Genomic DNA, 111,362 nt, shown 5'->3' with positions numbered 1-111,362 from the left:
CTGCGGGAGCAGAAGTTCGAAGATGCGAAGACCCTGGCAACGGTGTTCTGGGAGCTGGCCCGGCGGCAGAGCAGGTCGTAACGTCGTCGGGATCTATACCCATTTGGGAGCATCCAGTTACACCCTATAACGAACAGTGGCTAAACTGTCTGTTATAGGGTGTAATGATTGTGTAATCATCTTATTGCGCGCTGATGATATACTCGAATGACTGCTTCAGCTTCGAGTCGGTGATGATGAGCGTAACCGGCTGCGGGGTCTCTACTTTCACAAATGGAATAGCCCGCTCGCTCTTGTATTGGTCACGGTTCCAGAAGCGGCCGGTGCCGGCAGTCAGCGTCTGGGTGAATACTTCCTTGCCGTCCTTGTCCTTAGCCGACAGGGAAAGCAGGGAAGGGTCGGCATTCTGGGCACCGCGGCGGTACATGGTTACCTTCAGCTCCCCGCCCGGAGGCAGGCTTTTCAGGCGCCGCTGGTAGGTGCTGTCAGCCCAGCGGTTCATCTCCCGCATGGCGTCGAGGGCCGTCAGCAGCTCGGCGTAGGGGCGGTAAGCCACCCGGGTTACCGTGGCGTCCTTCTCGGAGTCCTCGTCCGTGTTCTTGGTCACGTTCTGAACCAGGGCGCACTCCTCATCTTTTTTGGGCCGGAAGTAGCGCTTGCGCTCCGGCGAAGCCATCTGGGCCTGGGCCGTGGCCACCACGAAAGAAAAGAAGCAGAGAAGGAGGAAAAGCTTTTTCATCAAGCAAATAAGTTACGAAACCAGGTCGGGGCGCACCCCTGCGCTGCAAAGATACGGAAGCCTCCGGTACTACCCGCACTTCCTCGATCAACGGCTGCACCCGCCCGGCGCAGCCCGCTGCCCGGCCGATAAGCAGTCGGTTCCGGCGTTGAAGCCGTTGCCTTTCTATTAGATTGCCCCGCCCAATTCCTGACCGCCACCCTGCCGAATGCCTGAGCTCCCCGCGGACCTGCCACCTGCTTTCTTTCCGCCAACAACGCCGGTAGCCGTTTCCCGGGCCGACTTTGGCCCGGATTTCCACTGGGGCGTATCGGCCGCAGCGTACCAGACCGAAGGCGCCTGGAACGCGGATGGGAAGGGACCCAGCATCTGGGATGAGTTCGTGCGCCGGAAAGGACGCATCCCCCGGGCTGAAACCGGCGACGTGGCCTGCGACTTCTACCACCGCTGGCCCCAGGACCTGGACCTGCTTAAGCAGCTGCGCATTCCCGACTTTCGTTTTTCTGTGGCCTGGCCGCGGGTGCAGCCCCAGGGAACCGGCCGCCCAAACCCGGCGGGCCTCGACTACTACGACCGGCTCGTGGACGGCTGCCTGACGCGCGGTATTACCCCCTGGCTCACGCTCTACCACTGGGACCTGCCCGCGGCTTTGCAGCGCCGCGGGGGCTGGGCCAATCGGGACATGTTGGGCTGGTTTACCGACTACGCCGGGCACGTGGCCGCCCGGCTTGGCGACCGGGTGCAGCACTGGATGGTGCTCAACGAGCCCATGGCCTTCGTGGGAGCCGGGCACCTGCTGGGGCTGCACGCGCCGGGGCGGCGGAGCCCGGCGGGCTTTCTGGCAGCGGTGCACCACGCGGCCCTGGCCCAGGCCGAAGGCGGGCGGGCATTGCGGGCGCTGCTGCCGGCGCCCGCCCGTATTGGCACTACCTTCTCCTGCTCCTATATTACGCCCTGGCGGCCCTGGCTGAGCCGCGACGTCCGGGCGGCCCGCCGGGTAGATGCGCTGCTGAACCGGCTTTTCGTGGAGCCCGCGCTGGGACTGGGCTATCCGGTGGCCGAGCTGCCCGTGCTCCGGTGGCTGGACCGCTACAAGCGGGCCGGGGATGAGGAGCGCCTGGCGTTCGACTTCGACTTCCTGGGCATTCAGAACTATACCCGGGAGGTGGTGCGCCATTCTGCCCTGATGCCGGCCCTGTGGGCCGCGCTGGTGGGCGCCCGGCGGCGCGGCGTGCCCATCACCCAGCTGGGGTGGGAGGTATACCCTGAAAGCCTGTACGAGATGCTGCGGCAGTTCTCGGCTTACCCGAATGCCCCGCGCCTAGTGGTGACGGAAAACGGGGCCGCTTTTGCCGACGAGCCGGTCGCCCCCGGGCAGCTGACTGACCCTGCCCGGCAGGCCTTCCTGCAAGCCAGCATCGGGCAGGTGCTGCGGGCCCGGCGCGCGGGAATAGCCGTCGATGGGTACTTCGCCTGGTCGTTCACCGACAACTTCGAATGGGCCGAAGGCTACGAGCCCCGGTTCGGGCTGGTTAAGGTCGATTTTGCCAGTCAGCAGCGCACGGTACGCGGCTCGGGGCAGTGGTATTCGGACTTTGTGAGCGGCACTGAATAGACAACCTTGCTATTCCATAGAATACCGCCCGGATTATTAGCAACTCCCACTGCAAAGTGGTAAATTTGAAGGATGTATTCCTGCCAAATTTCTCGCTTGAAGCAATGAACTTAGCTTTACTTCAACAGGCCGGCTTTAAACAAACCCTGGAGTCTCCTTCCGGGCGCACGTACGCCGGGGATATTTACACGCAGTGGCTGCCTACCGGCCGGGCCTACGTAATGGTGCCCGCGGAGGGTCACGATACCACCGTGCTGCTGGGCGACTGGTTTGAGCCTTCGCTTTACTGCTGCGGCCCGCTCCTGACGGCGGCCAACGTGCTGGCGTTGCTGGGTCTGCCTTTCTGAAACAGTGACAGCGCCTTGATCGGCCATGCACGATCAGGGTAGCCTGTAAACACCCGCCTAGATAGTACCTGGCGTCGGGGTTGCCCCGGTGTTACCTGCCGGCTCGTCTGCATTATCCAGTGCCTGTGCCTCCAGCCAGATCAGGTCCGGGTTGAGCAGCCCGGTGAGGCCTGCCAGCTCCTCCAGGGTGTGGTCCGGGCTAGGGTTTTGCGGGACTTTGGGTTGCTCGTCTGGGTTGGCTGGCGTCATCATGTTTTGCCCATACGGTAATTCGTCTGCCGGTGATGCAGGCCCGCTAAGACTGGCTCGCCTTGGTGGGCGTGGATGCTATGCGCGGCCCTGTTGCCGTAGCACCTGCAGGGTTTCGCGGTGGCGCTTTTCGGCCAGGTCCTGGCTGTGGGACGCTACAGCCCAGATAGCGGCTGGAATCCACCCGATAAGTGTCAGGTGCAGGATTCCACACACGATGCCCTTCAGGATGTGGCCATTAAGAATCATAGAGATACCGGGCAGCAGAATAGCAAGCAGCATAGTCAAAGTAGCTGGGTTGACGAGCACCAAACCTACTAAAAATGCTACGTATCTGCTCAACGCAGTATCCGGCGGGGCTTAGCCTGGCCTTCCCCGGGTCGAAATAAGGCAGTAAAAGACGGTGGGGGTACTGTTACCGGGGAGGCCGCGGCTGTTTTTAAAATGGCTGGTCTGGTAAAGGCTGGCAAACGGATTCGACAGGGTTGTTAATTTACCGACGAGTTTTCCGCCGTTACGTTAGCAAATGTAAAAACGGAAGGCATGCGCCTGCTGATCGGCTCTGCTTTCTAGGTTACATCCGCTGTACTGTCTTGCTCATGACTTCTGCTTCCCTGTTGCCCGACGACGAATTGGAGCGGCTGCGCAGTTTGCGCGCCCACGATATACTGCCAACCCTCATCGAGCCGCTCTTTGATGAGTTCGTGGCGCTTACTGCCCAGGTCTTTAGTCTGCCCATCTCCCTGATTGCCGTCGTGGAGGAAGAGGAAGTGTATTACCCGGCCAATCATGGCATGGCCGGCAATGACCGTCAGCCCCGCGTTGAGGCCCTGTGCTCTACTGCCATCGAGAAGTCCCGGGCGGTGGTTTACCATGATCTGGCCCTTGAAACCAGCAACCTGAGTCCCGAAGCCGTCCGGGCGGCTGAAGCCAACGAACTGCGCTTCTACGCCGGCGCCCTGCTGCGACTGCCCGATCAGCGCCCCCTCGGCACCCTCTGCATCATTGACCGCCAGCCCCGCACGTTCAGCGCGGATGAGCAGCAGATGCTCGACAACCTCGCTGCCCTGATCAGTCAGGCAATTGCCGCCCGCCACGTCTGCTTCGCCCAGTCGCACGCCGGAGCGGAGCGGTGGGAGCGGGTGCGTGCACAGCTCCAGGAAGAGCTGCGGGAGCTGACTGCACTTGTCCGCTACCTCTTTACCCGGCACGGCGTTCAGATTCCCGTTCCTGCCGATCTGCTGGCGCAGGTAGAGCGCCGTCTTCTGGACCTGCAGCAGTTCCTAAGCGAGCAGCAGTGCTGAGTGAGGCTGACATTACGGTTTCCCGGAGCGACGCTAGGTAAGGGATTCAATGTTGTACCGGATAAACGAAAAAGGCCCCTCAGATAAACTGAGGGGCCTTTTTTCTGCATTGCTGCGGTCCGGACGGGACTCGAACCCGCGACCTCCGCCGTGACAGGGCGGCATTCTAACCAACTGAACTACCGAACCGTTTACTTCGAGTGGAAAACCGTTTGTTTTTCCGTTAAAGTGATGCAAAGGTAAGGGCAAGGGCAGAGAACGTGCAAGGGGTGGCTAGCTTTTTTTCGCTGATTTGGGCTTTTTCAGCCGTTGATGGCTGTTTCTCAGCGACATTATTTTTCGCGCCCTGAGAAAAAAGCCCCCGGGGTAGGGCGTGGAGCGGTTTCGATTACCTTTGCTATTCGCACTTTCTCCCACTCAGACGCATTTCAGAACAGGCAATGCTCCTCGATTTCGAACAACCCATCGCCGCCCTCGAAGAAAAACTCCGTCAGATGCAGCAGCTGGCGCACGACAGCCAGGTGGACGTGTCGGAGGCCGTAGCAGCTCTGGAGGCGAAGATTAAGACTCTCAAGAAAGAGACTTACGCCAACCTGACCCGCTGGCAGCGCGTGCAGCTTTCCCGTCACCCGGACCGCCCCTATACCCTCGACTACATTGATGGCATGGCCACCAAGTTCATCGAGCTGCACGGCGACCGGACCGTGGCCGATGACAAAGCCATGGTGGGTGGGTTTGCCGACCTGGGCGGCCGCACCGTGATGTTTATCGGCCAGCAGAAGGGCCGCAACACCAAGCAGCGGCAGATGCGCCGGTTCGGGATGCCCAACCCCGAGGGCTACCGCAAGGCGTTGCGCCTGATGAAGCTGGCCGAGAAGTTCAACAAGCCCATCATTACCCTGATTGATACCCCCGGCGCCTTTCCCGGGCTGGAAGCCGAGGAGCGGGGGCAGGGCGAGGCCATTGCCCGCAACCTCAAGGAGATGTTTCTGCTAAAGGTGCCGGTTATCTGCATTATCATCGGCGAAGGAGCTTCCGGTGGCGCGCTGGGCATTGCCATCGGCGACCGGGTGATGATGCTGGAAAACACGTGGTACTCGGTGATTTCGCCGGAGTCGTGTTCGAGCATTCTGTGGCGCTCCTGGGACTATAAGGAGCAGGCCGCCGAAGCTCTTAAGCTCACCGCTACCGACATGCTGCAGGCCAAGCTGGTCGACGGCATCGTGAAGGAGCCCCTGGGCGGCGCCCACACCGACCCGGGCAAGATGATTACCACTCTCAAGAAAACCCTGCTGCGCACCCTCGACGAGCTGGACGCCCTCTCGGCGGAGGAGCGCATCAGCCAGCGGATCGACAAGTTCTCCGCGATGGGCGTAGTCGTCGAATAATTTAATTAGCTGTTAGCTTTTGGTCATTAGCTGATAGCTTAAAATTTTATCAGAAAGAAGCTGACAGCCAACAGCTAGTAGCTAACAGCTAAGAAAATGAACCTTCACTCGATTGATACCGGGCTGTTCAAGCTGGATGGCGGGGCCATGTTCGGCGTGGTGCCCAAGAGCATGTGGCAGAAGCTGAACCTGCCGGATGCCAATAACATGTGCACCTGGGCCATGCGCTGCCTGCTCATTGAAGACGGCAACCGGCTGATTCTGGTCGATAACGGCATCGGGGACAAGCAGGACGAGAAATTTCGCGGGCACTTTTACCTACATGGCGACGACACACTCGAAAACTCCCTGCGCCAGAAGGGCTTTACCTCCGCCGATATCACCGACGTTTTCCTGACCCATCTGCACTTCGACCACTGCGGGGGCTCGGTGGTGCGAACCGGCAGCGGTAAGCTGGAGCTGGCTTTCCCCAAGGCCACGTACTGGTCGAACGAGGCGCACTGGGACTGGGCCGTGCAGCCGAATCCGCGCGAAAAAGCCTCTTTCCTGAAGGAAAACATCCTGCCCATCCAGGAAAGCGGGCATCTGCAGTTTGTGCGGCCCGGGGAGGCACCGGCCTTGCCGCAGTTTCGCGAAATCATCTTTGCCGACGGCCATACCGAGAAGATGATGGTGCCGGTGCTCGACTACAAAGGCCGGACCCTGGCCTTCATGGCCGACCTGCTGCCCTCGACCGGCCATATTCCGCTGCCCTACGTGATGAGCTACGACATGCGCCCGCTCGTAACCATGAGCGAGAAAGAAGCGGTGTTGCGCCGGGCGGCCGACGAGAACTGGGTGCTGCTGCTGGAGCACGACCCGCAGGCCGCCTGCTGCACGGTAGAGCACACCGAGAAAGGCGTGCGGCTGGCCCAGACGTTCCGGCTGGAGGAGCTGTAATTCAGACTGATGGCGGAGCGGCAGCTGGGAGTTTGTTTTTCAGGCGGCGGTGCCCGCGGTATCGCCCACCTGGGGGTACTGCAGGCGCTGCTTGAGAGTGGGTTGCCCATCGGGCACGTAACCGGGGTCAGCTCCGGGGCCATTGCCGCTGCCTTCCACGCCGCGGGCTTTGCGCCCCGCGAAGTGCTGGGGCTGCTGGCCGATACCCGCTTTCTGCGGCTGGTGCGGCCTTCGTTCAGCCGGGGCGTGCTGCAGTTGGAGCAGCTGCAGAAGCTGTACGCGCACTACCTCGGCCCGGACCGCACCTTCGCTGAGCTGGCCGTGCCGCTGACGCTGGCCGTGACCGACCTGGGTGCAGGCGAAACCCTGTATTACGAGCGGGGCCTGCTGATTCCGCCCCTGCTGGGCACCACCACTGTGCCGGTGCTGTGCCGGCCGGTGGAGTATGAGGGCCGGCTGCTCGTGGACGGCGGCGTGATGAACAACCTGCCCGTGGAGCCGCTGCTCGACCGCTCGCACCTGCTCACCGTCGGCGTGCACTGCAACCCGTTTACGAATGAGCTGCCGCTGACGTCGCTGCGGGAAATAAGTGAGCGAACCGCCTACCTGGCCATTCTGATGAACACGCTGCCCCGGCTGGCCAGGTGCCACTTCGTGGTGGAGCCGCCGGAGCTGCGTCATTTCAAGGTCACCGACCTGCGCCGGGCAAACGAGCTGTTCGACATCGGCTACGCGCATACGCTCACCCGGCTCCCGGCCCTGCGCCAGCAGCTGATGGCCTGACCTACTACCCCGGCGGGTTTAGGCTGCTGCCGGTGGTAACGGCGAAAAATCCCTAGTTTTAACCCGGTCAGCCATTCTTTGCGGCTGATTGCCGTACGCGTACTATGCCCAAAGCTCCTCACACCTCTACTTTCTGGTACTACACCTCTAAATTCTGGTTCTGGCTGAATGGCTGGCGCCTGGCCTCCGTGGTGCCGCCCGGCATTCCCAAAGCCATTATGATTGCCGCGCCCCACACCAGCAACTGGGACATCATGTTCGCCCGCGGAGCTTTCTTTCTGATGAATGTGAATGTGCGCTTCACCGTGAAGAAGGAGTGGGTGGACAATCCGTTTCTGGGCGGACTAATCAAGGCGTTGGGCGCCCTGGCCGTTGACCGGAGCCGCAACAACAGCCTGGTCGACGGCATGGTGCAGCTGTTCAACGAGCGGGAGGAGCTGGTCATTCTAATTACTCCGGAAGGCACCCGCAGCTACCAGCCCAAGTGGCGCAAAGGCTTCTACTTTGCGGCCGTGGGCGCGAAGGTGCCCATCCTGCTGGGCTACCTCGACTACAAAAACAAGGAAGCCGGTGTGGGCCCCGTGTTCTGGCCCACCGGCAACTACGAGGCGGATCTGGAGGAAATCAAAGCCTTCTACCGGACCAAGACTGGCCGCTTCCCCGAAAAAGGCGTCCGGTAGCCGCCGGCTGCTCGTTTCTCGTTCTGCTCACCACCAATTCCGGTTGCCATGGATGCTGATACGCTTGAAGTGCTCTTGCCCGCGGGACTGGTGCTGGTCGGCTTCCTCGTCTGGCGGCTGGTGCAGAAAGTGAAGATGGCGGTGGAAAAGCAAAAATGGGAACAGCAGACCCAAGTCCAGCCACCGGTAAAAACGCCGCCCCTGCCGGCTACCTCGTTTGAGGAGCTGCTCAAGCAGATGCAGGCCCAGAACAGGGAAAAGGCGGCACCGCGTGAGCCGGCCATGACCGTGCCGGATACGGCGCACACCCCGGGTGGCCGGGCAATGCCCCACGAAGCGGCGACCCGGGCCCGTAGCCTGGAGCAGGGAGCCAAGATAAACTCAATGGAGGTACCTGCCGTGCGGAAGTCGGCGAAAAAGCAGCAGCCGGCACCTGTCCGGCAAGCCGATACGCTGCCCCGCGCTTCCACCCAGCCGCCGACCAAAAAGTACCTGCCCTTCGAGCCGGCCGAAAATCAAACCCCATCGAGCTCCGCGACAAACCACCGCATCCGGGAGCAGCTCCAGAGCCCGGCCGACCTGCGGGCGGCCTTTATTCTGAGCGAGATTCTGCAGCGCCGTTTTTAATTAGGGAGCTATTAGCTGTTAGCTTTCGTTCTTGCCTTCAGTGGTTTGCATCAAGGAGATGTGCGTTTGCTTGTGAATAGCTGCTGCGGCAGTTGCTCCACCACAAAGAGCCGACTCGTTAGCGGGCGGATCAGCCGCTAGCCGCTAATAGCTCAAAAAGCTAGTCCTGGGTGAGGGCGTAGGCCACCAGGTTGGCCCCCATGCGCAGGGCCGCGTCGTGCTTTTCGGGCGGGTCCTGGTAGGTGCCCAAGTCTTCCCAGCCGTTGCCCAGGTCGCACTCGAAGCTGTAGAAGCATACCAGCCGGCCTTTGTAGAGCAAGCCGAAGCCCTGGGGCCGCTTGCCTTCGTGCTCATGTACCTTGGGCAGCCCCCGCGGAAAGCTGAATTTCTGGTGGTAGATAGGGTGAGAGAACGGCAGCTCCACAAACTCCAGCTCGGGAAACACCTTCTTCATCTCGGGCCGGATAAACTTGTCGAGGCCGTAGTTGTCGTCGATGTGCAGAAACCCGCCCCCTGTGAGATAGCGGCGCAGGTTCTTGGCCTCGGTCTCCGTAAAGGAGACGTTGCCGTGCCCGGTCATGTGAATGAAGGGGTAGGTGAACAGCTCCGGGGAATCAAGCTCCACCACGGCTTCATCGGGGGCAATGTTGGTTTTAAGCGTCTGGTTGCAGAATCGGATCAGGTTCGGCAGCGAGGTTTTGTTGGAATACCAGTCGCCGCCCCCGCCGTAGTGCAGCTTGGCAATCCTGAAGCTGTAGGACGGGCCCGCGCCGGTGAGCGTGAGGAGCAGGGTAAGGGTAAGGAGCAGGTTTTTCAGCATGGGAGGGGCAGGATAGACCTGCTTTACAAAGTAACAACCAAGTGGGAAAGTTCAGGCAATGGTTGGCGAAACCCCGCGTAATGCATTGATGAGCTTGACCTGCCTCGTTAGTATTTGCAGGTACTCTCCGCAACTAGTGACTCTGACGCCATAAGATTCCTCGGACGTAGTAGTGTAGACCTTTGGCTTCTTTGGATGGGGTTTCATCGGAGGGCGGAGTCAGGCAGCAAGGGTGTACGTATTAATTTCTACATTAGACCGCTTTGGGAAATGCCAACGCATCAGCCCCTGTTACTTATGGGTTATTCGTGCTGCCTTAGATTATAATTATGACAGACTATCAGGCTGAGAAGCCGCTGGAGTCAGAAGCCAGGTCCAATGCTCAACCTGCCGGGCACCGGCCAACTCCTCTTGGTGAGGTAATACCTTTTATGGATCGGCGCCCGGCGGCCGTAGCACAACGCCGGCTTCAGGAAGCGGTTAGCAGCCGGATGCTGGTCGGGACGGCCAAGAATAAATCAGCAGTTGCTGGCAACGTAGCCGAACCGGTTCAGTGCCAGGCCGCTGAGCCAGACGCCGCGAGGCCGGTAAATAAGTCCGGCCTGCCCGACCAACTCAAGGCTGGGGTAGAAAAACTATCCGGCCATTCGCTTGATGACGTGCGGGTGCATTACAACTCCGACCGGCCGGCGCAGATGCAAGCTCATGCCTATGCGCAGGGCACCGATATTCACGTGGCACCGGGCCAGGAGCAGCACCTACCCCATGAGGCCTGGCATGTGGTGCAGCAAAAGCAGGGCCGGGTACGGGCCACCCGGCAGCTGAAAGGCTCCGTTGCACTCAATGATGATCATGACCTCGAGTGCGAGGCTGCTGTGATGGGAGCTCGCGCGCAGACAGCAGCTATGCCCGAGGGTGCTGCTGCCCAACGGTGTGCCCCCGGTCAGGCGGTCGTTCAGCAGCAAACGGGTGGGGCGGCCGTGGTACAGCGGGTAACCGGAGCTGAGAAAGTGAAAATGTGGGTTCCCACCGCCTTGGAGAGTGCCGAGGCCATTTACCTGATCGATGCTGCTCATCGGGGCGATATGTACCACATCCGGGCTGCCCTGGCAGTTCAGCCCCTGCCGGTGCTGATCTATAATTGCACTGCTCCCAACGACCTGGTGCACTATCTCAGCCAGGGTGGCAAGCTAGCGGGTACGCTCGTAATGACGATGGCTTGGAATCCGGCGGTGGATGAGCCCCCTGTTGAGCAGGCCGACGCGTACGTCAGTAAAAAAGAGGATGGCTTTCGTATAATATCGGAATCTGCGGCCACTACCGTGCTGGCGGGAAAGGGCACTCCGAAAAATACTGCTGACAAGATGAGCAGTGTGCCGGAAGAGCTGCAGGAAGAAATTAAGGTAAAGATCCCGGAGGTGTTCGGGGCGAAGCAGGGTAATGCCGCCCTGGTTATGTTCCGCGATTCCGGCGAAAAGTCAGCCGTGTATCCGGAATTGGATTCCGGCGGAGCGCTGTCCGAACTGGCTACCATGATAAATGAAAAGGGATTTACCGCCATTCTGTGCGGTAATCCAGATGCCCCCCAATACCAGGCATTTCGGAGCATTGGCTCCTACTGGACTCATCTGAATGTAGGTGAGGCCGCCTTGAAGCGCGACGTAGAGGCCTACTTTATGCAGGAGGCTCACCGGCAAGGGTACTATAAAGTAGCGGTCGGCTTCCGTAGCGGTGTGCTTGACTCGTTTACCTTCATGGGCGTTCCGACGATTTCTATTAGTTTGAATGGCTTAGTGGGCGAGGATCGGCACAACCGCCTCGCCACGCCCACGTGGAACCGTACCAATATTCTCTACGATACGCCCCGTCACGCGGATACTGGGGCGGTTGATGCCAAACGCGGCGGCCAAGTACTTATGTCGCCAAAATGGAAGATGGAAAAGCCCGAGGAGGAAGTGGTCCCATCCTCCCGCGTCTTGCTGCCGCCGAAAGGCTTCAGTGAGTCAGATAAATCGTTGGTCGATAAAGGGCTTAGTATTGGTCTGGCGAAGCTGGACAAAGGGAAGGAGCCTTATCCAGGATTCGGGCAAGGGGCCGTCACAAGCCAGGCAATGCGCGGAGTCTTACCGGCGGACCTAGTAAAGTTGGGAGCTACGGCGGAAGAGCAACTTGTGAAAGTCAATCTGGTGACCAAGTATCTCGAGGCGGAAAAAAACCGCGAGGTTGATGCCGCCTGGCACGCGCAGAAGGACTTCGAAAAGGTGGAGGAACTGTGGAACACCAAAATCAGGTCAATACTGGAAGGCCGGGCGTTCGCGCTGAAGATGCGGGAGGACGGCCGGATGAAAAAAGAGCAGAGTGGCCTAGCTATGTCTGGAGGTAAGCCGCCCAAAAAGGTGAAGGAAAAAAAGGGGAAGGCCGCCGCTAAAGTAGCGGAGCCCACAAACTCAAATCCCGATAACCTGTAGGTGCCTGTTAGTTCGACCTGCTAAGCCGTTACCGGCTGATGTGCGCCGTAAACACTGCCGCCAGCGCGGCCGTTTCGGTCCGCAGCCGCGAGGCGCCCAACGTCACGGGCCGGATGCCCAGGCGGAGGGCCAGCTCAATTTCCTGGGGGGTGAAGTCGCCCTCGGGGCCGATGAGCACGCAGCAATGGGGGGCCTGGGATACGACGTGTTTTAAGTCTGTCCGCTCGCCTTCTTCGAGATGGGCGATGAAAGTCGTGGCCGGGTCCACGGTTTTCAGGAAAGCCGCGTAGTCAGTCAGCTCGTCGAGCTGGGGCAGCCAAGCCTGGCCCGACTGCTTGAGGGCGCTTACGGCAATTTTCTCCAGCCGGTCCAGCTTCAGCTCCCGCCGCTCCGAGCGGGCGCAGCGCAGGAAGGTGATGCGCTCGACGCCCACTTCCACCGCCTTTTCCACCAGCCACTCCATCCGGTCGAGGTTCTTGGTAGGAGCCACGGCCACATAGGTGGAATAGGAGCGGGGCGAAACCTTTTCGTAGTGGGTAATCCGCAGCTGGCAGCGCTTGAGGTTCGCGTCGGCTACGGCTGCCTGGTACACCCCGCCCCGCCCGTCGAGCAGGGCTACGGCGTCGCCCGCGCCCAGGCGCAGCACCCGTACGGCGTGCTTGCTTTCGTCTTCGGGCAGCGTGTAGGTAGAGCCGTTGAGGTCGGGGGCAAAGAAGGTGTGCATAACGGCAAAGGTACCCGAACCCGGCGTTGAAGCTATAAGGGGTGGGCCGGAACACGGGGCCTCACAATATTTCCCGGGGCCGTATCCAAGCCACTGTTGAGTCGTAAAGGAAGAATCTATTCTCTCAACCAACCCTCTATGAAAGCCAAACTCAAGAAACTATCCGATCAGGTCATGGTCATCACCGGCGCCTCGTCGGGCATCGGACTCGTTACGGCCCGCATGGCCGCCCGCGAAGGCGTGAAGCTCGTGCTGGCGGCCCGCAGCGAAGACGCTCTGCGCCAGCTTGCCGACGAAATCAACCACCGCGGCGGCGAGGCCATCTACGTGGTAGCCGACGTCAGCCAGCAGGCCGACGTGCGCCGCATTGCCCACGCCGCGCTGCAGCGGTTCGGCCGCTTCGACACCTGGGTTAACGACGCCGGCGTGTCGATTTACGGCAAAGTCGAGGAAGTGCCGATCGACGACATGCGCCACCTGTTCGAAACCAACGTCTGGGGATTGATCTACGGCTCCCTGGAAGCGGTGAAACACCTGAAAAAGCAGGGTGGCACCCTGATCAACATCGGCAGCATCCTGTCGGAAAGCACGGCTATTCTCCAGACTATCTACAGCGCCAGCAAGCACGCCGTGAAAGGCTTCACCGACGGCCTGCGCATGGAACTGGAGCTGGACAAGGCCCCGGTGGTGGTAACCCTCATCAAGCCCGCCGCCATCGACACGCCCTACACCCTGCACGCCAAGAACTATATGGAGCGCGAAGCCAAGCACGCCCCGCCCGCCTACGCTCCCGAAACCGTGGCCCGCGCCATTCTGCACTGTGCCGAGAATCCTGAGCGGGAAATCACCGTGGGTGGCGGTGGCCGCATGATTACCGGCCTGGCCCACCTGGCCCCGCGTCTGCTCGACAAGTTTATGGAAAACGTGTTCGTCAAGCAGGAAAAAGCCGATTACGCCCCGCGTCCGCTTCACGACAACGGCCTCGATCATGCCGCCGGAGAGCTGGAGGAGCGCGGCAACTACGACGGCCACACCCAGGAGCGCAGCTACTACACCACCGCCTCGCTGCATCCGCTGACCACCGCCGCCATTGCCGGGGCCGTAGGGCTGGGCATAGCCGCCCTGGTTCGGAATTCGCGCAAAACTTCTGCGCCCACAAGCGACGAGCTGAACGAAACCCGCAGCACGCTGTGGGTGGAATAATACGGCCGGCCTCGGCTGCAAAGCGCCCCACCAGTATGTGGTGGGACGCTTTTGTATTTCCGCAGTTATTGTCGAACCTTGCTTTGAACCAGTTCCTTGCCTGCGCTGATGCCGAGGCGTGAAGGGCTGCCCAAGAGAGCTATGCATACCACCGTCGAGAAAAATACAGAAGCGCAACTGCCGGTAGCCCCGGACGTCACCGCCAGCCTTGCCACGAACCAACCGGACCAGCGCCCTGAGGCCGTCCGCCAGCGCCGCGTGCAGGATCAGGTTACCAACAGCTCCCTGGTTCGTCGCGGGGGCCAGGTGCAGCAGCTGGTGAGCCGCCGCCTGATGGGCGTCCCGGTGGCGCAGCGCCGCAGCACAGCCGTGGTACAGCGCGCCGAGAGCGAAGCCGAAGCTATTGCCGCCTTCACCGCCCTGTTTGCCGACGATGACTACGAGGCGGACCACGGGGAACAGTACGAGCCGGCCCTGGCGGCGCTGCAAGAGGCCCAGGAAAAAAGCTGGGATGAGCTGGAAAACCTGGCCATCCGGTACGTGCGCCGGATTGAAGACGAGCGTGACGGCCTGGTGACTTCCGGGCAGCCGACCGCGCTTGAAGGCGCCACTTCAGGGGCAGTATCAGCTACCACGGGCGGCAAGCTGGGAGAAGAGGAAAGTGCCCGTATTAAAAGCACCCACGAAATCGGCGACGAAGACATCTACTTCGGCTCCGGGGGCCACGTGCTGAAAGGAGGCATTCTGCTGCCCACCGACGGGTCGGGAGCGTCCGGCGCCCAACTGCCCAGGGGCGGACTGTTGGTACAGCTCGACACCGGGGAGGTGTGGCGGGTAACGGCCGCCATGGTGCGGGCCTATTGGGAGTCAGAGGAAGTAAACGAGCTTGATACCAACCAGGGGCGCTTTGCCGCTTCCAAGGGCTTTACGCCCCACCCCGGCCTGGGCCCGAATGAGAAGATGAATTGTGCTGCGTACGCCCACGGCAGCACCGACCAGTGGGTGGAACCCGAGGACATGCGGGTGTTGCTGGAACAGCACTACCGGGAGGTCCGCATTGAGGACATGCGCGTCGGGCAGGAATACCTGATAGCCCAGCAGACGCACTACATCAAAGTCTGGAAGCTGGCCGACAACCAGTACAAAACCAGTGAAACGAACGGGGTAAGCGGGGTATATGAGCGGACGCGGACTACCGAGCAGCTCACGGAGCAGATTGATTACACCTTCGGCATGAAGCTTTATGAGAAAAAATAGCTTTGCTTGACGCTGCTTGGGCGAGCCCGAGCAAACACAAAGAAGCCCTGCCGGCAGCTGCCGGCAGGGCTTCTTTGTGTTTCAGCCGCGTTGTTACGCTACCTCAACGGCTGCTTTCGGGGCGCCGGCCAGGATTTCCTCGTTGGCGAAGTCAGCGTACTTTTTGAAGTTGTTTACAAATTTCTCAGCCAGGGAAGCGGCCGTCTTGTCGTAGCCCTCCTTGTCGGCCCAGGTGTTGCGCGGGTCCAGAATGTCGGTGGGCACGCCAGGCACCGAGGCGGGCACGGCCACGCCGAAGATCGGGTGCTTGGTGAACTCCACGTTTTCCAGCTGCCCGTTCAGGGCGGCCGTAATCATGGCCCGGGTGTAGCTCAGCTTCATGCGCGAGCCCACGCCGTAGGAGCCGCCGGTCCAGCCGGTGTTGATCAGCCACACGTTCACGTCGGGATGCTCGTCCATCTTCTGGCCCAGCATCTCGGCGTACTTGGTGGGATGCAGGGGCAGGAATACGGCGCCGAAGCAGGCCGAGAACGTGGTCTGGGGCTCGGTTACGCCCATCTCCGTACCGGCCACCTTGGCGGTGTAGCCCGACATGAAGTGGTACATCGCATGGCTCTTGTCGAGCTTGCTGATGGGAGGCAGCACCCCGAAGGCATCGGCCGTCAGGAAGAAGATGTTCTTGGGCGAGTCGGCCACCGAGGGCTCGATGGCGTTGTCGATGAAGTTGATGGGGTAGGCCGTCCGGGTGTTCTCGGTCACCGACTTGTTGGCATAGTCCACGGTGTGGGTGCCGGGGATAAACCGGGTGTTCTCCACGATGGAGCCGAAGCGGATGGCATCCCATATCTGGGGCTCTTTCTCGCGGCTCAGGTCAATCACCTTGGCGTAGCAGCCGCCTTCGAAGTTGAAGATGCCCGCGTCGGGCGTCCAGCCGTGCTCGTCGTCGCCGATCAGGCCGCGGCTCGGGTCAGCCGACAGGGTGGTTTTGCCGGTGCCCGACAGGCCGAAGAACACGGCCGTGTCGCCCTGCTCGCCTACGTTGGCCGAGCAGTGCATGCTCAGGGTGTTGCGCTCGTGGGGGAGCAGGTAGTTCAGCACGCCGAAGATGCCTTTCTTCATCTCGCCGGCGTAGCCCGTGCCGCCAATCAGGATCATCTTCTTGGTGAAGTTGAGGATGGCGAAGTTTTTCTGGCGGGTGCCGTCTACGGCCGGATCAGCCTCGAAGCCGGGGGCGCAGATGATGCTGAAGTCGGGCGTCCAGGTGGTGTCAGCGCCTTCCTCGGGGCGCAGGAACATGTTGTAGCAAAACAGGTTGTGCCAGGCCTGCTCATTCACGACCCGTAGCTTGAGCTGGTAGTCGGGGTTGGCGCCGGCGTAAGCCTCACGCACGTAGAGCTCCTTGTCTTCCAGGTACTGCACCATCTTCTGGTGGAGCTGGTCGAACTTATCGGCATCGAAGGGAATGTTAATGTCGCCCCACCACACGCTGTCCTGGGTGTTGGCATCCTTTACTACGAAGCGGTCCTTGGGGGAACGGCCGGTAAAGGCGCCGGTGTCGGCCATCAGCGCGCCGGTGTCGGTCAGCGTGCCTTCACCGCGGCGAAGCGCGTGCTCGACCAGCTCAGCCGGCGTCAGATTGAGGTGAACCTGGGCGGTGCGGGTAAAGCCCAGAGACTGCAAACGATTGCGGGAATCGGTGGCGAGAGCGGAATTTTCCATCATTAGCCGATATAATAGAAGAGAAGGTGGGAGTGTGAATGGGAACTTGCGGGCAAAAATAGGCAATAAATCGTTTGCGGCGGCGCCGAACCGGCCGAAAAGCCCGAACCCGTCGAGCCTGGCAGGGGGCAGAAACCCAACCGATGCGGGCCGGCTCAACGGTCGTAGGAACCGAAGACGGACAAACCGGATTTAACCAAAAAAGGGCCGTAAGGTTGCCAGTTGCGAAACTTTTGTAGTTTTACCAACCACCCATCCGGCGGTTGCCGGCCCAACCTACTCCCAAACCAACCTTTAAATTCTTTTCATGCAAACTGCAACTGCCGCACGCGAGCAAACTTCTGCGCCCGCGTCGACTGGTCATCCCAAGGGCCTTTACGTGCTCTTCGCCACCGAGATGTGGGAGCGTTTCAGCTACTACGGCATGCGTGCCCTGCTGTCGCTGTACATGATCAAGGCCCTCCTGATGAACAAGGAGATGTCGTCGCTCATCTACGGCAACTACACGTCGCTGGTGTACCTGACGCCTCTGCTCGGCGGCTACATGGCCGACCGCTACTGGGGTAACCGCAAATCCATTCTCGTGGGCGGCCTGCTGATGGCGGCCGGACAGTTTGCCTTGTTTTTCTCGGCTTCGATGTACGGCGCAGGGCAGACGACAGCGCCTCAGCTGCAGCTGCTGCTATTTTTCCTGGGTCTGGGCTGCCTGATTTTTGGCAACGGCTTTTTCAAGCCCAATATCTCCTCGATGGTTGGTTCGCTGTACCCGAAGGGCGACAGCCGCATTGACGCGGCCTACACCATCTTCTACATGGGCATCAACCTGGGCGCGTTTTTCTCGCCCCTGGTCTGCGGCACGCTCGGCGACACCGACGACCCTTCCGACTTTAAGTGGGGCTTTTTGGCCGCCGGTATCGGCATGCTGATTGGCTCGCTCACCTTTGAGCTGCTCAAAAATAAGTACGTGGTGACGCCGGAAGGCGCTCCGCTCGGTGCTAAGCCCGACCGGGGTGTTGGTGCTACCGGTCCTAACACGCCCGAGCAGCTGGTGGCCAACAACGAAGTGGTGCCGGTGCAAACCGACGCCCCCGTACGGGCCGAAACCATTGCCGACTCTGAGCGCGGCGGAACCCCAGCCAAGAGCTTTGCCAGCAAGCTGCCCATGCTCATCGGCCTCTTCGCGGTAGTGTACGCGGCCATTGCCTGGATTATGGACCGCGACTGGATCGGCGCCCTGGTGTTCTCGGCCATGATTGTAGCCCCCGTTACAATTCTCACCGACCCTTCGCTGACCGCCCGGGAAAAGCAAAAGATCTACGTAATCTTCATCCTGAGCTTCTTTGTAATCTTCTTCTGGGGCACGTTCGAGCAGGCCGGTGCCTCGCTCACGTTCTTCGCCGACGAGCAGACGGACCGGAACCTGGGTTCCTACGTAGTACCGGCTTCCTACTTCCAGTCGGCCAACGCGCTGTTCATTATCATCTTCGCGCCGATCTTCGCGGTGCTCTGGACCTGGATGGGCAAGCGCGGCACCGAGCCCTCGTCGCCGCTGAAAATGGCGTTCAGCCTGATGCTGATGGCCGTGGGCTACCTGATCATTGCCTTCGGGGTGAAGGGCGTGGATGCCAACACCAAGGTGAGCATGTTCTGGCTGATCACGATGTACCTGGTGCACACCTTTGCCGAGCTTTGCCTGTCGCCGATTGGCCTGGCGCTGGTAAACAAGCTTGCCCCGGCCCGCTTTGCCTCCCTACTGATGGCCGTGTGGTTCCTGGCCACCGCGGCCGGCAACAAGCTGGCCGGCGTGCTGTCGGGTCTGTATCCTCCCGGCCCGGCCGAGTTTGCCAAAGCCGCTAAGGAAGGTATCAACCTACCCGCCATCCTGAATGGTACCTCCCAGGTTGGCGCCGATGTGGCCGCTAAGCTTAAGTCCCTGGAGCTGACTTCGAACTGGCCCTCCTTCCTGGGTTTCCAGATCACCAACCTCTACGAGTTCTTTATGATTTTCGTAGGTCTGTCGGCGGTGGCTTCGTTGATCCTGTTCGTTATCTACAAGCGTCTCTACACCATGATGCAGGAGCCCGAAACGCCTCTGCAGGCGTAATTACCAGCAACCTGTATTACCGAAAACCCCGCTGTCTGCCGGCAGCGGGGTTTTTTATTGCCTCGTCACGATGAATCAATCTATTTCCAACCCGGCGCTATCTGGCCCGGTCATGGAGCAAGCCGGGAAGTCCCAATGGAAGCTGCTTCTGGGCATTGCTCTGCTGGAGCGAATCTGCTACTATGGAGTGCGCAGCCTTTTCGCACTGTACCTGATTCAGCGCCTGCGCCTGCCCCGCGCCGACGCCGGGCTGGTCTACGAAGCGGCCACGGTGCTGATTTACCTACTGCCGGTGCTCGGGGCCTGGTTTGCCGACCGGTGGTGGGGCCCGGTGCGGACGCTGCGGGTGGGCAGCCTGTTGCTGGTGCTTGGTGGTATCGGGGCCTTCGTCAGCGGGCTGCTCCCAGCGGATGGCCCTGCGGCAGAACCGGCGTTTCTGGTGGGAATTGGGTTGATAACCGCAGCTACGAGTCTGTTCAAACCGGCTTATTATGCCGTTGCCGGACATCTTACCCGGGAGCAGCCGGCACCCGACCTCCCGCTGTTGTTCTGGGTGATGCTGGTCGTAAACGTCGGTGCCTTTCTGGCCCCTTTGCTGATTGGCAGCCTGGGGGATACGGGCAACCCCGAAGACTTTCGCTGGGGCTTCCTGTCTTGTGTGGTCCTGTCCCTGGTTGTCGCGTTCCTGACCCGGGGCCTGCGTGAGCCTGACCCGGCAGCGCCTTGGGCTGCTCCACGGTTCAAGTGGGGCTGGCTGGTGGTCGTACTTATGGCCGTCGGGGCCGTGCTGGTCATGCTCTACCATCTGCCGGTGGCCGAAAGCTGGGTGACGCTGCTGGAGGCCGGGGGCGCCGTGGTTCTTTTGCTTGCCCTGGTGCGCGACCCGGCAGCTGCCGCTTTCCGGAAGCTCGGGAGCCCGCTCTGGTTGCTGGGCGTCAGCTTTCTGGGCCTGGTAGCCAACTTTGGCGGCAGCCAGTTCATGCAAACTACGCTGCTGGGGGATAAACCGCTAAATCCCAGTGGGCTGATTCTGCTTTCCTTCGTCTTTATTGCCGGCGGCTGGTTTTGGAGCAAAAGGCGGCAGGAGCCCGGCAAAAGTCCGGGGCGCCGCGTGCTGCTCTGGGCGCTGATAGCCTTATTCATTGGGTTGGCCGCGTGTCTTGTTCCGCTTTTTCAGAGCAGTGGCCTGCTGCTCACCCTGACCGGTTTCGGGGCCCTGCTATTGCTCTTCTGCTTTGAAACAGCCTGGAACGTGCTGATACCCGTGGTGCTGGCCCGCGAAGTGGCGCCGCACCTGCTGGCGCGGAGCATCGCGCTGTTCTTTCTGCTGTTTACCCTGGCCTACAAAGCCTCGGGCTTTCTGTTTGGGAGCTGAGTTGGATTTGTAGCCACAAAAAAATCCCCGCCGGACCAGATCCAGCGGGGATTTTTAATAAGCTAGCAGCCTGACTTACATCATGCCACCCATGCCGCCCATGCCGGCACCGCCGCCACCGTGGCTGTGCTCTTTCTCGCTCTCGGGCTCGTCCGAAATCACGCACTCGGTGGTCAGGAGCAGGCCGGCAATCGAAGCGGCATTTTCCAGCGCCAGGCGCGTTACTTTGGTCGGGTCGAGGATGCCGGCGGCCATCAGGTTCTCGTAACGGTCCTCGCGGGCGTTGTAGCCGTAGTCGGCTTTGCCTTCGCGAACTTTCTGCACCACTACCGAGCCTTCGCCACCGGCGTTGGCCACGATGGTACGCAGGGGAGCTTCCAGAGCTGTGCGGATAATATTCACGCCGGTACGCTCGTCGCTGTTGATGGTGTCAACGCCTTCGAGCGAATCGAGGGCGCGCACGAGGGCTACGCCGCCGCCGGGTACCACGCCTTCTTCCACCGCAGCGCGGGTAGCGTGCAGGGCATCGTCAACGCGGTCCTTCTTCTCTTTCATCTCTACTTCCGTCGAAGCACCGATGTAAAGGATGGCAACGCCGCCGCTTAGCTTGGCTAGGCGCTCCTGCAGCTTCTCCTTGTCGTAGTCCGACGTGGTCGTGCCGATCTGGGCCTTGATTTCGTTGATGCGGGCAGTGATGGTGGCTTTCTCACCCTTGCCGTTCACGATGGTCGTGTTGTCCTTGTCGATGATCATCTTCTCGGCCGTGCCCAGGTATTCCAGGGTAGCGGAGTCGAGCTTGTAGCCGCGCTCTTCCGAAATCACGGTACCGCCGGTCAGGACGGCAATGTCCTCGAGCATGGCCTTGCGGCGGTCACCGAAACCGGGAGCCTTTACGGCCGCAATCTTCAGCGAGCCGCGCAGCTTGTTGACTACCAACGTAGCCAGGGCCTCGCCGTCCACGTCCTCGGAGATGATAACCAGGGGCTTACCCGTCTGAACTACCTGCTCGAGCACGGGCAGCAGCTCCTTCATGGTGCTCACCTTCTTGTCGTAGATCAGGATGTAGGGGTTGTCGAACTCGGCCTCCATCTTCTCCGGGTTGGTCACGAAGTAAGGGGAGAGGTAACCGCGGTCAAACTGCATGCCTTCCACCGTTTTCACTTCGGTTTCGGTGCCGCGGGCTTCTTCCACGGTGATAACGCCTTCCTTGCCTACTTTGTCCATGGCGTCGGCAATCATCTGGCCGATTTCCATGTCGTTGTTGGCCGAAATAGCACCTACCTGGGCAATTTCCGAGGAGTTCTCAATCTTTTTGGACTGCTGCTTCAGGTTCTCCACCACGGCCTTCACGGCCTTGTCGATACCGCGCTTCAGGTCCATCGGGTTGGCACCGGCGGCCACGTTCTTGGAGCCGGCGGCGTAGATGGCCTGGGCCAGTACGGTAGCAGTCGTCGTACCGTCACCGGCCTGGTCGGCGGTTTTGGAGGCAACTTCCTTTACCAGCTGGGCGCCCATGTTCTCGATCGGGTCGCTCAGCTCAATTTCCTTGGCTACCGTTACACCGTCCTTGGTGATGCTCGGGGCGCCGAATTTCTTGTCGATAACCACGTTGCGGCCTTTGGGGCCCAGGGTCACCTTTACGGCGTTTGCCAGCTTGTCTACGCCGCGCTTCAGCTTGTCGCGGCCGTCGGTATCGAATTGGATGTTCTTAGCCATCTTATTTCAGGAGTTTGGATACAGGGAAAGGAATAGGACTACAGGACGGCAAAGATGTCCGACTCGCGCATGATCAGGTAGTCGGCGCCATCCACGGTAATCTCCGTGCCGGCATATTTGCCATACAGCACTTGGTCGCCCACGCTTACCTGAGGCTTGATGAGGGTGCCGTTGTCGGCAACTTTGCCTTCACCCACGGCTACTACTTCGCCCCGCTGGGGCTTCTCTTTGGCCGTGTCGGGGATGATGATACCCGATTTCGTTTTCTCCTCGGCAGCGGCCGGCGCAATGATTACGCGGTCGGCTAGCGGTTTCATGCTAAGTGACATGTTGTTCGGTTTGGTTGAAAGGTTATGGTTAAAGAACCCGTGCCTGCTGCCCGACACTTCTTGTGCCAGCCCCGCAAACCTGACAGAATGCACCCGAAAAGTTCCCTGAATGCCTGAATTATGTGGTTTCCCTGTCAAACGTGTCAGCCCGCCCTGACAGGAACGACGGTTGGTGCCGGGCAGGTGGCAGGCCGTCCCGCGAGCAGGTTGGGCACAAAAAAGCCGGTGGCCCCGTAAAGGAGCCACCGGCTAGAAATCCTGTTGTCCGGATTAGCGGGTTGCCGGTGCGGCGGCCGGAGCCGTGGCGGGGGCAGTAGCGGGCTGCTGCGGAGCCGCAGCACCAGGGGCCGGCGCAGCCGGGCCGGCCGGTGCCGTGGTGGTGGGAACCCGGGTTTCCATGGCGCGGCGCTGGTTAGCGCTACGAACCGGACCGGCAGTAGACGTTCCGTTGAGCATGTGCGTGCCGAGCGACAATACGACCAGACCGATGGCGAAGCCCCAGGTCAGGCGCTCGAGCAGGTCGCCCGTACGTTTAACACCCATCAGTTGGGTGGCACCGCCGGCGCCAAACTGGCCCGACACGCCACCACCCTTAGGGTTTTGAGCCAGCACCACGAGGGAGAGCAGAAAGCAAACGAAAAGAATCAGGCCGATGAGAGCGTAATACATTACTCCGAAGTTTGTAATTGTTGAATCTGGGCGACAAAGTACGCCTTTTTTTCCGGCTGGCGCACTATCAGGCGCTCATATATTTCGATTGCCTTGGCGATTTTACCCTGTCTGATAAGGATTTTGGCGAGGCTTTCCGAAGCCAGATCGGGTACTACCTGGGTACTGCGAACTGAGAGGTCGGCCTGCTCGTCGGCCGGGGGCAGGGCGCTGGGTGCCTTGAGCCGGGGCTTACTGCGCAGAAACCGGTTGATCAGCTCAATCGACGTTGGAACTGGCGGGGGCGGGGGGCGGTGCGCCTCGGCGTGAGCCAGCAGCAGCGCATCCGGGCCAAACGTGTCCTCGCCGGGCAGGTTCCGGGAAAGCTCGGAATGAAGTTGCAGCGAAGCGCCGAAGCGGCTGCCGCCATCGAGGCCATAGCCCACCTCGGAATCGGCCTGGAACGGCGGAAATACCACGGCGGGTGGGGCTTCGGCCAGCTCGGGCAGCTCGTAAACCGGCGACACCGGCCGGGCATTGCTGCCCAGGCCGTACTCGAAGCGCGAAGTTCCCCGCTCAACCGGAGGGCGAATGGGCGGGGCTACCGCCGGCAGCTCGTCTACCACCGGGGCGGCAACCGGCGCCGGAAGGGGCAGAATTGCGAATGAGTCATCTTCCGACGTCGACGTTTCCCCGGTGTCCTTAACCTCAGGCTCCGCTACTACTGATTCGGCAGCGTCCGGCTCTTGGGCTGCATCCGGTTGCAAAGCAGATTCAGCCGGCAGCTCAGGCTTGGGTTGCGTCTCATCTACCGGGACCGTAGTCTCGGCGGCTGGTTCTACTTCCGGCTCATGTTCATTTGATTCTTTCAGCTGTTCATCCAGCTCAACAACCGAATCGTCACTGGTAACCGCAGAAATAAGAGGCTCAATTTCTACTTTAGATTTAATATCAGAATCCGCATCAGGATAATCCGTTGTGACGCTTAAGTCAGGTTCAGTTGTAGCTATTGCCGGAGCTTCGGGCTCATGTATTTCAACAGCCGGCTCGGTCACGAGCCTCGCGTCGGGCAGTTCGCCCTCGTCCGGCACAGTTTCATCCGGCTCACCGGTAATGGGGGGCACCTCCTGAATCTCCTGCTCTTCCGGCGTAGTTACGGGAGGGAGCTCGGGGGCCAGGGGGACAGGGGTTTGAGCGGGCAGCGGCGCCGCCGGAGCCTGGGGCTCGACCGGCTTGCTTTCGGCCGGCACCGGGGCTGCGGGCAGCAGCATAACGCCCGGCGTCTCGATCAGGGTGCGCAGCAGCTGCCGGTCGGCGGCGTAGGTGGCGGCCCGGCGCAGCCGCTGGCTGGCCAGCATGCTGCCCCGGTCGTGGGCGGCTTTAGCCAGCAGCACGTGAGCCGTCTGACAATAGGGGAAGGCGGTGGCAAGCTGCTCCAGCTCCCGCACTTCGCCTTCCGAGATGGCATCAACGTGGTCCAGAATGTGCAGCAGCGACGCGCGGGTCATGGCAGGGAAGTTTGGTCGAAACCAGGAGGAGAGAAAGACTTTGTACGAGCCGGCGAGAAATCCGGTGCCTGGCTACCTGTTGAAAAGCAGGGCGGCAACAATACAGCAAAATATGCAGATAACAGCACTGCTCCTGGCCGGAGCCACAAAAACCGGGTGCCGGCGACGCCGGGCTTACCAGTTGGCTACCGACTTGTTGAACGCGTCGGTGATGATGTTGTTCAGGATGGTGCGCACAGCCGGGTCATCGTTGATCTGGGTGACGGTGGCGCTGGCCGGGAAGTTCTCCCCGCTCTGAAACGTTTCCTCAAAGTCCTGCTTGGGGTCCTTCGTGTTCGTGAACTTCACCCGCACCTGGATGGTCAGGCGGTTCACGCCGGCCTGTTCCTGGCTGCCCTGGCGCTGAATGGCGGCGGGCGCAAAGTCATAGGCGATAATCTGGCCTTCAAACTGCAGGTCGCCGCCCCGGGGGACCTGCTTCAGGGACGTGTTGCGCTGAAAGTAGTCCCGAAAGGTTTCCGTGAACCGCTGGCTGATAAAGGAGGGGCCGTTGCTGGCGTTATTCTGAAACGTCTGAATCGAAATCGTCTTGATCGTCGGGTCGATGTTGGTGCCCGTGAACGAGTAGATGCCGCAGCCGCTTAATAAGCCGCAAGCTGCAAGCCACAGGCTCCAAGCAAAAAGTGCGGGTACGGAAGCTTGCAGCTTGCGGCTAGCGGCTTGTAGCTTAAAATTGCTCGAGGTCATATTGCTTGAGCTTGCGGTAGAGAGTGCGCTCGGAGATACCCAGGTCGTGGGCCGCGTACTTGCGCTTGTTGTGGTGCTTTTTGAGCGCCTTCATGATCATTTCCTTTTCCTTGGCTTCCAGGGAAAGGGTTTCCTCCTCGGTTTCGTGGGGAATGTCCTCGACCCGGGGTGCTTCCTCCTCATAGCCGGAGGAGTCGTCAACGGAAAGGCTGGCGTGGGGCGTGATGATGTAGTCGCCGTTGTCAGCCTCGGCGGGGCGGGGCAGGCGGCTGCCTTCAAACGGCGCCACGTTCAGATTATTGAACAGGTGACTGTTCTGGCGCAGCAGCTCCTGGGTTTCGGCGGGGCGCTGACCGGCGGCCAGTTCCAGCACCAGCTTTTTCAGGTCGGTCATGTCGCGGCGCATGTCGAACAGCACCTTGTAGAGCAGGTCGCGCTCCGAGAAGGTGTTGCCGGCGCCATCGGTACCCGGGCCGGCGGCGCCCAGCAGCATGGGCAGGCGACTGGTCTGGTCGGCGGGCAGGTACTGGCGCAGGCGGGCGGCATCCACTTCCCGCTCCATCTCCAGCACCGACATCTGCTCGGCTATGTTCTTGAGCTGGCGGATGTTGCCGGGAAAGCGGAAGCGCTGCAGCTCCTGCACGCCGTCGGGCGTGAGGGCAATGGGCTTGACGCGGTAGCGCTCGGCAAAGTCGGTGGCGAACTTGCGGAACAGCAGGTAGATGTCGTCGCCCCGGTCGCGCAGGGGCGGCACCGTAATGGGCACCGTGTTGAGGCGGTAGTAGAGGTCTTCCCGAAACTTGCCCTCGCGCACGGCGTCGAGCAGGTTCACGTTGGTAGCAGCCACCACGCGCACGTCGGTTTTCTGCACTTTGCTGGAGCCGACGCGGATAAACTCGCCGTTTTCAAGGACGCGCAGCAGGCGGGCCTGGGTGCCGAGCGGCATTTCCCCGATTTCGTCGAGGAAGATGGTGCCGCCGTTGGTGACTTCGAAATAGCCGCGGCGGGCCTCGTTGGCGCCGGTAAACGAGCCTTTCTCGTGGCCGAACAGCTCGGAGTCGATGGTGCCCTCGGGAATAGCGCCGCAGTTGATGGCAATGAACTGCCCGTGCTTGCGGGGCGACAGGGCGTGGATGATCTTGGAAAACGACTCCTTGCCCGACCCGCTCTCCCCGGAAATCAGCACCGTCATGTCCGTCGGGGCTACCTGGGTCGCCACCTGAATGGCATAGTTCAGCGCCGGCGCGTTGCCGATAATGCCGAAGCGCTGCTTAATGGATTGTATTTCCTGGGTTGTCAAGGTCAGTTGTCCGTTGTTAGTTGTCCGTTGTCAGTGAAATAGGCAGAAGCCTCTTCCGCTACGTGCGACGACGGAGGGAGTGAACGATAATACCGAATGAAACCCTGAAGAAGCTTTTTACACTCATTGAGTACCGTTAGCATCTCATCCAGTAAAGACGGCGCCAAGTAGCCCAAGTCAGCGGCCAAATAAAGCTGGGTTTCTAATTCGAATAGGGAGCCGCGGGCAATAAAGAGAAACCGGATCGTATCAGCCGAGGATTGTCGTCCACATCCTTCGGCAATATTGGAAGGTACGGAAACAGCGGATCGTCTTATTTGATTGGTTAAACCAAATAATTCCTCTTTGGGGAAGTCTTTGGTCAGTTCATAGGTCCGTTTCGCCAATTGCCGGCTTGTAAGCCATACCGCTAAATCGGTGTATGCTCTTTCCATTACCGATGCGGTTAACATGACCTATAATGAGCAGCCTGACAACAGACAACGAACAACTGACAACTAATTCACTATTTCCCCCAACAGCGCCGCACCCGTCGTGCTCGTCACAAATACGTTCACGTAGTCGCCTTTCTGCGCGGTGCCTTTCGGGAAGATGACCACCTGGTTCTGGCTGTTGCGGCCGCTGAGCTGCTCCTCGGAGCGTTTAGAACGGCCTTCTACCAGCACGCGGTGGACGCGGCCGACCATGCGGGCGTAGCGGGCCCGGGCGTGCAGCTGCTGCCGGTCAATGACTTCCTGCAGGCGTCGCTTTTTGGTTTCCAGCGGAATATCGTCTTCCAGCTTGCGGGCGGCCAGCGTACCGGGGCGCTCGGAGTAGAAGAAGTTGTAACCCATGTCGTACTGCGAGAAGTCGATGAGGCTTAGCGTGTCCTGGTGCTCTTCCTCAGTCTCGGAGCAGAAGCCCGAAATCATGTCGGTACTGATAGCGCAGTCCTCGCCCAGGATGCGGCGGATGGCCTGCACGCGCTCCTCGTACCAGGGCCGGTCGTAGGTGCGGTTCATCAGCTTGAGCACGCGCGAGTTGCCGCTCTGGGCCGGCAGGTGAATGTACTTGCAGATATTCTCGTGCCGGGCCATCGTGTACAGTACCTCGTCGGTGATATCCTTGGGGTGGGAGGTCGAGAAGCGCACCCGCAGCTCGGGGCTGATCAGGGCCACCTGCTCCAGCAACTGGGCGAAGTTGACGCTCTCGGTGCCGTCCTCGGAAGCCCACTTGTAGGAGTCCACGTTCTGGCCCAGCAGGGTCACTTCCTTGTAGCCGGCAGCCACCAGGTCGCGGCACTCCTGCACGATGCTGTGCGCATCGCGGCTCCGCTCCCGGCCCCGGGTGAAGGGCACCACGCAGAACGAGCACATGTTGTCGCAGCCCCGCATGATGCTCACGAAGGCGGTAATGCCGTTGGAGTTCAGACGCACGGGCGTGATGTCGGCGTAGGTTTCCTCCCGGCTCAGGAGCACGTTCACAGCTTTCTGCCCGCCATCTACTTCCTGAATCAGGCGGGGCAGGTCGCGGTAGGCATCGGGGCCCACTACCAGGTCCACGAGCTTTTCCTCTTCCAGAAACTTGCTTTTCAAACGCTCAGCCATGCAGCCCAGCACGCCTACCAGCAGGCCGGGGTGGCGCTTCTTATGCCCGTTGATCTGGGACAGGCGCATCCGCACAGTCTGCTCGGCCTTTTCCCGGATCGAGCAGGTGTTGAGCAGCACCAGGTCGGCATCGGCCAGGTTCTCGGTGGTATCGAAGCCTTCGTCGAACAGGATGGACGACACGATTTCAGAATCCGAGAAGTTCATCTGGCAACCGTAGCTCTCGATGTACAGCTTGCGCTGCCGGCCGGTGCGGGTAGAGGGGCTGACGCGCACATCGTCGGCCGGCTGATGAGCGTCAGCGGTGGCCGGGGGCGGGGTCAGAAAATCAAGCGTGAACAGTTGCTGCGACATAGTCATTCAAACACGAAAGGAAGGCAAAGGTAAGGCTTTCGTGCTGAAAATGACAGAATGGCAGGGGGGCTATTAAGGTGATATTGTGGGGCGGTGAGTTGTCGGATCCGTCAGGCAGCAAGCGGTAGCTCTCTTTTCAGCTCAGGGCAGATACGCCAGGACATCGCGCAGGTCGGTGACAGCGTGAAACTCCAGGCCTTCGAGCTTTTCGGGGTCGACGTGCTCGAAAATCCAGGTGGCGTGGTAGGGCACGTGCACGGCCCGGAAGCCAAGCTGGGCCACGGGCAGGATATCGGACTTCAGCGAGTTGCCAATCATGAAAAACTCCCCGGGCAGCGCGTTGTAGCGGGCCAGCAGGCGGCGGTAGGTGGCCTCGTCCTTCTCACTGACGATTTCCACGTAGTCGAAAAAGTCGCCCAGGCCGGAGCGCGCCAGCTTGCTTTCCTGATCGAGCAGGTCGCCTTTGGTCAGCACCATCAGGCGGTGGCCGCGGCGGCGCAGTTCGGTGAGGACCTCCACTACCCCCGGCAGGGGCTCGATCGGGTAGCGCAGCAGCTCCTTGCCCAGGTCTAGAATCTGCTGGATGTAAGTGCCCGTCACGGCTCCGTCGGTGAGCTGGATGGCCGTTTCAATCATCGACAGCATAAACGACTTGGCCCCGTAGCCGAAGAGCTTCATGTTCTGGCGCTGCACGGTATTAAGCTGCTCCGTGATGCGGGCCGCGTCGCCGCAGTGGGCCAGGATTTCGAGGAGCCGGGCTTCCACCTGATCGAATTGGGGCTGGTTGGACCAGAGGGTATCGTCGGCGTCGAAGGCAATGAGGTGAGGCGCGGCCATGGCGGAAAAGCAAAGGGAAAACCGGCGGAAAAGCCCGCGGAGGCCGTAAAGTTACCGAACTTGCCTCCCATGAAACAGCTGATTGACCTTGCCACCTGGAATCGTCGGGAGCATTTTGCCTTTTTCTCGGCCTTCGAAGAACCGTTTTTCGGCCTGGTCGCGCCGGTGGACTGCACCGGCGCTCACGCCGAAGCCAGACGGCTGGGCGTGTCATTTTTCCTGTATTACCTCTACCACGCCGTGCAGGCTGCCAACACGGTGCCCGAGCTGCGCACCCGCATCGAAAACGGGCAGGTGTACCGCTATGACCGGGTCCACGCCTCCGCCACGCTCGGCCGCCCCGACCACACCTTCGCCTTTTCCTTTATCGAGCAGCACGACGAGCTGGCCGGCTTCGTGGCGGCGGCCACCGCAGAAATGCAAGCCGTGCAAAGCAGCACGGGCCTGCGCCTGAATGCCACCACTGCCCGCGTCGACGTGCTGCACTGCTCGGCCATTCCCTGGGTGCGCTTCACCGGCCTCACCCACGCCCGCAGCTTCGCTCACCCCGACAGCTGCCCTAAAATCTCTTTTAGCCAGCTCTATGAAGAAAACGGCCGCACCTGGATGAACGTGGCCGTGAACGTGCACCACGCCCTGGCCGACGGGTACCACGTGGGCCAGTTTCTGCAGGCTTTTGAGCGGAATCTTAAAGGCAGCGTGCCAGCATAGGGTGCTTCCCATGCCGTTCACGCATCGGGGCTACTGCTGTTCTACTGCGGCTCCCAGCACTTCGAGCAGGGCGCGGCCTTTGAGCAGGCATTCCTCGTATTCCCGTTCCGGGTCCGAGTCGTAGGTGATGGCGCTGCCCACCTCGAAGCTAAGGTACCCGATGCCGGCGCGGTACTGTAAAGAGCGAATGACGACGTTGAGGTCGAAGTCACCATTAGGCCACACCACACCGATACTGCCGCTGTACAGACCCCGGCGGGTGTGCTCGTACTGCTCAATCAGCTGCATGGCCCGCACCTTGGGCGCGCCGGTCATCGAACCCATCGGAAAAGCCGCGCGGAGGGTATCAACGAAGTCTGCTTCCGCACGGCGCCGCGCCAGCACCGTAGAAATCATCTGCCAGACGTGCCGGAATGGGTACAGGCCAAACAGCTCCGGAACCTGTACGCTACCTGGCTCGGCCACGCGGGCGAGGTCGTTGCGCACCAGGTCCACAATCATCAGGTTTTCGGCCTGCTCTTTCTCGTCGTGGCGCAGTTGCTCGCGTAGCTGCTGGTCCTCCGCCGGTGTGGTTCCGCGCCGAACGGTGCCTTTGATGGGCTGAGAAATGAGCTGACGTCCGCGTTGAGCCAGAAACCGCTCGGGCGAAGCACAAAGCAGGTAGCGGTCGGCCCATTTATAAAACCCGGCAAAGGGCGTGGGCGAAGCGGCCAGCAGCTGCAGAAAGGTGGTAGCAGGGTTCAGCGTCACGTTTTCAGCATAGAACTCCTGGCACAGGTTCAGCTCGTAGACTTCCCCGTTCAGAATATCCTCCCGCACGGCGTCTACAGCGGCCAGGTAAGCGGTTTTGGGCATGCGGGGGCGCATGGTCAGCCCGGCCGGGACGGGGGCCGGTGGTACCGGCGTATACAGAATAGCAGCCAGGGTATCAGCCGGTCCGTGAATCTTAACGCCCCCGGGCTGCCACTCCAGCCAGATTTCAGGCTCAAAGAAGTGCAGGGCCGGCCAGCCCAGGGCATCCGCGTTGGCACTGGTCAGCGCCTCTATCTCATTCTTGAGGTCGTATGTCAGCAGGCCGCAGCGGGGCCCGGTAGCGGGCTGAGTTAGCCAGCTGCGCAACTCGTCCAGCGTCCGGGGTACGGGCTCTGCCGTTGCTCGTACGGCCAGCAGCTGCCTGAACGGATCCTGTGGATAAGTCAGGCCGTTTGACTCGTAGTAGGCGCAGCACGCAAACTGGTTTGCCCAGTGCAGCGCCCGGGCGCGAAACTCGGCGGGGGAGATGCTCAGGTCGGCAAACGAGGCGAAGAACACAGGAATGCAGTAGCTGACCCTGACGGGCTACGCAGCCCGGGGAATAGAAATCCCGTCAAAGATAGGAGGGTAGGCCCGACTAAAGAAAGCCTTGTCGCGTTGCTACAGGCGGCGCTTGCCGCTCGATTCCGGCTGATTCAGCGCAGCCAGGGCAACTTTGGCCTTGGCGTCGGTGCTGTTCTTGTATTCGTGCTTCGGGTAGTTCAGCGTCTTCTCGAAGTAGGTCCGCGCAATGTTCAATTTACCGTCGGCCTTGAACAGGTAACCGAGCTGCAGGGCCGCCTGCGGGGCAAAGTAGTACGGGGCATTGCCGGAAAGCGCAATGGTGCGGGCGTAGCAGTGACGGGCCGAATCAAGGCGAACCAGTCCGTGAAAAGCCCGGGCCCGGAAGTACACTTCCTCCAGCTTGTCGCGAAGCGGCACGTTGGGGCAGACGCAGTCCGGAATAGAGTTCAGCGTAGTCAGGGCCTCCCGGTAGAACCCACCATCGAGCTGCAGTCGCGCCCGGGTCAGGGTGCGGTTGAGGGTGAACTTGCCTTCGTAAAAGCGCTGGGCGTAGGCATCCTCTTCCATCACGATGCGCCCATCGTTGTCGATCCGGCGGCGGTACTCGTTGGCAGAAGCCTGGTCGCCGGAAAGCCAGGAGGCAAGGTACAGCTTGAACAGGGCATCCTTGCGGAAATGCTCTCCCTGATACTCCTGCAGGAACAGTTGATTTTCACGCCGGGATGCTGCATACTGGCCCTGGTAGAGCAGCAGATCAGCCGCAATGTGGCGCAGATAAGGCAGCTTTACATAGCCCGGGCCAGTAGGACGCTTGTGGTATGCTTCCAAGCCCTTGGCAGTACGCCGGAGCTTCTTATTGGCGCTAATAGTGAGGTAGCTGAACAGCAGGTTGTCAGGCTGCTCAGCAGCCAGGCGGGTTGCCAGCTGCACGGTGGCCTCGGTCTTTTTGAAGTACGACTCCTGGAGCAACGCCTGCAGGATCTGGGCTTCGGTCTGAAAGTCGTTGGGCTGTTGAGCGGCTAACCCCAGATTCTTCATGCCTCCTTCAATGCTGCCGGGCAGGCCCATCACCTTCAGAAACCAGCGGAAGCCTTCGGGCAGGGAGCCAATCATAAACTGGCACATACCCAGTGTTTTGCGGGCCGGTAGAAAGTCAGGGTAGCGCTTTACCACGCCCTGCATCTGCTGGTAAGCCTGCCGCATGCTCCAGGCGCCCTGTACTTCATGGTTGAAGAACACCTGGGCAATAGCCTTGTGGAAGTGAATCTCAGCAATGGTGTAGTCACGCAGGGCGCCGCGCTCGGGACTGTCATCAAGGGCATCGAGCCGGTCGTCCTGGGCTTCGATAATGGCGTCGTAGCGGTCCGCGTCCTGGGTGGCGAGCAGGTCAGCAAAATCAATGCAGTCGGCTACGAGGAGGGTACTGGCGCTGTTGGGAGCCCGCTGCAGCTCGCTGCGCAGCAGGTTACGGGCAGGATCCAGGCGCATCTTGAGCAGTTCGGCGTAGGCCCGACGGGCGCCGGGCATCAGCTGTTGAGCAGCGACCGGCTTAACTGCCTCGGGCGCTCCTACCTGCTGAGGAGCCGCCAAAAGACCGCCGCTGGTGGACAGCAGCAGACCAAGGAAGAAGAGGTGGAGCTTGCTCAAGATGCTTGTGGCAAATAGGTTATTTAGTAACTGTCTTACCATCGCAGCCGGTATCTGTAAAAAGCCAATTACCAGTTACAGCAGCTGTAATAAAAAAGAACGACACTAAGTCGTTCCTTTTTACTTTACAAAAAACAAAATAATTCGGGCAAAAAGCAAATCCCGGTTACGCTGCTTTTACGTCTACGTCAGCCAAAACCCGGCCACAGTGCTCGCACACGATAATTTTCTTGTGCGAAATGATGTCGGCCTGGCGCTGGGGCGGTACGGTGTTAAAGCAACCGCCACAGGCATCGCGCTTTACCATCACTACGGCCAGTCCGTTGCGCACGTTGCCGCGGATCCGGGTGTAGGCCGTCAGCAGGCGCTCCTCGATGGGGGCAGTGGCTTTCTCCCGCTCCTGGAGCAGGGTCTTCTCTTCCGCATCGCTCTCGCCTACGATGGTGTCGAGCTCGGCTTTTTTGTTTTCCAGGTCCTTGCGGCGCTCGTCGAGGCGCTGCTTGGTGCCGGCGATGTCCGTGTTCTTGAGCTCAATCTGGTACTGAGCTTCCTTGATTTTCTTGTCGGAAATCTGGATTTCCAGGCGCTGCAGCTCGATTTCCTTGGCAATGGCCTCGTACTCACGGTTGTTGCGCACGTTCTGCTGCTGGTCCTCGTACTTACGGATCAGGCCTTCCGCATCCTTGGCGGCCTGCTTGCGGGCTTTGATCTGCTCGTTGAGGGTGGCAATCTCCTCATCGAACTTGCCGACCCGCACTTCGTAGCCGGCAATCTCATCTTCCAGGTCGCGAACTTCCTCGGGAAGGTCGCCGCGCACGCGCCGGATTTCGTCGAGTTGCGAGTCGAGGCGCTGCAGGTTCAGAAGAGCTTCCAGCTTGCTGGCAACGGGAGTTTCCGCGGAGGCATTAGAAATCATATCGGACAGGGTTGGTGAGAGTCTGGGCAATTAAGACCGCAAAATTACTCGTAAACGTTGAGGTAAGCAAGTCCCGGAATATCTCGCCGGTAAATTGTTCACTCTCAAAGTGTCCGACGTCGCAGAGCAGCAGGCGGCTCTCGGCCCCAAAGAACTCGTGGTACTTCAGGTCGCCCGTGACGTAGGCGTCTGCCCCGGCGGCCCGGGCCCGGCCCAGCAGAAAAGAGCCCGCCCCGCCGCACAAAGCCACTTTGCGGATCGGCTGCTCAAACTCGGTGTGCTTGACGACCGGCACACCCAGAACCTGACGCAGCCGGGCCCGGAAGTCGGCCGGACTCAGGGGCTCAGCCAGCTCGCCGATCATGCCGGAACCTACTTCCTGGTGTTCGTTTTCGAGACGGATCAGGTCGTAGGCCACTTCCTCGTAGGGATGGGCCTGCCGCATTGCCTGCAAAACGGCCCGTTGCCGGTGCAGGGGCAGCAGAACTTCTACCCGCAGCTCCTCGGCCTGCTCGGGCTCGCCCGGCTGCCCCAGATAGGGGTTGGAACCGACGCCGGGCGTGAACGTGCCCATGCCCGCAGAGCGGAAGCTGCAGTCGTGGTACTGACCGATCTGGCCGGCGCCGGCCTGGTGGAGGGCCTGCAGCAGCGGCTCGGCATGCCCGGCCGGCACGAAAACGACCAGCTTGGCCAGCAGACCCGCTTTGGGCTCCAGAATCCGCAGGTTCTGCAAACCAAGCTTTTCCCCCAGCTTGCGGTTCACGCCCAGGTGCACATTGTCAAGGTTGGTATGGGCGGCGTAAATAGCAATATCAGCCTTGATGGCTTTGATAAGCGTCTGCTCTACCTCGTTGGCTCCGGTAAGGCGCTTGAGCGGGCGGAATACCACCGGGTGGTGCGCTACCACCACGTTGCAGCCCCGCCGAATGGCTTCGTCCAGGATGGCCGGGGTGCAGTCGAGGGCAATAAGAACACCCCGGACCTCGGCCGCCGGGTCGCCGCACTGCAGGCCAGCATTGTCGTAGGATTCCTGGTAAGCAAGCGGGGCCAGATTTTCCAGGGCGCGCGCCAGATCAGCAACGGTAGGCATAGAAGTTGGAGTTGGGCTGCAAGCTACAAGCCACCGGCTATATGCTTATACAGGGTGACTGAAAAGCCCGGGCGTGACCTGAAGCTCCAGGTGAGGTGGGTGTTTTTAATAAACTACTTACTAGGTAGTTTTGGCCGGCATCATTTAGTCATACAACCCTCAAGCACCCGCAGGTACTGCTCAACATAGGCCGGTACTTCGCGCCGCTTGTACTGCATTACGTAGCGCGGGTGGTCCAGAATGTGCAGCTGCTGGAATAAGCCCAGCTCGTCGTTGAGGCGGGTCAGAAACTGCCCATTGCGGCGGCCCAGGCACACGGCGGCGTGCCGGGCCAGCCCCAGCTCCTCTACCTGTCGGCGCAGAGAGGTGCGCAGCTCCGGCAGCAGGGCCCGGGTCAGCGCCGGGGCGTCGTAGTAGTTGTAGTTCAGGCCCTGCCGTAGTAGCACGAGCGGGTATACCGAGCTCAGGTAGAACTGCCGGTAAAACGCCTCAGCACCGCCAAACGCTTCTATCACCCGGTACACGAACTGGCTGGAAAGCTCGGCCCGGCGGGGCACGTCGTTGGCAATGCCGCAGTGCCGGGCCAGGGCATCCGGGTCGGTGAAGGCAATGCCGGTAGTACCGGCCCCGAACCGGCCGGGATTGATACCCAGCAGGGCTACCCGGGGCGGGCCATCAGAATAGAATCTGTGGGCAAAGCGGGGCAGCAGCTCCCGGGCCGCCGGCAGCTGGTAGGGGTTGTACGCCTCCACGCCGCCGGGCAGGGGTGGCGGGGCCGGAAACGTAGTCAGCAAGTGCAGGAACTGGTCGGCAAAGCCAGGCATGGGCGGAGCAGGTCAGGGGATGATGGAGTACTATTTACGGGGTTCGGGCCCGCGCGGCACCGGGAGCCCCGCAATTCCGCGTATTTTTGCGGCTGCCCGCCCTGTCCGCTGATGCCTGCTTTGCTGAGTTTCCTGTTGCTGCCCCTTGCCTGGCTTTATGCCGGGGTTATGGCCGTGCGCAACTGGCTGTATGACAAAGGGCTTAAAAAGTCAGCGGTACATCCGGTGCCCATCATCAGCCTGGGTAACCTGCGGGTGGGCGGCACCGGCAAGACGCCCCACGTAGCCTGGCTGATTGCCCGGCTGCAGGAGCAGGGCGAGACTCCGGCCATTCTGAGCCGGGGCTACGGGCGGGAAACCAAAGGCTTTGTGCTGGCCGGGCCCGCCGCAACGGCCGCCACTATCGGCGACGAGCCGCTGCAGTACTACCATGATTTTCGGGGCGCAGTGCCGGTAGCGGTGGCGGAAAACCGGAACCTGGGCATCCGGAGCCTGCTGGCAGCCCATCCGGAGCTGAGCGTGGTAGTACTCGACGACGCCTTCCAGCACCGCCGGGTGCGGCCCAGCTTCAGTATTCTGCTGACCGAGCAGCAGCGGCCTTTTTATGAAGACCACGTGCTGCCCGCCGGCCGCCTGCGGGAAAGCCGGGGAGGAGCCCGCCGGGCCGACGCGGTAATAGTGACCAAGTGTGAGGCGACGCTAACCGAGGAGCACCGCCGGGCCATCACTAGGCAGGTGCGGCGCTACGCCCGGCCCGGGGCGCCCGTGCTATTTTCCATGTACCACTACCTGGCCCCGGTGCCGCTGGGCAGGCAGGCCGTTCCGACCGGTAAGGACGCCATCCTGCTAACGGGCATTGCCCAGCCTGGTCCGCTACGCGCGGAGCTGGAAGCCGGGGGCTACCGCATCACCCACCACGCCGCGTTTCCCGACCATCACGCCTTCACTGCCGCCGAGCTGGCGGCGGTGGCCGGACAATTACAAGCCGGGCAGAGCGTTTTCACCACCCGTAAAGACGCCATGCGCCTGCTCGAACCGCCTTTGCGCGAGCAGGTAGCGGCCCTGCCCATTTTCTACATTCCCATTGAGGTCGGGTTTCTGGCCGGTGGCGACGCCCACCTGCTCCAGCTCCTGAACCCGCTAATTCAGCCCACTGCTGTTGTCTGACCTGCTTTCGAATCCGCTGAACCATTCCCGGACGCCTGCCTCGTGGCGCCGTTTCCTGCTGCTCCTGCTGGCCACGGCTGGCTTGCTCAGCTACCGGCCAGCCCGGGCCCAGGTGCTGGACGACTCGACTAAAGTGCGCTTCGGGCCGAAAACCACCCGGGTTATCCGGGAGGCCGACGTGATGCGCGAGCAATACGAGGGGCGCATGGTGGATACGACGCTGACGAACCTGCCGGATATGCGGTTCTGGGCCCACGACACCACCTTTCAGCAGGATTTGGGCAACGTGGGCACCGCCTCCCGCCCGCTGCTGTGGCAACCCAACGTGCAGCTGGGCGCCCGGCTGGGCCGCAACGTTTTTGACCGGTACGTGCGGGATGCGGCCAACATTCCGTACTACGATACCCGCTCGCCCTACACGTTCTTCCGCTTTTTTCAGAGCAGTGAGGGCGAGCAGGTGTTTGAGCTGTCCTACACCCGCAGCATTAAGAAGAATGCCAACGTAGGCGTTGCCTACGAGCGGTATGCCAGCAACAAGATTCTGGCGGCTCAAGGTATAGAGGGCCTGGTCAACCACGTCAACTTTCTGGTGTTTGGGCGCTACCAGAGCACCGACGACCGGTATTACGCCCTGATCAACTTTAGTACGGCCCGGCACACGGCGCCCGAGCAGGGCGGCATCCGGCCCCTGACCCGGGCCGAGACAACGATACCCGACTCCGTACCCAGCCAGCTTTTCGACTACCGGCGCGAGCGGATCTGGCTTTCAGGCTCCCAGGTTTTCAACCGCGAGGCCCGCGACCAGCTGCACCTGGCCCACACCTACAAGCTGTTGGGCCGGGGCCTGACGGCGTTTCACGTGTTCGACTGGCGCCGGCAGTACAATGAGTATTCCGACGATAAGCTGGTGTACGAGCGGGATACGCTGCGCTACTACCCCGTGGCCCGGCTTAGTCCGGTCGAAACCCGGGACCGGGCCGAGTGGCGGCAGGTGGAAAATACGTTTGGGGTGCTGGGGCGCAGCAATGCCGTGGAGTACCGCCTGTACGCCCGCCGCCGCGACGCCAGCCTGGTGACCCGCACGGCCCTGGCCACCGACGGTCCTGCTTCTCTGGTAGAGGCTTTCCCGGACCGCCGGTTCGGGGAATGGTTTCTGGGCGGCACGGCGGCCTTCCGCTATAAGATATTTGCGGTGGAAACCGCCGGCGAGTTCAAGCTGATTGACCAGTACTGGGTGCGGGCGGCGGCCCGGTTTGGCCCTTTAACGGGTGAGGCCTTTAGCTCGTCTTACGCTCCCACCATTACCGAGCAGGAGTTCAACGGCAACCACTACGCCTGGCAGAACGACTTCCTCAATACCAAAGTCAACCAGTTTACGCTGCGCTACGCCCAAACCGTGGCCGGGCAGCAGCTGACGGCCTCGGCGGCCGTGGTCAACATCAACAGCCTGGTGTACTACAGCCAGACGGGCCGGCCGGCCCAGCTAAGCGAGGGACGCAACCTGCTCATCGGAACCCTGCGGCATCGCGCGCACTTCGGCTCGGTCTATACCGATAATGTGCTGACGCTGACCGGGGGCGGTGAGGGCCCGGGAATCCGGATTCCACCGGTGGCAGCTTACTCCAAGGTGTACTTTCAGGGGGCTTTGTTTAAAAAGGCGCTGTTCGGGCAGGTCGGTGCCGATGTGTACTTTCAGTCGCGGTGGCGGGCGTACGACTACAGCCCCAGTACCCAGCAGTTCTACCTGCAGGACGAGTTTACCATCCGTGGCTACCCGGTGGTAGGAGCGTTTCTCACGGCTGACATCAAAACCGTTTCCATCTTTCTGAAGGGAGCCTACCTCAACCAGGGCCTGGGCGGCAACGGTTACTTCACCACTCCTTACTACACCGGGCTGCCCCGGCGCTTCCAGTTCGGCATCCGCTGGCAGTTCTTCGATTAAGCAGGGTCTTGGGGCTTGGCTGACGAACAGACCAGATCCGGCCTTGTTTCGCCGGCATGTCAACTACTCCCCAACACCAAGTCCCTGAGACCCCCAGACCCCATCTCCATGAACGAAAAAACCATTCTCAAGCTTAAGCTCAACACCGACCCGCGGTGGGTGGACATTGCCAGCAAGAACATTGAGGACATTCTCGTTGACCACGCGTATTGTGAGCAAAAGGCGGCCAGTACGGGTATCTCGCTTATCGTCAGATATCCCGAAAAGACCCGGCTGGTAGACGAGCTGACCGGGCTGGTAGCCGAGGAGTGGGCCCACTTCGAGCGGGTGCTGCTGGAGCTGCGCAAGCGCGGCCACGAGCTGGGCCGGCCCCGGCGCGACGAGTACGTGGTGCAGCTCATGGCTCACGTGCGGAAAGGCGGCGCCCGGGACCGTCAGCTCATGGATCAGCTGCTCGTAAGTGCCTTGATAGAAGCACGTAGCTGCGAAAGGTTCAAGCTGTTGTGGAAGCACATTCCCGACCCGGAGCTCAGCAAGTTCTACTACGAGCTGATGGTATCCGAGGCGGGCCACTTTGTAAGCTACGTGGAGCTGGCCAAAGAATACTGCGACGCCAAGGAAGTAGATGCCCGCCTGCAGGAGCTGCTCAAAATCGAAGGCGAAATCATTACCAGCCTGCCCGTCCGCGATGACCGGATGCACTAAGCCGGCCGGCAAAGCGAAAGCCCGACTTCCAGGCAGGACATCGGGCTTTCGCTTTTACTGGTCTGTTACGGATGGCTACTCCGGGTTGGCGGGTAGTAGCGGAACCTCATCCCGGGAGTTAAGCAGGCCTTCCGGCACGTCGAGGGCACCGGAGTGGGGGTCGATAAGGCCGTTGCGCTCATCTTCGATGTTGGTAGCCTGGGTGTAGACGTCGCCGGCAATGGGGCGCTTCCGTAGCTCCTGCTTGAACGCCCGAATGCTGCTGGTGCGGGCCTCGGCATCCTGGGGGCCGCCGTAGTCGGGAAAGCCAAAGCCGCCCCACTCGCTGACTACCAACGGCTTCTGACGACGGTAGAAGAAGGCATCGCCAATTACCAGCGGGAAGGCGGCCGTTCCGACGAACTCCCCGTTCACGAGCCGGTCGAGCAGCTCCTGCCAGCGGGGCAGCTCGGGGGTGTACAGATGGGCCGTAAGCAGGTCGGACTTCAGGCGCCCCTCGGCCGAAATGTGCTGCCACCCGTCGTTGTCGACCACCAGAAACTGCGGATGCTCGATCTGCATGTAGTGGTAGGTGTCGATGATGTAGCGCCGCGTTTCGGGGTTGGTGGCAATATCCTGACAGCCCCAGTCCTCGTTGTAAAGGCTCCAGATAACTACGGATGGGTGGGACTCGATGAGGGCCAGCATCCGCAGCAGCTCTTCCCGGTGGTTTTGCCGGCTGCGGGGGCTGGAGGTATGGGGGCTGGGCACTTCCACCCAGAGCATCAGCCCCAGCTCGTCGGCCAGGTTATAGATGCGCGGGTCGACGCCGGCAATGTGCACGCGCACGAGGTTGCAGCCCAGCTTCTGCATGGCCCGCATATGGCGCTGCATCTCCTCGTAGGTGGCCGTGCCGGGCTGGTACAGGATGCCGTCGAGGTAAGTGGGCTGGTTGTTCAGATACACGTAGCGCCCGCGCGACTCAATCTTGCGCAGGCCAAAGTGCGTTTCAATCTGCGCCACGTAGCCTTCGGCGTCGACAAGCTGGGCCACGAGGCGGTAGAGGTTGGGAGCTTCCGGGCTCCAGAGCTTGGCTCCGGCCATTTCCATGACCACGCGCTGCCGCTTCTGCCCGGCTTCGAGGCGCAGGGGGAAGTCGGAGGTGGTAATGGGCGTGTCGCTCTTTTCGGCCCCGCGCCCAAACACCTGCAGGCGCAGCGTGTACAGGCCCGGGTCGTGAATGCGGGTGGTCAGGTTAAAGCGCACGAGCTGGTCTTCCACAATGCTGTCGACGCCGACGCGGGAGCGGAGGCGGTTACGCTCCACCATTTCCAGCCACACGCTGCGCACGGCCCCGGTGTAGGTCTGGTACCAGATGCCGCCGCGCTTGTACACGTGCGACTCCTGCTTGCCCCGGGTGGTTTCGGCATCCATCGTGTCGGCAATGCGCACGGTGAGGCGGTTGACGAGGTGGAGGTTGTCTTCGCGCAGCTCGTACGAAAACGAGGTGTACTCGCCATAGTGCACCTCTTCGCCCTCAATGGTGCGTAGCAGCCGGCCGTTCAGCCACACCCGGGTTTCGTAGCCGCAGGCCCCGAACGTGAGCTGGAGCATGGTCTGAGACCGGGATTCCTGCACTTCCGGCAAAGAGAATTCCCGTTCATACCAGGCCACCACCTTGTCCTGCCAGACCGTAGGCTGCTGCTGGCCCCGGGCCTGGGCCAGGTGGGCTTCGATAGAGCCCGGCCACTGGGCAGTGTCTTCGTAGGGGTGCCCCAGGTACCAGTGTTCCCGCAGGCCGGCGTCTTCCGCATCGTGGGCGAAGCGCCACTCGCCGTCGAGCAGGACGTGGTTGTTAAGCCGGAGCACGGCTCTGGGCAGGGGGTTACCGGTTGGTTGGGGCTGGCCTGATTCGGGTGCGGCGGGCAGGCTGGTGAAGTCGTCGGTCATCGGGGCGGCGTTGGGCACCGGCCGGCCGTAAGCTCGGCCTTGGTGCCTTGGAGGTACGGGATATTCAGCCTAATGATACGGCTCTGCTGGAAAAATGCTGCCGCTAAAATCGTGACGCCGGCAAAAGCGGCGTGCCTCTTCGAGCCAGCGCCAGGCCTGGGTCCGGACCCGGGCCCCAACGGCGGCGGTAGTTTGCTCGGACTCCGGATCAAGCAGAACACGAAAAAGCCCGGTCGTTGCGGACCGGGCTTTTGCCGTGCATTGATCGGCAGATCAGGTTTTCTGCTTTTTCTTCTTGGCCGCCGGAAACAGAATGTTATTGAGGATCAGGCGGTAGCCGGGGGAGTTGGGGTGCAGCGACAAATCGGTAGGCTCCTCCTCCACCATGTGCTGGTAGTCTTCCGGGTCGTGGCCACCATAGAACGTCCAGGTGCCTTTGCCCAGCGTGCCGTGCATGTAGCGCACCTCACCCGAGGCCTTATTGTCGCCCATTACCACCACGTCGGACTTGATAAGCTGCTTGCGGAAGGCCGTGGTCTGGCCCATAAAGCCCTTCACCGTCTTTTCGTGGTTCTGGGTAAGCATCGTGGGCACCGGGTCGTACTTGGCCGAGAAGGTGAAGAGCTGGAAGTAGTCGTTGTCCTCGTACACGCCCCGTTCCCCGGGCTGCATGTCGATGTTGGAGTACTCGTACTGGTACGGGTCGCGCACGAGCTGGAAGTCCTTGAAAGCCAGGGTGCGGTTGTAGTTGAGCTTGGATTGGGCGTGGGGGTCGGCCGGGTCGCCGTCGTACATGCTTTCCACCATGTCCACGCCCAGACCGGCCAAGGCAATGTCGTAGGTGTCGGTAGCCGAGCACATGGCAAACAGAAAGCCGCCGCCGGCAATGAACTCCTGCATTTTTACGGTGATGGCGCCCTTCATCTGCGACACCTTGCTGAAACCGTGGCGCTTGGCCGTGGCTTCGGCATCGGCCTGCTGCTGCTGGTACCAGGGACGGTTGCGGTAGGAGGCGTAAAACTTGCCGTACTCCCCGGTGAAGTCCTCGTGGTGCAGGTGGAGCCAGTCGTACTTGGGCAGCTTGCCGTCGAGCACGTCGTCGTCGTAGATCTGGTCGTAGGGGATTTCGGCGTACGTCAGCACCATGGTTACGGCATCGTCCCAGGGCTGCTTGCCTTTGGGCGTGTACACCGCAATCTTGGGGACCTTCTCCAGCTTCATCACTTCCATGTTGGCGTTGGGGTCGGCAATCTGGGCCAGAATGTTGCCATACTGGGCCTCGGAAATCACTTGGTAGGTGACGTTGCGCACGGCCAGCTCATTTTCCAGGCCCGCCGCCACGGTGCAGGCAAAGCTGCCCCCGCGGTAGTTCAGCAGCCAGTCGACCTCGACCTGCTTGCTCAGCAGCCAGTAGGCCGCGCCATAGGCTTTCAGATGCTCTTTCTGGCTGCCGTCCATCGGAATCAGAATCTGGTTGGCCCAGGCCCGGGCCGGTCCGAACAGGGCGGCCAGCAGCAGAAAGAAGGTCAGGAGTCGCTTCAGCGCCATAGGTAAAATGAAAAAGGCAGGAGGAGAAGCCGGGCTGCGCCGGCGGAACCGGGGGAGGTAAACAAATGTAGCGAAACGGGGCAGGAGTTCAGCGCATGCGCTACCTTGCAACGCCCGGGCCGGTACGGGACTGGTTTGGCGGCCCGGATACGCGTAGTTATCATGCATCTGCTAGAAAACATAAAGGAGGCTTTCCGTTCCATTCACAGCAACCTGCTGCGCACGGTGCTCACGGCCCTGATTGTCAGCATCGGAATCATGGCCCTGGTGGGCATTCTCACGGCCATCGACGCCATGAAGAACAAGCTCAACGACACCTTTGCCAGCATGGGCGCCAACTCCTTTGACATGCGGGCCCGGGGCTATTCTAACCGCCCGCGCCGGGGCGGAGTTCAGGCCAAGTCCTACCCGGCCATTTCCCTGCTTCAGGCCAAGCAGTACAAAGAGCAGCTCGGCGACGAAGCCCAGGTAGGCATCTCGGCCTTTATTGCGGGCGCCACGGAGGTGAAGGCCAACGGCAAGAAAACCAACCCCAACTCCAACGTCGTGGCCGGCGACGAGAACTACCTGCGCATTCAGAGCTACAACCTGGCTTCCGGCCGGGCGTTTTCGGCCACGGAGCTGAGCAACGGCGCCAACGTAGCCATCATTGGCTCGGAAATCAAGGACAAGCTATTTGGCTCGGCCAGCATCACCGACCAGTACGTGTACCTGCTGGGCCGGCGGTTTCTGGTGGTGGGGCAACTCGAGAAAAGCGGCAGCTCGATGGGCGGGGGCGGGGCTGACCGGCTGGTGCTGATTCCGCTCGAAACCGGCACCCAGATGCCCCGGCAGCGGGCCCTCACCTACGACATCAAAACGGCCGTAGCCAAGCCTGAGGACATGGCCTTCGTGCGGGGACAGGCCACCGGCATCATGCGGGCCGTGCGCCACGATGCCCTGGGCGAGGAAGATTCGTTTGAGGTGGACAGCAGCGAGTCAGCTATGTCGACGCTGAACAGCCTGACCGGCAACATGAAAATCGGAGGCTCCATCGTGGGCTTCATCACGCTCTTGGGCGCCAGCATTGCCCTGATGAACATTATGATGGTGTCGGTAACGGAGCGGACCCGGGAAATCGGTATCCGCAAAGCCCTGGGCGCCACGGCCCGGCAGATCCGCCTGCAGTTTCTGATTGAGGCCATCGTCATCTGCCTGCTGGGGGGCATTCTGGGCATCATCCTGGGCGTGAGCATGGGCAACCTGATTCCGCTGTTCATGCCCGGCTCGGGCTCGTTTTTCGTGCCCTGGCTCTGGATGTCGATGGGCGTGCTGATCTGCGTGACGGTGGGGCTGGCCTCGGGCTATTACCCCGCCAGCAAAGCCGCCGGCCTCGACCCGATTGAAAGCCTCCGCTACGAGTAAGGCGGCGGCATCCGGGCTGGCCAGCTGAATCTTTCCTAGGGCTCTAGTGCCCTCACCTTATGTTTCCTGTAAACCTGGGAAGCACACACGATGGGCAGGTCCGGCCCCGTCCCTACGCACAGCGCCCCGGCCAGGGTAGTGGCCGGGGCGCTGGCAGCTTGGTTGCAGACCGGCCTAGTGGCTAACCACTACCGGTCGGTGCAGTACGCGGTCGGGCAGTACGAGGCGCAGGGAGTACACTCCCGTCGGCAGGTGCCGCACCGAAGCAGACAGGTCGAGCACTGCCTGCCCACCCGAAAGCTGTTCCAGCGTGAGCACGAGCTTACCCTGGGCATTGTACAATCGGGCCTGCACCGGGCCGGCGCTTAGCCCTTCCAGGCGAACAGTGAGCTGGTCGGCGGCGGGGTTCGGAAAAACCACGGCCGTTACCACCTGGCCAGGGTCCGAGCTTAGCTTCAGCGGCACTATAGTGGAAAGATGGGCCGTGCCGTCCGTATCAACCTGGCGCAGCCGGTAGTACACGAGCGAAGCGGCGTAGCGGGCCAGGTCGGCATCCACCAGCTCATAATTGCGAACCTGAGTGGTCGTGCCTGCACCCGTAATGCGGCCCACCGGTCGGAAGGAGCGGCCATCGAGGCTGCTTTCCACCTCGAAGTAGGCGCAGTTCAGCTCCGAGGCCGTGGTCCAGCGCAGCAGGGCGTCGGCGCCCCGGCGCGCGGCTGCAAAGCGCACCAGCTCCACTGGCAGTGGGGAGGTGCCCAGGGTGCCGATTACGGTCTGGCTGAAGGAGTTCACGTTAAATGTTACCGTGCTGCCGGCGGCGTTGGCGGCAGTAGCCGCAATGGAGGCATCGAAGGCTCCGTCAGCGTTGCTGCTGCGCCGGAGCAGGCGGAGCGTACCGGCGGGGTCGGCGGCATCGGCCGCGCTGAGAGCCCCGGCGCTCAGGGAGTACGTGACGGCGGCGTTTGTAAAAGTGCCCGCGTCGTACTTGTTGATAATCCAATACGCCTCGTTGTAGTACCGGCTCAGGCCGCTGGGCTGGGTGCCCTGGGGCTTGCCGCTGAGGCGGGCCACGGTGGTGGTGAAGGTGCCGCTGCCCCCCGTGAAGTTGATGGCAACCCCCGTCCCGGTAAAGTTGGCGCTGCCCGGGCCGGTCAGCGTTTGCAGGCTGCTGACTCCGGAGCCCACGGGGGCCGTGCTGGTCATCCGCGTCACGCCGGTGCCCGTCAGCGGCCCCGAAGCGCCGCTGATAATGTCCGTGACGTTGCCGCTTCCCTCGTTGAACTGCACGTAGGACGTCAGGCCATTCTCGGTGCCGCCCAGCAGCAGGTGCCGGCGCAGGCGAATCTCATCCAACGAAAGAGTCCGTGTCCACATCGCCACTTCCTCCACCTCGCCTTTGAAGTAGCTCGTGGCCGAGGTCTTCAACAGGCCCACGTAGCGGACCGCCGTATTGACGGAAGCTCCGCCGCCGGTCGTCTGCGACCGTAGGGCCCCGTTGATATACAGACTTAGCGTAGAACCGTTGAACGTGACTACGATGTGATTCCACTGGCCCGTGGTTATGGCGTTGGTGCTCGAGAGTGCCGTGACAGCGAAGTTGCCGTTGCCGTAGCCGGCCTCGACGCGGTTGTTTTCGGCTATCGAAATGTAGGGAGAGCGTTGCGATGGGGTGCTGGGCTCGTAGCCGAGCACTCCGTTCAAGGTGCTGGTGCTACCGGTAGGCGTCGGCTTCACCCAGATTTCCATGGTGTACTCCTGGCCGAGCACGAGGTTCGCATTGCCCGTGCCCAGATCGACGTAGCCGGCGGCGGTGCCGCTGAAGCTTAGCGCCGTGCCCGCCGCCGTGCTTGGGGCCACCACTGGTCGGGCACCGGCCGGGGCGGTCACGGTGGGTGTCTGGTTTATTCCTCCCACGGTGAGGGCGGGCAGGGTGCCGTCCAGCAGGTTGCCTGCGACCGCCGTAGCGGCTACGTCGTAGGCCAGCCAGAAGTAGTTCGTGCCGGGCTGTAGTACCTGGCTGCCGCTCAGGAGAATTGAACCCGTGCCTGGGGCCGTAGCGCTGCCAAAGAGCGTGGTCGTGGCAAAGGTAGCGCTGGTGCCGGAGGAGTAGATGCGGGCTGCTGATGCGTTGGCTGGCACGGTAGTGCCCGCCGTTGTAAAGGTAAAGGAGGTAGCGGTCAGTAGCTCGTCGGTGTTGCCGTTGGTTACGACCGAAATGCGCAGGATGGCCTGGTTGGTCGAGCCGGCCACCACGCCGCGCGTAATCTGCTCGGTGGTGCTGCTGACGTAGGCGGCATTCGCCACGTTGGTCACGCTGATGGTAAAGACTTCCTCTATAAACTGGTTTTGCGCGTTGGTAGCCCGAACCCGGACGCTGTAGCTGCTTTGCGCCTCGAAGTCAAGCACAGACGCGGTGCGCAGCTCAGTGCCCACAATGCTGAAAGCGCCGTTTCCGGTGCTACCCGTGCCGGTTACCAGGGCGTACGTGTAGGTCTGGCCTGCCGTGTTGGCTGTCGCCGTAAGCATACCCACAGCCGTGCCGGCCGGTTGGTTTTCCAGTACGCTGGCATTGCTCAGGCTGATATCGGTGGGGGTAGTGGCCAGCACGGTGAAGGTAATGGCGGCGCTGTTTGCCCCGGTGTTACCGGCTGCGTCGGTGGCGGTGGCTACGACCGTGTGCATACCATCGGCGAGGCCCGGGCTCTGCGCCAACGACCAGGTGCCCGTACCGCTGGCAGTAGTCGAGCCCAGGGCGCCCCCATCCACCGTAAGCGTCACGGTGCTGTTGGGTTCGGCCGTTCCGCTGTAGGTGGGGGTGCTGGTGGTAATGGTGGAATTGTTGGCCGGCACCTGCACGACCGGCGCGGCCGGTGCGGTCTTGTCAATGGTGTAGCTTTGCCCCGATGTATAAGGCAGGTTGGATACGCCGGGGTCGACGCCGGTGGCATTCTGCATGTTCAGGCTGAGCGTGCCGCTGCCGCTGCCGGTATTCACGACTACGGTGTACGTAGTGCCCGAGCCGGATACGCTGGTAATGCTGGCTCCCGTCACGCCCACGCTGGGCGTAAGGCTGAAGTTGCCCGTGTTCACTCCCGTCACGCTCCGGGCAAAGGTCACCGTAAAGTTGACACTGCCCGCGTTGGTCGGCGAGGCATTGGCCCGGTTGATCGAGCTGACCGTGGTGGGTGGGTTGTAGCTGATGCTGGTGGAAGCAGCGACGTTACCGTTGCCGGCCCCATCCTGGGCCACGTTGGCGGCTATGCTCACCGTTACGGTGCCGGGCGCCGCCGGGGTAATGCTGAGCGTGTAGGTAGTACCGCTCCCGCTGAAGCTCGTGGCCGAACCGTTCGTTACCGTGACGTCGGTCTGAATAAAGTTTGTTACGATTTCAGAAAACGTAACCGTTACGGCAATGGGTGAGGTGGTCGTGGTAGTGGGGGCCGTGAATGCAATGGTGGGCGGGGTGTCGTCCACGTTGTTCAGGTTTACCGTGATGGTCGCCGAGCTGGTGAGCGCCCCATCCGAAACCTGTACCGTGAGGGCGAAGGTCGGGGTGGTCTCAAAGTCCAGCGCGGCCGAGTTATTGACCCGCAGGAAGTTGCCCACGAAGGTAAAGGCCGAGCCGGTGTTGCCCGCCGTGATGGAGTACGTGAGCGTGGTGCCGGCATCCGGGTCCGAGGCCGCAACCGTGCCCACGGTGGTGCCATTGGCGGCGTTTTCGTTGATGCTGAACGTCTGCGGGCTGATGCTGGGGGCCTCATTCACGTTGGTGACCGTGATGGTGAACACCTCTTCGTAGCTCCGGTTGGGTGTGCCGTTATCGGTGGTGCGGACCCGGATGCTGTAGCTGCTCTTGGCCTCGAAGTTAAAGCTGGCCGCTGTGCGCAGCTGGTTGCCTACGATGGTAAAGGAGGCATTGTCGGTGCTGCCGGTGCCGGTTGCCAGCGCGTAGGTAAAGGTCTGGCCCGCGTCCGGGTCGGAGGAGGTGAAGTTGCCCACCGGCGTACCGCTGGGCTGGTTTTCCGCCACCGTGCTGGCGCTCAGAGCAATGTCGGTGGGGGCATTGTTGAGGGTGCCCGTGACCTGAATCAGGTCCCAGGCCACTTCTTCCCGCGAGTCGTTGGTTGACAGCTCAAACCGGAAGTCCACCTGCTGCCCGTTCACGGCGGCCGGCAGCGCGAAGTCGAAGTTGGTCAGCGCAGGGGTCAGCTCAGCACCGGTGGGCAGGGTTGACAGGTCGGCCGGGTTGGCGTCGCGCCGGAGCTGCCCGTCGGCGGTGGAATTGCCGCGGAATGAGGCGAAGATGGTCCAGGTGCCGGCGCTGCCCCCGGTGCGGTAGTAGAGCTTCAGGTGGTCGGCCGACTCCCACTGGTTTTGGCTGGCTCCCAGCTTCACCTGAAAGTGCAGGTTGCTATAGTAGGTAGCATCTACCTGCCGGGTTTCCAGGATGCCGATGCGGCGCGGATCGGGGTTGCTGGCCGTGTTCGTGCCGCTACCGTCCCAGCGGTAGCTACCGCTGACGCCAGTAAACGTAGTGGCACCGGAGTTGAAGGGGTTAAGGTTGGTGCGCACGAACGCCAGTCCGTTGACGGCGTTAAACGTGTTAGAGGCGTAGCGGGTGCCTTCGCCGTCGGTTTCAAAGTCTTCGGTATAGGGAATGCTGGCCGCGCCCAGCAGGGCCGCGGTAACGGCAATGGTGCGCGAAACCGAGTTGCTGCCCACGTTGGCCTGGTCCTTGGCGCTGAAAGTCACCGTCCGGCTCCCGGCCGTTGCGTTGGTGGTGTTGGTGTTCTGGTAGGTAACCGTCCGCAGAGCCGCCTGATAGAAAGCCACCGAAGCCGTCCCGGTTAGCGTCAGCGTGCCCGTGCTTGCTACCCAGTTACCGGTAATGCCATTCTGGTTGGTAAAGGCCAGCACGTCCTGCCCATTCAAGTACCCATCCGTGATAGAAACGGTAGCCCCGCTCAGGTTCGGGCTGTCGGTATCGGTGAGGGTAAGAGTACTAGTAATGGTTTTGGGGGCGTCACCTTCGGCATAGCTCAGCGGGCCAGACTCAATGTTGGCCAGCGCCGGGGCGGCGCTGGAGGCCACGGTACCCACGACGCGGATGTTGTCGAAGCCCAGCTCTTCCTGCACGCCATCCTGCGACACGACAATCCGTACCTGCAGCGTGCTGCCACTCCCGGTCACGCCAAACTCATAGTCCTTCATCGTGGTAGTAAGGACCTCAACGGTGGTTTCGTCGTATCCCTTGCCATTGCGGTCGAAGTCCTGCTGTAGTCTTCCTTGGGTCGACTGGGAAGAGCCGGCAAACTGACCTACCGTCGTCCAGCTACCTATACCATCGAAACGCACCTGCACCTTCACGGTGTCATTGAATTCCCAGTTGTCAACCCCACCCCGAGCATCCATGAAGGCGACTCTCACCTTCAGGTTTGAATAGCCCGTCACGGTGGCGGCGGCTAACGTCACCGTACCGGCCGGCCGGTCGAATATACCGGCCGGGCCCCGGGCCCCTTCCGAGGCCCAGAAGCTGCTGCCCTCAAGGGTGCCCCCGCTCACGGGATTTACCGACCAGTTGGCAGGTGGTGTGCTGGCCGAGGCCCGCAGGAAGTACTGATTGGCTCTGACGGCTGTCGAGCCGCTCGTGCCGCCCGTAAAGGTGTTCGAAGTGTAGCGGCCAGCTACGCCTTCCCCGTCGGTTTCGAAGGATTCGGATTTAATGACGACCTGGGCCGGGGCTACCCAGGGCAGCAGCAGAAGTAGAATAAAAAGTAGGCGTGCTTTCATAGGAATAGCGCAGGAGTGAACGGGTAGGAGAAGGTGAGCTAATCAGATAAATCAAACGGGCGTGGCCATAGCGGGCAGCGGAACGGGGATGGAAAGCGGATTACCCAGAACTTCCCCGGGCTGCAGGCCCAGCGTAGCCAACTGGCTCCCGCTGAAGTAGCCCTCCTCAAGGGCCACCACGTCGAGGCGCAGCAGATCGGTATGGCCGCAGGCTACCAGCACGCCATTTTCGGCTGATGCGTGCACCAGCGTACCGGGCGGGACGTGCCCAGCCCCGGGCAGGGGCGTGCACGCCAGCAGCCGCAGGACCTGCCCGCGCACCGTGGCCAGGGCCCCCCGGTTCCAGGGGTTGGTAGCTCGCACCAGCCGGTACAAAGAGTCCGCCGGCTCCTCCCAGCGCACGCATACGTCGGCCAGGGAGGGGCGGGGCCAGTACTTTGCGGTAGTGGGGTCCTGAGCTTGTACTTCCAGTGTTTGTTGACCGAGCACTGCCGCCGTCAGGCGCGGCATCAGGCCAGCGGCGGCCAGCGCCAGCCGGCTGCGATGCAGGCCATGCGTTTCGTGAGGGCCAATGGCTACCGGCTCAGTGAGTAGCACGGGACCGGTATCGAAGTCGGCTTCCATGCGGTGGATGGTGACAGCCCCGGCCGTCTCGCCGTTGCGGATCTGCCAGAACAGGGGCTCGGGCCCGCGGTAGGTGGGCAGGGCGGCGAAGTGCACGTTCAGAAAGCCCAGCTCCGGCCCGAGGGCCAGCACCCGGGCCGGAATGCGCCACGGCAACGTAAACACCAGCACGGCCCTGGGGCGACAGTCGGCCAGCCAGGTCAGCAACTCGGCGGCCAGCCCCGGCCGGGTAAGGCGCACCACGGGCCAGCCGGCCGCGGTAGCCTGCGTGGCCAGCTGCTCCTGCTCTTCATGTCCCGTTACGGGTACCGCCACGGCCACCACAGCCTTCCGGGCAACCAGCTCGTGCAGGGCGGGCAAGCCCAGGGAGCTGCTCAAGATAACGGCAATGGACATTCCTGTAAATGTATGACTTCTAGAATGAAAGACCGCCCCGGTGACCAGTAAGCATACCAGTTACCGGGACGGTCTATTTTGCTGACTGCGACGCGTTAGGAGCGGGGCGGGAAGTAGCCGTTTATACAGATGGCATAGTTCAGCGCCATAAAGGGCTGGCGGTTTTCGTGAGGTTGGCTGCCCCCGGCATTCGCAATCGTCACCTTCAGCTCGTCGGCTGCCATCGTGGCCGGGCTGGCCGAGCTTAGGCCGTATTGGTTTGGTTCCCCGTCGCTGGGGTAGTGGTTGTTGGGGGAGGTTTCCAGTCCGCCCAGCGCGGTGGCCAGCGTCCCGCTGATGCCCGCGTGAATGTGGGCCGGCATCGTGTCTATCGTCAGCGTCACCGTTTCCGAACCCATCACCGTGCCCAGCATAGTTCCGTTACCTACGCCCATCGGTACCCGGCCGTTCAGGTTGGGAAGGGCAAAGGTTGTTCGGCCATCGCCGCCGTAGGTAGTGCCCAGCAGTGAATACAGGGCCTGGTTCGTGCTGATAGGCAACAGCTGGCCCTGGCAGAGGGCCCAATGGTTAGGGGCGTAGTCAAAACCCATCAGGCGGATTTCACCGATAAAAGCATCCATAGAGAAAGAGTTAAAAGCAGGTGGAAAAGGAAAGGCCGGATCAGGGACGGCTCGGCCAGACCCCGTTCAGGGCCATAATGTAGTTGATGCACAGCAGGGGCTGGCGGTTTTCGTGGGGCTGGCTGCCCCCCGTGGGCACGGTAGCGGCCTGCACGGTATCGGAGGCCGTCGCCTGCTTGGTGACGGGCAGACTACTGCCGTAGAACAGGTTGTTGCTTTTGGCAAACGTGGCATTGGTCGGGTCATTGCGGGTGCCCGGGGCTGCACTCACGACCAGGGTCGTGGGCTGGGTTTCGGTGTGCGTATGCACGGGCAGATTGGCGTTGGTCAACGTCACCTGCTCGGTGCCGCCCAACTGCCCGGTCACGTAGCGGGTGCCCGAGGAGGCACTGGCACCGACACCCACGGCCACACGGCCGCGCAGGTCGGGCAGGCCAAAGGTCGTTTGACCATCGCCGCCATAGGTGGTTCCCAGCAGCGCATACAGGGCATCGTATTCGGAAATCTGCAGCAGCTGACCGTTGCAGAGGGCCCATTGGTCGGGCGCGTAGTTGCCTGCGAACAGGCGGATTTCACCAATGTAGGGATCCATACTTTTTGCGGTAGAAGTGTAGCAAAGGAGATTAGCTGCGGGGCGGGAAGGTCCCGACCAGGGCGATGCAGTAGTTGATGGCCAGGGACGGCATCTGGTTGTTATGGGCCTGCTTGTTGCCCGTGCTGTTGGTGGGGCCGCCTTTCACGATGCCCGCTCCCATAGTGCCGGTTTTGGCGTCGCCATATTCCTCCGTGGTAGCATTGGCCAGGTAGGCGTTGGTAGGGTCGGCGGTGCCACCCTCGGCGTTGGTGGTTTGCAACGGGCCGGTAACAGCGTGGACGTGCGCCGGCATCTGCTCCGGAGTGAGAGTTACCGAGGCTACGCCCAGCGTTTGGCCAACTACATAAGGGGTGAGGCCCGGGGCGGCTCCCATTCCTACCGCTACCCGGGTAGCCAGATTAGGCAGGGCGAACGTGTTGACCCCATCTCCTCCGTACTGGACGCCGAGAATGGAAAACAGGGCGGTGTACTGCCGGATAGACAACAGCTGACCCTGGCACTGCATCCAGTCGTTTGGAGCATAGCCGAACGCAAATGGGCGAATCTCGCCGATAAATGGTTCCATGAAAAAAGGTTGGAAGGGTGAAGGCCGACGCGGGCGGGGCTCAGGCAATAGTGTAGCCCCCCACGCCTGCCGGAAAAAGAGCAAGGTGAGTCCTGGGAAAAGCTAGAAGGGGGAGTCCCTTCTACTTACTGAGGCAATAGGCTAGGAGTAGATGGGCGGAAGAAGGTATTCCGCCAGAGCGTAGGGCAAATGTGAAAAAAAAGAATAATAGTTTCCAAAGAATTTCAATAATTCTGACAAGGAACGCCTTTACAGCCCTCTCCAGGAAAGCTAAACCGTAACGGAACCCTTCTTTTTGGTACAGCAAGCTCTCTGCAAAACTTGGGCAGCCGGTATTGTCCATGTGCGGGCTCACGCCGCAGAATGCAGAAAGGAAAAATTCTGCTCTCTAGACAGGTGCTGTTTGTTATTCTTTTGAATAAATGTTTAACTAATGCAAATGGAAATAGTTATCAAATGCTCTTGAACCAGGCAAGGTTTTGCTGGGGTATGAAAAGTTGTTATACATTTGGCGTATCAATAGGATTTTACCCCAAATGCAAACAAATATTGCGCAGCGTTTCGCCCTGGTTATTAACGACCTAGGAATATCCAAGAACGCCTTTGCCCGCTCTATTGGCAAGACAGCAACCGTGATTCAACATTTGTTGGATGGACGAAACAAGCCTGGATTTGATCTGCTTGAAGCATTTTTTATGACTTATCCAAATGTTTCAAAGGAATGGATGATGCTTGGTTCCGGGCCACGTTATCTGGACTTGTTGGCCCCGCCGAGGCCTGTTGCAGCGGAAGCTCCCAGTGCACCGGCCGGTAGCAACCATTTACCCGAGGCCGCTGAGTCGCCGGTGGTAGCTGCCGAACCAGAAGCTACCAAGCCCCAGCCCGCTCTGCTTTCAGCCGGTCCTGATCGGCCAGCCCCCGGCACCGAATCGGAACCGGCTCCGGCTTCTGCCACCCAACACGAACCCTCTGGCCCACCGGCTGGCTGGGAGGCCGCGCTGTATGCTCAGCAGCTAAGCCACCAGCTTGCGTTGGCTGAGCAGCGCAACCAGCATTTGGTGGAACAGCAGCGGCTTATGCAGCAGATGCTGGAGCTAATGCAGCGGCAGATATCCAATTAGTCAATTCTGCCGGCCGCTTCTGATTAGTAGCCAAAAGAAAAAGCCCCGACGTGAGTCGGGGCTTTTTCTTTTGGTCTGGGTAGTATGCCTAGGCGTGGTGAAAGGCTTCGATGCCCAGTTCCTCGGCTTCCATCTGCCCCTGAGGATTCACACTCGTCAGCCGCAGCCGCTTCATTTCCCCTACCAGGAGCGGATCATATTTCACCGCTACCCGGATGTAGTTGGGGGTGAAGCCTTCCATTACACCATTCGTGACGTCGTCCTCGAACAGAACCTCGGTTTCAGCACCTTGGTGCTGCTCGTAGAAAAACCGCTTCTTCTTTTCCGAGAGGCTGCGCAGCATGGCCGTGCGGCGGTGGCGCTCCGAGCCCGGTACCGCACCCGGCAGGGATGGCGCTAAGGTGTTGGCTCGTTCCGAGTAGGGAAATACGTGCAGGTAGCTCACGTCCAGCTCGTTCAGAAACTGGTAGGTTTCCAGAAAGTCCTGCTCGGTTTCCCCGGGAAAGCCCACAATGACGTCCACGCCGATACAGGCGTGAGGCATAACCTCTTTGATCAGCGCAATCCGGTCGGCATACAGGCTGCGGCGGTAGCGGCGGCGCATCAACCCCAGGATCTTGTCCGACCCGCTTTGCAGGGGGATGTGGAAGTGGGGCATAAACCGCTTGGACCCCGCTACAAAGCGGATAATGTCGTCGGTGAGCAGGTTGGGCTCACAGGAGGAGATGCGGAACCGGTTGATGCCGTCGACCTCGTCGAGGGCCTGCACCAGGTCGTGGAAGTTCTCGAGCCGCTCCCGGTCGGGGCCCTGCAGGCCGAAGTCGCCGAGGTTGACGCCTGTGAGCACGATTTCCTTCACGTCGGTCTGGGCCAGAGCCTGCACCCGCTCTACTACGCTCTGCACGCTGCCCGAACGGCTTTTGCCCCGGGCCAGCGGAATGGTGCAGAACGAGCAGGAGTAGTCGCAGCCATCCTGCACTTTCAGGAAGGTGCGGGTCCGGTCGCCGAAGCTGTGCGCGGCGTGAAACTCGGTAGCCTCGGCAATGGGGCTGGCGTACACGGTGCCCGGCCCGGCCGCGGGCTTCTCAAACCCGGCCAGGATATCAACCAGCTGAAACTTCTCGGCGGCGCCCAGTACGGCGTGCACCCCGGGGATTTCGGCAATTTCCCGGGGCTTCAGCTGGGCGTAGCAGCCCACGATGGTGACGAAAGCGTCAGGGTTATGCTTCAGGGCTTCCTTCACCACTTTCCGGCACTTGCGGTCGGCGTGGTCGGTGACGGAGCAGGTGTTGATGACGTAGATGTCGGCCGCGTCCTCGAAGGAGACTTTGCGGAAGCCGCGCTCCTCAAACTGCCGGCCAATGGCTGACGTTTCGGAGAAGTTGAGCTTGCAGCCCAGCGTGTAAAAGGCAACTTTTCTGGTTTCCATAAGCAAGACCGCAAAGATACGGCACGCATAATTGCCGCCCTATCAGCCTACTGCTTTTCTGCCAGTCGCTGCTGCACGAGGCGCATCAGCTGCACCAGGTCGGTGCCATCTATTTCTGCTGTGCTCAGAAACGGTTCCGGAGTACCGGCTTCCCCAAGCCAGAAAGCGGCTGGCAGACTGGCCGACGCCAGCGCGGGGTAGGCGGCCACGAACTCGTCGCGGTGAAGGAAGCGGGCCGCTACTGGCAGAGCCTTTATAAAGGAGTGCCATTCGGGCCGCATGCTCACGCCGCCGTAGGTGACGGCGCAGAGCGAGCAGGGGTAGGTGCGGGGCGAAAGCAGCTTGTGAAAAAGGTCCATCACGCCATTCACCAGCCCGGCGTCGGCGTTGTAAACAAACAGCAGCTGGGGCACGGAGCAGGTGATAAGGGATGGTAGGATAAAAGATGAAGGATTGCGGGGAGGCTCCTGGAAAGAAGCGGCGTCTGGGCGGGTCAGCGGCTCAGGAAGTCGGCGAAGGAAGCCTGCTGGTAGGCTTTGCCGAACCGCACCTGCTCGTCGGTAACCTGGGGAGTGGTGCGCCATATTTCCCGCCGGGCCACGTTGTCGAACATCACCGTGCCGTCGGTCATGGTCAGGCCAAAGCCGTTGTTGTAGCAGTAAAAGGCAAACGGACGCTGCCGGGGGTGAAGCAGGTTGTGGCCCCAGCGGTAATCGGTGGCCGGCAGGCCGAGCTGGGCTAGCAGCGTGGGGGGCACATCGGTCTGGGAGCCGATAGTAGCAATTTCCCGGCCCCGGACCTCGGCCCGTAGGGCGCCCCCAGCCAGCAGCAGGGGCACCCGGAACTTGGTGGGCTGGTAGTTCTGCTCCCAGCCCGGCAGGGCATGGCCATGGTCGGCCACCAGCACGACCAGCGTTGAGTCCCACCACGGCTGGGTACGGGCCTGGCGCAGGAAGCGGCCCAGGGCCCAGTCGGTGTAATGCACCGAGCTGCGGAACCGGTTTTCCTCGTCGGCGCCCGGAAAACGGGCCTTCATCGGCACGTCGTAGGGCTCGTGGCTGCTCAGGGTAAAGGCCGTCACGAAGAACGGCCGGCGCTGCCGGGGCAGGTCCTGCAGCATCCGGTCGAAGAGCACGTGGTCGTGGGCGCCCCACTTGGAGTTCTGCTGGGCGAGCGGAAAGTCGGCCCGCTCGGTAAAAGCGTCGTAGCCGGCCGACAGCAGGTAGCTTTTCATATTGGCAAAGGCCAGCTCCCCGCCGTAGTAGTAGTGGCTATGGTAGCCCGCCGCCTTGAGGTGGCGGCAGAGGTGGGGCAGGTGCTCGGTCTTGCTGGGGTACTTAATGATGCTGGTCGTGGGCTGGGCCGGATAGCCGCTGAGCAGCCCCACCAAGCCTTTCTCGCTCCGGTCGCCCACGGCGTACAGATTAGTGAATAGCACCCCGGTCCGGGCCAGGCTGTCGAGGTTGGGTGTTATGCCCTTTTCACCCCCCGTGCTGCCCACCAGCTTGGCCGTAAAGCTTTCCAGGATAATGAACAGCACGTTAGGCCGCCGGATGCGGAGCAAACCGGTCGAAGCCGAATCGGGCAGGGGTACCTGCGGGGTGTAAAGCTGCCCCACCAGCTGCCCGGCCGTAGCGGCAGGCAGGAAATCGTAGCCGGTGGGCGTGTTGCTTTGCAGAACCAGGGAGTTAACGACGTTCCAGGCTACGTTCACCGAGGCGTGGTTGGCAAATGGCCGGGTCGAGAAGTACACGTCGCTCTGGTTTACCGGAATCTGCTGGGTGCCGCCGCGCAGGGGCACAACCAGCAGGGCCAGCTGCAGGACGTCGGCCAAGCCGGCCCGCAGCCGACTGAAGCCCGGAGGAACTGCCGGCAGCCGGCCCACCAGCGCGGAATACAGCTTCCAGGCCAGCAGCAGCACTCCTATAAATAGAGCGACCAGCAAAAGCAGGGGGGCGCTGCCGGCCGAGGCGGCCATTTCGGCCGGGGTATTGAGGTACTGCAGCGGAGTGGCGTCGAGCCGAAAGCCCCAGGCGCGGTACAGTTCCAGGTCGCCCACCGTAAACATGGCCATCACGACCCCCATGACGGCAGTGTAAAAGCGGATCAGGCGGTCGGCGGGCAGGCGGGGGCCCAGCAGGGAGCCGAGCAGAAGAATCAGCAGGGGCAGGGCGCTCAGGTAGGCTGCGGCCGAGGCATCGAGCCGGAGGCCGTAGCCCAGCGTGCCCAGCACGTCGGCCGCCGGCAGCGCGGCCGTTTTACCGGCGTGGTAGAAAAGAAACAAAACTTTGGCGCCCACAAAAAACAGGAGCCAATACAGGAAGTAGCGAAGCTGAAAAGAAAACCGGTTTCTCACCCGGCAAAGGTAAAAGGAAACCAACCGGCCACCGGAAAGAGCTGGGCGGATTTGAAAGGCAGGAGCCGCAAACGTTTGCGGAAATCAAATTTTTAGAAAAAGTACCCCTTTGTGAAAGGGGGTAGGAGGTGAAAATTGATGTTTTTGAAAAAATATGCCTGAAATTGGAAGGGGTGTTTGGGATTATTGAATGGACTTCTCTAAATTTGACATCATAATCCTATCCACCCGCTTACCTCTACATGGCAATTCTTCGTTTTAAGGCACTCGAACTGGTAGACAAGCGTGTGGCGCTGCCCCCGCAGGTTTATACAGAGCGCCGGTCTGACAGCTTTGGAAAAAACGTATTCAACCTGGACGCCATGCGGGCGACTATGCCGGGTGAGTACTTTAAAAAGCTGCAGTCAGCAGTAAAGCAGGGAACTCCGGTAGAGCGGTCGGTGGCGGATGCCGTGGCTTCGGCCATGAAAACCTGGGCCATGGCCAAGGGCGCCACGCACTACACGCACTGGTTTCAGCCCCTGACCGGCGCCACCGCCGAGAAGCATGACTCGTTCTTTGACCTGAACTCCGATGGCCGGCCGATTGAGAACTTTAAAGGTTCGGCGCTGGTGCAGCAGGAGCCGGATGCCTCGTCGTTCCCGAACGGCGGTATCCGCAATACTTTCGAGGCCCGCGGCTACACCGCCTGGGACCCCACCTCGCCCGCTTTCCTGATTGAAACGGCCGGGTCCAAGACCCTGTGCATTCCAACCATCTTCGTGGCCTACACCGGCGAAGCCCTCGACTACAAGGCACCGCTGCTGAAGTCGCTGGCCGTGCTGGAGCGGGCCGCCCTGGAAGTATGCCAGTACTTTGACAAAGACGTTGCGCGTGTTAATACAACACTCGGTATTGAGCAGGAGTATTTCCTGGTTGACAAGGCCCTTTACGATGCACGCCCAGACCTCGTAATGACCGGCCGCACCCTGTTTGGCCATGCCCCAGCGAAAGGCCAGCAGCTTGAAGACCATTACTTCGGCTCTATCCCCAGCCGGGTACACGCGTTCATGGTGGAGTTTGAAGAGGAATCCAACCGCCTCGGTATTCCCCTTCGGACCCGCCACAATGAAGTAGCGCCGAACCAGTTTGAGTGCGCCCCGACGTTCGAGGACGCCAACCTGGCCGTCGACCACAACCAGCTCCTGATGGACATCATGGAGCGCGCCGCCGAGAAGCACCACTTCAAGGTGCTCTTGCACGAGAAGCCCTATGCCGGCGTCAACGGCTCGGGTAAGCACAACAACTGGGCCCTGAGCACCGACACCGGCGTGAACCTGCTGGCTCCGGGCCGCCGGCCCAAGGAAAACCTGCAGTTCCTGGCGTTCTTTATCACGACCATCAAGGCCGTGCACCGCTACGCCGACCTGCTGCGCGCCAGCATCGCCTCGGCCTCGAACGACCACCGCCTCGGCGCCAACGAAGCGCCCCCGGCCATCATGTCGGTATTCGTGGGCTCCCAGCTCAACAGCGTGCTCGACGAACTCGAGCGCACCGCCAAGCTGCCCCTCGACAAAGGCGACAACATCTACCTGAAGCTGGGCATCGACAAGATTCCCGCCATCCTGCTCGACAACACTGACCGGAACCGTACCTCGCCGTTTGCTTTCACCGGCAACAAATTCGAGTTCCGCGCCGTGGGCTCCTCGGCCAACTCCTCCTCGTCGATGACGGTGCTGAACACCATCGTGGCCGAGCAGCTGATCGACTTCAAAGACTCGGTCGACGAGCTCATCGAGCAGGGCAAGAAAAAGGAAGTAGCCATCGTTGAAGTGCTGCGCGAGTACGTGATTTCGTCGAAAGCCATCCGCTTCGAAGGCAACGGCTACTCGCAGGAGTGGGAAGACGAGGCTGCCCAGCGCGGACTGGCAAACGTGCGCACCACGCCCCAGGCTTTGGACGCGCTGATCCGCGAGGACGCCGCTGACCTGTTTGCCCGTCACCGCATCTTCTCCCACGTCGAGCTGCACGCCCGTCACGAGATTCTGCTGGAAGACTACATCAAGAAGATTCAGATTGAAAGCCGCACCATGGGCGACCTGGCCATCAACCACGTCATTCCGACGGCGGTGGCCTACCAGACCAAGCTGATCGACAACGTCCGCGGCCTGCGTGAGCTGGGCCTCGACGACGAGAACTCGCAGGTGACGGTGGATACCATTAAAGCCATTTCGCGGCACATCACCACCATCAAGAAAACGGTGGACGAGATGGTGCAGCGCCGCAAGGTGGCCAACAAGATTGAAGATACCCGGGAGCGCGCCATTGCCTACTGCGACCAGGTAAAAGTATGTTTCGACGCCATCCGCCGCTCCGCTGACAAGCTGGAGCTGATGGTGGCCGATGAGGACTGGCCGTTGGTCAAGTACCGTGAACTGATGTTCCGGCACTAATCAGCGGACGGAGCCGGACCGAAGTTGGGTGGGAAATTTCTTCGGTCCAGGGCTTAGTAAGAAAAAGGCGTTCCGGGTGGGGCGCCTTTTTTTGTGCCTTTTCGGGTCGTGCTGGTAGGCACTAAAGTCAATGTCATCCTGAGCGGCGCATAGCAGAGCGAAGGACCTTATCTTGACAGGACGATTGACATTACAACGACTAGATCAGACGTGATAAGGTCCTTTGCAAGCTCAGGATGACATTGGTTTTAGGGCTGCGGCTTTTTAGTTGTGCCGGATGGTAGCTGCGCCTGGGGCTCTTCCTCGTCGGGCAGCACTTCGGCGCCGGAGCCCGCATCCGGAGAAATAACCTTCCAGGTCGCCCGCTTCAGCTCATCGAGGCGCTGCAGGGCTTCGGCGACGGTGGAGTTGGCCTTCACCTTGTCAAAGAAGCCGGATTGCACGCCCACCCGTATGAGGCGCTCAAGCACGAAGGGCAAAATCCAGCCCACCACATTCGATGCCAGGGCGCCGCGCAGACCAATGCGCACCAGCAGCATAGCCGTCATCCGCTTCAGCAGCAGGGAGCGGGCAGCGGGCAAAGCCTTGCCGGCCAGGAAGTCGGCTACCAGCTGCACGTTGCCTTTCTTGATTTCCGCCCGCAGCACTTCCTGCACGGTATCGAGGGCGTTGCGGGCAATTTTGCGAAACAGGATGCCGGTCTGCCAGGCGTAGAGCCCGGTGGCTTTGGCGGCATTCAGCAGGGGCGGCAGGAACGGAGGCTTCATCATGGTCGGAAAGCGGAGCAGGGAGCGTTGGGCAGTAATACCCGGCGCGCGGCCCGGGAGTTGCCCCGGGCCGGGTCAATCCGGCAGCATTGTCCGGCAAACAACGTATATCGGCCGTAAACCGCCATTCCCCGCGCCCCATGAATGCCATTGTCATTACCGAGCCCGGCAGCGCCGCCGTATTGCAGCTTCAGCAGCGGCATGCACCCGAACCAGCCCCGCACGAAGTGTTGATTCGGGTGCATGCCGCCGGTATCAACCGCCCCGACGTGCTGCTGCGCCAGGGCCGGTACGGCGGCGCGGGCGACGTCGCCGGGCTGATACCCGGTCTGGAGTTGGCCGGCATCATTGAGCGCTGCGGCGCCCAGGTCTACCGCTGGCAGCCCGGCGACGCCGTGTGCGCGTTGCTGGCCGCCGGGGCCTACGCCGAGTATGCCGTGGTGGATGCCCGCCACTGCCTGCCTGTACCCGCGGGCTGGAGCATGACCGAAGCCGCCTCGCTGCCGGAAACGGTGTTTACAGTGTGGCACAACGTGTTTCAGCGCGGACAGCTGCAGCCGGGCGAAACGCTGCTGGTGCACGGCGGCAGCAGCGGTATCGGTATCACCGCCATTCAGCTGGCTGCCGCGCTGGGCTCCCCGGTCTACGCCACCGCCGGCACCGACGAAAAGTGCCGCGCCTGCGAGAGGCTGGGAGCCGCACGCTGCGTCAACTACCAAACCGAGGACTTCGAAGCCGTGCTTCGGGAGGCCGGCGCCGACGTAATTCTGGACATGGTTGGCGGCGACTACATCCCAAAAAACCTGAAGCTGCTGCGCGACGACGGGCGGCTGGTGTTCATCAACGCCATGCGCGGGTTTAACGCCGGGTTCAACGCGCTGGACATCATGCGGCGGCGCCTTACCATCACCGGCAGCACGTTGCGCCCGCGCAGCGCAGAGTTCAAGGCGGCGCTTGCGGCCGCGGTTGAACAGCACGTCTGGCCCCTGCTGGCGGCGGGCCGGTTCCGCCCGGTTATCTACGCCACCTTCCCTCTAAGCGAAGCCGCCGCCGCGCACGAGCTGATGGAAAGCAGCGCGCACACCGGTAAGATCGTGCTGGAAGTCGGGAGCAGGGCGCTGGGTCAAGCAAAGTAAAAAGCCCTTTGCCATCAGCATGACAAAGGGCTTTCAGAAGTAGGTGCACTTCGTACGAAAAGCCGGCTTTTAAGGCCAGCCCTGCTTAGGCTAGGCTTTCTTCCACTTGATGGTGCAGCCAATGGCTTTGGTGGAGCTGGTAGCGGCGGGCTTACCGGCCAGGATGTCGGTCATGGCCTGCTCCACGTACCTGGTCTTGACCTGCTTGGCATCTTCCGAGTTGTCGTCGATAGCGCCGATGTAGCTCACCACGAAGTCGGAGCCCCGGCGGGTAACCACGTAGAGGTGGGGCGTACGGGTGGCGCCGTAGGTGCGGGCTACCTGCTGGGTTTCGTCCTGCAGGTAAGGGAACGGGTACTTCTTGCTGGCGGCGCGGGCCTTCATGTCGGCAAAGGAGTCGCCGGGCGCCACGGCCGGGTCGTTGGGGTTGATGGCTACCACGGGGTAGCCCTGGGGCGCGTACTTCTGGTGCAGCTCAATAATCCGGCTTTCGTAGGCCTTGGCGTAGGGGCAGGTGTTGCAGGTAAACACCACGATGTAGCCCTTGGCCGCCTTGTTGTCGGCCAGCGACACCGTTTTGCCATCCACGTTTTTCAGCTTGAAGTCTGTGACTTTATCGCCTACCTGGTAGCCGGCGGGGCCATCGACGAAATTGCTGAGCAGCACCAGGGCAAGCAGAGCAGGGAAGAAGGAAAGCAGCTTTTTCATGACGGGAGGGTTCTGGTGAAGGAAGGTGAGGTGATTATAGCAAAAACTTCTTGATTTCGGCAGTCAGTTCAGCCGGCGTAAACTCCCGCTCGAAGGTGGCCCGCTTGCTTTTTTTGCCGTTCCAGATCATCGTGAACGGCAGCGCCCCGGACCATTTCGGGTCCACCTTTTCCAGGTAGGTGTTGGGGTCGGTTTCGTTGAGCAGCACCACCTCTGACTTTAGTTCGCGCCTGAGCACGAAGGGCTTGACTTTTTTGTCGAGCTGGGAGGCGTAGTCCATGCTTACCAGCAGCACCTTCACCTTTTTCCCGGCGTAGGTGGTGCTGAGCTGGTCAAAGGCGGGCAGCTCCTTGACGCAGGGCGCGCACCAGGTAGCCCAGAAGTTGACGACGTAGGTGGTGTCGTTTTGCCGGCTCAGGCGCTTCTGCAGCTCCGGAAACTTGATAACCGAAACCTGCTGGGCCCGGGCCGCGCCCGACCAGAGCAGGAGGGCCGCCGCGAAGGCAATGAGTTTTGATAGACGCATTGGGAAGATTGACAAAGCTTTGTTGGTGGGCGGTTGGTTAGCCGGCCTGGTTGGGCTGGACTGCCTCCTCTTTGGGCTCCCAGAGTTCGATGATGTTGCCTTCGGGGTCGAGCACGTGCACAAACTTGCCATAGTCGTATTCGGCAATTTCGTCCACGATGGTCACGTTGCTTTTCCTGAGCTCGTCAACCAGCAAAACCAGGTTTTCAACCCGGTAGTTAACCATGAAGGACTTGGCGGATGGCTGAAAATAGTCGGTGCTCTGCGGAAACGTGTTCCAGACGGTAGCTCCTTTCTTCGCTGGATTATCCGCCTGCCGCCATTCAAACACGGTTCCGTACTCACTGGTAGCCAGCCCCAGGTTCCTGGCGTACCACTCGTTCATGCCCTGCGGATCGTCGCATTTGAAAAATATGCCGCCGAGGCCGGTTACCTTTTTCATCTGTAAGCGTGCTAAGAGATACAAGAAGTGAAAACCCAAAGGCACACGCTTGAAGGTAGCCTCTCTCGCCGAATCAGCAATTAAGGCTAAACCAGCCGGAGCGGCGTCTGACCTTCCGGTCTTCGAGGCCAGCTTCTAAACCTGACCCTTAAGCTATAGACCGCGCCGGCGGGCTGAGGTTGCCCCAGCGGACTGCGGCTCTTGGTTTATAGCAGTGCATCGGCTGCTCAGAGCCGGCCCGGCCGAAGTACCCCGTCCGCTGGCGCGACCTCGACTGGCCTCGCACAACGGTAACCGTACGCGGGCAATCCTTCCGTACCTTTGCCTTTCGCAACTTTACGTGCCTCTGCGTAGTTTTCGCTACGCCTATTCGCCCGCCGCATGACCTCTGCTTCCGTCTCCAAAATCTATTGTCCCAGTCTCACCGAGTATAAGCGTCGCCTTTCGCGGGAAGTGAAAATCGGTGACCTTCCTATGGGCGGCCTGAACCCCATCCGGGTGCAGAGCATGACTACCGTCGACACGATGGACACGATGGGCTCGGTGGAGCAGACCCTGCGCATGGTGGAGGCTGGCTGCGAGTACGTGCGCATCACGGCGCCCAGCGTGAAGGAGGCCCAGAACCTGCTTGAAATCAAGAAGGAGCTGCGCAAGCGGGGCTGCACCGTGCCCCTGATTGCCGACATCCACTTCACGCCCAACGCCGCCGAGCTGGCCGCCCGCATCGTGGAAAAGGTGCGCGTGAACCCGGGCAACTACGCCGACAAAAAGAAGTTCGACGTCATTGAGTACACCGACGCGAGCTACGCGGCCGAGGTCGACCGGATCCGGGAGCGGTTCCGGCCCCTGGTGCAGATCTGCAAGCAGTACGGCACGGCCATGCGCATCGGCACCAACCACGGCTCGTTGTCGGACCGGATTCTGAGCCGCTACGGCGACACGCCCCTGGGCATGGTGGAGTCGGCGCTCGAGTTTCTGCGCTTGTGCGAGGAGGAAAACTACTACGACGTGGTGCTCAGCATGAAGGCCTCCAACACCCAGGTGATGGTGCAGGCCTACCGGCTGCTGGTGCAAAAGCTCGACGCCGAAGGTTTGCAGCCCTATCCGCTGCACCTGGGCGTGACCGAAGCCGGCGAAGCGGAAGATGGCCGCATCAAGTCGGCCGTGGGCATCGGCACGCTGCTCGAAGACGGCATCGGCGACACCGTGCGCGTGAGCCTCACCGAAGCCCCCGAAGCCGAAGCCCCCGTGGCCCGCGCCCTGATTGACCGCTACACCCACCGCGCCGCCGAAGCCAAGCCGATTCGCCCTTTGGGCGAGGAATTAGTAATTAGTAATGAAGAATTAATAATGAACAGGAACGAGTCGTCAGACCGTAATTCTTCATTACTAATTACTAATTATTCATTGCCAATCGACCCGTTTCAGTATCACCGCCGCCCGACGCGGGAGGTGGGGAACCTGGGCGGGCAGAACGTGCCCCGGGTGATGGTGGATATTTCCGCCCTGGACACGGTGGAGTATGCCGACCTGCGCGCCGTGGGCCACCTGTACTCGGCCTTCCTGGACAAGTTTCAGATGAACGACCTCGGCGCCGACTACGTGTACTCGGGCCAGCGCCCGGTGCCGTTTATGCTGCCCAACGGTCTCAAGGAAGTGGTGGACTACAGCGCCTGGCTGGACGCCGGCAGCCGCCCCGACCATTTCCCGGTGCTCACCCAGGCCGAGTACGCCCTGAATGCCCCCCGGCACCCGGAGCTGAACTTCGTGTTTCACAACCTCGACTCGCTCACGCCCGCCGCCCTCGACCAGCTGCGCAATGACCACACGGCCGTCGTCATTCTTTATACCGACAATGCCCACGCCATGCCCGAAATCCGCCGGGCGTTCTTTGAGCTGATGAACAACGGCGTGACCAATCCGGTCATCATCAACCGCCAGTTTCCGGCCCTGACGCCCGAGCAAACCCAGCTTTACGCCGCCACCGACGTAGGCGGCCTGCTGCTCGACGGCCTCGGCGACGGGGTGGTGCTGAGCACCGAGCTGCTGCCCGCCCGCCCCAAGGCCGAGTGGCTGCAGACGCTCGACCAACTCAACCAGCTCTCCTTCGGCATTCTGCAGGCGGCCCGTACCCGGATGAGCAAGACCGAGTACATCAGCTGCCCCAGCTGCGGCCGGACGCTGTTCGATCTGCAGGAAACCACCGCCATGATCCGCAAGCGCACCGACCATCTGAAAGGCGTCAAAATTGGCATCATGGGCTGCATCGTGAACGGTCCCGGCGAAATGGCCGATGCCGACTACGGCTACGTGGGCGTGGGCAAAGGCAAGATTGCCCTCTACCGCGGTCAGGACGTCATCAAGAAGTCGGTGCCCGAAGCCCAGGCGGTGGATGAGCTCATCGAGCTGATGCGCGAGGATGGCAAGTGGATTGAGCCGATGGTGCTCGAAGAGCCGGTAGGGGCGTAAGAGTGATTTCTGAAGCAGGCAATAAGTGGGGTTGGACGGCAGTTCAACCCCATTCTTTTTTACTAGTTTGACTGACATTATCACGTGTACCGGTTCCGCGCGCCCCGGCTCTAAGATCAGATAATTCATAACTTATGTTTCAGCGTCACCTGTTCGCCACGGTTTGCATTGGTTTATACCTCATGCTTTGGGGATATCTGATTTATTGGTTCTCCTCCGGCGCCAGCTCTTATCCAAATTCATGTGGTGCAGCCAATGGTGGGCTAATCATGCTCATCTTCCTGTGTTCTATACTTTACCTCATTGTGTTGACCCTTAAGGTTCTTTTATCTAAAGGGCAGAACAAAGAAGATTATGTTAAGCTCTTCTGCGTCAATTTCTCGCCTGTAGCAGTAGTCGGGCTCTACCTGATTTTTTCCTGACGAGTGCAGCTAAGCCTGCTTACCGGTTAGGAAAGCCAGGTTCCATGTTCATAAGTCACTACTGACTTCGCTCAGACGGATGTAAAACATCCACCCCGCTCACCCGTCTACCGGGTCATGAAGATCAAAGCAATTCTGACCGGGGCGACCGGCATGGTGGGCGAGGGGGTGCTGCATGAAGCCCTGAACCACCCCGACGTCGAGCAGGTACTCAGCATCAGCCGCAAGCCCAGCGGCGTAACGCACCCGAAGCTGCGCGAAATAGTCCACGCCGACTTCCACGACCTGTCGCCGATTCAGGATCAGCTCAGCGGCTATAACGCCTGCTTTTTTTGCTTGGGCGTGTCGTCGGTCGGGATGAAGGAGCCGGAGTACCGTCGCCTGACGTACGACCTGACCCTGCACTTCGCCCAGACCCTGCTGCCCCGCAACCCCGGCCTGACGCTCGGCTACGTCTCCGGCGCGGGCACCGACTCCTCGGCACAGGGCCGGCAGATGTGGGCGCGGGTGAAGGGCCAGACTGAAAACGACCTGCTCGGTCTGGGCTTTGCGCACGCCTATATGTTCCGCCCCGGCTTTATGAAACCCACCCCGGGCCTGAAGCGCGTGCTGCCGTTCTACAAATATATTAACTGGGCGTACCCGATTATGCGCCGCTTCCTGCCCCAATACGTATCCACGCTGCGGGAAATGGGCCTGGCCATGATCAACGCGGCCCGGCTGGGCTACCCAAAGCCGGTGCTGGAAGTGCCCGACATCGTGGCTTTAGCGAAGAAGTAAAGAGCCCTTTGCAAAAGGCGGTCTTCCGAGCGAAGTCGAGAAACCGAAGGAAAGCGGAGCTAATCCCGCGTGCTGATGTTGGAATTAATAAATCTAACGACAGCACGCGACATGCTTCGTTTCTGGCTTGATGCGCCCCATGCTCCCCATCACCGCCTTACGTCTGCCAGTTGCTACCTTCGCCGGACTTTCCGCTATACATGATTCGCACCGTAATCTTTGACATGGACGGCGTGCTGGTCGATACCGAGCCGCTGCACCACGACGCTTTTTTCCGCCACTTTGCCGAGCTGGGCATCTCGGTTTCAAACGAGGAATACGCCGCTTTCCTGGGTTCTTCCACCCGCAACGTGTACCAGCAGCTCAAGCAGCGCTTCGGGCTGGAGCCTGACGTCGAAGCCCTGATTGACCGCAAGCGGGAGCTGTTCGGGACCTCGTTCGATGCGGATACCGGACTGGAGCTGCTGCCCGGAGCCCGGAAGCTGATCGAAGACCTGTACGAGGCTGGGGTGCCCCTGCAGCTGGCCTCGTCGGCGGCCAAGGTTACCATCAACCGGGTGTTCACCCGCTTCGGCCTCTACCCGTACTTCGACAACCGGGTGAGCGGGGAGGACTTTCCGCAGTCGAAACCCAACCCGGCCATCTTCCTCGAAGCGGCCCGGCTGGCCGGTATTCCCCCGCAGGAGTGTCTGGTGATTGAGGATTCCGCCAACGGCGTCACGGCGGCCAAAGCCGCCGGCATGTACTGCGTCGGCTACCGGAGCGCGCATTCCGGCGGGCAGGATCTGCAGCACGCCGACCACGTGGTTTCGCACCTGGGTCAGCTCAATGCGGCCTTGATCCAGGGGTTCCCGGAGTCTTTATCCCGCTGAACGCCCGCTAAGCCGAATTGGATAGTGTCAGCCCGGGCCTACATAACAAAGGGAGTGCGACTGGCCGCTGCGCTGCTTGCGTTCGGCTGTACAGCAGCTTTCCAGGCCGGCGAAACCGACGGCCGTGCGTGGCGCCGCGACTGTTGTAAAAGCCGGTACGCCGCTCAAACCCTGGGCAGCCGCAGCACCGCACTGCTTGGAAAGGAGTACCGTCGACTGAAAGCAAAGAAGTGCCCGGACTGTAAGCTAAATGGCAGTGACTTACAGAAAATCATGCGGGAGCTGGGCATACGGCTGAATGGACAGCGCAGAGCCGAGGTAGAGAAGGTGATGGGGCCGCCGGACCGGGTCAGAAACGCGGGCCTGATTTACTTCTGGCGCTATGAGCACGACTACCTGCGCTTTACGCCGGAGGCCGACAGCCTTGTCCGCAGCTCCTGGTATCGTGCTCTGGAGTAACGAAAGCGGCCGGGGACGTTTGACGCGGCAAAAACCGATTAGGCAGCGTCAGGGGCTTCCTTTTTTCCGCCCACCGCGTATCTGGAAGAAAAACCGGAGCGTTGCCGATGACGAACCGCCTGCTGAAACTGCCGGAGCTTGGCCTGCTCATCTACCTGCTGCGCGGCACGCCCGATGCCGACCGGCTGCTGGCACGGCTATATACCACCGAGGTTGCCGACCTAAGCGAGGAGGGAAGCGGCAGTCTGCGGTTTATCGGCCCCCGGGCTAACCGGCGGTTGGGCGAGAAGGTAGCGGGTACCCGCTACCTCGACGATGACGGTGTACCGGTATTGGTGGCCTTGTACCTGGATCAGGAAGGCGAGCTGTACGAGCTGGACTGCTGGAAGGTCGACGAGACGCCGCTACGCCGGATACCGGCATTCTGACCCGGGCTACTGGCAGTTTTCCTTGCGCCGGGTGTCGATGATGTGGACGATTTTCCAGCTTCCGGCCAGCTTAACCAGCTGAAACGAGTTGTAGCCGCAGTGGCTGAATTTCGAGCCCACGTAGAACTGGTAGGGTGTCCAGACACTGGCCAGGTTGGCATCGATAAGCACCCGCTCAAAGCTGATTCGCTCATCGTAGACCTCCTTGTGCGGGGTGCCCACGGCTTTCAGAAACCCGTTGACATTTTCCACTTCCACCCGCGGGCTGCTGCTTTTGCTGCTGATGCTGTGCAGGATTACGCCCGGGGCCAGGGTGCTGCGAATCAGGGTGGAATCGGCCCGGCGCATGCCGTCGAAAAACGTGGTGATGGTCTTTTTGACGGCCTCGGTTTCGGCGGCGCTGGTCTGGGCAAAGGCAGCCGGGGTGCCGCAGGTGAGCAGCAGGGAGAGGAATGCTTTTTTCATGCGTAGAAAGATCGAGCTGCTAACGACACCCGCCATGTGCCCGGGTTGCAAACCTAACCAAGTTGTAGCTTCGGGCCCGGATTTCATGCTTGCTACTCTCATGCCCACAACTTATTCCAACACCATTGAGGCGCTACAGACGGAAGGCTTTGCGCTGCTGCCGGACCTGTTGCGGCCCGAGGAAACGGCGGCGCTGCTGGACGGCATTGAGGCGGCTCCGGCTACTGGTCCCAGCTTCCGGCGCAGCCAGGATTTGTTTGCCATCCGGCAGGTGGTTAGTGAAATCCCTGCTTTAGGATCCGTTCTGGCGAAGTCAGCTTTGCCCCGGCTGCTGAGCGCGCTGTTTCCCGCCGGCAGTCGGCTGGTAAAGTCCATCTACTTCGACAAGCCCCCGCACTCCAACTGGCTGGTAGCTTGGCACCAGGATTTGATGATCAACGTGGATAGAAAGGCGAACCTGCCCGGGTTCGGACCCTGGACCAGCAAGCCCGAAGGAGTAGCGGTGCTGCCGCCCCCGGCCGTGCTCGACGACATCGTCACCATCCGCCTCCACCTCGACGACTGTGATGCCGACAACGGGGCCCTGAAAGTGGTGCCCGGCTCGCACCGGGCCGGGGTGCTGCTTGCGGCAGAGCTGCCGGCCTACACGAAAGAGTCGGTGACCTGCGCCGTGCCGGCCGGAGGCGCCATGCTCATGAAGCCCCTGCTGCTGCACGCTTCGAGCCGCAGCACGAGCGGCCGGAGCCGCCGGGTGCTGCACCTGGAGTTCTCTTCGGTGGAGCTGCCCGGCGGGGTGCAGTGGCGGGAGCAGCAGGAGCTGATCTGAGACCGGAATTCCCCGAATCTATTTACCTTACGGGCAAATCTTTCCGCCCCGTTGGGTGTTGTATTTCTGTACCAAAAGCCCACTGATATGGACGGCCGCAACCTGTTTAACTTCGGCGAAGTATTCGGTTACTTTTTCCGCAAGCACGATCCCAACCGCAAAACCAACTTCAACCTGCGGACGATGCACTTCATCAATAAGCTCAGCATGGCCATGTTCCTGGTCGGCCTGTGCGTAGTGCTCTACCGCCTGTTTACCCGCGTATAATGAACATCGAGGAGTACCGCGACTACTGCCTGCTCAAGCCCGGCGTGACGGAGGAAACTCCGTTCGGCCCGGATACGCTGGTGTTCAAAGTCGGCGGTAAGATGTTTGCTCTCACCGATATCAACGACTTCAGCAGCATCAACCTGAAGTGCGACCCGGAAAAGGCCGTGCAGCTGCGTGAGGAGTTCGACTATGTGCTGCCCGGCTACCACATGAACAAGCAGCACTGGAACACGGTGCAGATCGGCACCGGCGCCACCGACCGGCAGCTTAAGGAGTGGATCGACCATTCCTACGAGCTGATTTTGAACTCCCTGCCGAAAGCCCAGCGCTTGGCCGTAGCCAGCGCGCAGGAGTAGAGCGCAATTAGCTAGCCGACGCGATTAAAAAACCGGGCGTGCGACATCATAAAATGCCTTTGCCGGCGTTTTAGCTTTGAACTGACAAGCAGGCTGATGGCCTTTTGCTTCGGTTATACAGAAAAGGCCTGCCGGATAATCCGACGGGCCTTTTTTAGTTAGTAGTCCAGCGAAGCGGTAGAGATGCTTCGACAAGCTCAGCATGACCGCCTTTCGGGGTGAGGCGGCGCTGACTCACGCTACACCACCACGTTCACCATGCGGCCGGGCACCACAATGACTTTCTTGGCAGCCTTGCCTTCGGCGAAGCGGGCCAGGAAATCGGAGCCGAGCACGGCCTGCTCGATGTCGGCGGCGGTGGCCGTGGCGGCGAACTGCAGCTGCTCGCGCACTTTGCCGTTGATGGCGACGGGGTAGGTCACGGTGTCTTCCACCAGGTACTCCTCGCGGAACTCGGGGTACGAAGCCCGGCTGATGGAGCCGGCTTCGTAGCCGAGCTTGGTCCACAGCTCCTCGGCCAGGTGGGGCGCGTAGGGCGAGAGCAGCAGCACGAGCGGCTCCAGGACGGCCCGCTTGTGGGTATCGAGGGCGGTCAGCTCGTTTACCGTTATCATCAGGGCGCTGACGGTCGTGTTGAAGCTGAACTTCTCGATATCCTCTTCCACTTTGCGGATAGCCTTGTGCAGGGCTTTCAGCTCGGCGGGCGTGGCCGCCTCGTCGGTTACCGCGAAGTCGCCGTCCTGGGGGTGGTAGAGGCGCCAGAGCTTTTTGAGGAATCCCGCCACGCCGCTCATGCCGTTGGTGTTCCAGGGCTTGAATTGCTCCAGCGGCCCGAGGAACATCTCGTACAGCCGCAGCGCATCGGCCCCGTACCGCTCAATCAGCGTGTCGGGGTTCACCACGTTGTACTTCGACTTCGACATCTTCTCGACTTCGACCCCGCAGACGTAGGTACCGTTGTCTTCGAGAATAAACTCAGCGTTGGCAAAGTCCTCGCGCCAGCTTTTGAACGCCTCCACGTCGAGCACGTCATTCTCGGCCATGTTCACGTCGGCATGCAGGGCAGTGGTTTCGTACTGGTCTTTTTTGCCCAGGGTCACGAACGTGTTGGTGCCGTTGATGCGGTACACGAAGTTCGAGCGGCCCAGGATCATGCCCTGGTTGATGAGCTTCTGGAACGGCTCATTGGCCGTCACCAGCCCCAGGTCTTTCAGAAACAGGTGCCAGAAGCGGGAGTAGAGCAGGTGGCCCGTAGCGTGCTCTGCACCACCAAGGTATAAGTCCACGTTCTGCCAGTACTGCTCGGCTTCCTGGCTTACGAACCGCTCGGCGTTGTGCGGGTCCATGTAGCGCAGGTAGTACCAGGAGGAGCCGGCCCAGCCGGGCATGGTGCTCAGCTCGTAGTCGTACTGCCCGCGGTACTTCCAGTCCTTGGCCCGGCCCAGGGGCGGCTCGCCGTTTTCAGTCGGCTTATACTCGTCGATTTCGGGCAGCACCAGGGGCAGGTCGGCTTCGGCCACGCCATAGGCGGTGCCGTCCTTGTAGTAGATCGGAATCGGCTCGCCCCAGTAGCGCTGCCGGCCGAAGATGGCGTCGCGCAAACGGAAGTTGACTTTCCCTTTGCCAATGCCGCGCTCCTCGAGCTGCTGAATCAGCGTCTGCGTGGCGTCCTTGTAGCCCAGGCCCTGGATGAGGCCATGCAGGTACTTTCCTTCCTTGGTCGGGTCGGCCTGCTCATCGATCTGCTGCTGGTCCACGACCTGCACGATAGGCAGGTTGAAGTGCTTGGCGAAGACGTAGTCGCGCTGGTCGCCCGAGGGTACGGCCATCACGGCGCCGGTGCCATAGCCGGCCAGCACGTAGTCGGCAATCCAGATCTGGATGGGCTCCCCGCTGAAGGGGTTAAGGCCATAGGAGCCGGTAAAGGCACCCGACACGGTTTTGGTATCGGCCATCCGGTCGCGCTCCGAGCGGCGCTTGGTTGCGTCGATGTAGTCCTGCACTTCCGCCTGCTGCCCGGGCGTCGTCAGCTCCTGCACCAGCTCGTGTTCGGGGGCCAGCACCAGGAAGGTAGCGCCGTAGATGGTATCGACGCGGGTGGTGTACACCTTGATCTGCGCCTGGTCGTGGCCCTGCACCTGGAAGGTAACCTCCGCCCCAATGCTCTTGCCGATCCAGTTGCGCTGCATTTCCTTGACCGCGTCGGGCCAGTCGAGCGTGTCGAGGCCGCGTAGCAGACGGTCAGCGTAGGCCGTGATGCGCAGATTCCACTGGGGCATCAGGCGGCGCTCCACCGGGAAGCCGCCCCGCTCGGAAAGGCCGTCCTTTACCTCGTCGTTGCTGAGCACGGTGCCCAGGCCGGCGCACCAGTTCACGTAGGTGTCCTGCTGATACGCCAGGCGGTAGGAGTGCACGGCGGCCAGCTTCTGCTTTTCATTGAACAGCTGCCACTGCCCAGCGGTGAATACCTGCCGCTCGTCGGCGTCGCCGGCGGCGCGGATTCCCTCACTGCCCGACTCGGCAAACCGCTTGGTCAGCTCAGTGATGGGTTCGGCGCGGTCGGTGTCGAGGTTGTACCAGGAGTTGAACAGCTTCAGGAAGATCCACTGCGTCCACTTGTAGTAGGCCGGGTCGGAGGTCCGCACTTCCCGGCTCCAGTCGTAGCTGAAGCCCAGGGAGGAAAGCTGGCGGATGTAGGTGCTGATGTTCTGCTCGGTGGTGATGGCCGGGTGCTGCCCGGTCTGGATGGCGTACTGCTCGGCGGGCAGGCCGAACGAGTCGAAGCCCATCGGGTGCAGCACGTTAAAGCCCCGCAGGCGCTTGTAGCGCGTCACGATGTCGGAGGCAATGTAGCCCAGCGGGTGCCCGACGTGCAGCCCGGCCCCGGAGGGGTACGGGAACATGTCGAGCACGTAGTACTTGGGCTTATCGGCGTTGTTCTCGGCTTTAAAGGTGCTGTGCTCTTTCCAGTGGTTTTGCCACTTCTTCTCAATCTCCTGGGGGCGGTAACTCGGCATGGTCGCGGGGTATGCTACGTGGTCGTAGCGGGCGAAATTACGGAGTTTGGCGGAGCGGTGGGGCTCTTTGCGGAAACTAACCGGCGGAAGCGGGGTTGGATAAGGCTTTTCAGTGAAACGACACCTTTCCAAGTGGTCATGCTTGATCTGGTGTCCGCGCAGTCGAAGCATCTCTACCGCTTCGTTGCAGCAAAAGGCGGTCATGCAGAACGAAGTGTAGCATCTCGCGTGCTGACGTTCTGATTTGGTTGGCTGATAATATAATTTTAACAAGCCAGCGCCCGGCGGGAAGGTCCAAGGTAGACAGGGAGTAGATGGCTACAAGGTCCCAACTATCCCGCTACTGACACCTCGGGAAGCATAAGATTGATTTTTGCACTCTGCCCGGGCGTAATGGACTACCGCGCCAGCGGGTCCCGCCCGTCGAGGGTGCCCTCGGTGCCCAGCACCCGGAAGCGGGCAAACAGCTCCTCGCTGTACCACTTCTCGGAGCGGGTCAGGCGAATCACCTCCTTGTGAGTTTCGCTGCGGTAGGCGTAGTCCTGCATGGCCCGCGCCGACTCCCAGAGGCTGAACGTGGCCTGGCGCACGACCGGCAGCTCGCCCAGCCCGATGGCGGCCCGCACGCCGGGGGCATCGGCAACGGTGGCACTGGTGGGCGCCACGTAGCGCCAGAACCGGGGCGCTTTCAGCCAGGCAATGGAGGCGCGGGTCAGGACGGCCACGGGCACGTCGTCGGCGGGTTTTTCGGTGGCGTAGTCGAAGGGGTTCACGCCGTCCCAGAGCCCGTGCGACTTCAGCGGGGCCAGGCGGGCAGTCCAGATTTCCCGGGTGCGCTGCCGGTAGTCGAGCCAGAGGGGGTGGGAGGCAAAGAACTGTTCCGCCGCCGCTTCCGATTCCCAGACGGCCATAAAGCCGTAGCGGTGCAGGTTGGGCAGGGCCCCGAAGCCGCCGGCTCCGCTGCCCAGCAGCTTCTGGAACCGCAGGCCCGGTACTTTTTGCAGGGGGCGCTGGGCAGTGCCCATCTGGGCCAGACCCCAGCGCTTTTGGCCGGGAAGCAGGGAGAGGATGCTGAGGGTGGTAAGCAATGGGTAGTTGTTAGTTGTCCGTTGACAGTTGTCGGGTAGTGGGTAGGTGGCGCTGTAAAATCAGGTGGCAGGCGAGTACGGCTAGTAAACAAAAAGGCGGGAATTTCTTCCCGCCTCGTTTCATAGCTCAGAAAGGCTGATAGTCTGGGGAGTGGTCAGTTACAGGTTGTCCGACACTATTTTTCCTGACAACGGACAACCAACAACTACGGCTTCACGATTTTGTGCTCGTCGCCGCTGGGCTGGTACCGCTCCCCGGTGGTTACGGCTTTCACGTAGCCAAAGGCCCGCACCAGCACGTTGCTGGGCTGGTCCCAGTACTCGCCGCGGTCTACCTCGATGCGCAGCAGGGCAATATTCGGGTCGTCAGAGCCCTTGGGAAACCAGGCCCGCAGGCCCTCGGTCCACATATCCTTGATCAGCTGCCGGTCGGTGGAGATGGTGGCGGTGCCGGAGACGGCTACGTAGAGGTTGTCTTCGGGCTTGGAGTAGCCCAGGCTGACGTGGTTCTCCCCACGTACCTCGTAGATCTTGGCGGAGTCCTTTTCGGTGAAAAACCACAGCACGCCGTCGTTTTTGGGCTCGTGGGTAAACATCGGACGGCTGTGCAGGCTGCCGTCATGCTCCACGGTCGTCATCATCGCAATGCGGATATCCTTGATGCGGTCAATGAGCTGGGAGATGTCATGGCTGACTTCTACTTTCTCGGCCATAGGGAAGAGGGGGTTTGGTTGGGGTTGGGTTTGCAGGGAGAGTGATAGGGTTACGCGGGGCCGGGCCGAAGGTTTAGCTCCGCCGTTTTTGCCGTACCTTCCGCCTCGTGAATTTTCTGGCACATCTTTACCTGTCGGGCTCCGGCGATGAGGACCTGCTGATCGGCAACTTCATTGCCGACTCGGTGCCCGGGCGGCAGCTCGAGCAGTACCCGGCCGGTATTCAGCGCGGCATCCGCCTGCACCGGGCCATCGACACTTTTACTGACCAGCACCCGGTGGTGCGGCAAAGCACCCTGCGCCTGCGCGAGGCCGGCTACGGCAAGTACGCCGGCGTCGTGTCCGACGTGTTTTTCGACCATTTCCTGGCCCGTAACTTTCACGAGTTCTCCGAGCAGCCCCTTTCAAAGTTTACCGCCGATGTCTACCGCCTGCTCGCGGCCCGGGCAACGGAGTTTCCGGCCCGGGTGCAGCACTTTCTGCCATACATGACGCGCCAGGACTGGCTGGGCCACTACGCCGACCTGGAGGGCATTCGTCAGTCGCTCGGGGGGCTGAGCCGCCGGGCCTCGGCCGGCTCGGGCATGGAAACGGCGGTGCGGGAGCTGGAGCGCAACTACCCGGCCTACGAAGCCGACTTCCGGGCGTTTTTCCCGGAGCTGCGCGCCTACGTAGCAGGCTGGCAGGACGGCCGCTAGATCAGCCGGAGCTTCCGCAACCGACAACCCCAAAAACAACGTCATCCTGAGCTCTGCGAAGGACTTGGTCAGGCTTGAACGAGTCGTTATTACGATGGTCGTTCGCACGTGATAAGGTCCTTCGCAAGCTCAGGATGACGTTTTATTAGGCTCAGGCCTAAATCAGGAGCTACTAGTGGTGATGCCCGCCGGCGCCGTGCACGTGGCCGTGGTCAAGCTCCTCCTTGGTGGCGTCGCGCACGTCCTGCACCTGGCCGTCGAAGTGCATCACCATGCCGGCCAGGGGGTGGTTGAAGTCCATCTGCACCTCGGTATCGGTAATGGCGACCACCTTGCCCTGCATGTGGTTGCCCTGGTTGTCGGCCATGGGCAGGAAGTTGCCTTCCTGCAGCATCTCCTCGTCGATCTTACCGTCGACCTCAAATACGTTCTTGGGAATGCTCACCAAAGCCTGCTGGTCGTACTCGCCGTAGGCCTGGTCGGGGGTGAGGGAGAAGTTGAACGCGTCGCCGGCGCCTTTGCCGTTGAGCTGGTTTTCAAACTCCTCGGGCAGGCCGCTCTGGCCGAATAAAAAGACCATGGGAGAGTCTGCCTCAGCCGACTCGACGAGGACTTTCTCGTTGTTCTCGTCCGTCACGCTCAGGTCGTAGGTGATGGTAACAACTTTATTTGCACTGATTTGAGCCATACGCGTAGGCCGGCAGACGCCGCAGTTTGGGGTTTGAAAGAATAGGTTGGGTAGGCATAGGTACGGAATTGACCCGGAAATGGCGAACGGACGAGCTTTGTTTACCGCAACTCAGTTCGCCATTTCCCAGCGTCAGCTCTACTGCATTTCCCAGGCAGTGCGGTAGGCACCGATGCTTTCCACGTAGTCGAGGAAGGCTTTGTAGAACGGGTGGCGGCCCAGGGTGCTGGAGTCGCCCACGATGAGCAGCTTTTTGCGGGCCCGGGTCATGCCCACGTTCATGCGGCGGATGTCCGACAGAAAGCCGATGTCGCCCTGGGCGTTCGAGCGGGTCATGGAGATGCAGATAATGTCGCGCTCCTGGCCCTGAAACGAGTCCACGGTGCCCACGCTGAGCAGGCGGTGCGTCGTCATCTCAGCCAGCTCAGGCAGCTCCTCCACCTGGTCCTTGAGATAGTTGATCTGGGCGCGGTAGGGGGCAATGACGCCTACCGTAAGCAAATCCTCGAGGTGGTCGTCGGGCTCGTAGGCGCGCAGCAGCTCAGCCAGGCGGCGCAGCAGCAGGTCGGCTTCCTCGGGGTTGGCGGTGGAGCGGCTTTCGGCAATGGTGATTTCCTGGAAGCCGAAGCCGGCCGTATCCAGGAATTCCACCGCCAGGTCGGGGGCAAAGCGCAGGTCGTAGGCGGGCAGGTCGGCGGCGCGCACGGTTTCGTGGGCCGTGAGCTTACCGTCGTAGAACTGCTGACTGCTGAATTCCATGATCTGCTCGTGCATGCGGTACTGTACCTGCAGCATCCGGGCCGAGTCGGGCTGGCGCACGATGCACTTCTCGAACAGCGTCTCGCGCAGTCCGTCGCGGGCGGCCTGCTCGCTTTTCACCGTGGGTGGGAGCTGGCAGTGGTCCCCGGCCAGCACTACGCGGTTGGCCTTGGTAATCGGAATCCAGCAGCCGGGCTCCAAAGCCTGGGCAGCCTCGTCGATAAAGACCGTTTCGTAGGTGAGGTGGCGGATGGCGCGGTTGGACGCGCCTACCAGCGTGCAGGTAATCACCTGGACCTTGTCGAGCAAATCCTCGGTGATGTAGCGCTCCAGCTGGTCTGACTCCTGCAAAAGCTGATGGGCCTGCTCTTTGAGGTGGCGGCGCTCCTCGCGCTCTTCCCAGCCGAAGTGGCGCTTAAACTTGCCGGCCTGCTCGCGGTACTGCTCGGCGGTCTGCCGCATCGACTTCAGCTCGGCGTAGCTTTTGTGCTCCATGATCTGGGCGTCGAGCGTGTGGTGAAGCAGCAGCTCCGACACCCGGGAGGGGTTGCCCATCCGGATAACGTTCACGCCGCGCTCGGCCAGCTTTTCGGTGAGCAAATCCACAGCCGTGTTGGAGGGCGCGCACACCAGCACCCGCCGCTCGCGTCGGATGGTTTCGATGATGGCCTGCACCAAGGTGGTGGTTTTGCCAGTGCCGGGCGGGCCGTGGATGATGGCCACGTCCTGGGCGGCCAGCACGTGGCGCACCGCCGCCAGCTGCGACTCATTCAGCGGGCTGGGGTAGTAGAGCGTGGCTTCCGACTCGGGCTTGTAGCGGGCGGGCTTCGCGCCCAGCAGCACGTCGCGCAGCTCGGCCAGGCGGCCTTCGTAGGCGCCCATCACCTTGCCCAGCGCGTACTCCATCTCCCGGTAGCTGACCTCGTCGAAGGTCAGGTCCACGCCCAGCTTGCCCTCGTCGGCCCAGTCGGGCAGGTCTTCGCGGTTGGTGGCGAGCAGGATCTTGTTGCGGCGCACGGCCGTAACCACTCCGCTCAGGGTGGGGCGGTCGGAGCCGGCGCGGCCCGGAATATTGCCGAACAGGGCGGCGTTCTTGCCGACCTGGAACAAATGGAGGCTGTTCTGGCTGGCCGGGCGCTCCAGCTCGAGCACGAGCTTGCCGCCAAAGCCGATTTCTTCCTTGGTGATTTTGACCGGATACCAGGTCAGACCACGCTGCTGGCGCTCGGCAATGGAGGCCTTGGCGTTTTTGATCTTGAACTGCTCCAGGTCCTCGTGTTGCTCGAGCTTGAGCAGGGCCTGCACCTTGCGCAGCTCTTTCTCCAGCGCGTAGGGTTCGGTATAGGGGTTCTCTTCTGACAAAAGGGTAGCGTTTATTAAGACCGTTGGTAACAACGAAAACGGCGAAATGGTGGCCGAAGGTCGGAGAGAAATTTGGAATACGCCGAAGCCGGTTACCGCCGCAAGGGGAAGCACCGGCAAGCAAACCCAAGCCGCGGGTGTACCTTCGGCCGCTGGCAAGGCAGACCATCCGGATTATGAAAAAAGAGCACACGGTCAGGATAATCGAATCTGAAATCCTGATCAGCACCCCCGCGGCCGTCGTCTGGGAGCATATCACCAACGTGCAGCTCGAGCAGTTTGCCGACCCGCTCGTATTTCGGCTGCTCGACGTGCCCAAGCCGCTGCGGGCCGAGCTGCTGTCGGAAGGAGCCGGGGGCAGCCGAACCGCCTACTTTGCCAACGGTAAAAAGTTCGAGCAGCGGATTCTGGTCTGGCAGCCCTGTACGCACTACTCCTTTGCCTTCCACCCCGAGCCCGGGTTTCGGGTGGGGTATATCTTTGAGTTGTCGGCGGGAATCTTCCGGATGCTGGCGGGCTCGTACTACCTGCGGGAAAATCAGCAGGGAACCTGGCTCAAGCTGGAAACCACGTACAGCGTGCAGCGCCGGCTTTCCTGGCTTTTGCTGGGGCCCATCACCCTGGTGCTGTATCTGTTTCAGCGGTATCTGTTAACGTCCATCAAACGCAACGCCGAGCAATGAAGCAGATCCGGTTTGCCGAATCCATTCAGATTGCCTGCCCGCAGCAGCGCGTGTTCGACTACACCCAGGACTACGACCAGCGGCTGGTCTGGGACACCTTTCTGCGGGAGGCCATACTGCTGGATGGGGCAAAGGAAGCGGCCAAGGGAGTGAAGTCGTGGTGCGTTTCGCGGCACGGCATCGGGATGGAAACCGAGTACGTTTCCTTTAACCGGCCGGCCGTGGTGGCCGTAAAGCTAACCCGCCCGATGAATCTGTTCCGCACTTTTGCCGGCTCCTGGCGCTTCGAGCAACTCACGACGGAGCTGACCAACGTTATTTTTACCTACTCCTTTACCCTTCGATTTCCGCTGGCGCCCTTTGCCGGGCTGGTCCGGTACCTGCTGGTGGTGAACGTGCGCGGCCGGCTGCGCGACCTGAAAAATACGCTGGAGAGCCGCCCGGTACTGCCGACCCGAAATTAAGCAAGCCGAGGAGCACCGGCTTCTCTCCCGCGGTCTGCCAGGTGAACTGATAAGCTGACAACCCGCATAGACGAAACCAGGAGGCCGAAAATGCTCCCGGCTGCTCCCGCTATTTCCGTCTTAGCGCGTAACCTGCTTAACACAAGCAGAAACGCCCGGCTCAGGACCGGGCGTTTCACGAAAATAAGGCAGTAAGAGCCGCTGCTTAGTTGCCCGCTGCCTCCAGGCAGGTAACGGTAGCCCGCACATTACCCACTTCGCCGGCGGGCAGGGTGGCGCCCAGCGTGTAGCCGATGCTGAGCACTTGTCCATCCTGCTGCCTGGGCAGGTAGGCATCCCAGGCCGGGCCGCTGGGGCGCAGGCGGGTGCCGTCGGCCAGCTCCAGGGTGGTATGCTCGGTGGGGCACGCAAGCGTTTTGCCGAGGCAGAGGCGTACCGTAGCCGCGGTGCCGCACGCCCCATGCCGGGGCTCAGCGCATTCCTTCTCAAAGCAGCTGGTCAGGCCGAGGCCCAGACTGGCCACCAGGCTCAGGCGGGCAATAGTAGCAAAGGGTAGTAGGGAGTTCAGACGCATAACAAGCAAAAGATGAAGCAGTAGAGGATACGGTGCGCTGCCCGCCAGCATTTTCCAGACCGGAATTATGCCGTAGGGTAAGTAGGGGAGCCGGCTGCGGGTTTCGGGGTTGCAACCGAATCCAGCTTTTATTTCCTGCTTCCGCCCACTGGTTTACTCGAAGAAGTCGCTCGAATCGGTTTGGCTGAAGTACTTGTTCAGCGTGCCCAGGTCGGCGAAGATGGGGCCGATGTGGCGCAGAAAAGCCTGCACGGTGGCCTCAGAGTCGGCGTAGAACAGCAGGCGGGCGGGCGTGGAGGCGCCGGTCAGGTGGTCGAGCAGGTCCGGGGCTTCCTCTTCGAGAATGGTGCTGATGTGTTCTTCCCACGACGGCCCGCCGCCCCCGAAGCCATACCGCTCGAACAGGTAGAAGTACGGCTCCAGCACCGGGTCCGCCTCCACGTTGGCCGTAATGCCATAGCGGGCCTCGTCGGTGCGCAGGTGCTCGGGAAGCTCGAAAATCTGGAAGGGAAAGGTGTTGTCCATAGGGCCGCGGCGGATTAGCCGTAAAGCTACGCCGGCTGGAGTAAGCAAGAGTATGCGCTTCTCAGGCCGACTAGCCCAGAGATACGGCGCGACGGGCTACCCGAATCAGCCGGCGCAGGAGCGCTACAGCTGGCTAGGGTTTGGTGAACTGCTCGACCAGACCCGATAAGTGCGGAAACTTATCCGTTAGCGCCGTCCGCCCGGCCAGCTCGAAGTCGAGGAAGTCGAAGCCCGGAGCTACCGTGCAGCTAACCAGGGTAAAGCCGGCGCCGTGCCGGAGACGGGCGCCAAACCAGGCGTTGGCCGGAATAACTGCCTGCGGAACTTCCCCATTGGCAAAATCACTGCCCAGGGTGATAACGCGGGGCTCCGGGCTGTCCAGCACCACGATGTCCAACGCCTGCCCCTGGTGAAAAAACCACAGCTCATCGGACTTGATGCGGTGGAAGTGGGACTTGTCCTCGTTTTCGAGCAGGTAGTAGATGGCGGTGCTGACGCTCCTGATCCCACCGTCCGTATCAAGCTGGCTTTCCGACCGGTAGGTTTCGCGGTAGTAGCCGCCCTCGGGGTGAGGCAGTAAGTCGAGCTGACGGATAATGTCGGAGGCAGTCATCAGGGTGATTAAGTATGCTGAAAACGAACAGCGGGTAGACCCGCAAACTTCGCCAAAAAGCCCGGATTGCCGTCGGGGCTAGCGGCGGCAATCCGGGCTCAAAGAGCGGCCAGAGCCGGGTCGGCTTAGCGGCCCAGATTTTCCAGGCTGGCCATATCCTCGGCCGAAAGGCGGATATCGGTGGCCTTCACGTTTTCTTCCAGGTGGCTGACTTTGGACGTGCCGGGAATCAGCAGGATGTTGGGGGAGCGGTGGAGCAGCCAGCTCAAAGCCACCTGCTGCTTGCTGACGCCGTACTGCTCGCCAATGGCCGTGAGCTTGCTCAAGGCCTGCTCATTGCCGCCGGCCAGCGGGTACCACGGAATAAACGCCAGCCCTTGCTGCTCGCAGAACGTCAGCTCGGCTTCCCACTTGCGATTGTCGACGCTGTACATGTTCTGCACCGACACCACCTTCACGTAGCGCTGCGCCTGCTGAATCTGCTCTACCGTGACTTCGGACAGGCCGATGTGGCGGATCAGCCCGTCTTCCTGCGCCCGCTGCAGAAACTCCAGCGTTTGCTCAAACGGCACCTCCGGGTCGATGCGGTGCAGCTGGTAAAGGTCAATCCGGCTAAGCTTCAGGCGCTCCAGGCTGCCCTGCAATGCTTCGCGCAGGTGGTTGGGGCTGGCATCGATAGGCCACTGATTGGGGCCGGTGCGCAGCAGTCCGCCCTTGGTCCCGATAATCAGGCCCGGGGCGTAGGGGTGCAGGGCTTCGGCAATCAGCTCCTCCGACACGTTGGGGCCGTAGCTGTCGGCCGTGTCGATAAAGTTGATGCCCAGCTCCACGGCGCGCTGCAGCACCCGGATGGCTTCGGCATGGTCCCGGGGAGGGCCCCAGATACCGTCGCCGGTGATGCGCATGGCGCCGTAGCCCATACGGTTAACGGAAAGCTCCCCGCCAAGGGCAAAGGTTTTGGCGGGAGCGGAGGAGGTTGGGTTGGTCATGGGATAGGAGAGCGTAATCCAAATAAACGCCCCGAATGGGCGGCCGGACCGGTGCCGGCAGCTACTAACAGCCAAGTGCCGGAATTGTCCGGCTGGCGGCCTTATTCCCGGTCGGGTAGTAGTATGCTGTTGGGAAGAATCAGGCGGCAAAGCGCCGGCCGCAGTGCCCGCACCGGTAAAGTGTGGTGCCGGCGTAGTACAGCCGCTGCCACCACGACGGGCGGGCTACGGGCTCGGTTTCGGGGGATTGGCAGCGGGGGCAGCGCATTACCGCTACGGCGCTGCGGGTAGCCTCGAACGGCTCCACAACCGCCCGGGCCGCGTCGGCGTCGGTTTCCTCGATGAGCAGCTGGTACCAGATACCGTCGCCGAACGGAAAGGAAGGCGGCCCGCAGGTTTTAACCAGACTCTCAATGCCGGCGTCGAGCAGGTCGTTGTAGAGCGTCACCGCCTCGGCGTAAGTAAGATAATAGGCGGCGGGGATGAGCATGGGAGAGGAAGAAGGCGCTAAAATACGGCGGTCATTCCCGCGCTGAAAGCTCAGGCAAGATCATCCTGAGCATTTCAAGCCGTCAACGGTAGCAGACGTAGGCTAACTGTCATCCCTGATCTGATGTCCGGCGCAAGCCGAAGGACCTTATTGGGCCTGAACGAGACCCGCAACAATGACGCGTTCATGCCTGATAAGGTCCTTCCTTCCTCAGGATGACATTGTCTTGACCTTATGCGGGGCTACCGGCGGGTGGTGCGGCGGACGGGGCGTACCTGGTTGCGGAGCTTATAGATGTACCACAGCAGGCCGGCGCAGAGCAAAGCCAGGCCGGCTGCAAGCAGCTCCCGGCTGGTGCGGGCGGCGGTGGCTTCGGCAGCTTCAGCCTGGTATTCGAGCAGCTTCTTCTCCCGGTTCCGGTCGCGCACCTGCAGGTTCTGAATCTGGTTTTGCAGGTCGTAAAACCGCTCCCGGGTCATGCTCTGGTCGCCCTGGGCCACGGTAATCTGGCGCTCGGCCTGGGCTTTCTCGGCCACGATGCTGGCCGTGCGGCGCAGGGCGGCTTCTTTCACGGCCTGCACAATCTCGGTGTCCTTGCGGATAATGCCCTTGAGGGCAACCACAACTTCTTCCAGGTCTTTTTTGGAGGGCTTGTTGCCGAACAGGCTGTTGCGCTGGGCACTGGCTTCCTCGTACTGCCGCACGAGCTCGTCCCGCTCCCGGATCAGGGGCGTAAGCGGGTCGGGCTGGGCGGGCGCCGATTGGGCAAGGCCCGGCCGGGAAGTCAGCAGCAGAAAAAGCAGGGAAAGCAGGCGCGTCATCCGAATCATAGGCCGAAGTAACGACGAAACCGGCCGCGAGTTGGGGAATTGCCCTGGGCAGCGCGATGCAGCGGCTTCGCGGGCTGTGAAACGATGCCGTTGCGGGGGCGCCGACGATACGCGAAGCCGGTGCTTTGCCCTACCACCACTTCAGCCGGCCGCCAGCCCGGGCGTCACGTTATTCGGTCAGCAGCGGGACCGGCTGGCGGATTTCCCTGGGCCGGTGGCGGTAGAAGTACAGGATAAGCAGTGGGAGCAGGGTCAGCTCGGCCACGACCCCGAACAGCAGGGTCAGGCCGATGAGCAGGCCCACGTAGAATGTGCCGTCGAAGGACGAGAACAGCAGCGTGGAAAAGCCGCCGACCAGAATCAGAGACGTCACAATGACGGCCTTACCGGCCATGAGGTAGGTTTTGCGCACCGCCTGAAACAGACTTTGCTCCTGCAGCAGGGTCAGCTTGAGCTTGCTGATAAAGTGGATGGTGTCGTCGACGGCAATGCCAAAGGCAATGGTGAAGATGATGCTCGTGCTCACCTTCATGGCCACGCCGGCCGCGCCCATCACCCCGCCCACAATCAGGATGGGCAGCAGGTTGGGAACCAGCACCACGGCCGTCATCCGCAGGGACCGGAACAGCACCAGCACAATGAGCGTCACCATCACGATGTCGATGCTCATGCCCAGAATCATGTCCCGGGTCAGGCTGCCGTTGTTTTTGTCGATCAGGTTGGCGCTTCCGGTCAGGCGGGCCCGGACCAGGGTGGTGTCGGTTCCGGTAGCCAGAAACCGGCGCATCGCCGCATTTTTGGCATCGGCCCGGACGCTGCCGATGTCGGCCATGCGCCCCGTCATCCGCCCCTCGGTGCCATCGGGCAAGGCCAGGGACTGAAACTCCGGCCGCTTTCGGAACGCCCGGATGCGGGCCCGGATCCGCTGCATCTCGGCCTCGGAGTCGGGCAGGCGGTACTCCTCGGGGCTGCCCCCGTTCAGAGCCTTGCGCACCGATTTCACGATAGTAACCGGCGAGGCCAGGAACCGCAAGCCATAGTCGCGGCGGGCGTACTGCTCGATCTGCTCGATCTGCCGGAGCACGTCGAGGTCGTAGATCGAGCGGCCGGGCACGGGTTGCAGGTCCAGCTCAAAGGCCCGCACCCCGGCAAACTTCTCCTCGAAAAAGCGGAAGTCCTCTTTCACCGGGTCGTGGTCGGACAGGTCGTCGAGCAGCGCCGAGTTGATCTGCACCCGGGTGGCCGAGAGCGAAGCCGTAACGACCACCAGGGCGCTCAGGGCAAAGACCAGCCGGCGGCGCAGCAGCACCTGCCGGAAGATGCGACCCAGCACCCCGTCCCAGCTGCGGCCCTGCCGGCGTGGCACCCGCAGCTGGGGCTTGCCCAAGAGCACCAGCATGGCCGGCAGCAGGGTAAACGACAAGACAAACGCCAGCAGCACCGAAATGCCCGTGAACAGGCCAAAGTTGTGAATCGGCTTGATCGAGCTGGTCATCAGCGTGAAAAAGCCGATGCTGGTCGTCAGCGCCGACAGGCCCGATCCGAAGCCGGATTCCTTGATGGTGATGCGCAGGGCCTCCTTCTTGCCGGCGCCGTAGCCCAGCTCGGTCACGTACCGGGTGATGATGTGAATCGTGTCGGACATGCCCACCACGAACATCATCGTCGGCAGCAGGGCCGTCATCAGGTCGATGCTGACCCCGCAGGCGCTCATCAGCCCCAGCCCCCACAGAATAGCGCCCAGCACCACGACCAGGGGCAGCACCACGCCCCACCAGGTCCGGAAGGTAAACCACAGCAGCACCGTCACGAGCACCACGGACAAGGACATAAATACCGCCAGCTCCCACTGCAGCCGGTCCACAAACACCGACTGGGCCACCAGCTTGCCGGCCAGGTGGTAGCGCTCCGCCGGCACGTTCAGCGCCTGCAGGCGGGCCTTCATATTGTTGAGCAGGGAGTCGCCCGACGGCTTTTTCAGATCTTCTTCGGTCTGAATCAGGATGGTCAGGGCCTGCGCGTCGGCCGAAATCAGGTTGCCTACCAGCCCTTCAGTGCGGTAGATCTGTACCGAGTCCGGGCCCCGCCGCCCGGGCTCCCCGGGGTGGAGGTAGGGCAGGTTGAAGACGCCCAGCCCTTCGACTACCGGGTTTACCGCGTTAGTCAGCGACGTGGCCTGCAGCACCCGGGGCTGGCGCCGGGCAAAGCGGGTAAGCGAGTCAACCGTACCCAGAAAAGCCGGGTCGAACGCGGTGCGGCCGGCCGGGGCTTCCAGGCTGAGCAGCACGTAGTCGTTGTCGTTGCCGAAGCGCTGGGAGTAGCGCTGGTAGTAGTCCAGGTCGGGGTCCCCGGCCGGGTAGAAGTCGTTGAAGTTGTAGTTGAAGCGAAGCTGGGAAACGTAATACCCGCTGATGGCGGTCAGGATGACCAGAATCAGCAGGGTCAGATAGCTAAGGGAGCGGAGCGGCATCAGGACGGTTCGGGAACGGGCAGCGCGGGATTTCAAAAGTACGACCGGCTTCGTGGGGGATCCACGAATTGAAAATCTGTCGGTCCTTTGTACCTTAGGGCAGCGGATTAGCCAACCCGGCCGCCGCGGCTTTTGTTTCACCCCAGCTTATCTGACTTTTTCCCATGAAAAACGCCCTATTGGCCCTCGCCCTGTTTGCTTTCGTTGGTACCGCTGCCGCCAGCGGGGAGAAAGACGGTAAAGCCACCAAAGCCGGCAAGAAAGAAGCCTGCTCCACCGAAATGAAAGCCGCCTGCGCCGAAAAAGGCGCTACCGCCGCCACACCGTCCTGCTGCATGAAGAAAGGTGCCAAGACCTCCACGGCTGCCGTGACGCCCGCTGCCCCGGCCGCTACCACGCCGGTACAGAAGTCACTGTAGCCCGGCAGGAAATCTGATTTGGAAAAGCTCCGGTCGAAAGGCCGGAGCTTTTTATTTGCTTGTTGGAAATAGAATCATACATTTAAAAACATAATAAAATACAACAAAGACTATGGACCTAATTGATCAGCTAACCAATCTAGCGTCAAGGGCGCAAAAGCAGATTTCTCACATCCAAACCGAGGAAGCGACCAAGAATGCGCTAGTAATGCCGTTCATCAATGCGCTTGGATATAACGTTTTCGACCCGACGGAGGTGGTACCAGAGTTTATCTGTGACATCGGCACGAAGAAGGGGGAGAAGATTGATTATGCCATCGTCCGGGATGGAAAACCCATAATCCTCATCGAGTGCAAGCATGTTGGGGCCGAACTGAGTATAAACCACGCCAGTCAGCTTTTTCGGTACTTCCATGTGACTGAAGCTCGTATTGCCGTGCTGACAAACGGTATCAGCTATAAGCTGTTTACGGACCTGGAGCAACCCAATAAGATGGATGAGCGGCCTTTCATGGAGTTTGACCTTTTCAATTTCCATGAGAATGATGTAGCTGAAATCAAGAAGTTGAGCAAGCCGGCTTTCAATATTGATGACATGCTGTTTGCCGCGTACAACCTGAAGTACATGCGTGCTTTCAAAAAGTACTTCGACGAGCAGTTTGCTCAGCCTTCGACCGAATTTATTCACTTCATTTCGAAACAGATATATGATGGAGTGCTGACGCCCAAGCTGAAAGAGCAGTTCAGCATCCTCGTGCATCGTTCGTTTCAGCAGTTTCTGAACGATAAGATTTCCATGCGACTTCGGTCAGCAATGGTTGACACTAGTGGGCAGGGAATCCTGAGCAACGAGCTGGCCGCAATGCCTGCTCCGGAGACCGTTGCGCCGCCGGCGGAAGCAAAGGATAAGGATATTGAAACCACGATGGAGGAAACGGAAGGTTTCATGATTGTACGGGCCATTTTGCGCAAAACTGTTCCGGTAAACCGGGTGATTATGCGGGATGTACAGTCGTACTGCGGCATTCTGCTGGATGATAACAACCGTAAGCCTATTTGCCGGCTGCATTTCAACAGCAGCAAGCGGTTCGTGACGTTATTTGATGTGGAAGGAGGGGAACGGGTTGATATAAGCTCTTTGGATGACTTGTATGGCTTGGCACCACGAATCCGGGCCGCAGTTCAACGGCATGAAGCTAAACCGGTTGAGGCGTAGCACTTAGTCAGGCATAAGAGCCGCTCCCCGAAAGAGAGCGGCTTTTTCATGCCCACATCACGCGTAATCTTGCTCTCGTTGGTAGGCTTTGTACATTTGACTCCGCCATTGTCAGCCTTCCATATGAAATCCTACCTCGACCTCGTTCGGCAGATTCTCGACCACGGCACCCGCAAAACCGACCGCACCGGCACGGGCACCCTCAGCATCTTCGGCCCCCAGCTGCGCTTTGATTTGCAGGAGGGCTTTCCGCTGGTGACCACCAAGAAGGTGCACCTGAAAAGCATCATCCACGAGCTGCTGTGGTTTCTGCAGGGTGACACCAACATCGGCTACCTGAAAGAACACGGGGTGCGCATCTGGGACGAGTGGGCCGACGAAAACGGGGAGCTGGGCCCGGTGTACGGCAAGCAGTGGCGGTCCTGGCCCCGGCCCGATGGCACCCACGTCGACCAGATCAGCGAAGTTATCCGCCAGCTGAAAACCTCGCCCGACTCCCGCCGCATCCTCGTGTCGGCCTGGAACGTGGCCGAGCTCGACCAGATGGCGCTGATGCCCTGCCACGCCCTGTTTCAGTTCTACGTAGCCGAGGGCAAGCTTTCCTGCCAGCTCTACCAGCGCTCCGCCGACGTGTTCCTGGGCGTACCGTTCAACATTGCCTCGTACGCTCTGCTCACGCTGATGGTGGCCCAGGTAACGGGCCTGCAGCCGGGCGAGTTTATCTGGACCGGCGGCGACACCCACCTCTACAGCAACCACCTCGAGCAGGCCGAGCTCCAGCTCACCCGCACGCCGCGCCCGCTGCCGCAGATGCGCCTGAACCCGGCCGTCACCGACATCTTCAGCTTCCGGTTCGAGGACTTTCAGCTGGAAAACTACGACCCGCACCCCGCCATCAAGGCCCCAGTGGCGGTGTAGGCCGGCTGGTGAAAAAAGCGCAGCTGCCTTTAAACCACACGCTTGGGCGCGCGTCGAAGGTGAAATAAACCTGCGCGCGTATGAAGAGGTCGGTTGTTTTTTCGTCAGCGGTGGGCTCGTCTGTTCTGGCCGTCCACCTCAGCCGCCGGCATCGCGCCTGGATTGCCCTGTACGCGGTGGAAGCGGGCGCGCAGCCCCTGGCAGAAATTCTGCGCGTCAACAACGTGACGCCCCAGGACCTGCGGGAGCACGAGGAAAGCTGGCTGCGGATGCGCTGCCGGCCCGGGGCGGGCACCTCTTAACGCGTCGGCGCTGCCCGCCACAGCTGCATCATCGGGTGCCGGTCAGACGCAAAACCGACTTTTTCTATTCGTTGCACGGGCCGGATAGCAGCCACGTTGGCCGTGAAAACGGCGTCGGCACCGAGCAACTCTTCTTTTTGATACAGCCCTTCCCGGCATTCAACGCCCTGGCTGCGGGCCGAGCGCAGCAGCTGAGTTCGGCGCACACCGGCTACGCAGCCGCTTTCCAGCGCCGGAGTAAACAGTACGTCCTGCTTCACCCAGAACACGGCAGCGGCCCCGGCCTCGGCTACGTGCCCGGCCGCGTCGCACAGAATGATTTCGTCAAGTCCGCGCTGCTGCCGCTCGTGGGCGGCCCGCACGTAAAGCCAGGCCTGGGGACCTTTGCAGAAGCTGAGCGGAGAAAACAGTGTGTGCGTCTCCCGGGCAAAGTCGGCGCGTAGCACCGGCGTTTCTTCCGGCTCGAAACCCTCCGCTGTGGCCAGCCAGTCGGCGCGGTCGGTGAGGGGCGAGTAGCGGCCTCCGCCGCTGCGCCAGAGCTGCAGCCGTAGCCGGGCCGCGGGTAGACTGTTGGCCACCACCAGCTGCCCCAGCGTGGCTTCCAGCATCGCAACGGAAGCCAGGGTGGGCGGTAAGGTCAGGTAAAGCGCGGCGGCAGCCTGCTGCATGCGGGCGAGGTGGTCGGCCCCGTAGCGCAGGCGGCCGTGGCTGAAAACCAGCGTTTCAAAGAATCCGTCGCCGTAGGCCCAGCCGCGGTTGGGCAGAGACAGTTTGGTTTCAGGCAGCAGGTCGTTGTTGAAGAGGAGCACGGCAGCTGATACGTGGAGGACTAGCGCCCGGCAATCCGGTAGGGCACCTTCACCTGGAAGGTGGAGTCGCGCCCGGAGATTTTCACCGTGATGGTGCCCGTCCAGTAGGCGGGCTGCACTGCTCCGCGGCCTTTCTGCGCGGGCACTACAAACTGCACCTCGCCGTAGCCCTCGGGCGTGACCGGCACGGGCCGGCCGTTTGCCGTCATGGTCATGGTGGGGTTGGAGAGCACACTGACCAGCCCGAGCCGGGCTTTGTAGGTGGAGCCGTACGCCACCACGTTTGATTCGGCAGCTGCCATGGGCACCATCCGGGTTGTCAGATTACTTGCTACCACCCGCCCGGACAGCGTGTTCAGCGCGGCCGCATGGTAGGACAACAACTCATTCTCTAGTTGCGTCAGCCGGGCCAGGGCAATTGCCACCGGTGTTGAGCCGAAAGAGGTGGTTGCAGCCCACTTGTCGGCTGGCTGACCAGCAGCCGGGCCGGACCCGACCAGCGGGCGAATGTAGGTAGCGTAGGCCATCAGCTGCTGCTGAAGCCGGGCGGCCCGCCCGGGTTGGTCGCTGCCGCCCATCACCTGCGCTACCGTTGCGCTTTCGTTGGGGTGAGTAAGAAAGGGGGCCCCGTTGGCATTGCCGGTTTTCTGGAGCAGCACTTCGCGCAGCATGCGCAGCGTGTCGACCACAACTCGCGTGCGGTCCCGGACCTGTTGACTGGTCTGGAGCACGGCGAGTTCAGCGGGCTGGTTGCCGTTCCGCTCGATCTGCCTTTGAATGTTTTTGACTTTATCCTCGGCGGCCTTGCCCAGGTGCTCATTCAGATCGAGAATCGAACCCTCCAGTTGCTGCAGCTGGATCCAGCGGCTTTGCTGCTGCGTTTGCTGCCGGTAGTAGCTGTAGCCCCCGGCGACCAGGGCGACCAGCAGAAAAACTAGCACAAGCTTGGTTGACCGGCTCATAGGGCGGATTTTTTAACGATAAGGTAGGGAACCGTCAGGCGCAGGGTCGTGTCCCGTCCGTTATTTTCGATGACAAGGGCGCCCTGCCACCGGGCTCGGAGCGTGTCGGGGTCGCCGGGACGCTGGGTGGACACGGGCAGTTCCACCAGTCCAAATCGAAATGGGTCTACGGGTACTGCTTTGCCGTTTGCGCTGATCAGGCGGGGAAGCTCGCACGTCGAGGCGGAGGTCGTCATGAAGAGCTTGGCCCGGTACACTGCGCCGGGGGGCACCGTGTTCGACTCCGGCATGGCCATAGCACCGATTTTAGTGAATCGGATTACCGAGAAGCCCACTTTCTCGGCCTGATGCGCCAGGGCATCGCGTTCGAACCGCGACACCTGGGCTTCCAGATGGCTGAGGTTCGCCAGGGCCACGGCCACAGGGGCGTCGTTAAAGTAATACTGACCAAACCACTTGTCAGGATCCGGGTTGCGGCTGCCGGGCGTCTCGGGAATCGGGGCGGTAAGGTTCGGGATGCCGGGAGCAAACTTCTTGATGAATTTCCAATAGTCCGTCAGCTGCTGGCTGAGCCGGCCTACCGGGCCCGTGCCGGCTTCCGGCTGCAGGTATTCGGTAACTGCTCCTGACTTATCCAGGTGGCGCAGGGGAGCCCCGGCCTGGTTATCGGTAGAAGCCAGCAGGCGTTTCCGAATCGAGCCGATGGTATCCCGTACCGCCTGGGTTCGGGCCTGAATCTGCTCACTGGTAGCCAAAACGGCCACATCCCGTGCTTGATTCATATTGTAGCACACGTTCGTACGGATCCTGCCCACGGTGGCCGAGGCCTCCGCCGCGGTGCGCTGGTTGAGGTGGCTAAGCCGGGCGTCCAGTTCCGCGAAGCTGGTCAGCGTTTCGGCCCGGGTGGCGTGCTGCCGGTAATAGGCGTAGCCGGCGGCCAGTGCGCCCAACACCAGCACCAGCAGGAACAGGCTGCTGCGTTTGATCATGAAAAGAAAGGTTAGCTGAAGCTTCGCAAGCTACGCTAAACCAACACAAACTTCTTCCCCGGCAACGACCTCACCACGCCCCGAAACTCCAGGCCTAGCAGGAGGGAAGCCACCTGGTTGACGGGCAGCTGGGTTTTCCAGCTCAGGTTGTCCATCAGCTCTTCCCGGGCTGCTGCCAGTACTTCAATCAGCTGAAACTCGGGTTCGGTAAAGTCGGCCGGGTCATAGGCGGGCGCGGGACGGAACTTGCCGCTCTGGTGCAGGGCGGCGTCCCAGTTCAGCAGCTCCTCCACGTCGCGGGGCTCCATGTACAGGGCGGCCTTGTTGGTCTTGATCAGGGCGTTGCAGCCCTCGGAAGCAGCCGAGCCCAGGTTGCCGGGCACGGCCAGCACGTCGCGGTCGTAGCTCAGGGCCAGCTCAGCCGTAATCAGGGCCCCGCCCTTCAGCGCCGCTTCTACCACTACGGTGCCGTCGGACAGGCCGGCAATAATTCTATTACGGGCCGGGAAGTTGTATTTGTCGGGCTGGGTCCCGAACGGAAACTCGGTCAGCAGTCCGCCCTGAGTAAGCATCTTTTCGGCCGTTTTTCGGTGGGCGTGCGGGTAGATGACGTCGAGTCCGGTGGCCATGACGCCAATCGTGCTCAGGCCTTCCTGCAAAGCGGCGCGGTGGGCCATGATGTCGATGCCATAAGCCAGCCCGCTTACCACGAGGGGATTGTGGGGCACCAGCCCTTTCACCAGCCGCTCGGTCTGGTCGCGGCCGTAGTCAGTGGCCTGCCGGGTGCCGACCAGCGCCAGGGTTTTGTCGTGGTTGAGGTCGGCCGTGCCCTGGTAGTACAGCAGCACCGGCGCGTCGGGCAAGAGCTTGAGGCGGCGGGGATAGGCCTTGCTGGTGTAAAAAAGCAGCTGCACACCCTCCGTTTCGGCCCGGCGCAGGGTAGCCTCGGCCTGCGTAAACGCCGCGCTCCGGCCACTACTCAGCGCCGCTATGGTGGCCGCGCCCACGCCCGGAACCTTGTGCAGGCGGCCGGGCGGGGCCATCAGCACGGCCTTGGCCGAGCCCAGGTAGCTCATCAGCTGGCGGGTCAGCTGGGGGCCGATGCCGGGAAAGAGAGTGAGGGCAACTTCGTGGAACAGGGAATCGTCGGAGCTGACGGCCGGCATATAGGATAAGTGCTTTGGCTATATAGAAGATAGAGGCTTTAAGATTGCTAAAAAATGCGGCTTAGTATAAACGCTGAGGTGAAATATGACCTCATCCCAAATAAATGTCATCCTGAGCAGAGCGAAGGACCTTGTCACGCTTGGACGACAATCGTAACAACGACTCGTTCAAGCGTGACAAGGTCCTTCGCTTCGCTCAGGATGACAGTCTGAAAGGGGCATGCGGAAAAGAAGCTTAGCCGGCTGCCTTACCCGCCGCTTCAACTTCCTTTTTCAGCTGCACCAAAAAGCCGCGTACTTTCTCCAGGCTTTGAATCACGTCGATTTTCTCCTTGAGCTGGGGGCCGCGCTGCTTGAGAATGTCGCGGGCGCCGGGAATGGTGTAGCCCCGCTCTTTCACCAGATGGTAGATTGTGCGGAAGGTTTCCACGTCGGCCGGGGTGTAGAGGCGGTTGCCCTTCTTGCTTTTGCGGGGGCGCAGCTCCTCAAACTCGGTTTCCCAGAACCGGATCAGCGACGGGGCTACGTTGAACTGGGCCGCCACCTCGCCGATGGTGAAGTACTGCTTTTCAATTTCACGCTCTTTGTACGGCATGGGTTAGGGCTTAGGGCTTAGCTGGTTAGGTCTTAGGTTAACGCCTGACGGCAGAGCCGGGCCGGTGAAATAATCCGCTCAGTCCGGGCGAAAAAAGAAAGGGACTGCACCGGATACCTGAGCCCTAACACCTAATCCCTATTTTTGCGAAAGTAACCAAAATCCCGGCCGGCTCCCAATTGCCTGAAGCCACCGCCTGTTTCACCGTCCCTAACGCCCCGCCGGCTTCGCGCCGGCGCCCCGCATATGTCCCTTCCCTCCGCCAGCCACGTCCGCCAGCAGTTCCTCGACTTTTTCGCCTCCAAAGGCCACCACATCGTGCCCTCCGCGCCTTTGGTGGTGAAAGACGACCCCACGCTGCTGTTCATCAACTCCGGCATGGCACCCTTTAAGGATTACTTCCTCGGCAACAAGCCCGCCCCGAACGCCCGCGTGGCCGACACCCAGAAGTGCCTGCGCGTGTCGGGCAAGCACAACGACCTGGAGGAGGTGGGCTACGACACCTACCACCACACCCTGTTCGAGATGCTGGGCAACTGGTCGTTTGGCGACTATTTCAAGAAGGACGCCATTGCCTGGGCCTGGGAGCTGCTTACCGAAGTCTATAAGCTTGATAAGGACCGGCTGTACGTCACCTACTTCGAGGGCGACGCCGGGGATAAGCTGGCCGCCGACACCGAGACGCAGAATCTGTGGCGCACCTACACCACCGACGACCGGATTCTGCCCGGCAACAAGAAGGACAACTTCTGGGAGATGGGCGACACCGGCCCGTGTGGTCCGTGCACCGAAATTCACATCGACCTGCGCGACGAGGCCGAGCGGGCCGGCAAGTCGGGGGCGGAGCTGGTGAATGCCGACCACCCCCAGGTGGTGGAAATCTGGAACAACGTGTTCATGGAGTTTCAGCGCCTGGCCGACAAAAGCCTGATCAAGCTGCCCGCCCAGCACGTGGATACCGGCATGGGCTTCGAGCGCCTGATGATGGCCGTGTCGGGGGTGAAGTCAAACTACGACACCAACGTATTCCAGCCCCTGATTCAGTTTATTGCCAAGGAAGCCGGCGTGCAGTACCACGGCACCTCGCCGGCCACGGTCAACGACCAGCCGGCCACCGAAAACGAGAAAACCGACATTGCTATCCGCGTTTTGGCGGACCACATCCGGGCCATCAGCTTTACCATTGCCGACGGGCAGCTGCCTTCCAACGTGAAGGCCGGCTACGTGATTCGCCGCATCCTGCGCCGGGCCGTGCGCTACGCCTTCAGCTCCCTGGGCCAGAAGCAGCCCTTCCTCTACAAGCTCGTGCCGGTGCTGGCCGACCAGATGGCCGGCATCTTCCCCGAGCTCAAGCAGCAGCAGCAGTTTGTGCAGCGCGTGATTGAGGAAGAGGAAATTGCTTTCCTGAAAACCCTAGAAATCGGCCTGCGCCGCATCGACGCGCTGGAGGAAGGCTTCCGCCAGCAGGGCAACCGCATCGACGGCAAAACCGCCTTCGAGCTGTCCGACACCTTCGGCTTCCCCCTCGACCTGACCGCCCTGATTGCCCGCGAAAAGGGTCTGATGGTGGACGAGGAAGGCTTCCAGAAAGAGCTGGCCCAGCAGAAAAGCCGCTCGCGCAACGCCCAGGAGGCCGAGCAGAGCGACTGGACCATCGTGAGCCCGGCCGAGGAGCAGCCTGTGTTCGTGGGCTACGACCAGGAAGAAGCCCCGGCCCGCATCCTGCGCTACCGCAAGACCGTCACCAAGGGCAAGACCGAGTACCACGTGGTGCTCGACCAGACCCCGTTCTACGCCGAAAGCGGCGGACAGGTAGGCGACACCGGCTACCTCGAATCGGCCCTGAGCAAGGTGCGCGTGCTCGATACCAAAAAGGAAAACGACCTGATCGTGCACACCGTGCTCGACCTGCCCCAGGACCTGGACGCCGACTTCTCGGCCCGCGTCGACCACAGCCGCCGCAGCCAGATCCGCAAAAACCACACGGCTACCCACCTGCTCCAGGCGGCCCTGCGTGAAGTGGTGGGCGCCCACGTAGCTCAGAAAGGCTCGTTGGTCAACGAAAAGCTGCTGCGCTTCGACTTCAGCCACTTCACCAAGGTCACCGACGACCAGCTGCGCCAGGTGGAAACCATCGTCAACAGCCGTATCCGCCAGCAGATTCCGCTGGATGAGCGCCGCAACGTGCCCATCGACGAAGCCAAAGCCCTGGGCGCTACTGCGCTGTTCGGGGAGAAGTACGGGGAGTTCGTGCGCGTCATCACCTTCGACCGCGACTTCTCGGTGGAGCTCTGCGGCGGCATTCACGTGCAGACCACCGGCGACATCGGCTTCTTTAAAATCACCGCCGAAAGCGCCGTGGGTGCCGGGGTGCGCCGCATCGAGGCCGTCACGGCCGATGCGGCCGAAGCCTACGTGAACCAGCAGCTCGACCTGCTCCAGCAGGTGCGCGAGGCCTTGGGCAACCCCCAGCACCTACTCACCGCCATTGAAAAGCAGGGCGAGGAAGTGGCCGGCCTGCGCAAGCAGATCGAGCAGTTTGCCCAGCAGAGCCTGAGCCAGCAGAAAGACCAGCTCGCCGGGCAGGTAAAAGAGCTGAACGGCGTGAATTTCCTGGCGGCCCAGGTGCAGGTAACCTCCGCCGACGGCCTCAAGACCCTTGCCTACCAGCTGCGCCAGACCGTGTCCAACCTCGTGCTGGTGCTCGGTGCCGAAATCGACGGTAAGCCCCAGCTGGCCGTCATGCTCGACGATGCCCTGGCCCAGGGCGGCAAGCTCAACGCGACCACGCTCGTGCGGGAGTTGGCCAAGGAAATTCAGGGTGGGGGCGGCGGACAGCCGTTCTTCGCTACGGCCGGTGGTAAGAATGCCGCCGGACTGGGCGCCGCCATCGTTAAGGCCGAAGCAGCAGTATCAACTGCGTTGCATGGGTGATATGGCCATTTAAAAAAGCAGGAGTCAGGTTATATGGATTATACCCCGTAAATGCTTTTCACCTGTTTAGGGCGTCATTCCGAGCTAGGCGAGGAATCCTGCGTGCTGATGTTGAAGTACGAATCCAACGAAGCAGTAGAGATTCCTCGTCTAGCTCGGAATGACCGCCTTTTTGGTTGCTTTCTATGCACTCTGGGTTACGATTGCGTTCTAGGCATCGCTTGTTAGTTACTGAGAAATGTTAAAACTTATTATAACTACCGCGGTGCTGGGCCTGAGCCTCAGTAGCGCCGCATTTGCCCAAGAGCCTGCTGCTCCGGTTTTAGCTCCGGTCCCGGTTCCCCCGATGCAAACCGAGTACTTCAGCGAGGACGGCCAGAAGCTGCCCTCGGCGGAAAATGCCCACCACCGGCGGGAAGCCACCTTCCGGGACAGCGTGCGGGCCACCGTGCGGGAGTTTTATCCGGGCGGGCAGGTCCGGTTCATCACCCAGTACCTGCACCTGAAAAAGAAAATCCGCCACGGCACCAGCACTTCCTGGTATGAGAACGGTAAAATTCACACCAAGGAGGACTTTATTGCCGGCAAGCGGGAGGGTGAGCTGCTCGTGTACTACCCCGAAGGCGCGGTGCGGCGCCGGGACCAGTTTCAGGCCGGCAAGCGCACGGCCGGGGAGTGCTTCGGGCCGGACGGGAAAGCGGTGGAGTATTTTGAGTACGAGCAGATGCCCCAGTATCCGGGCGGCCAGGATGCCCTGCTACGTCAGATAGCCCGCTCCGTGCGCTACCCCAAGGAGGCCCTGCGGGCCCGGGTGCAGGGAAAGGTATTCGTGGCGTTTGTGGTAGATCAGGACGGGCAGGCTACTAACATCCGCGTGGCGAAAAGCCTGAGCCCGGCTACCGACGAGGAAGCCGTGCGGGTTATCAGCCAGCTGAGCCGGTTCCGGCCGGGGCAGCAGGACGGCAAGCCGGTGTCGGTAAGCTATACCGTGCCGATTTCCTTTGCCATCCGGTAAATTAGAAGAGTACTCTATCATACTCTATCAGTTAGCTTTACTACCAGCGGGTATGCGTGTTCTCTTTCGGTTTTACATGGCAGCTTTCACCGGTCTTAGTCATGCGGCCCTGGCCCAGGCTCCCGATGCGGCCCCAACGGAGCAGCCCGCGGGCCTGCCGGCTAAAAGGGTGGAGTACATCGGCGCCGATGGTTCCAGGCCGGGCGCTGCCGATGAGAGCTCGTACCGGGTCGAAACCACTTTCCGCGACAGCGTGGCGGGCATGCGGCGGCAGTTTTATCCCTCGGGCAAGCTGCGTTCGGTACATCCCTACGCGCATGTACGCCGGCGCATCCTGCACGGCCCAACCACCACCTGGTACGAAAGCGGGCAGCAGCACAGCCGGCAGGATTACTGGGCCGGCCAGCGCCACGGCGAGCTGCTGGTGTACTACCCCGACCACACCCTGCGGCGCCGCTACGTATTCGAGCACGGAAAACGCAAGGAGGGAGCCTGTTTTGGTCCTGATGGGCAGCCGGCGCCGTATTTCGAGTACTACCAGGAGCCCATCTACTCCGAGAATGGGGGTGACATCCGGGCCGCCGTCACGGCCATGATGCGCAAGGGCATCTACCCGGAAGTGGTGCGGCAGATCGGCATGGACGCGACGGTGCTTATCACCTTTACCATCAATACGAACGGGATAGTGGAAGACGTGCGGGCCCTGCCGGCAAAGCCCGGCACCGTTCTGGCCCCGGCAGTTGCCGAAGGCCTGAAGCGCCTGCAGGACGAAGGGGTCTGGCTGGTAAAGCACTTCAAAACCTTTAGTCCCGCCCGGCTCGACGGTCAGCCGATTGCGGTGCCCTACACGCTGCCGATTCATTTCTCGACCTATTAGGTACCGGCGCGGCATACGGCAGCTTTGAAAACGCAGCCGTGCCGTATCTTGCAGCCCCGGCGGCCAACCCGCCGGCTTTTCCCATGGACGAAAGCATCAAATCGAAATACCAGCCCGTCATCGGCCTGGAAGTACACGCCCAGCTGCTGACCCGCAGCAAGATGTACTCCTCGGACGAAAACGAGTACGGCGCCTTGCCCAACCACAACCTGAGCGTGATTACGCTCGGCCACCCCGGCACTTTGCCCCGGGTAAACCGTACGGCGGTGGAGTTTGCCATGAAGATGGGCCTGGCTACCAACTGCCACATCCGCCGCGACAACCTGTTTGCGCGCAAAAACTACTTCTACCCCGACCTTCCCAAAGGCTACCAGATCACCCAGGACAAAACCCCGATCTGCTACGATGGGCACGTGGAAATCCGGCAGGCCGACGGCAGCACCAAGCAGATCGGCATCACCCGCATTCACATGGAGGAAGATGCGGGTAAGAGCATGCACCTGGCCGGGGAAGTCGAAACCCTCGTGGACCTGAACCGGGCCGGCGTGCCGCTTATCGAAATCGTGTCGGAGCCCGATATCCGCAACGCCGACGAAGCCTACGGCTACCTCACCGAAATCAAGAAGCTGGTGCAGTACCTGGGCATCTGCGACGGCAACATGGAGGAAGGCTCCCTGCGCTGCGACGCCAACATCTCGGTGATGCTGAAGGGTGCCGACAAGTTCGGCACTAAGGTCGAGGTCAAGAATATGAACTCGTTCCGCAACGTGCAGCGGGCCATCGAGTTCGAGATTGAGCGCCAGATTGCCGTGCTCGAAGCCGGCGGTACGCTCGACTCCGAAACCCGGGGCTTCGACGCCGCTACGGGCTCCACTACCGGGCAGCGCAGCAAGGAAACCCTGAACGACTACCGCTACTTCCCCGAGCCCGACCTGCCCCCGCTCATCATCTCCGACGAGTGGCTGCACGAGGTGCGCGCGGCCCTGCCGGCGTTGCCCCAGCAGCTCTATGCCCGCTTTACCGGGGAGCTGGGCCTCTCCAGCTACGACGCCGGCGTGCTCATCGACCAGAAAGAGGTGGCCCAGTACTTCGCTACCCTGGCCTCGCTCACGCCCAACGCCAAAGCAGCGGCCAACTGGGTGATGGGACCGGTAAAGTCCTACCTCAACGAGCGGGCCCTGACGATGGACGAGTTTCCGCTCGACGCGGCCCAGATTGCCGGCATCATCGAGCTGATTGACGAAGGCAAGATCAACTACTCGGTGGCGAGCAAGCAGCTGTTTCCGTACCTGCTCGAGCACCCCACGGCCAACGTAACCGGTGCCGCCGAGCAGCTGGGCTTGCTGCAGCAGTCGGATGCCGGAGAGCTGGAAAGCCTCGTGCAGCAGGTGCTTGACGCCAACCCGGCCAAGGTGGCCGAGTACCGGGCCGGCAAAAAGTCGCTGACCGGCATGTTCATGGGCGAGCTGATGAAGCTCACCGGGGGCAAGGCCGACCCGAAGATGGCCAATCAGCTCCTGCGCCAGAAGCTCGACCAGGCGTAAGGGTCTGGTTGTTTGTTAGTAGTTGTCCATTGTCTGTTCTTAGTTAGTTCGTATTGTTCTGACAACGGACAACCAGCAACTGACAACTAAAAACCAAACCACCCAAAATTGGCAACTTGCGGTTGGTTCTGCCGTCCTTGCCGGGCGCGTTGCCTTTCTACTGTTTGCAGATTGTTGAAATGATGTCAAAAATGAAGAGTTTACTGCTGTTTGCCGCTGTGCTGGGCATGGCTAACGCCTGCAACAAGTCCGCCACGCCGACCACCGGCTCGGCCTCGACCGGGGAGGGCTACCAGGTGAGCGGCACGCTTACCAACGCCCCGGCCGGCACGAAGGTGTACTTGGCGGAGCTGGGCGAAACCCAGTTCGTGTCGCGCGACACGGCCACGGTGGATGCCAAAGGTCAGTTTACGATGAAGGGGAGCGTGCCCGAGGCCGGGCTGTACCAGCTGAAGGTAAACGATGCCAACCAGGTGCTGCTTGTGCTCGACAACCGCACGAAAATGCAGGTTAGCGGCGACGTCAACAGCCTCACCGAAAACTACACCGTGAAAGGCTCCCGCGACTCGGAGCTGATGCAGCAGCTGGGCCGCATCATGTCGGGCTCCAAGGCCCAGATGGCCCGCCTCGAGCAGCGCTACACCCTGGTGGCCCAGGCCGGCAAAACCGATTCGATGAAGATCATCGAGCAGCAGTTTTACGCCGCCCAGGCCCGCAACGTGGCCGATATCAAGCGCCTGATCCGGGAAAATCCCAAGTCGGTGGTTTCAACCTTCGCGGTGCTGAACCTGATCAATCCTGACGAGCAGTTTGGCTTCGCCGACTCGATGGCCACGCAGTTCCGGAAAAACATGCCTGAGGCCCGCTACACCAAGGCCCTGGTAGCCCGGCTTGACCCACTGCGGGCCACGGCCGTCGGCGCTGCGGCCCCCGACATCAACCTGGCCAGCCCCGATGGCAAGAGCATTGCGCTGAGCAGCCTTCGCGGCAAGTACGTGTTGGTCGACTTCTGGGCCTCGTGGTGCGGACCCTGCCGGCGCGAAAGCCCGAACGTGGTGAAGCTCTACAACCGGTTCAAGGGCAAAGGCTTCGAAATTTACAGCGTCTCGTTCGACCAGGACCGGGGCAAGTGGCTGAAGGCCATTGCGGACGACCAGCTGGCCTGGACCCACGTATCGGACCTGAAAGGCTGGGAAAGCGCCGCCGGGCAGACCTACGGCGTGAAGTCCATTCCTATGACGGTGCTGCTCGACCCCCAGGGCCGCATCATTGCCAAGAACCTGCGCGGCGAGCAGCTGGAAGCCAAAGTAGCTTCCCTGCTGAAATAGGCACCAGCGTTCAGAGAATAAAAAAAGCCCGGCCAAGCCGGGCTTTTTTGGTGGCTGCGGGACTCACCCGGAGAGAGGTTAGGCCAGGAACATGGCCTGCATACCCTGCCAGAGTCGCTTTTTCAGGCTGGTGTCGTACTCAATCAGCTCGATTTCCGCGGCCGGCAGGTAGGCCAGGTCGCCGACCAGCAGCACGGGCTCGTAGATCTGGGTGGTGCGCACGGCCACGTCGAGTAGGTTCTTGCCGAAGCCAATAACCTGCCGCGCGGCCAGCACCTGCCGTAGCGTCGTCAGCGAGACGGGCAGGTGGGACTCTACGTTGATGAGCACCACGTCCTCCATAATCAGGCGAATGGCCTTGAGCAGGTTGTTGAGAAACACGTTGCGGGGCAGCTTCCGGAAACGGTCCGGGTCCATTCGCACCAGGATAATCAGGCCGTTGGGGTTGTCGCCCAGCGTGGAGTAGGGCGTATTGGCCAGCGGCGACGCGGCGGCCGGGGCTGCCGTCGGGGCAGAAGCCGGGAAAGCAGGAGGAGCCACGGCGGGAGCAACCGGGACCGGTGCCGGGGCCGCCGGTGTAGCTGCCACCGGTTGGGCCACCGGTGCGGTGGGGGCTACCGTCGGCACCGGGGGCAGGCCGGCCAGGGACGGCAGCTTACCCAGGGCGGCGGCTACGGCAGGCGGAGCTTCTACCGGAACCGGCGCAGCGGCCCGCGCCGGCGCGGCAGCCGGTGGCGGCACTGCGGCGGCTACAGGCTGCCCTTCTGCGGCAGGCCTCACTTCCGCTGCCGGAGCAGCGTCCGCAACCAGATACAGCGTGGCATCGGTGTAGAAGTTCTGAAAGAAAGCCAGGGACGAATTATCCATGGGCGGAAAGGGGGATTGCGGTGATTAAGTTCTTGTCAGAATCGAAGATACGCCGGCAGAAGTAAAGGGTAGGTTTCGCCTCAATTACTCCATCTCAAAGATGGCCTTGAGCTCGTTGGCGTCCTGGGGCTTCATGCGGCCACCCAATACCAGGCGGAGCTGCCGGCGGCGCAGGGCCCCGTCGTACAGTCGTATTTCTTCCTCGGTTTCGGCCACCGCTTCCGGTACGTCAATCGGGCGGCCCGACTGGTCCACAGCCACAAAAGTCAGAAAGGCTTCGTTGGTTTTGACTTTGGTGCCGCTGGGAATGTCTTCGGCCCACACGTCGATGTGCACTTCCATCGAGGAGTTGAATGCCCGCGTTACCTGGGCCTGCAGGGTTACCACGTTGCCCAGGCGGATGCTGTCCCGGAACGAGACGTTGTCGACCGAGGCCGTTACCACGATGCGGTTGGAGTGCTTCTGGGCTGAAATGGCGGAGGCAATATCCATCAGGTGCATCATGCGCCCACCCATCAGGTTGTTAAGCGTGTTGGTATCGTTGGGCAGTACGAGCTCCGTCATAATGACGAAGGACTCTCGGACGGGCTTTTGTTTGCGCATCATCTGGTAGGAAGGCTTGATAGTTCGGCCACAAAGATAGGACGCACCTTTAGCAATGAGCTGGAAAAGAAGCTGCGCACCACAGAAGAACCCGTGGACTCGTCAGCCAAATAAAAAAGCCCCGGCCAATGGTGGCCGGGGCTTTTTTATTTGGCTGGAAGACTACTGCACCAACACCTTGGTGGTATAGGTCTGGTCGCCCACGGTGAGCTGCACGGCGTAAATGCCCGGGGCCAGGCGGCTGCCGGCACCCTGGCTCAGGCTGATGGCGTGCTGGCCGGCGCCGTAGGCCTTGGCCACGGTTTGCAGGACTTCACGGCCCAGCAGGTCGCGGACCTGCACCCGTACCTGCTCTGAGCCGGCCAGGGTGAAATGCACGGCCGTTTCCTCGGTGACGGGGTTCGGGAATACACTGATGGCATACCTGGTCAGGTCGGCATTGCGGGTGGAAGTCACGCCGGAGATGCGGAAATTGTCGAGGTAGATCGGGTTACTGCCGGCGCTGCCGCTGCCCTGCATCTCAAGACGCACCTGGAAGCGGGGCTGACCCTGGAAAGCACCTGGAATTACCACGGAAAGGGGCTGCCAGTCGGCGGCGTCAGCGGGCACGAAGCCGCCGGTAATGGGCGTAGTGCCCTTGGTGCTCAGGGCCTGGGAGTTGTAGACCACTGGCGTCGACCATGTGGCGCCACAGTCCGTGCTGAAGGATACGCGCAGCTGGTCGGTGCTCGACGTTGAGCGGATGGCATAGGCCCGGTCAAAGGTCAGCGTGGCCGGCCCAATTATCCGCGAAAGGTTGATGTTGGGCGAGTAAAGCGAGGTCACGGCCCCGGCCGCCAGCAGGTTATTGCGCAGCACCAGGAAGGCGGCCCCGTCGCTGGCGGTGCCGGACGTTGTACGCTGCCACTGGGCAAGACCCGACTGCACAGTTGAGGTGGAGCGCCAGTTGCGCAGGGAAGGAGCGGCGTAGTTTTCAGGGAAGCCAGCCTTCTCAAACGACTCCACCAGCGGGCCGAATTCGCCGGAGTTGGCTCCCTGCACCATAATCAGATTGGTCTGGGTGAGCGTGGGGCTCGCGCCGTCGGCCGTGGTCACGGTCAGGCTCACGCTGTAAATGCCGCTGGTGGGGTATACCACCGTGGGATTCCGCTGGTTCGAGGTGGCGGGCTGTCCGCCGGGGAACGACCACGCGTACTGGGCGCTGCTGAGCACGGCGGCCGTGGCGTTGTAGCTGTACTCGGTAAAACTGACCGAGCCACCTTCGCAGATTGCCTGGGTAGACGGACGGAACGCCGCAATCGGGGCGCAGGGGGCTGCCGAGTAGCCGTCGTTGGTACCGGTCGCCAGCAGGTTGGCCGGCGTGGTCAGGTCCTGCCGGCAGGAGCGCAGGAGCGACGCCCGCATCACCGCCCGCTGGCCCAGGGTAAACATCTTGGCGCAGGTGGAGTAGTCCATGTAGTTCTGCACGTTGGCCAGCGGGCCGCAGGGGGCGCTGGTGAGCGGGCAGCCCGAGCCTCCGGCCGGAGCACCGACGCCCGTCGTGTTGGGTGTATCGGCAATACCGTCGTCGATACCGCAGTTGGAGGCCAGGCCCGGGGTATTGGACCCACCCCAGGTGTGGGGCAAGCCAAAGTAGTGGCCGATTTCGTGGGTCAGGGAGCGGGCCGAGAAGTTGCCGCCGCCGGCAGCCGTGCCGCTGTTGCCAAACTGGGCATTGCGAATCACGATGCCGTCGAGGGTAGTACCGCCGCCGCAGGGCAGAATCGCGTAGCCGCCGGCCCCGTTGGCACTGGTAGCCACCCAGATGTTGAGGTACTTCGACACGTCCCAGCGGATGACGTCCTTGATGCGGGCGTCGCCGACATTGGTTTCGGTGGAGTACGTGCGGGTGATGCCCGTGGTGCAGTTGCCGTTGGGGTCTACCTGAGCCAGCCGGAACTTAAATCCCACGTTGGCATACAGAGGCTGAAACGCCGCAATTACATCCGAAGTGTCAGGGTTCATCTTGCTGAAGTCAGCATTGACGATGGTTAGGGCGTCGCGCACCTGGCGGTCGGTGATGTTGTTGGTACCGCCGGTGTGGATGATGTGCACGACCACCGGCACGACCACGTCGGGCTGGGCCAGAAAGCGGGCCTGCTCGGCCGGAGAATCAACCATGGCCGCGGCCTGCCGCAGAAAGTTGCGGTAATCCAGCTCGGCACCGGGGTTGCGCCGGAACTCAGCCTGCTGCACGCTGTCGAACGAGCAGCGGAAGCCATAGGTATGCTCGGGGTGCTGCAGATTCTGAGCCGTGGCTTCCGGGCTCAGGCCCAGCCACGTTCCCAGGGTCAGAAGCAATGCGGGTATTAGTTTTTTCTGCATTGAAAGGGAATAGAGGTTTTAGAGAACGTGGTAAAGCCGATACGTGCGGCAGGGTCGAAAAACAGGCGGAAGGCCTGGTAAAGATGAGCAAGGAGCCAGCGGTATTCGTGCAAGGACCAGGCTGGCGGAAAGTTCGGCAATGACAGTACAGAAGGCAACCATAGCGGCTCCGGGGCCTGCCATTGGTTTCTACAAGTCGGAAAAGCTGCGCTTCGTTCCAACGCATTGATGCAAAATGGTTGTTTTCAGTTGCTTCGGGCTAGCTTTTGGGCCAGCCGGCGCGGCCCAGGAGCGGCACGAAGCGAAATTCCTCGAATACTTCCTTTGAGAACTCGTCCTCACTTTCGCGCACCACCCGCATCATTCGCTGCACCTGCTCGTCGCCCACCGGTATCACCAGCGCCCCACCCACGCGCAGCTGCTGGAGCAGGCCCCGCGGAATGGTAGGCGAGCCGGCCGTTACCAGAATCCGGTCGAACGGGGCGTGCTCGGGCAACCCCACCGAGCCGTCGCCGCAGAACAGTTGGGCATGGCCGGGCAGCAGCTCCAGGCGCCGCCGGGTGCGCTCAAACAGCACGGGGTTGAGTTCGATGCTAAATACATGCGGCGTCAGGTCGAGCAGCACGCAGCACTGGTAGCCCGAGCCGGTACCCACTTCCAGCACCCGGTGGCTGGGCTCGACCCGGAGCAGCTCGGTCTGGTAAGCCACGGTGTAAGGCTGGGAGATGGTCTGGCCCTCGCCAATCGGAAACGCCTTGTCTTGGTAGGCGTGGTCCTGAAAGGCGGGCTCGAAGAATACGTGGCGGGGAACGGCCGCCAAAGCCCGCAGCACCCGCTCGTCGCGGATGCCTTTGCGGCTAAGCTCTTCCACAAGGGTGCGGCGCAGGCCGCGGTGCCGGTAGCTGTCAGGTTGCATGAGGGGACGTAAGGGGCGGGGCCCGGAGTGCCAGCAGGTGCGTTGGCTTCCGGTTTATTGCCCTACCTTTGCGAGGCGTCGGAATGGGTTTTCACCAGCCCGCAGCGCCGCACTGACCGCGAAACTACCATTTCGCAGCCACAATACCCACCTGCCCGCCGGCGCAGCCGGCCTGCCCTTCGCCCTTGATTCGCAACCTGCAAAAGCTGAAGCTCATTGCCGCCGACTTTGGAGCGGCCCTGTTGGCTTGGATCTGTTTCTTTCTGCTGCGCAAGTACTTGCTCAGCGAAATTAATGAAGGCTACCGCTTCACCGGGGGCGCTCTGTTTTTTCTGTCGGGCTCGGCCCTGATGATTGCCCTGTTCTGGACCGGTCTCTACACGCTCATCGGCGAGTACCGCGACATTTTCCGCAAGTCCCGCCTGGCCGAAATCATTCGCCTGGGCCGGGTTTCGGTGCTGGGCGCCATCGTTATTTTTTTTGCCTTTCTGCTTGACGACCAGGGCGTGAGCAACTACCGGCTTTACTACAAGACGATTACGGCCTATTTCCTGGTCCACTTCACCATCACGGCCATTCTGCGCACCTGGGCCGTGACCAGCGTGCAGCGCCTCGTGCGCAACGGCACGATTTCGTTTAACACCCTGCTGGTCGGCTCCAACGCCCTGGCCCGCGACACCTACCACGAGCTGGTGCGCACCAGCCGGCACCTGGGGCTGAAGCTGGTGGGCTTTGCGCCGGTCGGCGACACCATCGACGCGGAGCTGGCCGAGCTGCTGCCCCCGCGCGGCACCTACCAGCGGCTGCCCGCCCTGATCCGGGCGCTGCGCATCGAGCAGGTCGTCATTGCCATCGAGCCCTCGGAGCACCGCATGATTCAGGAGATTCTGGCGCTGCTGGAAGGCACACCCAGCCGGGTCAGCATCCTGCCCGACCTCTACCAGATGCTGCTGGGCTCGGTGAAGGTAAACCACCTGTTTGGCACGCCTCTGATCGAAATCAAGCACGACCTGCTGCCGGTGTGGCAGCTCGTTACCAAGCGCGTCATCGACGTGGTGGGCTCCCTGCTGTTTCTGCTGCTGGCCTGGCCGGTGTATGCCTTTACGGCCGTGATGGTCAAGCTTTCCTCGCCCGGTCCCGTGTTCTACGCCCAGGACCGGGTGGGTAAACAGGGCGTGCCGTTCCGCATCTACAAGTTCCGCTCAATGTTCGTGGATGCCGAGAAGATGGGCCCGGCGCTGTCGTCGGACCACGACCCGCGCATCACCAAGTGGGGGCGGTTTATGCGCAAGGTGCGCCTCGACGAGCTGCCCCAGTTCTGGAACGTGGTGAAGGGCGACATGAGCCTGGTCGGTCCCCGGCCCGAGCGGCAGTTCTACATCGATCAGATCGTGAAAGTAGCGCCCCACTACCGCCACCTGCACCGCGTGCGGCCTGGCATTACCAGTCTGGGCCAGGTGAAGTACGGCTACGCCGAAACCGTGCCCCAGATGGTGGAGCGGCTGAAGTTCGACATCCTGTACATCGAGAACATGAGCCTGGCCATGGACTTCCGGGTGCTGCTCTACACCCTGAAAATCATTATTGAGGGCCGGGGCAAGTAAGTCAACCTAATAAGACCGTTACGAACATGTTTACCGGCATCATCGAAGCCCTGGGCACTATCACTGACGTGCGCACCGAGGGCACCAACCGCCACTTCACCGTGGCCTCACCGTTTTTCTCCGAGCTGCAGATCGACCAGAGCGTGTCGCACGACGGAGTATGCCTGACGGTAGTGGCCCTGGATGCGGCGGCCGGTACGCACACCGTAACCGCCATCGACGAAACCCTGCACGTCACCAACCTGGGGCAGTGGGCGCCCGGCCGCCGCGTGAACCTGGAGCGCTGCCTTTCGGCCAACGGTCGTTTCGACGGCCACATCGTGCAGGGCCACGTGGACCTGACTGCCACCTGTGAGTCGGTGCAGGACCAGAACGGCTCTTGGCTGTACCGGTTCCGCCACGCGGCCGGCCCCGGCCGGGTAACGGTTGAGAAAGGCTCGATTTGCATCAACGGCGTAAGCCTGACCTGCTTTAACAGCACCGACGACGGCTTTTCGGTCGCCATCATTCCCTACACCCACGCCCATACCACGTTCCAGGACCTGCAGGCCGGCTCCCTGGTAAACCTGGAGTTCGATATCGTGGGCAAGTATGTGGCCCGGCTGCTGGGCAAGTAGGACCCGGGGCTCCGGTACGACCCGGCACCCGGGTTCGGCTCTTTTCAGGAAGTCCGGAACAGGAATAAAGCATTAGATTGGCGCAATTCTTCGCCTGCTAAATCCCTTTATTCCAAACCAATGGACCGCACGCTTAAAGTATACGCCAAAACCGGCCACCTATTCGCCCAGGTGGTTTTCTACTACGACCAGCCCCACCAGGTTACCGCCCACTATACACTGTACCAGGCTTTAGATCAGGGGGATGGGGAAGATGAAAGCAAATCGGTGTATCCCGTCAGTGACCGTGACCTGTACGTGCCGTTCCGGCAATTCGCCTCGGTAAAGGAAATCAAGGCCCACGACGTAGAGTTCGTGAAGAAAGCAGCCTACGGCGACATGGCTGACCCGCGCGACTACTCCTTTACCTACGACTCCACGCCCATCCTGCTGCGCTACGTGATTGAAGGGCATCCTGTCTATAAGGGCTTGGTGAACGTGCTGTACAGCTTCGAGGACAATACCAAGGAGGTGCGCTACCTGTCGGCCAGCAATCCCCGGTTCGACCACGAGCTTTCAACCAACAGCCTGGAAACCAATATTGCCTGCATCGCGCGGATTCCTATTTATTACAATGGGGAGCTTTTCCCGATTAATCACAACGACCTGACACGCCTGGAACCCTGGTACTAATGCCGGCGTCTGGGTAGCCGCACTGAAAGGCGGGGCTTAGCCGCTTGCCGCACCGCTTTGCGGCCACCGGAGCAGATAGGTGCAACGGCCTGATAGCAAGGTTGTAAGCTCAACGGGAAGCGCAGAAAAGACGAACCGGCCGGAAATGGGAGCGTATAGACCAAAAATTCACCCTTAACTCTCCCAGTCATGTCGAAACGCGAATTGATAGAGCCCAACGAGGGCGACAAGCGCTACACCCGCCGCAACGAGGACGGTACCTTTAAGGAAATGGAGGACGTCGGCCGCGCCTCGGCTCAGGACCAGAAGCGCGACGCCAAAAACACCAGCACGCCCGGCCAGGGCGACAAAGGCGACCGGAAAGACTCCGGCAAAAGCAGCAAGAAGTAGCTTTTCTTTTCTACGAAAGGCCGGCAGGCGGGGCAGCAGCTCCGCCTGTTTTCGTAGTTGGGTGGCCCAGCGGCCCCCACCAGCGCCGGGCCAGGTACTCGTAGGCCAAGGCGCAGAGGGCCGCCACAGCCGAGCCCAGCGCCGCCCCGGCTAGCACGTCGGACGGGTAATGGGCGCCCAGGTAGATGCGGCTGTACGACATCAGCGCGGCCCAAAACAGCACTAGCACCTTGGCCCACCAGAACCGCCGGGGCAGCACCAGCCACAGAAACGCGACCAGGGCAAAGGAGTTGGCCGCGTGCGACGACATAAACCCGAACTGCCCCCCGCACCCGTTCACCAGGTTCAGCGTGGCCGACAGCTCCGGGTCGTGACAGGGACGCAGGCGGGCAAAGAAAGGCTTGAAAAACCGGCTCGAAATCACGTCGGCCAGCCCCACACTCAGCAGCAGCAGCGGCAGCAGCAGCAGGGCCCGCCGCCGGTACCGCCAGACAAGCAGCCCGAGCAGTACGACGTAAGCCGGGATCCACACCGTGCGCTCCGAGCAGAATACCATCACGGCATCCAGCCACGGACTCCGGTGAGCGTTGGCAGCTATCAGCAGCTGCCGGTCTAAAGCCTGCAGCTGCTCAACCAAGGCCGGGAGAGTTAACGGCCCACTCCACACCCCTGCGGAGCCAGGCCTGGGTTCGGGCTTCGGGGGAGCCGGGTTCGGGCTGCCGGTTGTAGTGCCACTCGGCCTGGGGCGGCAAACTCATCAGGATGCTTTCGGTGCGCCCCCCGGTTTCCAGCCCAAAGCGCGTGCCCCGGTCGATGGCCAGGTTAAACTCGGCGTAGCGGCCGCGGCGCACCAGCTGCCACTGCTTCTG

At 61.4% G+C, this 111,362-nt stretch carries 104 protein-coding genes and 1 tRNA gene (1 of these 105 running past the window's edge); 47 read left to right on the top strand and 58 right to left on the bottom strand.

All coding sequences use genetic code 11. The annotated features are described in order from the left end of the window. Positions 1 to 81: the 3' portion of an NUDIX domain-containing protein gene (locus tag LJY25_RS07640; protein ID WP_227607729.1), read on the top strand. It extends 444 nt beyond the left edge of the window; 81 of the gene's 525 nt are visible here — the last part of the coding sequence; the start codon falls outside the window, past its left edge; its stop codon occupies positions 79 to 81. Positions 82 to 181: 100 nt separating this feature from the next. Here LJY25_RS07640 and LJY25_RS07635 read toward each other — a convergent pair whose 3' ends face one another. Next, positions 182 to 739: a hypothetical protein gene (locus LJY25_RS07635; protein WP_227607728.1), complete on the bottom strand. Its 558-nt coding sequence runs from the start codon at positions 737 to 739 to the stop codon at positions 182 to 184. Between the two features lie 208 nt (positions 740 to 947). On the opposite strand from LJY25_RS07635, the gene LJY25_RS07630 reads away from it, so the two are divergent. Both LJY25_RS07630 and LJY25_RS07625 read left to right on the top strand, forming a co-directional pair. Next, positions 948 to 2,354: a GH1 family beta-glucosidase gene (locus LJY25_RS07630; protein ID WP_227607727.1), complete on the top strand. Its 1,407-nt coding sequence runs from the start codon at positions 948 to 950 to the stop codon at positions 2,352 to 2,354. 104 nt (positions 2,355 to 2,458) lie between these two features. Next, on the top strand, positions 2,459 to 2,701 hold the full coding sequence (locus LJY25_RS07625; protein WP_227607726.1) for a hypothetical protein: 243 nt from the start codon (positions 2,459 to 2,461) through the stop codon (positions 2,699 to 2,701). A gap of 327 nt (positions 2,702 to 3,028) precedes the next feature. Here LJY25_RS07625 and LJY25_RS07620 read toward each other — a convergent pair whose 3' ends face one another. Further along, entirely contained in the window at positions 3,029 to 3,232 is a 204-nt protein-coding gene (locus LJY25_RS07620) for a hypothetical protein (protein WP_227607725.1), read from the bottom strand. 317 nt (positions 3,233 to 3,549) lie between these two features. Between LJY25_RS07620 and LJY25_RS07615 the strand changes: the two genes are divergently transcribed. Further along, positions 3,550 to 4,254 carry a GAF domain-containing protein gene (locus LJY25_RS07615; RefSeq protein ID WP_227607724.1) on the top strand — a complete coding sequence of 235 codons (705 nt, stop codon included), beginning with the start codon at positions 3,550 to 3,552 and terminating at the stop codon, positions 4,252 to 4,254. A 115-nt stretch (positions 4,255 to 4,369) separates the two neighbouring features. Here LJY25_RS07615 and LJY25_RS07610 read toward each other — a convergent pair. Further along, positions 4,370 to 4,443 (bottom strand) — tRNA-Asp (locus LJY25_RS07610). A gap of 251 nt (positions 4,444 to 4,694) precedes the next feature. On the opposite strand from LJY25_RS07610, the gene LJY25_RS07605 reads away from it, so the two are divergent. The 5 genes from LJY25_RS07605 to LJY25_RS07585 all read left to right on the top strand — a co-directional run bounded on the left by LJY25_RS07605 (position 4,695) and on the right by LJY25_RS07585 (position 8,671). Further along, positions 4,695 to 5,642 carry an acetyl-CoA carboxylase carboxyltransferase subunit alpha gene (locus LJY25_RS07605; protein WP_227607723.1) on the top strand — a complete coding sequence of 316 codons (948 nt, stop codon included), beginning with the start codon at positions 4,695 to 4,697 and terminating at the stop codon, positions 5,640 to 5,642. 96 nt (positions 5,643 to 5,738) lie between these two features. After that, complete coding sequence (locus LJY25_RS07600; RefSeq protein WP_227607722.1) at positions 5,739 to 6,581, top strand: MBL fold metallo-hydrolase; 843 nt, start codon at positions 5,739 to 5,741, stop codon at positions 6,579 to 6,581. 9 nt (positions 6,582 to 6,590) lie between these two features. After that, on the top strand, positions 6,591 to 7,364 hold the full coding sequence (locus tag LJY25_RS07595) for a patatin-like phospholipase family protein (protein ID WP_227607721.1): 774 nt from the start codon (positions 6,591 to 6,593) through the stop codon (positions 7,362 to 7,364). Between the two features lie 104 nt (positions 7,365 to 7,468). After that, the gene (locus tag LJY25_RS07590; protein ID WP_227607720.1) at positions 7,469 to 8,044 is read left to right on the top strand and encodes a 1-acyl-sn-glycerol-3-phosphate acyltransferase; all 576 of its coding nucleotides are present in this window, start codon (positions 7,469 to 7,471) and stop codon (positions 8,042 to 8,044) included. Between the two features lie 48 nt (positions 8,045 to 8,092). Then, complete coding sequence (locus tag LJY25_RS07585; RefSeq protein WP_227607719.1) at positions 8,093 to 8,671, top strand: hypothetical protein; 579 nt, start codon at positions 8,093 to 8,095, stop codon at positions 8,669 to 8,671. Positions 8,672 to 8,831: 160 nt separating this feature from the next. Here the strand turns inward: LJY25_RS07585 and LJY25_RS07580 are convergent, their stop codons facing one another. After that, on the bottom strand, positions 8,832 to 9,491 hold the full coding sequence (locus tag LJY25_RS07580; protein WP_227607718.1) for a DUF4159 domain-containing protein: 660 nt from the start codon (positions 9,489 to 9,491) through the stop codon (positions 8,832 to 8,834). 329 nt (positions 9,492 to 9,820) lie between these two features. Here LJY25_RS07580 and LJY25_RS07575 point away from each other — a divergent pair, with 329 nt between their 5' ends. Then, entirely contained in the window at positions 9,821 to 11,959 is a 2,139-nt protein-coding gene (locus tag LJY25_RS07575) for an eCIS core domain-containing protein (protein ID WP_227607717.1), read from the top strand. 28 nt (positions 11,960 to 11,987) lie between these two features. Here LJY25_RS07575 and LJY25_RS07570 read toward each other — a convergent pair whose 3' ends face one another. Beyond that, the gene (locus tag LJY25_RS07570; RefSeq protein WP_227607716.1) at positions 11,988 to 12,683 is read right to left on the bottom strand and encodes a 16S rRNA (uracil(1498)-N(3))-methyltransferase; all 696 of its coding nucleotides are present in this window, start codon (positions 12,681 to 12,683) and stop codon (positions 11,988 to 11,990) included. 138 nt (positions 12,684 to 12,821) lie between these two features. Between LJY25_RS07570 and LJY25_RS07565 the strand changes: the two genes are divergently transcribed. Continuing rightward, on the top strand, positions 12,822 to 13,886 hold the full coding sequence (locus LJY25_RS07565; protein ID WP_227607715.1) for an SDR family oxidoreductase: 1,065 nt from the start codon (positions 12,822 to 12,824) through the stop codon (positions 13,884 to 13,886). Between the two features lie 141 nt (positions 13,887 to 14,027). Next, positions 14,028 to 15,143, top strand: coding sequence for a hypothetical protein (locus LJY25_RS07560; RefSeq protein ID WP_227607714.1), 1,116 nt, complete (start codon positions 14,028 to 14,030; stop codon positions 15,141 to 15,143). Between the two features lie 93 nt (positions 15,144 to 15,236). Here LJY25_RS07560 and pckA read toward each other — a convergent pair whose 3' ends face one another. After that, a complete protein-coding gene (gene pckA, locus LJY25_RS07555; RefSeq protein ID WP_227607713.1) occupies positions 15,237 to 16,862 on the bottom strand; it encodes a phosphoenolpyruvate carboxykinase (ATP) in 1,626 nt (541 codons plus the stop codon). Between the two features lie 307 nt (positions 16,863 to 17,169). Between pckA and LJY25_RS07550 the strand changes: the two genes are divergently transcribed. After that, a complete protein-coding gene (locus tag LJY25_RS07550) occupies positions 17,170 to 18,966 on the top strand; it encodes a peptide MFS transporter (RefSeq protein ID WP_227607712.1) in 1,797 nt (598 codons plus the stop codon). Positions 18,967 to 19,036: 70 nt separating this feature from the next. Next, on the top strand, positions 19,037 to 20,341 hold the full coding sequence (locus LJY25_RS07545; RefSeq protein WP_227607711.1) for an MFS transporter: 1,305 nt from the start codon (positions 19,037 to 19,039) through the stop codon (positions 20,339 to 20,341). A 75-nt stretch (positions 20,342 to 20,416) separates the two neighbouring features. Here the strand turns inward: LJY25_RS07545 and groL are convergent, their stop codons facing one another. From groL to LJY25_RS07500, 9 genes are all read right to left on the bottom strand, one after another. Beyond that, on the bottom strand, positions 20,417 to 22,057 hold the full coding sequence (gene groL / locus LJY25_RS07540; protein ID WP_227607710.1) for a chaperonin GroEL: 1,641 nt from the start codon (positions 22,055 to 22,057) through the stop codon (positions 20,417 to 20,419). A 38-nt stretch (positions 22,058 to 22,095) separates the two neighbouring features. Then, on the bottom strand, positions 22,096 to 22,386 hold the full coding sequence (gene groES / locus LJY25_RS07535; RefSeq protein ID WP_227607709.1) for a co-chaperone GroES: 291 nt from the start codon (positions 22,384 to 22,386) through the stop codon (positions 22,096 to 22,098). 270 nt (positions 22,387 to 22,656) lie between these two features. Then, entirely contained in the window at positions 22,657 to 23,055 is a 399-nt protein-coding gene (gene secG, locus LJY25_RS07530; RefSeq protein WP_227607708.1) for a preprotein translocase subunit SecG, read from the bottom strand. Next, complete coding sequence (locus tag LJY25_RS07525; protein ID WP_227607707.1) at positions 23,055 to 24,542, bottom strand: hypothetical protein; 1,488 nt, start codon at positions 24,540 to 24,542, stop codon at positions 23,055 to 23,057. The genes secG and LJY25_RS07525 overlap by 1 nt, the downstream gene beginning before the upstream one ends. A gap of 174 nt (positions 24,543 to 24,716) precedes the next feature. Then, the gene (locus LJY25_RS07520) at positions 24,717 to 25,289 is read right to left on the bottom strand and encodes an LptE family protein (protein ID WP_227607706.1); all 573 of its coding nucleotides are present in this window, start codon (positions 25,287 to 25,289) and stop codon (positions 24,717 to 24,719) included. Further along, positions 25,270 to 26,589, bottom strand: coding sequence for a sigma-54 interaction domain-containing protein (locus LJY25_RS07515; RefSeq protein WP_227607705.1), 1,320 nt, complete (start codon positions 26,587 to 26,589; stop codon positions 25,270 to 25,272). The genes LJY25_RS07520 and LJY25_RS07515 overlap by 20 nt, the downstream gene beginning before the upstream one ends. A 2-nt stretch (positions 26,590 to 26,591) precedes the next feature. Beyond that, on the bottom strand, positions 26,592 to 27,023 hold the full coding sequence (locus LJY25_RS07510) for a four helix bundle protein (protein WP_227607704.1): 432 nt from the start codon (positions 27,021 to 27,023) through the stop codon (positions 26,592 to 26,594). A 63-nt stretch (positions 27,024 to 27,086) separates the two neighbouring features. Further along, positions 27,087 to 28,529, bottom strand: coding sequence for a tRNA (N6-isopentenyl adenosine(37)-C2)-methylthiotransferase MiaB (gene miaB, locus LJY25_RS07505; RefSeq protein WP_227607703.1), 1,443 nt, complete (start codon positions 28,527 to 28,529; stop codon positions 27,087 to 27,089). Positions 28,530 to 28,670: 141 nt separating this feature from the next. Beyond that, on the bottom strand, positions 28,671 to 29,366 hold the full coding sequence (locus tag LJY25_RS07500) for an HAD family hydrolase (RefSeq protein ID WP_227607702.1): 696 nt from the start codon (positions 29,364 to 29,366) through the stop codon (positions 28,671 to 28,673). Between the two features lie 69 nt (positions 29,367 to 29,435). Between LJY25_RS07500 and LJY25_RS07495 the strand changes: the two genes are divergently transcribed. Continuing rightward, the gene (locus LJY25_RS07495) at positions 29,436 to 30,077 is read left to right on the top strand and encodes a chloramphenicol acetyltransferase (RefSeq protein WP_227607701.1); all 642 of its coding nucleotides are present in this window, start codon (positions 29,436 to 29,438) and stop codon (positions 30,075 to 30,077) included. A 30-nt stretch (positions 30,078 to 30,107) separates the two neighbouring features. On the opposite strand, the gene LJY25_RS07490 is transcribed toward LJY25_RS07495, so the two are convergent. The 5 genes from LJY25_RS07490 to LJY25_RS07470 all read right to left on the bottom strand — a co-directional run bounded on the left by LJY25_RS07490 (position 30,108) and on the right by LJY25_RS07470 (position 35,871). After that, positions 30,108 to 31,388, bottom strand: a complete 1,281-nt coding sequence (locus tag LJY25_RS07490; RefSeq protein ID WP_227607700.1) for an anthranilate synthase component I family protein — start codon at positions 31,386 to 31,388, stop codon at positions 30,108 to 30,110. A 102-nt stretch (positions 31,389 to 31,490) separates the two neighbouring features. Next, on the bottom strand, positions 31,491 to 33,041 hold the full coding sequence (locus LJY25_RS07485; protein ID WP_227607699.1) for a tetratricopeptide repeat protein: 1,551 nt from the start codon (positions 33,039 to 33,041) through the stop codon (positions 31,491 to 31,493). A 166-nt stretch (positions 33,042 to 33,207) separates the two neighbouring features. Beyond that, entirely contained in the window at positions 33,208 to 33,957 is a 750-nt protein-coding gene (locus tag LJY25_RS07480) for a zinc ribbon domain-containing protein (protein WP_227607698.1), read from the bottom strand. Next, positions 33,947 to 35,047: a Nif3-like dinuclear metal center hexameric protein gene (locus LJY25_RS07475; protein ID WP_227607697.1), complete on the bottom strand. Its 1,101-nt coding sequence runs from the start codon at positions 35,045 to 35,047 to the stop codon at positions 33,947 to 33,949. Before LJY25_RS07475 ends, LJY25_RS07480 begins: the two co-directional genes overlap by 11 nt. 140 nt (positions 35,048 to 35,187) lie before the next feature. After that, positions 35,188 to 35,871, bottom strand: a complete 684-nt coding sequence (locus tag LJY25_RS07470; RefSeq protein ID WP_227607696.1) for a uracil-DNA glycosylase family protein — start codon at positions 35,869 to 35,871, stop codon at positions 35,188 to 35,190. 135 nt (positions 35,872 to 36,006) lie between these two features. On the opposite strand from LJY25_RS07470, the gene lpxK reads away from it, so the two are divergent. The 3 genes from lpxK to miaE all read left to right on the top strand — a co-directional run bounded on the left by lpxK (position 36,007) and on the right by miaE (position 39,685). Then, the gene (gene lpxK / locus LJY25_RS07465; RefSeq protein ID WP_262908697.1) at positions 36,007 to 37,038 is read left to right on the top strand and encodes a tetraacyldisaccharide 4'-kinase; all 1,032 of its coding nucleotides are present in this window, start codon (positions 36,007 to 36,009) and stop codon (positions 37,036 to 37,038) included. Further along, positions 37,031 to 38,980: a putative porin gene (locus LJY25_RS07460; protein WP_227607694.1), complete on the top strand. Its 1,950-nt coding sequence runs from the start codon at positions 37,031 to 37,033 to the stop codon at positions 38,978 to 38,980. Before lpxK ends, LJY25_RS07460 begins: the two co-directional genes overlap by 8 nt. 108 nt (positions 38,981 to 39,088) lie before the next feature. Then, positions 39,089 to 39,685, top strand: coding sequence for a tRNA-(ms[2]io[6]A)-hydroxylase (gene miaE, locus LJY25_RS07455; RefSeq protein ID WP_227607693.1), 597 nt, complete (start codon positions 39,089 to 39,091; stop codon positions 39,683 to 39,685). Between the two features lie 75 nt (positions 39,686 to 39,760). On the opposite strand, the gene LJY25_RS07450 is transcribed toward miaE, so the two are convergent. Further along, positions 39,761 to 41,614, bottom strand: a complete 1,854-nt coding sequence (locus LJY25_RS07450) for a glycoside hydrolase family 2 protein (RefSeq protein WP_227608222.1) — start codon at positions 41,612 to 41,614, stop codon at positions 39,761 to 39,763. Between the two features lie 273 nt (positions 41,615 to 41,887). Further along, positions 41,888 to 43,162, bottom strand: a complete 1,275-nt coding sequence (locus LJY25_RS07445) for an asparagine synthetase B (RefSeq protein WP_227607692.1) — start codon at positions 43,160 to 43,162, stop codon at positions 41,888 to 41,890. A gap of 162 nt (positions 43,163 to 43,324) precedes the next feature. On the opposite strand from LJY25_RS07445, the gene LJY25_RS07440 reads away from it, so the two are divergent. Beyond that, on the top strand, positions 43,325 to 44,566 hold the full coding sequence (locus tag LJY25_RS07440; RefSeq protein WP_227607691.1) for an ABC transporter permease: 1,242 nt from the start codon (positions 43,325 to 43,327) through the stop codon (positions 44,564 to 44,566). A 174-nt stretch (positions 44,567 to 44,740) separates the two neighbouring features. Here LJY25_RS07440 and LJY25_RS07435 read toward each other — a convergent pair whose 3' ends face one another. From LJY25_RS07435 to LJY25_RS07415, 5 genes are all read right to left on the bottom strand, one after another. Beyond that, entirely contained in the window at positions 44,741 to 50,359 is a 5,619-nt protein-coding gene (locus LJY25_RS07435; protein ID WP_227607690.1) for a cadherin domain-containing protein, read from the bottom strand. A 51-nt stretch (positions 50,360 to 50,410) separates the two neighbouring features. Continuing rightward, positions 50,411 to 51,379 carry a methionyl-tRNA formyltransferase gene (locus LJY25_RS07430; protein WP_227607689.1) on the bottom strand — a complete coding sequence of 323 codons (969 nt, stop codon included), beginning with the start codon at positions 51,377 to 51,379 and terminating at the stop codon, positions 50,411 to 50,413. A 95-nt stretch (positions 51,380 to 51,474) separates the two neighbouring features. Beyond that, the gene (locus tag LJY25_RS07425; RefSeq protein WP_227607688.1) at positions 51,475 to 51,999 is read right to left on the bottom strand and encodes a phage tail protein; all 525 of its coding nucleotides are present in this window, start codon (positions 51,997 to 51,999) and stop codon (positions 51,475 to 51,477) included. 40 nt (positions 52,000 to 52,039) lie between these two features. Next, positions 52,040 to 52,591 (bottom strand): phage tail protein, encoded by a 552-nt coding sequence (locus LJY25_RS07420; protein ID WP_227607687.1) that lies wholly within the window; start codon positions 52,589 to 52,591, stop codon positions 52,040 to 52,042. 31 nt (positions 52,592 to 52,622) lie between these two features. Continuing rightward, positions 52,623 to 53,159, bottom strand: coding sequence for a phage tail protein (locus tag LJY25_RS07415; protein WP_227607686.1), 537 nt, complete (start codon positions 53,157 to 53,159; stop codon positions 52,623 to 52,625). A 536-nt stretch (positions 53,160 to 53,695) separates the two neighbouring features. On the opposite strand from LJY25_RS07415, the gene LJY25_RS07410 reads away from it, so the two are divergent. Then, positions 53,696 to 54,280 carry a hypothetical protein gene (locus LJY25_RS07410; protein ID WP_227607685.1) on the top strand — a complete coding sequence of 195 codons (585 nt, stop codon included), beginning with the start codon at positions 53,696 to 53,698 and terminating at the stop codon, positions 54,278 to 54,280. Positions 54,281 to 54,368: 88 nt separating this feature from the next. Here the strand turns inward: LJY25_RS07410 and mtaB are convergent, their stop codons facing one another. The 3 genes from mtaB to LJY25_RS07395 all read right to left on the bottom strand — a co-directional run bounded on the left by mtaB (position 54,369) and on the right by LJY25_RS07395 (position 58,065). Next, the gene (gene mtaB / locus LJY25_RS07405; RefSeq protein ID WP_227607684.1) at positions 54,369 to 55,709 is read right to left on the bottom strand and encodes a tRNA (N(6)-L-threonylcarbamoyladenosine(37)-C(2))-methylthiotransferase MtaB; all 1,341 of its coding nucleotides are present in this window, start codon (positions 55,707 to 55,709) and stop codon (positions 54,369 to 54,371) included. Between the two features lie 47 nt (positions 55,710 to 55,756). Then, positions 55,757 to 56,122 (bottom strand): hypothetical protein, encoded by a 366-nt coding sequence (locus LJY25_RS07400; RefSeq protein WP_227607683.1) that lies wholly within the window; start codon positions 56,120 to 56,122, stop codon positions 55,757 to 55,759. Between the two features lie 80 nt (positions 56,123 to 56,202). Then, a complete protein-coding gene (locus LJY25_RS07395) occupies positions 56,203 to 58,065 on the bottom strand; it encodes an LTA synthase family protein (protein ID WP_227607682.1) in 1,863 nt (620 codons plus the stop codon). A gap of 242 nt (positions 58,066 to 58,307) precedes the next feature. Here LJY25_RS07395 and LJY25_RS07390 point away from each other — a divergent pair, with 242 nt between their 5' ends. Further along, positions 58,308 to 60,497, top strand: coding sequence for a glutamine synthetase III family protein (locus tag LJY25_RS07390; RefSeq protein WP_227607681.1), 2,190 nt, complete (start codon positions 58,308 to 58,310; stop codon positions 60,495 to 60,497). Between the two features lie 248 nt (positions 60,498 to 60,745). Here the strand turns inward: LJY25_RS07390 and LJY25_RS07385 are convergent, their stop codons facing one another. After that, complete coding sequence (locus LJY25_RS07385) at positions 60,746 to 61,267, bottom strand: hypothetical protein (RefSeq protein WP_227607680.1); 522 nt, start codon at positions 61,265 to 61,267, stop codon at positions 60,746 to 60,748. Between the two features lie 137 nt (positions 61,268 to 61,404). Here LJY25_RS07385 and LJY25_RS07380 point away from each other — a divergent pair, with 137 nt between their 5' ends. Beyond that, the gene (locus LJY25_RS07380) at positions 61,405 to 62,400 is read left to right on the top strand and encodes an NAD(P)H-quinone oxidoreductase (protein ID WP_227607679.1); all 996 of its coding nucleotides are present in this window, start codon (positions 61,405 to 61,407) and stop codon (positions 62,398 to 62,400) included. Between the two features lie 90 nt (positions 62,401 to 62,490). Here the strand turns inward: LJY25_RS07380 and LJY25_RS07375 are convergent, their stop codons facing one another. Genes LJY25_RS07375 through LJY25_RS07365 form a run of 3 tightly spaced genes read right to left on the bottom strand, consistent with a single transcriptional unit; the run spans position 62,491 to position 64,076 of the window. Continuing rightward, entirely contained in the window at positions 62,491 to 63,108 is a 618-nt protein-coding gene (locus LJY25_RS07375; protein ID WP_227607678.1) for a thioredoxin family protein, read from the bottom strand. 34 nt (positions 63,109 to 63,142) lie between these two features. Further along, complete coding sequence (locus tag LJY25_RS07370) at positions 63,143 to 63,634, bottom strand: TlpA disulfide reductase family protein (RefSeq protein ID WP_227607677.1); 492 nt, start codon at positions 63,632 to 63,634, stop codon at positions 63,143 to 63,145. A 37-nt stretch (positions 63,635 to 63,671) separates the two neighbouring features. Continuing rightward, positions 63,672 to 64,076 carry a VOC family protein gene (locus LJY25_RS07365; RefSeq protein WP_227607676.1) on the bottom strand — a complete coding sequence of 135 codons (405 nt, stop codon included), beginning with the start codon at positions 64,074 to 64,076 and terminating at the stop codon, positions 63,672 to 63,674. 381 nt (positions 64,077 to 64,457) lie between these two features. Here LJY25_RS07365 and ispG point away from each other — a divergent pair, with 381 nt between their 5' ends. The 6 genes from ispG to LJY25_RS07335 all read left to right on the top strand — a co-directional run bounded on the left by ispG (position 64,458) and on the right by LJY25_RS07335 (position 69,506). Continuing rightward, positions 64,458 to 66,545: a (E)-4-hydroxy-3-methylbut-2-enyl-diphosphate synthase gene (ispG, locus tag LJY25_RS07360; protein ID WP_227607675.1), complete on the top strand. Its 2,088-nt coding sequence runs from the start codon at positions 64,458 to 64,460 to the stop codon at positions 66,543 to 66,545. A 134-nt stretch (positions 66,546 to 66,679) separates the two neighbouring features. After that, positions 66,680 to 66,967 (top strand): hypothetical protein, encoded by a 288-nt coding sequence (locus LJY25_RS07355; RefSeq protein ID WP_227607674.1) that lies wholly within the window; start codon positions 66,680 to 66,682, stop codon positions 66,965 to 66,967. Between the two features lie 117 nt (positions 66,968 to 67,084). Continuing rightward, complete coding sequence (locus tag LJY25_RS07350; RefSeq protein ID WP_227607673.1) at positions 67,085 to 67,747, top strand: NAD-dependent epimerase/dehydratase family protein; 663 nt, start codon at positions 67,085 to 67,087, stop codon at positions 67,745 to 67,747. Between the two features lie 200 nt (positions 67,748 to 67,947). Continuing rightward, positions 67,948 to 68,619 (top strand): HAD family hydrolase, encoded by a 672-nt coding sequence (locus LJY25_RS07345; RefSeq protein WP_227607672.1) that lies wholly within the window; start codon positions 67,948 to 67,950, stop codon positions 68,617 to 68,619. Between the two features lie 54 nt (positions 68,620 to 68,673). Beyond that, positions 68,674 to 69,078: a hypothetical protein gene (locus LJY25_RS07340; protein WP_227607671.1), complete on the top strand. Its 405-nt coding sequence runs from the start codon at positions 68,674 to 68,676 to the stop codon at positions 69,076 to 69,078. A 107-nt stretch (positions 69,079 to 69,185) separates the two neighbouring features. Then, positions 69,186 to 69,506, top strand: a complete 321-nt coding sequence (locus LJY25_RS07335) for a DUF6984 family protein (RefSeq protein ID WP_227607670.1) — start codon at positions 69,186 to 69,188, stop codon at positions 69,504 to 69,506. Between the two features lie 6 nt (positions 69,507 to 69,512). Here the strand turns inward: LJY25_RS07335 and LJY25_RS07330 are convergent, their stop codons facing one another. Next, positions 69,513 to 69,971: a nuclear transport factor 2 family protein gene (locus LJY25_RS07330; RefSeq protein ID WP_227607669.1), complete on the bottom strand. Its 459-nt coding sequence runs from the start codon at positions 69,969 to 69,971 to the stop codon at positions 69,513 to 69,515. Between the two features lie 100 nt (positions 69,972 to 70,071). Between LJY25_RS07330 and LJY25_RS07325 the strand changes: the two genes are divergently transcribed. From LJY25_RS07325 to LJY25_RS07315, 3 genes are all read left to right on the top strand, one after another. Further along, positions 70,072 to 70,797 (top strand): phytanoyl-CoA dioxygenase family protein, encoded by a 726-nt coding sequence (locus LJY25_RS07325; RefSeq protein ID WP_227607668.1) that lies wholly within the window; start codon positions 70,072 to 70,074, stop codon positions 70,795 to 70,797. An 87-nt stretch (positions 70,798 to 70,884) separates the two neighbouring features. Next, positions 70,885 to 71,064 (top strand): DUF6728 family protein, encoded by a 180-nt coding sequence (locus tag LJY25_RS07320; RefSeq protein WP_227607667.1) that lies wholly within the window; start codon positions 70,885 to 70,887, stop codon positions 71,062 to 71,064. Next, complete coding sequence (locus tag LJY25_RS07315) at positions 71,064 to 71,423, top strand: MmcQ/YjbR family DNA-binding protein (protein ID WP_227607666.1); 360 nt, start codon at positions 71,064 to 71,066, stop codon at positions 71,421 to 71,423. The genes LJY25_RS07320 and LJY25_RS07315 overlap by 1 nt, the downstream gene beginning before the upstream one ends. A gap of 239 nt (positions 71,424 to 71,662) precedes the next feature. Here LJY25_RS07315 and leuS read toward each other — a convergent pair whose 3' ends face one another. The 3 genes from leuS to LJY25_RS07300 all read right to left on the bottom strand — a co-directional run bounded on the left by leuS (position 71,663) and on the right by LJY25_RS07300 (position 76,241). Further along, entirely contained in the window at positions 71,663 to 74,440 is a 2,778-nt protein-coding gene (leuS, locus tag LJY25_RS07310; protein WP_227607665.1) for a leucine--tRNA ligase, read from the bottom strand. A gap of 398 nt (positions 74,441 to 74,838) precedes the next feature. Next, complete coding sequence (locus LJY25_RS07305; RefSeq protein WP_227607664.1) at positions 74,839 to 75,528, bottom strand: spheroidene monooxygenase; 690 nt, start codon at positions 75,526 to 75,528, stop codon at positions 74,839 to 74,841. Positions 75,529 to 75,734: 206 nt separating this feature from the next. Next, a complete protein-coding gene (locus tag LJY25_RS07300; RefSeq protein ID WP_227607663.1) occupies positions 75,735 to 76,241 on the bottom strand; it encodes a pyridoxamine 5'-phosphate oxidase family protein in 507 nt (168 codons plus the stop codon). A 107-nt stretch (positions 76,242 to 76,348) separates the two neighbouring features. Between LJY25_RS07300 and LJY25_RS07295 the strand changes: the two genes are divergently transcribed. Beyond that, entirely contained in the window at positions 76,349 to 76,939 is a 591-nt protein-coding gene (locus tag LJY25_RS07295; RefSeq protein WP_227607662.1) for an acyl carrier protein phosphodiesterase, read from the top strand. 172 nt (positions 76,940 to 77,111) lie between these two features. Here LJY25_RS07295 and LJY25_RS07290 read toward each other — a convergent pair whose 3' ends face one another. After that, a complete protein-coding gene (locus LJY25_RS07290) occupies positions 77,112 to 77,627 on the bottom strand; it encodes an FKBP-type peptidyl-prolyl cis-trans isomerase (RefSeq protein ID WP_227607661.1) in 516 nt (171 codons plus the stop codon). A gap of 138 nt (positions 77,628 to 77,765) precedes the next feature. Further along, on the bottom strand, positions 77,766 to 79,748 hold the full coding sequence (locus LJY25_RS07285; protein ID WP_227607660.1) for an AAA domain-containing protein: 1,983 nt from the start codon (positions 79,746 to 79,748) through the stop codon (positions 77,766 to 77,768). A gap of 176 nt (positions 79,749 to 79,924) precedes the next feature. Here LJY25_RS07285 and LJY25_RS07280 point away from each other — a divergent pair, with 176 nt between their 5' ends. Continuing rightward, positions 79,925 to 80,431: a hypothetical protein gene (locus LJY25_RS07280; RefSeq protein ID WP_227607659.1), complete on the top strand. Its 507-nt coding sequence runs from the start codon at positions 79,925 to 79,927 to the stop codon at positions 80,429 to 80,431. Further along, a complete protein-coding gene (locus LJY25_RS07275) occupies positions 80,428 to 80,895 on the top strand; it encodes an SRPBCC family protein (RefSeq protein ID WP_227607658.1) in 468 nt (155 codons plus the stop codon). The genes LJY25_RS07280 and LJY25_RS07275 overlap by 4 nt, the downstream gene beginning before the upstream one ends. A 205-nt stretch (positions 80,896 to 81,100) precedes the next feature. Here LJY25_RS07275 and LJY25_RS07270 read toward each other — a convergent pair whose 3' ends face one another. From LJY25_RS07270 to LJY25_RS07240, 7 genes are all read right to left on the bottom strand, one after another. Further along, positions 81,101 to 81,469, bottom strand: a complete 369-nt coding sequence (locus LJY25_RS07270) for a hypothetical protein (protein WP_227607657.1) — start codon at positions 81,467 to 81,469, stop codon at positions 81,101 to 81,103. Between the two features lie 153 nt (positions 81,470 to 81,622). Continuing rightward, on the bottom strand, positions 81,623 to 81,994 hold the full coding sequence (locus tag LJY25_RS07265; protein ID WP_227607656.1) for a hypothetical protein: 372 nt from the start codon (positions 81,992 to 81,994) through the stop codon (positions 81,623 to 81,625). Between the two features lie 133 nt (positions 81,995 to 82,127). After that, positions 82,128 to 82,607, bottom strand: coding sequence for a cupin domain-containing protein (locus tag LJY25_RS07260; RefSeq protein ID WP_227607655.1), 480 nt, complete (start codon positions 82,605 to 82,607; stop codon positions 82,128 to 82,130). A gap of 125 nt (positions 82,608 to 82,732) precedes the next feature. After that, positions 82,733 to 83,596 (bottom strand): aldo/keto reductase, encoded by an 864-nt coding sequence (locus tag LJY25_RS07255; RefSeq protein ID WP_227607654.1) that lies wholly within the window; start codon positions 83,594 to 83,596, stop codon positions 82,733 to 82,735. A gap of 139 nt (positions 83,597 to 83,735) precedes the next feature. Then, positions 83,736 to 84,086 carry a hypothetical protein gene (locus tag LJY25_RS07250; RefSeq protein ID WP_227607653.1) on the bottom strand — a complete coding sequence of 117 codons (351 nt, stop codon included), beginning with the start codon at positions 84,084 to 84,086 and terminating at the stop codon, positions 83,736 to 83,738. Between the two features lie 242 nt (positions 84,087 to 84,328). Beyond that, complete coding sequence (locus LJY25_RS07245; RefSeq protein WP_227607652.1) at positions 84,329 to 84,916, bottom strand: hypothetical protein; 588 nt, start codon at positions 84,914 to 84,916, stop codon at positions 84,329 to 84,331. 169 nt (positions 84,917 to 85,085) lie between these two features. Then, a complete protein-coding gene (locus LJY25_RS07240; RefSeq protein ID WP_227607651.1) occupies positions 85,086 to 87,386 on the bottom strand; it encodes an efflux RND transporter permease subunit in 2,301 nt (766 codons plus the stop codon). A 164-nt stretch (positions 87,387 to 87,550) separates the two neighbouring features. On the opposite strand from LJY25_RS07240, the gene LJY25_RS07235 reads away from it, so the two are divergent. The 4 genes from LJY25_RS07235 to LJY25_RS07220 all read left to right on the top strand — a co-directional run bounded on the left by LJY25_RS07235 (position 87,551) and on the right by LJY25_RS07220 (position 90,241). Further along, a complete protein-coding gene (locus LJY25_RS07235; protein ID WP_227607650.1) occupies positions 87,551 to 87,805 on the top strand; it encodes a hypothetical protein in 255 nt (84 codons plus the stop codon). A 112-nt stretch (positions 87,806 to 87,917) separates the two neighbouring features. Next, complete coding sequence (locus LJY25_RS07230; protein ID WP_227607649.1) at positions 87,918 to 89,021, top strand: type I restriction endonuclease; 1,104 nt, start codon at positions 87,918 to 87,920, stop codon at positions 89,019 to 89,021. Positions 89,022 to 89,144: 123 nt separating this feature from the next. Continuing rightward, on the top strand, positions 89,145 to 89,939 hold the full coding sequence (locus LJY25_RS07225) for a thymidylate synthase (protein WP_227607648.1): 795 nt from the start codon (positions 89,145 to 89,147) through the stop codon (positions 89,937 to 89,939). Between the two features lie 80 nt (positions 89,940 to 90,019). After that, the gene (locus LJY25_RS07220) at positions 90,020 to 90,241 is read left to right on the top strand and encodes a hypothetical protein (protein ID WP_227607647.1); all 222 of its coding nucleotides are present in this window, start codon (positions 90,020 to 90,022) and stop codon (positions 90,239 to 90,241) included. Here the strand turns inward: LJY25_RS07220 and LJY25_RS07215 are convergent. The 5 genes from LJY25_RS07215 to LJY25_RS07195 all read right to left on the bottom strand — a co-directional run bounded on the left by LJY25_RS07215 (position 90,238) and on the right by LJY25_RS07195 (position 94,762). After that, positions 90,238 to 91,050 (bottom strand): aminotransferase class IV, encoded by an 813-nt coding sequence (locus LJY25_RS07215; RefSeq protein ID WP_227607646.1) that lies wholly within the window; start codon positions 91,048 to 91,050, stop codon positions 90,238 to 90,240. The two genes, LJY25_RS07220 and LJY25_RS07215, sit on opposite strands and share 4 nt — an antisense overlap. A gap of 20 nt (positions 91,051 to 91,070) precedes the next feature. Next, the gene (locus LJY25_RS07210; protein ID WP_227607645.1) at positions 91,071 to 91,991 is read right to left on the bottom strand and encodes a hypothetical protein; all 921 of its coding nucleotides are present in this window, start codon (positions 91,989 to 91,991) and stop codon (positions 91,071 to 91,073) included. Between the two features lie 17 nt (positions 91,992 to 92,008). Then, positions 92,009 to 93,001 (bottom strand): hypothetical protein, encoded by a 993-nt coding sequence (locus LJY25_RS07205; RefSeq protein ID WP_227607644.1) that lies wholly within the window; start codon positions 92,999 to 93,001, stop codon positions 92,009 to 92,011. Positions 93,002 to 93,036: 35 nt separating this feature from the next. Next, positions 93,037 to 94,167 carry a DNA-processing protein DprA gene (gene dprA, locus LJY25_RS07200; protein WP_227607643.1) on the bottom strand — a complete coding sequence of 377 codons (1,131 nt, stop codon included), beginning with the start codon at positions 94,165 to 94,167 and terminating at the stop codon, positions 93,037 to 93,039. Between the two features lie 235 nt (positions 94,168 to 94,402). After that, complete coding sequence (locus tag LJY25_RS07195) at positions 94,403 to 94,762, bottom strand: MerR family transcriptional regulator (protein WP_227607642.1); 360 nt, start codon at positions 94,760 to 94,762, stop codon at positions 94,403 to 94,405. Positions 94,763 to 95,008: 246 nt separating this feature from the next. Between LJY25_RS07195 and alaS the strand changes: the two genes are divergently transcribed. The 5 genes from alaS to LJY25_RS07170 all read left to right on the top strand — a co-directional run bounded on the left by alaS (position 95,009) and on the right by LJY25_RS07170 (position 102,460). After that, on the top strand, positions 95,009 to 97,696 hold the full coding sequence (gene alaS / locus LJY25_RS07190) for an alanine--tRNA ligase (RefSeq protein ID WP_227607641.1): 2,688 nt from the start codon (positions 95,009 to 95,011) through the stop codon (positions 97,694 to 97,696). Positions 97,697 to 97,934: 238 nt separating this feature from the next. Then, on the top strand, positions 97,935 to 98,711 hold the full coding sequence (locus LJY25_RS07185) for an energy transducer TonB (protein ID WP_227607640.1): 777 nt from the start codon (positions 97,935 to 97,937) through the stop codon (positions 98,709 to 98,711). Between the two features lie 52 nt (positions 98,712 to 98,763). Then, entirely contained in the window at positions 98,764 to 99,588 is an 825-nt protein-coding gene (locus LJY25_RS07180; RefSeq protein WP_227607639.1) for an energy transducer TonB, read from the top strand. A gap of 83 nt (positions 99,589 to 99,671) precedes the next feature. Next, positions 99,672 to 101,132, top strand: a complete 1,461-nt coding sequence (gene gatB, locus LJY25_RS07175; protein ID WP_227607638.1) for an Asp-tRNA(Asn)/Glu-tRNA(Gln) amidotransferase subunit GatB — start codon at positions 99,672 to 99,674, stop codon at positions 101,130 to 101,132. Positions 101,133 to 101,323: 191 nt separating this feature from the next. Then, complete coding sequence (locus LJY25_RS07170; RefSeq protein ID WP_227607637.1) at positions 101,324 to 102,460, top strand: TlpA disulfide reductase family protein; 1,137 nt, start codon at positions 101,324 to 101,326, stop codon at positions 102,458 to 102,460. Positions 102,461 to 102,538: 78 nt separating this feature from the next. On the opposite strand, the gene LJY25_RS07165 is transcribed toward LJY25_RS07170, so the two are convergent. The 4 genes from LJY25_RS07165 to LJY25_RS07150 form a co-directional block, all read right to left on the bottom strand. After that, positions 102,539 to 103,327, bottom strand: a complete 789-nt coding sequence (locus LJY25_RS07165; protein ID WP_227607636.1) for a hypothetical protein — start codon at positions 103,325 to 103,327, stop codon at positions 102,539 to 102,541. Positions 103,328 to 103,411: 84 nt separating this feature from the next. After that, positions 103,412 to 103,930 carry an acyl-CoA thioesterase gene (locus tag LJY25_RS07160; RefSeq protein WP_227608221.1) on the bottom strand — a complete coding sequence of 173 codons (519 nt, stop codon included), beginning with the start codon at positions 103,928 to 103,930 and terminating at the stop codon, positions 103,412 to 103,414. A gap of 162 nt (positions 103,931 to 104,092) precedes the next feature. Next, entirely contained in the window at positions 104,093 to 106,270 is a 2,178-nt protein-coding gene (locus LJY25_RS07155) for a zinc-dependent metalloprotease (protein ID WP_227607635.1), read from the bottom strand. 283 nt (positions 106,271 to 106,553) lie between these two features. Beyond that, positions 106,554 to 107,210: a protein-L-isoaspartate(D-aspartate) O-methyltransferase gene (locus LJY25_RS07150; RefSeq protein ID WP_227607634.1), complete on the bottom strand. Its 657-nt coding sequence runs from the start codon at positions 107,208 to 107,210 to the stop codon at positions 106,554 to 106,556. 185 nt (positions 107,211 to 107,395) lie between these two features. Between LJY25_RS07150 and LJY25_RS07145 the strand changes: the two genes are divergently transcribed. The 4 genes from LJY25_RS07145 (at position 107,396) to LJY25_RS07130 (ending at position 110,493) form a co-directional block, all read left to right on the top strand. Further along, positions 107,396 to 108,814 (top strand): sugar transferase, encoded by a 1,419-nt coding sequence (locus LJY25_RS07145; RefSeq protein ID WP_227607633.1) that lies wholly within the window; start codon positions 107,396 to 107,398, stop codon positions 108,812 to 108,814. A gap of 26 nt (positions 108,815 to 108,840) precedes the next feature. Further along, positions 108,841 to 109,431 (top strand): riboflavin synthase, encoded by a 591-nt coding sequence (locus tag LJY25_RS07140; RefSeq protein WP_227607632.1) that lies wholly within the window; start codon positions 108,841 to 108,843, stop codon positions 109,429 to 109,431. Between the two features lie 120 nt (positions 109,432 to 109,551). Further along, a complete protein-coding gene (locus tag LJY25_RS07135; RefSeq protein WP_227607631.1) occupies positions 109,552 to 110,103 on the top strand; it encodes a hypothetical protein in 552 nt (183 codons plus the stop codon). A gap of 189 nt (positions 110,104 to 110,292) precedes the next feature. Further along, on the top strand, positions 110,293 to 110,493 hold the full coding sequence (locus tag LJY25_RS07130) for a hypothetical protein (RefSeq protein WP_227607630.1): 201 nt from the start codon (positions 110,293 to 110,295) through the stop codon (positions 110,491 to 110,493). Positions 110,494 to 110,503: 10 nt separating this feature from the next. On the opposite strand, the gene LJY25_RS07125 is transcribed toward LJY25_RS07130, so the two are convergent. Continuing rightward, positions 110,504 to 111,130, bottom strand: coding sequence for a phosphatase PAP2 family protein (locus tag LJY25_RS07125; RefSeq protein WP_227607629.1), 627 nt, complete (start codon positions 111,128 to 111,130; stop codon positions 110,504 to 110,506). Next, positions 111,123 to 111,362 (bottom strand): coproporphyrinogen III oxidase (locus LJY25_RS07120; protein WP_227607628.1); only part of this gene is annotated, 240 nt, incomplete at its 5' end. The genes LJY25_RS07125 and LJY25_RS07120, both read right to left, overlap by 8 nt.

It is taken from the genome of Hymenobacter translucens, assembly GCF_020685205.1.
Classification (GTDB): domain Bacteria; phylum Bacteroidota; class Bacteroidia; order Cytophagales; family Hymenobacteraceae; genus Hymenobacter; species Hymenobacter translucens.
This window is presented reverse-complemented; position numbering and strand designations above follow the sequence as displayed.

What these genes read in the sequence shown, in the direction of transcription:
- LJY25_RS07635 (WP_227607728.1), bottom strand. Translation starts at nt 739, where the DNA reads ATGAAAAAGCTTTTCCTCCTTCTCTGCTTCTTTTCTTTCGTGGTGGCC.
- LJY25_RS07630 (WP_227607727.1), top strand. Translation starts at nt 948, where the DNA reads ATGCCTGAGCTCCCCGCGGACCTGCCACCTGCTTTCTTTCCGCCAACA.
- LJY25_RS07625 (WP_227607726.1), top strand. Translation starts at nt 2,459, where the DNA reads ATGAACTTAGCTTTACTTCAACAGGCCGGCTTTAAACAAACCCTGGAG.
- LJY25_RS07620 (WP_227607725.1), bottom strand. Translation starts at nt 3,232, where the DNA reads ATGCTGCTTGCTATTCTGCTGCCCGGTATCTCTATGATTCTTAATGGC.
- LJY25_RS07615 (WP_227607724.1), top strand. Translation starts at nt 3,550, where the DNA reads ATGACTTCTGCTTCCCTGTTGCCCGACGACGAATTGGAGCGGCTGCGC.
- LJY25_RS07605 (WP_227607723.1), top strand. Translation starts at nt 4,695, where the DNA reads ATGCTCCTCGATTTCGAACAACCCATCGCCGCCCTCGAAGAAAAACTC.
- LJY25_RS07600 (WP_227607722.1), top strand. Translation starts at nt 5,739, where the DNA reads ATGAACCTTCACTCGATTGATACCGGGCTGTTCAAGCTGGATGGCGGG.
- LJY25_RS07595 (WP_227607721.1), top strand. Translation starts at nt 6,591, where the DNA reads ATGGCGGAGCGGCAGCTGGGAGTTTGTTTTTCAGGCGGCGGTGCCCGC.
- LJY25_RS07590 (WP_227607720.1), top strand. Translation starts at nt 7,469, where the DNA reads ATGCCCAAAGCTCCTCACACCTCTACTTTCTGGTACTACACCTCTAAA.
- LJY25_RS07585 (WP_227607719.1), top strand. Translation starts at nt 8,093, where the DNA reads ATGGATGCTGATACGCTTGAAGTGCTCTTGCCCGCGGGACTGGTGCTG.
- LJY25_RS07580 (WP_227607718.1), bottom strand. Translation starts at nt 9,491, where the DNA reads ATGCTGAAAAACCTGCTCCTTACCCTTACCCTGCTCCTCACGCTCACC.
- LJY25_RS07575 (WP_227607717.1), top strand. Translation starts at nt 9,821, where the DNA reads ATGACAGACTATCAGGCTGAGAAGCCGCTGGAGTCAGAAGCCAGGTCC.
- LJY25_RS07570 (WP_227607716.1), bottom strand. Translation starts at nt 12,683, where the DNA reads ATGCACACCTTCTTTGCCCCCGACCTCAACGGCTCTACCTACACGCTG.
- LJY25_RS07565 (WP_227607715.1), top strand. Translation starts at nt 12,822, where the DNA reads ATGAAAGCCAAACTCAAGAAACTATCCGATCAGGTCATGGTCATCACC.
- LJY25_RS07560 (WP_227607714.1), top strand. Translation starts at nt 14,028, where the DNA reads ATGCATACCACCGTCGAGAAAAATACAGAAGCGCAACTGCCGGTAGCC.
- pckA (WP_227607713.1), bottom strand. Translation starts at nt 16,862, where the DNA reads ATGGAAAATTCCGCTCTCGCCACCGATTCCCGCAATCGTTTGCAGTCT.
- LJY25_RS07550 (WP_227607712.1), top strand. Translation starts at nt 17,170, where the DNA reads ATGCAAACTGCAACTGCCGCACGCGAGCAAACTTCTGCGCCCGCGTCG.
- LJY25_RS07545 (WP_227607711.1), top strand. Translation starts at nt 19,037, where the DNA reads ATGAATCAATCTATTTCCAACCCGGCGCTATCTGGCCCGGTCATGGAG.
- groL (WP_227607710.1), bottom strand. Translation starts at nt 22,057, where the DNA reads ATGGCTAAGAACATCCAATTCGATACCGACGGCCGCGACAAGCTGAAG.
- groES (WP_227607709.1), bottom strand. Translation starts at nt 22,386, where the DNA reads ATGTCACTTAGCATGAAACCGCTAGCCGACCGCGTAATCATTGCGCCG.
- secG (WP_227607708.1), bottom strand. Translation starts at nt 23,055, where the DNA reads ATGTATTACGCTCTCATCGGCCTGATTCTTTTCGTTTGCTTTCTGCTC.
- LJY25_RS07525 (WP_227607707.1), bottom strand. Translation starts at nt 24,542, where the DNA reads ATGACCCGCGCGTCGCTGCTGCACATTCTGGACCACGTTGATGCCATC.
- LJY25_RS07520 (WP_227607706.1), bottom strand. Translation starts at nt 25,289, where the DNA reads ATGACCTCGAGCAATTTTAAGCTACAAGCCGCTAGCCGCAAGCTGCAA.
- LJY25_RS07510 (WP_227607704.1), bottom strand. Translation starts at nt 27,023, where the DNA reads ATGGAAAGAGCATACACCGATTTAGCGGTATGGCTTACAAGCCGGCAA.
- miaB (WP_227607703.1), bottom strand. Translation starts at nt 28,529, where the DNA reads ATGTCGCAGCAACTGTTCACGCTTGATTTTCTGACCCCGCCCCCGGCC.
- LJY25_RS07500 (WP_227607702.1), bottom strand. Translation starts at nt 29,366, where the DNA reads ATGGCCGCGCCTCACCTCATTGCCTTCGACGCCGACGATACCCTCTGG.
- LJY25_RS07495 (WP_227607701.1), top strand. Translation starts at nt 29,436, where the DNA reads ATGAAACAGCTGATTGACCTTGCCACCTGGAATCGTCGGGAGCATTTT.
- LJY25_RS07480 (WP_227607698.1), bottom strand. Translation starts at nt 33,957, where the DNA reads ATGATTTCTAATGCCTCCGCGGAAACTCCCGTTGCCAGCAAGCTGGAA.
- LJY25_RS07475 (WP_227607697.1), bottom strand. Translation starts at nt 35,047, where the DNA reads ATGCCTACCGTTGCTGATCTGGCGCGCGCCCTGGAAAATCTGGCCCCG.
- LJY25_RS07470 (WP_227607696.1), bottom strand. Translation starts at nt 35,871, where the DNA reads ATGCCTGGCTTTGCCGACCAGTTCCTGCACTTGCTGACTACGTTTCCG.
- miaE (WP_227607693.1), top strand. Translation starts at nt 39,089, where the DNA reads ATGAACGAAAAAACCATTCTCAAGCTTAAGCTCAACACCGACCCGCGG.
- LJY25_RS07450 (WP_227608222.1), bottom strand. Translation starts at nt 41,614, where the DNA reads ATGACCGACGACTTCACCAGCCTGCCCGCCGCACCCGAATCAGGCCAG.
- LJY25_RS07445 (WP_227607692.1), bottom strand. Translation starts at nt 43,162, where the DNA reads ATGGCGCTGAAGCGACTCCTGACCTTCTTTCTGCTGCTGGCCGCCCTG.
- LJY25_RS07440 (WP_227607691.1), top strand. Translation starts at nt 43,325, where the DNA reads ATGCATCTGCTAGAAAACATAAAGGAGGCTTTCCGTTCCATTCACAGC.
- LJY25_RS07435 (WP_227607690.1), bottom strand. Translation starts at nt 50,359, where the DNA reads ATGAAAGCACGCCTACTTTTTATTCTACTTCTGCTGCTGCCCTGGGTA.
- LJY25_RS07430 (WP_227607689.1), bottom strand. Translation starts at nt 51,379, where the DNA reads ATGTCCATTGCCGTTATCTTGAGCAGCTCCCTGGGCTTGCCCGCCCTG.
- LJY25_RS07425 (WP_227607688.1), bottom strand. Translation starts at nt 51,999, where the DNA reads ATGGATGCTTTTATCGGTGAAATCCGCCTGATGGGTTTTGACTACGCC.
- LJY25_RS07420 (WP_227607687.1), bottom strand. Translation starts at nt 52,591, where the DNA reads ATGGATCCCTACATTGGTGAAATCCGCCTGTTCGCAGGCAACTACGCG.
- LJY25_RS07415 (WP_227607686.1), bottom strand. Translation starts at nt 53,159, where the DNA reads ATGGAACCATTTATCGGCGAGATTCGCCCATTTGCGTTCGGCTATGCT.
- LJY25_RS07410 (WP_227607685.1), top strand. Translation starts at nt 53,696, where the DNA reads ATGCAAACAAATATTGCGCAGCGTTTCGCCCTGGTTATTAACGACCTA.
- mtaB (WP_227607684.1), bottom strand. Translation starts at nt 55,709, where the DNA reads ATGGAAACCAGAAAAGTTGCCTTTTACACGCTGGGCTGCAAGCTCAAC.
- LJY25_RS07390 (WP_227607681.1), top strand. Translation starts at nt 58,308, where the DNA reads ATGGCAATTCTTCGTTTTAAGGCACTCGAACTGGTAGACAAGCGTGTG.
- LJY25_RS07385 (WP_227607680.1), bottom strand. Translation starts at nt 61,267, where the DNA reads ATGATGAAGCCTCCGTTCCTGCCGCCCCTGCTGAATGCCGCCAAAGCC.
- LJY25_RS07380 (WP_227607679.1), top strand. Translation starts at nt 61,405, where the DNA reads ATGAATGCCATTGTCATTACCGAGCCCGGCAGCGCCGCCGTATTGCAG.
- LJY25_RS07375 (WP_227607678.1), bottom strand. Translation starts at nt 63,108, where the DNA reads ATGAAAAAGCTGCTTTCCTTCTTCCCTGCTCTGCTTGCCCTGGTGCTG.
- LJY25_RS07370 (WP_227607677.1), bottom strand. Translation starts at nt 63,634, where the DNA reads ATGCGTCTATCAAAACTCATTGCCTTCGCGGCGGCCCTCCTGCTCTGG.
- LJY25_RS07365 (WP_227607676.1), bottom strand. Translation starts at nt 64,076, where the DNA reads ATGAAAAAGGTAACCGGCCTCGGCGGCATATTTTTCAAATGCGACGAT.
- ispG (WP_227607675.1), top strand. Translation starts at nt 64,458, where the DNA reads ATGACCTCTGCTTCCGTCTCCAAAATCTATTGTCCCAGTCTCACCGAG.
- LJY25_RS07355 (WP_227607674.1), top strand. Translation starts at nt 66,680, where the DNA reads ATGTTTCAGCGTCACCTGTTCGCCACGGTTTGCATTGGTTTATACCTC.
- LJY25_RS07350 (WP_227607673.1), top strand. Translation starts at nt 67,085, where the DNA reads ATGAAGATCAAAGCAATTCTGACCGGGGCGACCGGCATGGTGGGCGAG.
- LJY25_RS07345 (WP_227607672.1), top strand. Translation starts at nt 67,948, where the DNA reads ATGATTCGCACCGTAATCTTTGACATGGACGGCGTGCTGGTCGATACC.
- LJY25_RS07335 (WP_227607670.1), top strand. Translation starts at nt 69,186, where the DNA reads ATGACGAACCGCCTGCTGAAACTGCCGGAGCTTGGCCTGCTCATCTAC.
- LJY25_RS07330 (WP_227607669.1), bottom strand. Translation starts at nt 69,971, where the DNA reads ATGAAAAAAGCATTCCTCTCCCTGCTGCTCACCTGCGGCACCCCGGCT.
- LJY25_RS07325 (WP_227607668.1), top strand. Translation starts at nt 70,072, where the DNA reads ATGCCCACAACTTATTCCAACACCATTGAGGCGCTACAGACGGAAGGC.
- LJY25_RS07320 (WP_227607667.1), top strand. Translation starts at nt 70,885, where the DNA reads ATGGACGGCCGCAACCTGTTTAACTTCGGCGAAGTATTCGGTTACTTT.
- LJY25_RS07315 (WP_227607666.1), top strand. Translation starts at nt 71,064, where the DNA reads ATGAACATCGAGGAGTACCGCGACTACTGCCTGCTCAAGCCCGGCGTG.
- leuS (WP_227607665.1), bottom strand. Translation starts at nt 74,440, where the DNA reads ATGCCGAGTTACCGCCCCCAGGAGATTGAGAAGAAGTGGCAAAACCAC.
- LJY25_RS07300 (WP_227607663.1), bottom strand. Translation starts at nt 76,241, where the DNA reads ATGGCCGAGAAAGTAGAAGTCAGCCATGACATCTCCCAGCTCATTGAC.
- LJY25_RS07290 (WP_227607661.1), bottom strand. Translation starts at nt 77,627, where the DNA reads ATGGCTCAAATCAGTGCAAATAAAGTTGTTACCATCACCTACGACCTG.
- LJY25_RS07280 (WP_227607659.1), top strand. Translation starts at nt 79,925, where the DNA reads ATGAAAAAAGAGCACACGGTCAGGATAATCGAATCTGAAATCCTGATC.
- LJY25_RS07275 (WP_227607658.1), top strand. Translation starts at nt 80,428, where the DNA reads ATGAAGCAGATCCGGTTTGCCGAATCCATTCAGATTGCCTGCCCGCAG.
- LJY25_RS07270 (WP_227607657.1), bottom strand. Translation starts at nt 81,469, where the DNA reads ATGCGTCTGAACTCCCTACTACCCTTTGCTACTATTGCCCGCCTGAGC.
- LJY25_RS07265 (WP_227607656.1), bottom strand. Translation starts at nt 81,994, where the DNA reads ATGGACAACACCTTTCCCTTCCAGATTTTCGAGCTTCCCGAGCACCTG.
- LJY25_RS07260 (WP_227607655.1), bottom strand. Translation starts at nt 82,607, where the DNA reads ATGACTGCCTCCGACATTATCCGTCAGCTCGACTTACTGCCTCACCCC.
- LJY25_RS07255 (WP_227607654.1), bottom strand. Translation starts at nt 83,596, where the DNA reads ATGACCAACCCAACCTCCTCCGCTCCCGCCAAAACCTTTGCCCTTGGC.
- LJY25_RS07250 (WP_227607653.1), bottom strand. Translation starts at nt 84,086, where the DNA reads ATGCTCATCCCCGCCGCCTATTATCTTACTTACGCCGAGGCGGTGACG.
- LJY25_RS07245 (WP_227607652.1), bottom strand. Translation starts at nt 84,916, where the DNA reads ATGATTCGGATGACGCGCCTGCTTTCCCTGCTTTTTCTGCTGCTGACT.
- LJY25_RS07240 (WP_227607651.1), bottom strand. Translation starts at nt 87,386, where the DNA reads ATGCCGCTCCGCTCCCTTAGCTATCTGACCCTGCTGATTCTGGTCATC.
- LJY25_RS07235 (WP_227607650.1), top strand. Translation starts at nt 87,551, where the DNA reads ATGAAAAACGCCCTATTGGCCCTCGCCCTGTTTGCTTTCGTTGGTACC.
- LJY25_RS07230 (WP_227607649.1), top strand. Translation starts at nt 87,918, where the DNA reads ATGGACCTAATTGATCAGCTAACCAATCTAGCGTCAAGGGCGCAAAAG.
- LJY25_RS07225 (WP_227607648.1), top strand. Translation starts at nt 89,145, where the DNA reads ATGAAATCCTACCTCGACCTCGTTCGGCAGATTCTCGACCACGGCACC.
- LJY25_RS07220 (WP_227607647.1), top strand. Translation starts at nt 90,020, where the DNA reads ATGAAGAGGTCGGTTGTTTTTTCGTCAGCGGTGGGCTCGTCTGTTCTG.
- LJY25_RS07205 (WP_227607644.1), bottom strand. Translation starts at nt 93,001, where the DNA reads ATGATCAAACGCAGCAGCCTGTTCCTGCTGGTGCTGGTGTTGGGCGCA.
- dprA (WP_227607643.1), bottom strand. Translation starts at nt 94,167, where the DNA reads ATGCCGGCCGTCAGCTCCGACGATTCCCTGTTCCACGAAGTTGCCCTC.
- LJY25_RS07195 (WP_227607642.1), bottom strand. Translation starts at nt 94,762, where the DNA reads ATGCCGTACAAAGAGCGTGAAATTGAAAAGCAGTACTTCACCATCGGC.
- alaS (WP_227607641.1), top strand. Translation starts at nt 95,009, where the DNA reads ATGTCCCTTCCCTCCGCCAGCCACGTCCGCCAGCAGTTCCTCGACTTT.
- LJY25_RS07185 (WP_227607640.1), top strand. Translation starts at nt 97,935, where the DNA reads ATGTTAAAACTTATTATAACTACCGCGGTGCTGGGCCTGAGCCTCAGT.
- LJY25_RS07180 (WP_227607639.1), top strand. Translation starts at nt 98,764, where the DNA reads ATGCGTGTTCTCTTTCGGTTTTACATGGCAGCTTTCACCGGTCTTAGT.
- gatB (WP_227607638.1), top strand. Translation starts at nt 99,672, where the DNA reads ATGGACGAAAGCATCAAATCGAAATACCAGCCCGTCATCGGCCTGGAA.
- LJY25_RS07170 (WP_227607637.1), top strand. Translation starts at nt 101,324, where the DNA reads ATGAAGAGTTTACTGCTGTTTGCCGCTGTGCTGGGCATGGCTAACGCC.
- LJY25_RS07165 (WP_227607636.1), bottom strand. Translation starts at nt 103,327, where the DNA reads ATGGATAATTCGTCCCTGGCTTTCTTTCAGAACTTCTACACCGATGCC.
- LJY25_RS07160 (WP_227608221.1), bottom strand. Translation starts at nt 103,930, where the DNA reads ATGCGCAAACAAAAGCCCGTCCGAGAGTCCTTCGTCATTATGACGGAG.
- LJY25_RS07150 (WP_227607634.1), bottom strand. Translation starts at nt 107,210, where the DNA reads ATGCAACCTGACAGCTACCGGCACCGCGGCCTGCGCCGCACCCTTGTG.
- LJY25_RS07140 (WP_227607632.1), top strand. Translation starts at nt 108,841, where the DNA reads ATGTTTACCGGCATCATCGAAGCCCTGGGCACTATCACTGACGTGCGC.
- LJY25_RS07135 (WP_227607631.1), top strand. Translation starts at nt 109,552, where the DNA reads ATGGACCGCACGCTTAAAGTATACGCCAAAACCGGCCACCTATTCGCC.
- LJY25_RS07130 (WP_227607630.1), top strand. Translation starts at nt 110,293, where the DNA reads ATGTCGAAACGCGAATTGATAGAGCCCAACGAGGGCGACAAGCGCTAC.